Consider the following 95,901-nt stretch of genomic DNA (forward strand, 5'->3'; position numbering starts at 1 on the left):
CGCGTTGGCCCACGCCCTCAAGATGGCCCGCAGTGAACCGGAAAAAGAGCAGGTGCTCATCGTCAACCTCTCCGGCCGTGGCGACAAAGACATCTTCACCGTTGCCGACATTTTCGAGAAAGAAGGAACCTTGTCATGAACCGTTACGCACAACTCTTCTCCCGTCTGGACGAAGCCAATCAGGGCGCCTTTGTGCCGTTCGTGATGCTGGGTGACCCCACCCCCGAATTGTCACTGGCCATCGTTGATGCCCTGGTCGAAGGGGGCGCCGACGCCCTCGAACTCGGCATTCCCTTCTCCGATCCGGTGGCAGACGGCCCCACCATTCAGGGTGCCGCCCTGCGTGCCTTTGCCAGCCACACCACCCCGGACGACTGCTTCGGCCTGCTCGCCCGCATCCGCGCCAAGTACCCACAGCTGCCCATTGGCCTCCTGGTCTACGCGAACCTGGTCTATGTGCGCCACATCGACGGCTTCTACGAGAAGTGCCAGCAGGCAGGGGTGGACTCGGTGCTGGTGGCGGACGTGCCGGTGCAGATGTGCGAACCCTACAAGGCGGCCGCCGACAAGTTCGGCATCGACAGCATCTTTATCGCCCCGCCCAACGGCGATGCCGAGACGCTCAAGGCCGTTGCCGAGCTCGGCTCCGGTTACACCTATCTGGTGAGCCGCGCCGGCGTGACCGGTGCCGAGACCAAGGCCGGCATGCCGGTGGAGGGCCTCATCAACACCCTGCGCGAGTTCAACGCCCCCCCCGCCCTGCTCGGCTTTGGTATCAGCGAACCGGCCCAGGTGCGCGAGGCCATCGCCGCTGGCGCCGCCGGTGCCATCTCCGGCTCCGCCGTGGTGAAGATCATCGAGACCCACCACCAGAACCCGGAGCATATGCTCACTCGTCTGAAAGAGTTTGTGGAAGGGATGAAGGCCGCGACCAATCGATAAGGGGCGGCATAAGCCACATGCCATTGGCCATGTCTGCAAAAAAGGGAGCCTGATAGGCTCCCTTTCTCTTTCCTGCTTGCTGCCGCTCCCGACGTCTTTGTCCCCTCTCCCCTTGGGAGAGGGCTAGGGTGAGGGGAGTCAGGGTTCCCCGAAGGTTATCGATTTGATGGATGCCCGTAAGGTTCGAATAGGGTCGCGTATTCGGACGTTCGCGATCCGAGTGGAGTTAATCCGAACTCCCAATCCTGCGAATGCCCCTGATGGCGTGGCTTTGCCACGCAGGATGCGAGGACTCCGTCCTCGACGGGGTTTCGCCCGCCCTTCGGGCTGGGGCGAGTAACTTTGGAAAGACCCAAAGTCACCAAAGGTCTTCTCCCCCACCAAGCCGCCCGCCTACGGCGGTTTCCCTCGCCTCACTCTTTGGGTCGGACGGAACGCCGCAGATGGTACATCCCTGTACCAACTGCGACTGCGCCGTCATCCCTGACGGCGCTCCTGACCCATTGAGCTCGACTCGGCAGCTTGGAGGGGGATCAAAACCGTACCAGCCCTCAGCTCCCGTCTAACCGCAAACAAGCCCCCTCTCCCCCGGGAGAGGGTTGGGGTGAGGGGAATTCCCTCTATTATGCTCACCCAACAGCCAACTAGAACGACAGTTGCTCACTAATTGATTGAACCAGTTGAGATTTTTATCAATCTCCTCTTTCCATGTCTCAATCCGGCCCCTTAAGATGGCAATCGACACTCCGTCTCTAGGGAGAACGTCATGACAGCGATGGTTGCTATCTCACAGGTAACAGGCAGCAGACTGGGGGCTGTAACTCAGGGGCGGTAGCCTTGCCGTCAGTTAACATATCCAACGTCGAATTGTTTCTTTATACCGTCGCTACGGTAACGCTATCGGAACCGTTCATTGAACACTCCAAGATGCCAGAGTCAGACTGGTAATATTTGATTTAATTTTCTTTTTCGTGGCAACTATCAGGGCAGAGCAGTGTTATATGGAAAGCTCTGCTATCGGATTAGTGCCGCCTTCTATCTAATCACTGTTATGCATGTGAGAGCATATGTTAACCGAGACCTTAAAAAATGATTTTATCCCATTAAAGGGAGAAATGTATCAGCTGTGCCTAAGCCTATACAGCTATCGCGAAAAGTTTGACAATCTCGGGGAGAGGTTTCGAAAAAGCTCGAGGTATTTTCTACTGGAGGAGGTCACGGCTCTACGCGCTATTTCAAATGAGATAATTATGCACTTATGTAAGCTTGACGAAGACAAGTCTAAAGTCTCTTTTCACGCTGCAAAAAAGGCAATTAATAAACTTCCAGGATTAGTTCAAGAGAAACGAGCTTTAAATGAAGCAATCAAAAATTTTCGCAACTCTATAAATACAATAAAGACAAAGCATAGAAATAGATATATTGCACACTTAACAGAAGATGGATACCCAGAACCGTTTGAACTGCCAGACTTCAAAGCAGAATTTCAAGGGGTAGTTAAAGAGGCTTATAAGGTTTTCACCCTCATCTGGGGGGCTGATGTTAATTTTGGATTCAAGGTTGGTTCACAAGAAAGATTTTTGAACTTCAACGAAGAGTTCTTACAAAGTGCATAATAAGGCCATTAAATTCGCTCCCTTCAGTCGCCGGGCGCTCGCAAGCTCGCACCGCTTATGACAGCATTATATGAATTTTTGAGCTCGAATAGGGAGAGCCAAGATGGCAAATGAATACAGTAAAGTTATAGAAGCATGTACTAGCTTGGCAACAATCGCTTCTATCCAAAATAAACTAAATAAAATTTTCATCTCTACCGATGATTCTACGCTCCATTCTTTTCTAAAGCCGGTTTTAGATAATTTGGTTCAAGCACAAAGAACTGCTGCGTCGAGGAAAATCTCTGGGCAGAAAGTGCAGTGCAACCTAAGTCAACCACCATTCAAGGCGCTGGCGGATTATTGTAAAGTGTGTGTCTTATCCAAGAAACCGCAGTGGCAAATCATTGCAGAACAGCATGGGTGGTCAAAAAAGTGAAATCATATAACAATCGGCTGTTGTCGCCCCTTAGGTGCTGAGACGGCTTTTCCGCCGCTGCGCGGCTCCAAGTCTGCCCCAAAGCTGGGAATATATAAAAGGGAGTTTGAATGTCAATTTCAACAATAAACAGCTCTATCTCTAGACTTCAAAAGGAGATAGCAGATCTTCATCATAAAATTAGCTTAGAAACAAAAAAAGAAAGTGATTGTAGCAATCGAATTGGTCAGATAAATCGAAGTATTACCAAAAGTACTCCAGTTTCTACTCTGAAGAGTAAAGCGGCAGAAGTTGATCGAAAGAATAGTGAGATAGTAAAAATTCAAGTTAAAAAAGCTGATCTTTATAAGAAACTATCAGATAAAGAAGGCAGCTTGCTAAAGTTAAAGCAAGATCTTCTAAAAGAAGAAGAGAAAGAGCGAAAAAAACAAGCAACTATAGAAGAGCGTGAAAGAAAATAGCTGATTTGGAAAAGAAACAACAAAGAGAACAATTATCTCATCAAAAACAGCTCCAGGCTGAGATTCGTAGAACTAGCGAAATGGTTTCTAATATTAAAAAGGATGTCGGTGTTTTAAGTGACCTTCCAGATATTGAATACGACCTGTTTATATCTCATGCGTCAGAAGATAAAGAGGAGTTTGTCCGACCTCTGGCTGAAACTCTAGAAAATATGGGGATTAAAGTTTGGTATGATGAATTTACACTAAAGGTTGGTGACAGTTTGCGGAAAAGTATTGATCATGGCTTGATAAAGTCTAAGTTCGGTACAGTGATTCTTTCTGCTGCTTTTTGTTCAAAAAACTGGACTCAGTATGAATTAGACTCAATGGTTGCTAGAGAAATGAATGGGCATAAGATGATATTGCCAATCTGGCATAAAGTTTCGAAGGATGAGGTTATTAGATTCAGCCCAGCTCTTGCAGATAAAGTCGCATTAAATACATCAATTAGCAGTATTAAGGAAATAGCAGGAGCACTATCCGAAGTTATTCTTGGAGTCGAAGCATAACACAGCATTGCAGCGAACAATTCGCTGAATGTGGCGTTATTTAACTGCTCGTAGTTTTGATTTTTTAATTTAATTTTGGACACCCATCTTTCTGAGCCTGGCGTAGTATACGCCAACATAAAAAAGATGGGTGTCCCAGTTCTAATGAAGAAAAGAATGTCTTGGTGCAAATGAATTCCCCACGCCACGTTGTGCCACTAGAAATATCAACCATCGTCACCACACCTGATGTTGCAGGTAAAGCAATATGCCCGATGAAATACAGCTGGCATTTACGCCAGACAATGTAAAACAGGTTTTGACATGGGGCGCCCATCCAGAAAGTGCACCTCACCATCATGAGTCCATTGCTCACTGGTGTGAGGCTTTCTGGAACAAATACGCTGATATAGATGCCCCCGCAGAGATTGATGCCGTGATGCCCATCCTCGCGGAGGTAGAAACGAACTGGGATATCCACGTTGCGTTGAATAAAGAGTCTGCCTCCATGCCTGCTGAATGGTTTGTCGCATGGTTATCTCAACTACCGGAGTGACAAGGCAACTCCTCGCCAGACCGGAATCGCAAAATAGCACGCACGTGACAAAATAGAATGCCCGAAGAAGAAGACCCATCGTTGAATTACACCAACTGGCATGGCTGATTAACGCAGCGAAAGGCTCGCGACAAGCACCTGCTCCTCCATATTTCGCATCCAGTAAGTGAATCGCCCCATGACAAAAACACTTATCCAGCTTCTGTTGACACCGCTTCTGGCGGTTGCCTTCCTCTATCTTTGCAGCCTGCCGGAGGATCTCTATTTCGACCCGCCGCTCTTAAGCTATGTCGTCATGTTTCTTGTCACTCTGGCTGGCACCACCTATGGCAGGATCAAGGCCTGGCGCGCCTCCTGACCGACCTCATCACAGATTCTCAAGGCTGCGCAGACGCAGCCTTGAGCCCATGACGGGCATTGCCTACAATGACCCACTTTTTATCACACTCAGGTCTATAAAATGAGCGACAACAAACCTGCACTGCCCGACCGTCTGGCGGCCAACCCGCGCAGCCCGCACCATGTGGCAGAGTGCTTCGAGCACGAGATCGGCATTCGCGTAAACGGCAAGGAGCGCACCAATGTCGAGGAGTACTGCATCAGCGAAGGTTGGGTGAAGATCCCCTCCCCCAAGGCCAAGGATCGCTACGGCAACCCCATGCTGATCACCGTCAAGGGCACCGTCGAGGCTTTCTACGCCTAAGCGGCCCTGACCGCGCGCCCCGCCGGGCCCGCCGCCATGCTGTTCAGAACACCGGCCTTGCGCCGGTGTTCTGCTTTTGGGCTGGCCCAGGGTTACAGGCAGCCTCTCTTTCTTTGCTCTCTTTTGCCTTCCTGTTTCTTCCTTTCCTTCCCTTTCTTTCGCCTTTTCCTTTTCATCTGGGCCCTGATCCGGCTGGCGAGCCACCTTTGGCATCCAGGCAGGGCGACACTCTTGTCATCCCTGCCGGTTTACCCAGGCCATCACCGCATCACTCACCCTCGGGAGCGCGGCTTGCCGCCCTGCCAGCGTTGCAGCGCAGCCCCCGCCAGCACCAGCAGGATGCCGAGCAGATCGCTCGCGGCCAGCCGTCCGGCCAGGGCATCGAGCAGTGCGCCCCCCGCCAGCTGGCCCGTGACGATGAGCAGGGCGCAGGCCAGGGCGCCGACCCGGCCTATGGCCCAACTGCTGATGGCGACGAACAGCGCCCCCAGCACGCCGCCGAGCAGCAGCCAGGGATCGAGCCCGGCGAGCAGCTCCCAGGGTGCCCCTTTGAGGATGAGCAGGACGCCGAGCAGCCCGAAGCCGAGCAGGTGGTTGGCAAGGGACGCCGTCATGGCGCCCCGGGCGCTGGCGAGGCGGCCATTGAGGGTGCGCGACAGGCTCACCGCCACGCCGTTCAGCAGTCCCAGCAGGATCAATAAGGTCATGGTGTCTCTCCTAATGCAGCACGATAAGCAGGGCGCCTGCCATCACCAGCAGGGCGGCGAGCGCGTCTTTTCCCGAGGCGCGGCGGCGAGCCAGTCCGAGCCAGCCGAGGCCATCGCACAGGGCACCAAACAGCAGTTGGCCGAGCAGCAGCAGGGCCAGGGTGCCCGCCATGCCGAGGGGCGAGTTGAGGCACAGGGCCGCCAGTACCACGGTGATCGCCCCCGGCAGACCGCCGAGCCAGGCCCAGGGCGGGGCCGCCTCCGGCGTCGGGGGCCTTGGGGAGAGCCACCACAGGAGCCCGGCCACCAGGCTGCCGACCCCGTGGGCCAGCCAACTTGCGAGCCAGGGGTCGGTGGCGCGGGACAGGGCGCCGTTCTGGGCGATCATCAGCGCCAGCAGCAGGCCGGCGGCGAAGGCGGCCAGGGCACCCAGGGTCTGGCCAAGTGTCTGGCCGAGGGCGGGGCGGCCGGGGCCGCGGTCAACAAGCGGGGGGATCATGGGGTTGCTCCTTGGTTGAACTGACGAGCAGGGTAAATTGTTTTTGATTTGGGGATAATCTACCCTCCTGGAACAACATTGTTTCCATATCGAGAACAACATGAACCAGGAAGCCTTCGCCCTGCTCCCCGCCTTCGTCGCCGTGGTGGAGTCGGGCACCTTCTCCGGCGCCGCCCGTCAGCTCGGCCTCAGCAAGTCGGTGCTGAGCAAGAAGGTGAGCCAGCTCGAGCAGGCCCTCGGCTGCCAGCTCCTCTATCGCACCACCCGCTCCCTCACCCTGACCGAGGCGGGGGAGCGCTACTTCGAGACGGTGCGCCATGCAGTGCGCCTGGCCAACGACGGGGAAGATGCCATCGGCGCCCTGCAATCGGCCCCCCGCGGCCTGCTGCGGGTGACGGTGCCCATGGTCTATGGCCGGCGCCACATCGCCCCCCTTGTCCCCGAGTTTCTCGCCCTCTACCCCGAGCTGCAGTTGCAGCTAGAGATGAGCGACGCCCGGCAGGATCTGGTGGCCGAGGGGTTCGACGTGGCGGTGCGCATCGGCGAGCTGGAGGATTCGAGCCTGGTCGCCCGCCGCCTCGCCCCCTGTCTCAGCACCCTGTGCGCCGCCCCCGCCTACCTGGCGCAGGCCGGCACGCCCCGCACCCCGGCGGATCTCGAGCGCCACAACTGCCTCTTCTACTCCCTGTTTCGCGGCGGCACCCAGTGGCGGCTGCACGGGCCCGAAGGAGAGGTGGCCATCACCCCCAGGGGCAATTTCGAGGTCAACAACAGCGATGCCATCCACACCGCGCTGCTGGCGGGGCTTGGCATCGGCAACATGCCGGACTTCATCGTGGCGCGGGATCTCGCCATCGGGCGGCTGGTGCCCGTCCTGCCAGACCATGCCCTGCCCGAGCACGGCATCTGGTGCGTCTATCCCAAGCGCCGCCACCTGCCCGCCAAGGTGGAGGCCTGGCTGGCCTTCCTGCAGGCGCGTCTGGGGCTGCGCTGAGGGGGGCCATCGGGATAACCGGAACGGTTCACGTTTTTTTCATCGGGAAGGGAGTAGAGTAGGCAGCAAACCAAACATCTGTTTTTATTGGAAAAGCATTCAGGGGACGAGCCACGGCATCGCGCCCCGCACCCCACAGGGAGCCCCATGATGAAGAAAACCGCGATTGCCCTGACCCTCACCAGCCTGCTGACGCTGCCGCTCGTTGTCTCATCCGATGCCTGGGCCGCCCCGGTGCGCTCCCTGCAAAAGGAGCAGAATTACGAGCAGTTCATCAGCAAGCGCCAGGTGGTGGATCAACTGCTGGCAGACGCCGCCCGCATCTTCCACTCCCCTGCCCGGGTCTCAGATGCGGGCTTCACCGCCAAGATGCCGAGCAACATGGAGCAGGTGACCACCCTGCTGCTGGAGGCCCACCAGCTCGAGCCCTATCGCACCGATCTGCTCATCTCGGCGGCCAACGCCCAGATCTACAACGGCAACGTGGACAGGGCCATCGCCCTGTTCGAGCAGGCCCTCACCGCCGCCCCGGACGATCTGGACATCAACACCTATCTGGCCACCTGGCAGCGCTTCAAGGGCAACCAGGCCAAATCCGATGGCTACCTCAAGCGGGTCGGCGAGCTCAATGCCGGTCGCGCCGCCGACTTGCAGCGGCTGTTCGCCACCGTGGACAGGGTGGTCGCCACCCCCCTCAAGGAGCGTCAGGGACGGGGCGAGAAGAAGGGGCGCCGCGCCATCGTCACCCTGGGCTATGCCCTCAATCCCGATGGCTCCATGCACGACATTCTGCTGGGACGCCTCGAGACCACCCGCGCCCTGGCCCAGGCCGATCCGGCGGCCCTCGTCATCCTCACCGGCGGCGTGCCCCAGAACCGCCAGACCGAGGGCAAGCTGATGGCGGACTGGCTGGCGAAAAAGGGCATCGACCGCTCCCGCATCATCGAGGAGAACTACGCCACCAGCACGGTGGAGAACGCCCTCTACAGCGGCTATGCCCTCGCCCGCCACGAGATTGAGTTCGCCACCCTGGTGAGCTCGGCGAGCCATGTGCGCCGGGGCCAGACCCTGCTGGAAATCGCCTGCTGGCAGAGCGGCCCGGCGAACATCCGCATCGACAGCGTCGCCTACCCGGACAAGCCGCTGTCGGCCCTGACCAAGGCAAGCCCGGAGGAGCTGCTTGGCATCTACCGGGACGCCCTGCGCACCTATGGCCTGTGGAGCTACCGCTCGGCCCCGCTGGTGGAGCGCTGATCCCCCGGCCCCGCCACCCTGGCGGGGCCTTTTCCTCTCTTCCCTCTACCAGTCACTGCGCCCCCTGGTGGCTGGCCCCTGCACGCACCTGCTGGCCCCTTGCGCCAGCCACCCGATAGACGGCGGGTGAGCAAGCTATCCACTTTCTGGCATATCTCAATCAGATCATTGATTTACCGTTCTTTTTCTAAGAACCAAACGGCATGAGAGCACCCTTCTCGTTCCTTCGCCACCGGGGATGTTCAGATAAAGATGTGGCTTCCAACACCCCCAACAAGGAAGTGCATCATGACAGCAAAAGGCATCTCTCTGTGGCTCGCGGCCTCCATGCTGCTCGGCCAGTCCGCCCAGGCCCTCGACGTCACCGTGGCCTACCAGACCTCCGCCGAACCTGCCAAGGTAGCCCAGGCCGACAACAGCTTCGCCAGGGAGAGCGGCGCTACCGTGGATTGGCGCAAGTTTGATAGCGGCGCCAGCGTGGTGCGGGCGCTCGCCTCCGGCGATGTGCAGATAGGCAACATCGGCTCCAGCCCCCTGGCAGTGGCGGCGAGCCAGAACCTGCCCATCGAGGTGTTCCTGCTCGCCTCCAAGCTCGGGGAGTCCGAGGCCCTGGTGGTGAAGCAGGGGCTCGCAAAACCCGAGGATCTCGCGGGCAAGCGCATCGCCGTGCCCTATACCTCCACCACTCACTACAGCCTGCTGGCAGCCCTCAAGCACTGGAACGTCGACCCCGCGACGCTGCAGATCGTCAACCTGCAACCACCGGCCATCATCGCCGCCTGGCAGCGGGGCGACATCGACGGCGCCTATGTCTGGGCCCCCGCCCTCAACCAGCTCACCAAGGAGGGCAAAGTGCTGACCGACTCCGCCCAGGTGGGTGACTGGGGGGCGCCGACTCTGGACGTCTGGGTGGTGCGCAAGGACTTTGCCAAGGCCCACCCCGAAGTGGTGCAGGCCTTCGTGAACAGCACCCTGGCCGCCCAGCGCGACTACCTGGCCAACCCCGACGGCTGGCTCACCAAACCGGACAACCTCGCCAAGCTGGCCAAGCTGAGCGGTGTTCCCGAGGCGGACGTTCCCGCGCTGGTGAAGGGCAACACCTACCTCGATGCGAAGGCCCAGAGCGCCGAGCTCGGGCGCCTCGTCAACCAGACCATCATCGACACCGCCCGCTTCCTCGAGAGCCAGGGCAAGGTCGCGAACGCCGCCTCGGACTACCGCCAGTTCGTGACCGATCGCTTCGTGAAAGCCGTGGCCCAGTAAATCCAAGGAGACGACCATGTTGCAGCTCTCTCATGTGTCCGCCGAGTACGCCGGCAGGCGGGTGCTCGACAACATCAACCTCTCCCTGTCCGAGGGGGAGCTGATGGTGGTGCTGGGGCCCTCGGGCTCGGGCAAGACGACCCTCCTCAACCTGGTGGCGGGCTTCGAGCCTTGCCACCACGGCCAGATAAGCCTTGAGGGCAAGCCGGTCACCGGCCCCGGCGCCGAGCGCGGCGTGGTGTTCCAGAGCGAGGGGCTGCTGCCCTGGCGCAACGTGCGAGACAACGTGGCCCTCGGCCTGCAGCTGGCGGGTGTGCCCAGTGCCGAACGCACCGAACAGGCCCAGGCACTGCTGCGTCAGGTGGGGCTGGAGGGGGCCGGCGATCGCGCCATCTGGCAGCTCTCCGGCGGCCAACGCCAGCGGGTCGGCATCGCCCGGGCCCTGGCCACCCAACCCCGCCTGCTCCTGCTGGACGAGCCCTTCGGCGCCCTGGACGCCTTCACCCGGGAGCAGATGCAGACTCTGCTGCTGCGCCTGTGGCACGAGCACCGGCGTCAGGTGCTGCTCATCACCCACGACATCGAGGAGGCCATCTTCATGGCCACCGATCTGGTGCTGCTCTCCCCCTCCCCCGGGCGGGTGACGGAGCGGCTGACCCTGGATTTCGGTCGCCGCTTCGCCGCCGGGGAGCCCTGCCGCAGTATCAAGTCCGATCCGGCCTTCATCGAGCGCCGTGAATACGTGCTGGAACGGGTGTTCGCAGAGCGGGAGGCCTTCGCATGACCCTCGCCCTCGCCCGGCAACGGGATCTCACCCACGCACGGGCAGCGGGCTGGCCCCTGTCCCGCCGCCTGACCCTGAGCCTCGCCACCCTGATCGTGCTGCTGGCCCTGTGGTGGCTGGTGGCCCACTTCGGCTGGGTCGACCCCCTGTTCCTGCCGCCCCCACAGCGGGTGTTGGCACAGCTCATCACCATCGCAGGCCCAACGGGCTTTATGGATGCCACCCTGTGGCAACACCTGGGGGCCAGCCTGGGGCGCATCCTGGTGGCGCTCGCTGCCGCGGCGTGCTTTGGCATCACGGTGGGCATCGCCATGGGGCTCTCCCCCACGGTGCGCGGCGTGCTGGATCCCCTCATCGAGCTCTACCGCCCGGTGCCGCCGCTCGCCTACCTGCCACTCATGGTGATCTGGTTTGGCATCGGTGAAACATCGAAGGTACTGCTCATCTATCTGGCCATCTTCGCGCCCGTGGCCCTGGCGACCCTGGCGGGGGTGCAGAGCGCCAACGCGGTGCGAGTGCGGGCGGCCCAGGCGCTGGGCGCATCCCGGTCCCAGGTGCTCTGGCACGTGATCCTGCCCGGCGCCCTGCCGGACATCCTGACCGGGCTGCGCATCGGGCTCGGGGTGGGCTGGTCCACCCTGGTGGCGGCCGAGCTTATCGCCGCCACCCGGGGGGTGGGCTTCATGGTGCAATCCGCCGGCGAGTTTCTCGCCACCGACGTGGTGCTGGCGGGCATCCTGGTGATCGCCCTGATCGCCTTCGTACTGGAACTGGGCCTGCGCGCCCTGCAGCGCAAGCTCACTCCCTGGCATGGAGAAGGACAATGAGCCACAGGCTGACCGCTATTCTTCGCCTCCCTTTCCTATTGGTATCGGGCCTTCACGCCCCCAGACATGGAGCAAGACCATGACCGACAAGTTGACCATTACCCCCCTCGGCCCCCACATCGGCGCCGTCATCGCCGGCGTCAATCTGGCCGAGCCCCTGAGCCAGGGGCAGTTCGAGCAGCTCCATCGCGCCCTGCTCAAATACCAGGTGCTGTTCTTTCGCAACCAGCCCATCACCCCGCGAGCCCAGCGGGCGCTGGCGAACCGCTTCGGGGATCTGCACATCCACCCCGTCTACCCCCACACGGAGGAGGCCGAGGAGATCATCGTGCTCGATACCCACGATGACAATCCGCCGGACAACGACAACTGGCACACCGACGTGACCTTTATCGAGACGCCCCCGGCACTGGCCATTCTGGCCGCCAAGCAGCTGCCCCCCACCGGGGGGGACACCCTCTGGGCCAGCGGCATCGCGGCGCTGGCGGCCCTCTCCCCTCCCCTGCAAACCCTGCTGGCAGGGCTGGAAGCCGAGCACGACTTCACCAAGTCCTTCCCGGCCCATCGCCATGATGACAGCGAGGAGGCGCGCCAGCGCTGGCAGGCGGCCGTGGCCCGTCACCCGCCCCTGCGCCACCCGGTGATCCGTACCCATCCGGTGAGCGGCCGTCAGGCCCTGTTCGTCAACGAGGGGTTCACCACCCGGCTGCCCGGGCTGCCCCCCAAAGAGAGCGACGCCCTGCTCGGCTTTCTGTTCGAGCACATCACCCGCCCCGAGTTTCAGGTGCGCTGGCGCTGGCAGGAGAACGACATCGCCATCTGGGACAACAGGGTGACCCAGCACTATGCCAATGCTGACTACCTGCCGGCCCGCCGGGTGATGCACAGGGCCACCATTCTCGGGGACAAGCCCTTCTGGCGCCCGGGCTGAACGTCCCCCATGGAGAACGACCATGAGATAACGCCCAGCAAAAAGCCCGCCGGCTGGCGGGCTTTTTCATCATCTGATGGGCCTGGGTCTCGCTGACGGGCCTGGGTGTCCCTATCGGCCCTTGCCCTCCGGCCACCAGGGTGAAGCCCCGATGGCCGGTCTCAGCCCTTGAGCTCCAGCCACAATGGTGAAGCCCTCCAAGACCAGGCGGGCTTTTGGCGCTGGCGGGGTATCAGCCCTTGAGCTCCAGCACGGTGGTGAAGCCTCCGAAGATCATGCGGGCGCCGTCAAACGGCATGGTCTGGTGCAGGGGATTGGCGGGGTCCATCCTGGGGTCCTGCATCATCTTGCCCATGGCGTCGTCCCGCACCGCCTTGCTCGGCCACTCCACCCAGGAGAAGACCACGGTTTCATCCTCCCTGGCCGCCACCGCCCGGTAAAAGTCGGTCTGCTTGCCGTGGGGCACGTCGTCCCCCCAGCACTCCAGCACCCGGGTGGCGCCGTATTCGAGGAAGATGGGGTCAAACTGCCCCGCATGATCGATCAGGGCCTGCTTGTTGGCCGTCGGCACGGCGAGCACGAATCCGTCCACGTATGACATCAGAGGTTCCTCCTGTGAGTGAGGATCTCAGCATAGCAGCCGCCCATCAGCCCGCGCTCTGCGCCGCCCCGCGCAGCCAGCCATCACAACGAGACCAGCCGCTCCAGATCGCTGCGGGTCAGGCGCTTGCTGTCCACCTTCACGTAGAGGGAGTGCTCCTCGCGCACCAGCAGCACGTCGCTTACCCCCTCGCAGGCGCGGATCCGCTGCTCCAGGGCCGGGGTGGCCTCGACCCCTTCCGGCAGCACGATGCGCAGGCTGCTCACATAGGGGGGCTCGGCCATGGTGAGGCTCACCCCGAGCCAGGCGAGGGCCAGGGCGGCGCAACCGCCAAACACCAGGGGGCCACCCCCCAGGCTGTAGAGCAGGCCGCCGAGACTGCCGCCGATGGCGACCCCGAGGAACTGACTGGTGGAGTAGACCCCCATGGCGGTGCCCTTGTAGCCCGGCGGGGACTCCTTGCTGATAAGAGACGGCAGCAGCGCTTCCATCACGTTGAAGCCGATGAAGAAGAGCTGCAACCCGGCGAGCAGACCCCACAGCTGCTGGCCGCTCTGCCAGAGCACCAGCTCGGCGGCCAGCATCACCACCACGCACCCGATGAAGACCCGCTTCATCTGGCGGTGCTTCTCGGCATAGATGATGAAGGGCACCACACTCACGAAGGCGATCAGCATGGTGACCAGATAGGCCTGCCACTGGCTGTCACGGGGCAGCCCGGCACGCTCCAGCAGGGGCGGCAGGGCCACGAAGCTCGACATCAGCAGGGTGTGGACGCAGAGGATGCCGAGGTTGAGTTTGAGCAGGCGAGGGTTGGTGAGCACGGTACGAAAGCTGCCTCGCACCATGGCGGACTCGCGATTTTGCAGGTGGGCCGCCGGGGTCGGCACCACCCAGAGCACCATGGCGATGGCGGCCAGGGCCAGCAGGGCGATGAGCCAGAAGAGGCCGGACAAGCCCAGGGCATGGGTGATGAGGGGGCCGGTCACCATGGCGATGGCGAAGGTGATGCCAAAGCTCACCCCGATGAAGGCCATGGCCTTGGTGCGATTCTGCTCCCGGGTGAGATCCGACAGGAGCGCCATGACGGCGGCGGAGATGGCGCCGCTCCCTTGCAGGGCGCGCCCGACGATGACCCCCCAGATGGCGTCGCTCAGGGCGGCGATGACGCTGCCAAGGGCAAACATCAGCAAGCCGCCGACGATGAGGGGCTTTCGCCCCACCTTGTCGGAGAGCAGGCCGAAGGGGATCTGGAACAGGGCCTGGGTCATGCCGTAGATGCCGATGGCAAGCCCGATGAGCGCCTCGGAGGCGCCCGCCAGGGACATGCCGTAGGTGGTCAGCACCGGCAGCACCATAAACATGCCGAGCATGCGCAGCGAGAAGACGGAGCCGAGCGCCCAGGTCGCGCGTCGCTCGCCCCTCGTCATGGTGAAATCATTCATGAGGGCCTCGATGAGTCAAAAAGAAGAGAGAAAGAAAGGGGTGACAGGCGCACGGCCGCCCCGAAAAATCGGCGATGCCCCTCGTAGGGCGGCGCCCATAATAGCAGAGCCGGGAAGATTCCCGGCTCTGGATTTCATGCATTTCAGGGGTGCAGTTCACACTATCAGGGCAGCATGCTCACCAGCACCGGCGCTGCGTCCTGCTGGAAGCCCACCGACATCATCACGCTCAGGCAAGTGAAGATGATGACGACGATGGAGAACATGTCAGCTCCAGCGTCAGGGCAGCATGCTCACCAATACAGGCGCTGCGTCCGGCTGGAAGTCCACCGACATCATCACGCTCAGGCAAGTAATGGTGACGATGGAGAACATGAACAGCTTGCGCGCCCAGAGGGAGTCGTCCACCGCCGCCTTGTAGCCCGACAGCGCCATCCCCAGCCACCAGACGCTCACCGCGGTGGCCACCACCAGATACTTGTACCCGGCGTAGCCGCCGAGGAACAGCATCAGGGTCGGCACCATGAACGCCAGGATGTAGAGGGTGATGTGGAGCTTGGCCACCGGGATCCCCTTCACCACCGGCAGCACCGGGATATTGGCGGCCTGGTAGTCCTTGAAGCGGAAGATGGCGATCGCATAGGAGTGCGGCATCTGCCACAGGCTGAAGATCGCCAGCAGGATCAGGGCCCCCGAGTCGAACTGCCCGCTCACCGCGCAGTAGCCGATGACCGGCGGCGCGGCGCCGGAGAGGCTGCCGACCAGGGTGCCATAGACCGAGTGGCGCTTCATGTAGAGGCTGTAGACCCCCACATAAACCAGGAAGCCCAGCACCGCCAGCAAGGCGGCCAACGGATTGGCCGCAAAGTAGAGCAGTGCAATGCCCGCAACGCCCAGCGCCGTCGCATACCAGAGGGAGACACCGGGGGCGATGAGCCCCCGCACCAGGGCGCGGTTCTTGGTGCGCTCCATGATGCAGTCGATGTCCCGGTCGATGTAGTTGTTGAACACGCAACCGGAGGCCACCACCAGTGACACCCCCACCATGGTCAGGATGAACAGGGGCACATCCAGGCTCCCCTTCGAGGCCAGCAGGAATCCCCCGATAACCGAGATGAGGTTGCCGAAGATGATGCCCGGCTTGGTCACTTGCAGGTATTGCTTCATCATCATCAACCCGCTCAGTGAACCATCATGTTGATGTTGAGGTTGTACATGATCCACAGGGAACCCACGACCACGATGGCGATGATGAGCACGGTAAAGACCAGTGCCACCAGGTTCCAGCGCTCCTCAGAGGAGGTGTTCATGTGCAGGAAGTAGACCAGGTGTACGAAGATCTGCACCACCGCCATGGCCACCACGGTGCCGAGCACCACGGCGTGGGAGGCGGAGCCGTCCATCACCATCCAGAACGGCACGGCGGTCAGGATGAGTGACAGCACGAAGCCGATCATGTAGGACTTGACGCTGCCGTGGCTGGCGCCGTGATTGTCAACGGAATGACTCATTTACATGACCCCCATCAGATAGACCACGGTGAAGACGCAGATCCATACCACGTCGAGGAAGTGCCAGAACAGGCTCAGGCACATCAGGCGAGTGCGGTTGCGCTCGGTCAGCCCCTTCTTGGTGATCGACACCATCATCACGATGATCCAGACCAGGCCGCTGGTCACGTGGATACCGTGGGTCCCCACCAGGGTGAAGAAGGCAGAGAGGAAACCGCTGCGATCCGGGCCCGCCTCGTGCACGATCAGGTGATGGAACTCGTAGATTTCCATCGCGATGAAGCCGGCACCCAGCAGGAAGGTGACGAACAGCCAGGTGTTGACCGCCGCGACCTTGTTCTTGTTCATGGCCAGCATGCCGAACCCGAAGGTGATGGAGCTCAGCAGCAGCAGCATGGTTTCGGCGAACACGAACGGCAGTTCGAAGATGTCCTTGCCGGTGGGGCCGCCGGCAGTGCCGTTGACCAGGACCGCATAGGTCGCGAACAGGGTCGCGAACAGGATGCAGTCACTCATCAGGTAGATCCAGAAACCGAATACCTTGGTGGCACCGGCATCGTGGTGCCCATCCTCATGGGCACCGTGAGAGTGATGTAGTACGTCAGTCGCCATGGAATTAAGCCACCTTGTTGATGTTGTCGAAATGCTGACCTTCGATGCGCTCGATCTCGTCAACCTGTACGTAGTAGTCCACATCGTCGTTGAAGCTGTGGATGATCCAGGTGGCGATCATGCCGATGAAGCCGGCGATGGCCATCCACCAGATGTGCCAGATCATGGCAAAGCCGAACACCACGCTGAAGGCGGCGATGATGACACCGGCACCGGAGTTCTTCGGCATGTGGATGGGGGCATACTGGGCAGGCTTCTTGTAAGCGCTGCCGTCAGCCTTGGCTTCCCAGAAGGCGTCCAGACCGGTGACTTTCGGCTCGATGGCGAAGTTGTAGAACGGCGGCGGAGAGGACGTCGCCCACTCCAGGGTACGGCCACCCCAGGGATCGCCGGTCAGGTCGCGGTTCTTCTCGCGGTCGCGGATGCTGACCACGATCTGGATGACCTGGCACAGCACGCCCAGGGCAATCAGACCGGCGCCGCAGGCGGCGACCACCAGCCAGCCGTGGAACTCGGGATCGATGTTCTGGCTGACACGACGGGTCATGCCCATGAAGCCCAGCACGTAGAGCGGCATGAAGGCCACGAAGAAGCCGGTGATCCAGCACCAGAAGGCACGCTTGCCCCAGACGTCATCCAGCTTGAAGCCGAACGCTTTCGGGAACCAGTAGGTGATACCGGCGAAGCAGCCAAACACCACGCCGCCGATGATGACGTTGTGGAAGTGGGCGATGAGGAACAGGCTGTTGTGCAGCACGAAGTTGGCGGCCGGCACGGAGAGCAGTACCCCGGTCATGCCACCCACGGTGAAGGTGATGATGAAGCCGACGGTCCACAGCATGGGCGAGGTGAACTCGATGCGACCGCGGTACATGGTGAACAGCCAGTTGAAGATCTTCACCCCGGTCGGAATGGAGATGATCATGGTGGTGATGCCGAAGAAGGCATTCACGTTGGCGCCGGACCCCATGGTGAAGAAGTGGTGCAGCCAGACGATGAACGACAGCACGGTGATCGCCACGGTCGCCCACACCAGGGAGGTGTAACCGAACAGCTTCTTCTTGCAGAAGGTCGCTACCACTTCGGAGAAGATCCCGAACACCGGCAGCACCAGGATGTACACCTCGGGGTGACCCCAGGCCCAGATCAGGTTGATGTACATCATCATGTTGCCACCCATGTCATTGGTAAAGAAATGGGTACCCAGGTAGCGGTCTGCGGTGAGCAGGGCGATGGTGACGGTCAGGATCGGGAAGGAGGCGATGATCAGGATGTTGGCACACAGGGCGGTCCAGGTGAAGACCGGCAGGCGCATCATGGTCATGCCAGGGGCACGCATGCGGATGATGGTGGCGAAGAAGTTCACGCCGGTCAGCAGGGTCCCCAAACCCGAAATCTGCAGACTCCATATCCAGTAATCGACCCCGACCCCGGGACTGAACTCCAGCCCCGACAAGGGCGGATAGGCCAGCCAGCCGGTCTGGGCGAATTCACCGACCCCGAGGGAGACGTTGATCAGCACCACGGCCGCGGCGGTGAACCAGAAGCTCAGGTTGTTCAGGAAGGGGAAGGCCACGTCACGGGCACCGATTTGCAGCGGCACCACGATGTTCATCAGACCGATCACCAGCGGCATGGCCACGAAGAAGATCATGATGACGCCGTGGGCGGTGAAAATCTGGTCGTAGTGATGGGCATTCAGGTAGCCTTCGCCACCCCCGGAGGCGATGACCTGCTGGCCACGCATCAGCACGGCGTCGGCAAAGCCACGCAGCAGCATGACCATGCCCAGAATGAGATACATGATACCGAGGCGTTTGTGGTCGACCGAGGTCAGCCACTCTTTCCACAGATATTGCCACTTGCCGTAGTAAGTGATGAGACCGGCGATGGCCAGGCCCCCCAGAATGATACCGGCTATCGTGACCATGATGATGGGTTCATGGTACGGAATAGCCTCGAGTGTCAATTTTCCAAACATCGATTATTCCTCGGATCCTGCTTTCACACTCTTGTCGGCCGACATGGCCATGTGTCCGGCATGGGCGTCATGGTTCATGGCCTGGTTCTCCATGGCGTCCTCTTGCGAGGCCTCATGGTTCATCCCTTCGTGGTCCATGGCACCCGCTTTCGGGGCGGCGTCATGGTTCATGGCCTCGTGGTTCATGCCCTCGTGATCCGCAGAGCCCGCAGCCGGGGTGGCGTGACCACCATGGGACATGCCGCCCATGAACTTGTTGATGATGTTGACGAACAGCTTGGGATCGGCGCTGGCGAAGTACTCCACCGGGTGGTTTTCGCTCTTCTTGGCCAGGGCATTGAACTCATCCATGGTGCTCAGGGCCTTGGAAGAGGCCTTCACCTTGGCTACCCAGGCGTCGAAACCGGCTTGGTCCTGGGTCGCGATGGCCTTGAACTTCATGCCGGAGAAACCGGCACCGCTGTAACCGCCGGAGATGCCCTTGTACTCGCCCGCTTCGTTGGCAATCAGGTGCAGCTTGGTCTGCATGCCGGCCATGGCGTAGATCTGGCCGCCCAGTTGCGGGATGAAGAAGGAGTTCATCACGGTGTCGGAGGTCACCCGGAAGTTGACCGGGGTGTTGACCGGGAAGGCCAGCTCGTTGACCGACGCAATGCCCAGCTCCGGATAGACGAACAACCACTTCCAGTCCAGGGAAATGACATCCACCTGAACCGGTTTGACGTCCGATTCCAGCGGCTTGTAGGGGTCGAGGGAGTGGGAAGTTTTCCAGGTGATCACCGCCAGGATGACGATGATGATGACGGGTACAGTCCAGACGACTGCCTCAATCTTGTTGGAGTGGGCCCAGTCCGGCGCATAGGTGGCACTGGTGTTGGACGCCCGGTATTTGTAGGCGAACGCCACCGCCATGACAATCACGGGCACCACCACGATCAGCATCAAGCCGAGTGCGGTGAGTATCAGTGACTTCTGCTCCATACCGACCTGCCCCTTGGGGCTCATCAGTGCCATGTCGCAGCCACTCAGCAAGCTGGCGGTCGCGAGCAGCAGCAAAGCGCCCAAGCCCCTCTTCACATCAAAGAGTCTCATGCAATGTCCTCATCTTTTGAAGGCTTATTGGTATAAAAAAATGCAGCATTTTATTGCATCAGACCGGCATGTGAACAACATGAAAAATTAATCCCAAAAATGTTCAAAAGGTGATGGAAAGCGGTATCAGATGTTAATCCCTTGACAATGACCAATTTATTCAAGTTACACCGCGGCAATTCATCTTCCGTTAATCTCTCGCGCCACCAAAAGTGACCACCAATTAACCAAAAAGATCCATCTGGTCTGTTTTCAACCCGCCATTGCGATCAAAAAAGAGCCATACAGCCCCTTTTCGACTCACAGGTCATTTCTCCACACCTTGATCTGGATGGGTGTTTTTCGGGGAAGATTAAAAAAATAATTAATCAAACGAATGTATGATTAACTTCCCGTCCCCCGACAACGGTCGCAACCCCTGGCGCCAGAAGGCACACTTCGTAACAAAACGGGCCCTTGTGCGGGCCCGTTGACAATCGTTTTCTCTCCCTCCCTCGGAGTCGGAGTCAGGAGTGATCATGTTCCATCCGGGTCGCCACGGCGATCCGGTTCCAGGCGTTGATGGTGACCACCTGCACCAGACACTGAGCCAGCAGGGTTTCCCCCAGTTGGGCCAGCGCTGCCTCATAGGTCTGCGTCGTGAGCCCCTTGTCGGCAATCAGGGTCACCTCGTCGGTCAGGGCCAGCACCGCCCGCTCCCGGGCGTCGAACAGCGGCGACTCCTGCCAGGCGGCCAGCGCCAGCAGACGCTGGGCGCTCTCCCCGTGCTTCATCGCCACGTCGGCGTGCATCTCGATGCAGTAGGCGCAGCCGTTGATCATGGAGGCGCGCAACTTGATGAGCTCTTTGAGCGACAGGGGAATGTCGGTGCCCCCGAGGTAGGACTCTAGGCCCATCATGGCCGAGACGGCGGCGGGCACCTGGTTGGCGAGCTGGATACGGTGTGACATGGCAAGACTCCTGTGATGGACCCCGGATGGGGCGGTGAGCTGATTGTTCACTTTTTCATTGTTGATTAGAATATCGTCATAACCTGCAACAGTTTTGCGTTTATCGCAAAGGTGAATCCATGCTGGATCGCATCCGCATCCTGGCCCAGGTGGTGGAATCGGGCAGTTTCTCCCGTGCCGCCCGCGCCCTCAACCAGGCCCCCTCCTCCGTGACCCGTGCCATCGACGCCCTGGAGCAGCAGCTCGGGATCCCGCTCTTCAAGCGCAGCACCCGCCAACTGGTGCTGACCGAGCAGGGCGCCTATTTTCTCGCCCGCTCCCTGCCCCTGCTGGAGGAGGCGGATCAGCTGGTGCAATCCCTGCAACCCCTCTCGGTGGCGCCAGAGGGGCCGCTGCGGGTCTCGGTGTTCGAGAGCTTCGGCGCGTCCTGGCTCTCTCCCCGCCTGCCCGACTTCCTCGCCCGCTACCCCGGGGTGCGCCTGGAGGTTGCGCTGGACAACCGCGTGGTGGATCTCGATGCCGAGAACGTGGACGTGGCAGTGCGCATCGGCAAGCCCGCCGACAGCAGCCTGCACACTCGCCATCTGCTCACCAACCGCTCGCTGCTGGTCGCCTCCCCCGCCTATCTGGCCCGCCATGGCGAACCCGCCCATCCCGCCGAGCTGGCCCACCACAACTGCCTCATTCGCGGCCATGGGCGCCAACGCCAGCACTGGTACTTCCAGCAAGGCACGGAGCGCGAGAAGGTGGCGGTGCAGGGCAACCTTGCCTCGGTCGGGGGCACGCCCCTGCTCTGCGCCGCCCTCGCGGGGTGCGGCGTGCTGCTGCTGTCGAGCTGGATGGTGCAGCAAAGCATCGATGAGGGCACCCTGCTGCCGCTGCTGCCAGAGTGGCTCGCCTCCCCCTACGAGGATCGCCAGGACGAGATCCACGCGGTGTTTCGTGGCGGCCGCTTCCTCAAACCCCAGACCCGCGCCTTCATCGACTTTCTGGTCGAGGCGATCAGGCCCCTGCAAGGGCCGCGCTGACCGCAACAGAGCCTCCTGGCGAAACCCTGAAAACGCAGACGCCGGGCACAGGGCCCGGCGTCTGGAAATGAGGGTCGCCACGGCGACCGCTCAGCGTGATTTTCGCCCGTCAGGGCTTGGGGAGAGCCCCCGGTAATCCCCGTAGGGGAAGATATTGCGCAGGCGCTGGGCCACGGGCTCGGGGATGGAGCGGGAGAAGACCAGCCTCACCCCGTTGCCGTCCCGCAGGCCCAGGATGCGCCCGCGCACCGGCTCATGGTGCAGGATCTGGGTCGCCTGGGTCACAAAGCGCGGCGGCACCGAGCCCCGCTTCACCACCACCTTGCCCGGCGCGAGCCGGACCTCGAACAGGGCACCGCGCCCCAGCGTCATCAACCACCCGATCAGGGCTATCGCCACCAACAGAGACAACCAGGCCATTGCGTCTTCCTCCCGTCAACCCGATGTTCGCCAGTATAACCGGGGGCGCCTCACCATGACCCGGCCGCCATCACGCTTTCACTCACTGCCGGGCCTTATCGGCGCCCCTTGCCCCAGGCCACCAGGGTATCCCGATAGAGGGCGAGCAAGGCCTGATCCCGCACCGCGACCCCGACCTGCTGGGCCGGGCAGTGGGCCCACTCATCATGGGGATGGCGGGTGTCGTCAAATTTTTGCAGGGTATGGCCGATGGCGGGCCCCTCGGTGATGACCCGCACCGGCCCCTTGCGCAGGGTGAACAGCGCAGGATCGATCACATAGGCGATGGCGGAGGGATCGTGCACATGGCACCCCGCCATGCCGATGCGCTCGGAATAGAAGCGCAGGTAGAAGCGGCTGACATCCCACAGGAAGCGGCCCGGCTCCCCCGCATCGTCCCGCAGGGCATCCAGATAGTCGGCGGTGAAGATGCTCTGCTGGGTGACGTCGAGTCCGATGATCACCAGGGGCCAGGGGGCGGTGAAGACCCGGTCCGCCGCATCGGGATCGTCGTGGATATTGGCCTCGGCATAGGGGGTCACGTTGCCGCGATGGCCGTTGACGCCAAAGGCGCCGCCCATCACGACCACTTCTTTCACCAGGGCGGCTACCTCGGGGGCCGCCTCGAGCGCCAGCGCCAGGTTGGTGAGGGGCCCGATGGTCACTAGCGTGATCTCGCCGGGGTGGGCCTTCACCGTCTCGACGATGTATTGCCAGGCCGGGCGGGGATCCGGGATGAGGGTCACCTCCCCCGCCTGGACGTCGCCAAAGCCGCTCGGGCCGTGCACCACTGTCGTCGGCCCCACGGGCTCGCGCAGCAGCGGCGCGGCGGCGCCCCGGGCCACGTCCGCCTTCATGCCATATTTTTGCTTGAGCCAGAGGGCGTTGCGGGTGCCGTTTTCGATGGTGGCATTGCCAAACACCGTGGTGATGGCGAGCAGGTCAATGGCGGGGTGCGCCTCGGCAAACAGAATGGCCATGGCATCGTCGATGCCGGGATCGGTATCCAGAATGATCTTGTGGGTCATGGGTCCTCCGTGAAACGAGCAGCCAGTGTAGCGGGCCGTCGCCGCTTTGACAGCACCGGGATCACAACCTCGGGGTTTCCTTTGCATCAGGCATGATGGCGGGAGCGCTCGCCCTTGGGGTCAGGGCAGGGTCACTCGGAAGGGGCGACCACGGCCTCCTCTCCCCTGGCGGTGCGTTTCAGTTGCCCCATGAATTGCTTGAAATGGGGGAGAAACCCCTTGAACAGCTCCTCTTTGCGATGCTGCATCATGACTTCGCCAAACAGCTTCAACCCGACGATAAACGCCTGATGTTCCTGCTCCGACATGGCCAGCTTCCCCTTGCTGAGCGCCAGGATGGCAAAGATGTCGTCGTGATTCTGGCAGTCGAACTGCAACGGGGGCACCTCGCGGTCCAGCGCCTGGACCTGTACACGATAAGTGTGTGGCATCTTTCATCTCCTCTCGGGCTGGGCTTTTGCTCATATGGTTGATAAAATCAATTAAACCCTTTTAAGTTGACTTTATCAACCATGAAGTTATCAAACCGCCTGTTCCGGATCCTCGATCAGTACAAAATCGCCATGACGCAGCATTTCCGGGCACAACAGATCGCCCTTAGCCCCCTCCATTACAAGGTGCTGCAACTGATCCATGCGCTGGATCCCGCCACGCCGCAGCTCATCGCGCAGCGGTCGGGCCGCGACAAGGCGCAGGTGACGCGCCTGCTGCAGGAGATGGAGAAACAGGGGCTCATCGAGAAGCGGCCCCATCCCACTGACAGACGCAGCATCTGTCTGGCCTTGACCCCGCTGGCCTGCGAGCGGGTCAACCAGGGGGAGCAGGAGGCCGCACGGCTCGACGAACGGCTGTGTTCCCTGCTGACGCCGGCGGAGATAGCGCAGTTGCAGCAACTGCTGGACAAGATAGAAAAAGGGCTTGAGTCGACCGATTAGGGTCAGCGTCAGGGAGGCCGCTGCCTGATTTGTGGCCAACCAGCGCGGCCTGCGCTGGCGGCGCCTTGTGAGCCACTCCCGGAGATGGTATCACTGGCCCCACTCTCCCCTTCCCGCCGAGGCGCCATCGTGATCACCCTGATTAAAGAGTCCGACCAGTTGAAAATGCCCTGGAAGAACAGGCAGGGCACCACGGCCCAGATCCTGATCTCCCCCCCTGGTTCGACCCTGGACAAGCTCGACTTTGACTACCGGCTGAGCTCGGCCCCCATCAAGGAAGCAGGGAATTTCTCCCGCTTTCCCGGCTACCAGCGCATCCTGCTGCCCGTCAGCGGTGCCGGTTTCGTGCTCAACGGCCACCCCTACGCCACCTACGAGGCGGCCCACTTCAGCGGGGATGACGAGACCCGCTGCGAGCTGCTGAAAAAAGAGGTGACGGATCTCGGGCTCATCTACCACCCGGCGCGCATCAGCGCCAACGTGCGGGTGCTGAACCTGCCCTTCCCCCTCAGCCTCACCCTGGAGGCGGACAAGTGCTACCTCTGCCACCTGCTGGAAGGCCAGCTCACCGTGCAGGGGCAACAGGTCGCACCGGGCGAGACCCTGGTGGTGCAGGGGGAGGAGAGCATCCGCTTCGAGTGCGGCAAGAAGACCACCCTCGCCTTCTTTACCCTGCAGCCCAGGCCGGCCGCCGTTTAACGCCGGGGGGCACGGCCCCCGCTGTCGAGGCAGGCCTGCATGGTGTCATAGGGGGTATAGTGCCTGGTGCGGCTGTAGTAGGTGCCGCCCTTGGGGTGACAGATGCCGCTCCGGCTCTTCTTGACCGGGGGCTCGGCGGCCAGCGCGATGGCACACAGCAGCATCAGGCAACAGCCAAGCATCCATTTCACTGCGTTCATGCTCTCTTTTCCGAAGGGGCGTAGGCGGGCCACTGGCCCATTTGCGGCCTATTCTACGCCGGTCATCTCCTGGCCACCCCAGACCAGATCATGAAAGCGCCGCGACGCAGCACAAGCGAAGACAAAAAAGCCGGGACCCTCCCGGCTTTTGCTTGTGCTGGCGGCGACACGACCCTTGGCACTACCCCACCTTGAAGCTGCCCTTCATCAGGGCGAAGTGGCCCGGGAAGGAGCAGAAGAAGGTGAGCTCCTTGCCCGCCAGGCCGTCGGTCTTGAAGGTGACGCTGGTGCTCTCGCCGCCCCCCACCAACTGGGTGTGGGCCAGGATCCTGGGGTCATCCTTGGGCAGGTAGTCGTGATCGACCCCGGCGCTCATGCCGGCGGTGGCGATAGCCTGATAGTCGGCGGTGTTGGCCAGCACCCAGTTGTGGCCCATGTTGGCCACCGGCAGCTTGCCCGTGTGATTGAGGGTCACCGTCACCTCCTTGCAGGTGGCCGGCACGCTCATCGCGGTCTGGTTGTACTGCATGGCGTCATTGCCTTCGATCACCAGTGCGCACTCGTCGGCCAGGACCGGGGTGGCGAGGGAGCCAAGAAGCAGCAGGGTTAACACCTTTTTCATCATTTTCTCCTTTGATTGACGAAGGATGACAGCACAGGCATCTCGCCCCCGTGGGCGCGACCCGCAAAGATGCTGTCAGGATCGATCTTCATTGTATTCAAATGTCGCCGAAGGACGATGGCTTTTGGGCCAGCCTGAGGGCCCGGTCACTTCTTTTCTCCCGACCCGGGGCCCAAAGCGGGTTGATCACATCCCCGTCTGGCTTAATTATTTGCGGCCTTCCCGCCCACGGCCACTCGCCAACACCGCAGCCGTTGGCTAAGCTGCTCCCCCGTCGATGACTCCCGCGAGAATGAGAGATGAAGTTCCCCTTTGCGCCTGCGCTGACGCGCACCCTGCTGCTCTCCCTGATCCTGCTGCTTGGCGCCTGCCAGCCGGCCCCGACCCAGACCCGTATCCAGGGCAATACCATGGGCACCTATTATGCGGTGACCCTGAGCGACCCCTTTCCCGGCGGACAGGGGGCACTGCATCAGGAGGTGGAGGCGCTGCTGGCACGCCTGAACAAGGAGATCTCCACCTATGATCCGGGCTCCCTCATCTCCCGCTTCAATCAGGGAACGGGGCAGCCCCCCCAGGTCATCCCGGCCACCATGGCGAAGATTGTGCAACAGGGCATTGACGCCGGGCACCTCACCCGGGGGGTTCTCGATGTCACCGTGGGTCCCCTGGTCAACCTCTGGGGCTTCGGGCCGGACAAGCGCCCGGTCAAGCGGCCCAGCGCAGAGCAGATCGCCAAGGCGCGGGAGCGGGTCGGCATCGACAAGCTCACCCTGACCCCCGAGGGGGATCACTTCCTGCTCGGCAAGGCCATCCCAGACCTCTATCTGGATCTCTCCACCCTGGGTGAGGGGGCGGCCTCCGACGAGATAGCCGGGCTGCTGGAGCAAAGAGGGGTTCACAACTACCTCATCGAAGTGGCCGGGGCGGTGCGCAGCAAGGGGCACAACGACAAGGGCAATCCCTGGCGGGTGGCCATCGTCGAGCCCTCGGACAGACCGGGCGCCATCGAGGATGTGGTGACCCCGAACGGCATGGCGGTGAGCACCGCCGGCAGCTATCGCAACTATTACGAGCTCGACGGCAAGCGCTACTCCCACATCATCGATCCCGCCACCGGCGAGCCCGTGACCCACAAGCTGGTCTCCGCCACCGTCATCACCCCCACGGCCCTGGAGGCCGATGCCCTCGACACCGCCCTCATGGTGATGGGTCCCGAGCGGGCGATGGCCTTTGCCAGGGAGCACAAGCTGGCGGTCTATCTCATCGAGAAGACCGCCACGGGCTTTGCCGCCAGCCACACCCCCGAGTTTGCCCCCTATCTGGTGCGCAAGCAGCCCTGAATGACGAGGCCCCGCAGTGCGGGGCCTCGTTCACTGACCGCCTATTCGATGGGGATGCGGTGGGGGACGGGGCTGGCCGCCTGCTTGGGCAGGAGCAGGGTGAGGATGCCGTTGTCAAAGCGGGCGCTCACCTGCTCTGGCGACACCTCCACCGGCAGCTCGACGCTGCGCGACACGCTGCCATAATAACGCTCGCTGCGCAGGGCCCGTTCATCCTTGTTCTGGCTGTCAAACTGGCGGATCTCCGCCTTCAGGGTCACCAGCTTGCCGTGCACGTCCACGTGAATGTCCTCCTTCGCCACTCCGGGCAATTCCGCCTGCAGCAGGTAGTCATCCCCGCTCTCCCGCAGATCCAGCTTGATCTGGCCGGGCAACGGGTCCCCGTGCAGGGGGCGGATGTAGAAGCCGGAGGCCATGTCGTGGAACAGGTCATCAAACAGGCTGGTGCGACTCGGTAGCAAACTCATCTGATCCCTCCTTGTGAGCGGGCAAGGGAGCAGACGGGCACCCTGCCCTCTGTTGCCTCCCGCATGCTGACGCACTTCAAGTCTAAAAACCGGGACAGCGCCTGCCAGTGCCAACTCACCTTCCCTTGACCGGGATCAAAGGCAAGACACCCTTTTTTTACCCAAGGTCTGCGGGAAAAACCGGGGCCCCTCCCCATGTGCAATTGCCTGCCTGCGGACTTTGGTGGCACACTTCTCCCACCAGCCCGTAGCGCCTTGATGCCAGACAGATGCAGACACCGGACTCCGTACCCGAGAAGAAACCCCAGCCCAAGCCCAAGCGCATCCTGCTGGTCAACGAACAGCGTTCCTTCCAGATGATGATGAAGGCGATGCTGATCAACATCGGCATCAACCGCATCACCTACACCAACTCCGCCGACGAGGCGCGCCGCCGCTGCCAGAAAGAGAGCTTCGACATCTATCTGCTCGACTATGAGCTGGGGGCGGGCGAGAACGGCCGCCAGTTGCTGGAAAGCCTGCGGGATCAGCAACTCATTCCGCCCCAGAGCGTGGTGATCATGGTCAGCAGCGACGGCTCCCGCGCCATGGTGCTGAGCGCGCTGGAAGCCGAGCCCGACGAATACCTGATGAAGCCCTTCTCCCAGGAGCAGTTCTCGTTTCGCCTCAAACGCGCCCTCGCCCGGCGCCAGGCGCTGGAGAGCGTCTTCAGCGCCCTCACCCGGGACGATCTGCCCGCCCTGGTGGAGGCCTGTGCCAAACAGGCGGACGCGGTGCCTCGCTTTGCCAACTTCTGCCGCTGCCTGCAGGCCGACACCCAGCTCAAGCTGGGCCAGGCCAAGGAGGCCCGCAGCCTGATGCGCCAGCTGCTGGCGGGGCAGGAGAACAGCTGGGCTCGCCTCACTCTGGGCAAGGCGTGCCATACCCTGGGTCTGCACGAAGAGGCGGTGAGCCACCTGCAAGCCACCCTGAAACACACCCCCCTGATGGTGGAGGCCTACCTCTGGCTCGCGGAGTCCCTGCTGGCGCTGGGCAATGACGAGCAGGCCCAGCAGGAGCTGCGCCGGGCGGTGGACATCTCTCCTCAGTCGGTGCAGCTCTCCCGCCGTCTGGCGGAGGTGTGCCTGCAGCGGCACGACTACGCCCAGGCCAAGGACGTACTGCTCGCCCTCATCGACTTGTCGCGCAACTCGATCCACCGCACGCCGCATTATCTAGGGGCCTATATCCAGACCCTCACTCTCTACGCCCTCAACAGCAACGACGGCTACCACATCGCCAACCTGCAAAAGCAGGTGAACTCCGCCCTGTCGCGCATCCGCGACTCCCTGATGATGTCGGAGTTCAACTACCCGGTGTTCGAGCAGATCTGCCAGGCCCGGGTGCGCATCGCCCTGGGGGAGCTGCTAAAGGGCAAGAAGATGCTCTATCGCGCCAACCAGAACTGGCTGGACGAGCCCGCCACCATGCCTCCGGCCCTCCTTGGCGAGACCATACTCGCCCTCTATCAGCTCGGGGAGTTCGAGTACGCCGAGAGCCTGCAATCCCTGCTGGCGGAGGATGAGGATCGGCTGCTCACCACCTGCATCCAGGTGACCCGGGATGACAAGACGGTGCAGGAGCGGCGCCAGCGCTATCAGCAGCTCAACGATCTGGGCATCAAGGCCTATCAGGCCGGAGAGCTGGAGCAGGCCCTCGGCCACTTTCGCGAGGCCCTGCGCCGGGCGCCCGCCAATACCGGCGCCGCCCTCAACAAGATCCAGGTGCTGCTGCAACTCATGCAGAAGAACCGCAAGAGCCCGGAGTTTGGCGCCGAGTGCAAGGAGACCCTGGAGGTGCTGGAGGGTATCCCCCTCAACCCCGCCCAGCAGGAACGTTTTCGCAAGCTGCGCCAGGAATATCATCAGCACAGCTGATATCCACCCTCCTCCCCTCACCTATGCTGATACTGACTCAGGGAAGGGAGGGGCAACACCATGGCAATGTGCCGATACCTGGTGGCCGATGGCCGCCACTGCACCGAAGAGGCAGGGGATCATGATCTCTGCCGCTGGCACGACCCCGCTGCGGCCCACAACACCCCTGATACCGCCGAGGCGCTGGAGCGCTATGTGCGCCAGGGAGGCCTGTGCCACGGCCTGCAACTGGCCCGCGCCGAGCTGGCGGATCTCAACCTGGTGAACAGGCAGGGTCCGGAGGGATTCTTGCTGGAGCAGTGCAACCTCTATCGCGCCAACCTGCGAGGGGCCCATCTCTACGGCATTCGCATCAAGGGCGGCAGCCTGATGAAGGCTGATCTGAGCGAAGCGAACCTCCACTGCGCCACCCTCGACGACGTCAACCTGCTCGGCATCCGCTGGAAGAACACCCGCCTCGACAACCTGGAAACGGGCAAGCGACTGATGCAGGACAGAAAGGGGCGCCGTGAGCGTGACCCGGCGCAGGCCCGCGTCTGGTTCAAGGAGGCGGAGGAGACCTACCGGGATCTGCGCAAGGCCTCGGAGGCCCAGGGCATCTTCACCATGTCCGGTCGTTACATCCAGCAGGAGCTCACCATGCGCCGCCTGCAGATGCCGTTCTGGTCCTACCGCCGCTTCGCCTCCTGGATAGTGGATCTCTTCTGCGGCTACGGCGAGGCCCCCATGCGGGTGGTACTCTTCTCCCTGCTGCTCATCGTCATCTGCAGCATTTTTTACTTCTTCTGCGGCCTCAACTTCGCGGGCACCCACCTCATCTATCGCCCGGACGCTCCTCTGGAGCAGAACGCCATCTTCCTGATGGAGTGCCTCTACTACAGCGTGGTGACCTTCACCACGCTGGGGTATGGGGACTTCACCCCGGTGGGGTTGTCGCGGATCTTCGCCGCCTTCGAAGCCTTTACCGGCAGCTTCACGCTGGCATTGTTCGTGGTGGTGTTTGTCAAGAAGATGACCCGCTAGAAACCTGTCCACTATCTTGCTGGGAAGCCGCTTCCAAGGCTCATGTGCTGCTCGCTTATGTGTCGCCAGGCGCTTCCATGTATATACACTCAGGTTCCTCTGCTGCGCGTCACCTTGCTGACAGACTCTCGCGACAGATCGTGAACAGATTCCCGAGCCGCTGCGCCAGTCACAGCCCCCGAACTTGCATCCATCGCGGATTCCTAGTCCAATAAGCGACGAACAAAAACGACATGAGCACCCCGAACATGAAGATCATCTCTTTCAATATCAATGGCCTGCGTGCCCGTCTTCATCAGTTGCAAGCCCTTATCGACAAGCACCAGCCGGACGTGATCGGCCTGCAGGAGATCAAGGTGCACGACGAAGCCTTCCCGGTCGCGGATGTGGAGGCCATGGGCTACCACGTGGTCTTCCACGGCCAGAAGGGGCACTACGGGGTCGCCATCATGAGCAAGCAGGCTCCCATCGAGGTGCAAAAGGGCTTCCCCACCGATCCGGAAGATGCCCAGCGCCGCATGATCATGGCCAGCTTCAAGCGGGAAGACGGCTCCGTCATCAAGGTGATGAACGGCTACTTTCCCCAGGGGGAGAGCCAGGATCACGAGACCAAGTTCCCGGCCAAGCAGAAGTTCTATGAAGACCTGCAGCACTACCTCGAGACCCACCACACCCCGGACGACCAGATAGCGCTGATCGGGGATATGAACATCTCCCCCACGGATCTCGACATCGGCATCGGCGAGGCGAACCGCAAGCGCTGGCTGCGGGATGGCAAGTGCTCCTTCCTGCCCATCGAGCGGGAATGGATGGAGCGGCTCAAGGGGTTCGGCCTCACCGACACCTTCCGCGCCGCCAACCCCACCGAGTGCGAGCGCTTCTCCTGGTTCGACTACCGCTCCAGGGGCTTTGACGAGAACCGGGGCCTGCGCATCGACCTCATCATGGCCTCCGACGCCCTCAAGGACAAAGTGACCGAGACCGGCATCGACTACGAGCTGCGCGGCATCGACAAGCCCTCGGATCACGCCCCCATCTGGACCTGCTTCGCCTGATCCCCACGCCAGGCTCGCCCTCGCCAAAAGACCCTGCCCCCGCCCATGCGGGGGCTTTTTCTGTTCACTGCCCCGCCCTTTCTTAATCCATGTCAATTCCCAGGCAGACGGCGCTTGCCAGGCCTTGACCTTCTCCTTTCGGCAAGGTTTAGATTCGGCCCATCCGTCACAGGGAAGCCACCCATGCTCTCATCGAGATTGCCCACCACGTTCATCGCCCGGCTGTTGCTGGGGCTGATGCTCGTCTGCAATCTCACCCTGTGCATCGGCTGGCATGGGGCGGCCACCGCCCTGCCAAGTGACGCATCCGCATCCATCCTGGCTCCGGCGCAGTCCCCCCTGTCTCATGGACTGCACCAGAGCGAGCCTGTGCAGCACTCCGCCATGCACCAGGCCGACACAGCCTCCCTCTCTTGCCACGGCGGCCCCCAGAGTGAGGCGGCCCCGCCCGGGGAGGAGTGCCAGATGCAGAGCGGCGTCTTCGGCGCCACCAGTGCGCCGCCCCTGCTGGGCCTGCTGCTGTCACTGCTGCTGCTTCCTTTGCTGTTGTTCCCTTCGTGGCGCCTCGCCCCCCTGCTGGACAACTGGTTGCGGGATCCCTTCCTGCGATCCCGCGGTACCCACCCTCCCTCCTGGCCGCGCCGACACCTGATGTTGTCGGTGCTGCGCCACTAGAACGATCTTCTCTCGCGGCAACAGCAAGCCTCGGCTTGCCCGTTTTCTGCCGCCTTGCCTGACCCTGCGCCCAGGCCAAACCGGCCCGCTCGCAGGGAGCCGTGCGCGCTGACACAGCTGCGCCCCGTTTGCCGCCTCGTGGTGATGCCCAGCCCGCGCACACCACCACACTGGCGGCCTGACAGAAGAGAAGAGATATCATGTCATTCCCCCCCATTACCCGGTCTTCCTGCACGCGGCCGTGCCCACCGCCCCTTCGCCTCCCGCGCGCAGGAGGCCAGTCATGAACAAGACACTGTTGATGTCCGCCCTGCTGCTGACCCTCGGCGCCGGCGGCGGCTACTGGGCCGCCAAACAGACCAGTGCTGGCCCCACCGCCAAGGAGAAGACGCCGCTCTACTGGGTCAACCCCATGGATCCGCGCGACAAGCGCGATGGCCCCGCCAAGGACAACATGGGGATGGACTTCATCCCCGTCTATGAGGAGAAACAGGGTGGCTCGCCGGGCACCGTCACCATCAGCCCCGAGATCCAGCAGAACCTGGGGGTACGGCTGGCCAAGGTGGAGAAGCTCCCCATCCACCAGCAGATCGAGACGGTCGGCTACGTGGCTTACGACGAGGACAGGCTGGAGGCGGTCAACGCCCGCATGGCAGGCTGGATCCGCACCCTCGCCATCAAGAGCGAGGGGCAGCAAGTGAGCAAGGGGAGCCTGATTTACGAGCTCTATGCCCCAGATCTGGTCAACGCCCAGCACGAGTATCTGCTGGCCCTCAACACAGCCAACCCCCTGCTGCTGCGCGCCGCCGAGGGCAAGCTCAAGTCCCTGCAGGTACCGGCAGATCAGATAGCTGCCCTCAAGCGCAGCCATCAGGTGCAGGAGACGGTGCGTATCTATGCCCCCAGCAGCGGCTATGTCTCCGAGCTGAAGGTGCGCGAGGGCCAGTATGTGGAGCCCGCCGCAGCGCTCTTTAACATCAGCACCCTCAAGCAGGTGTGGGTGAGCGCCGAGGTGTTCGAGCGTCAGGCGGCCCAGCTGAAGGTAGGCGATCCGGTCACCATGACCCTCGACTATGCCCCCGGCCGCCACTGGCAGGGCCGGGTCGATTACCTCTACCCGACCCTGGATGCCGCCACCCGCACCCTCAAGGTGCGGCTGCGCTTTGCCAACCCGGACGAGTTTCTGAAACCCAACATGTTCGCCAAGGTGAGCATTCGCACCGGGCAGGGAGAACCCCGGTTGGTGGTACCGAGCGAAGCGGTGATCCGCACCGGCAGCCAGGACAGGCTGGTGCTGGCGCTGGGGGATGGCAGCTTCAAGTCGGTCGCCGTCACTCTGGGCCCCCAGTTTGGCGACAAGGTCGCCATCAAGGCGGGGGTAGAGGCTGGGGACAGTATCGTCAGCTCGGCCCAGTTTCTGATCGACTCGGAATCGGCCATCGATTCGGACTTCCAGCGCATGACGGCGGTGCGCCCCGCCCAGGTGTGGACCCAGGGCGAGGTTGAAAGCATCGATCTGGCCAACCGCACCCTGATGGTCTCCCACCAGCCCATCCCCGAGTGGCAGTGGCCCGCCATGGAGATGGAATTCACCGTGGCCGACGGTGTGGACATCAGCAAGCTGGCCGAGGGACAGACCCTCCATCTGCAAGTAATGCAGGAGGGAGATGAGTACCGAATCACCACCATCCATCAGGAGCAAGCGCCAGCAAGCGGCGACGCAGCCAAGCCCGCAACGGATGAGATGGAGAAGATGGAAGGCATGGACCATAGCCAGCACGATATGGGAGCCAAGTCATGATTCCTTCCATCATTCGCTGGTCTGTGGGCAACCGCTTTCTGGTGCTGCTGTTGACCCTCATGCTCACCGCCTGGGGGCTCTGGTCGGTCAAACAGACCCCGGTGGACGCCCTGCCGGATCTCTCCGACGTGCAGGTGATCATCAAGACGGCCTATCCGGGCCAGGCGCCGCAGGTGGTGGAGGATCAGGTCACCTACCCGCTCACCACCGCCATGCTGGCGGTGCCAGGAGCGACCACGGTGCGCGGCTACTCCTTCTTCGGCGACTCCTTCGTCTATGTGCTGTTTGACGACAACACCGACCTCTACTGGGCCCGCGCCCGGGTACTGGAGTACCTGAGCCAGGTTTCACCCAACCTGCCCGCCTCCGCCCGCCCCCAGCTCGGCCCCGATGCCACCGGGGTGGGCTGGGTCTACCAGTACGCACTGGTGGACAGAACCGGCAAGCATGACCTCAGCCAGCTCACCTCACTGCAGAACTGGTTCCTCAAGTACGAGTTGCAGACGGTGGAGGGGGTCTCCGAGGTTGCCACCGTCGGCGGCATGGTGCGCCAGTATCAGGTGCGGGTCGACCCGGACAAGCTGCGCGCCTACGGCATCCCGCTTTCCCTTATCGAGACAGCCATCAAGCAGGGCAGCCAGGAGACCGGCGCCTCCGTCATCGAGATGGCGGAAGCGGAGTACATGGTGCGCTCCAACGGCTATCTGAAAAGCGTGGAGGATCTGAAGCAGATCCCGCTCGGCACCACTGTGCGCGGTGCCCCGCTGCTGCTGGGCGACGTGGCGGATGTGGTCACCGGGCCCCAGAGCCGGCGCGGTCTGGCCGAGCTCAACGGTGAAGGGGAAGTGGTGGGCGGCATCATCGTCATGCGTTACGGCGAGAATGCCCAGCACACCATCGACGGGGTCAAGGCGCGGCTCGCCCAGCTGAAAAGCAGCCTGCCAGAGGGGGTGGAGGTGGTCACCGTCTACGATCGCTCCGATCTTATCCAGCGTGCCATCGACAACCTCTCCGGCAAGCTGGTGGAGGAGTTCGCGGTGGTGGTGCTGGTCTGCCTCGCCTTCCTGTTCCACCTGCGCTCATCCCTGGTGGTGGTCATCTCCTTGCCCATCGCCATCCTGACCGCCTTTATCGTGATGCACCTGCAGGGGATCAACGCCAACATCATGTCGCTAGGGGGTATCGCCATCGCCATCGGCGCCATGGTGGATGGCGCCATCGTGATGATCGAGAACGTCCACAAGCACATGGAGCGGGAGGCGCTCACCGACAAGAACCGCTGGCGCATCATCACCGAGGCGAGCATAGAGGTGGGGCCCGCCATCTTCTTCTCCCTGCTGATCATCACCATCAGCTTCCTGCCGGTGTTCGCGCTGGAGGCGCAGGAGGGGCGGATGTTCCACCCCCTCGCCTACACCAAGACCTACGCCATGGCTGCCGCTGCGGCGCTCGCCATCACGCTGGTGCCGGTGATCATGGGCTACTTCATCCGCGGCAAGGTGCTGGCCGAGCAGGCCAATCCGCTGAACCGCTGGCTGAGCCAGGGCTATGTACCGCTGCTCAAGGCCGTGCTGGCCCGTCCGAAAACCACCCTGGCCATCGCCGCAGTGGTGACGGTGGCGGGCTTCTGGCCGCTCAAGTACCTGGGCTCCGAGTTCATACCGCCGCTCGATGAGGGGGACATCATGTACATGCCCACCACAGCAGCAAATATCTCGGTGGGCAAGGCGCGGGAGATTTTGCAGCAGACCGACAAGCTGATTCGTACCGTGCCCGAGGTGCAGAACGTGTTTGGCAAGGCGGGACGCGCCGAGTCGGCCACCGACCCCGCCGACCTGGTGATGATGGAGACCAGCATCCAGCTCAAGCCACGCGATCAATGGCGCACCGGCATGACCCCGGAGAAGCTAAAAGAGGAGCTCGACTCCCTCATCCGCTTCCCCGGACTCACCAACGCCTGGGTGCCCCCCATCAAGACCCGCATCGACATGCTGGCCACCGGTATCAAGACCCCGGTCGGCATCAAGATAGCGGGGCCGGATCTCAAGGTGATCCAGCAGCTCGGCCAAAAGCTTGAGCAAATCGTCGGCAAGGTGGAGGGCGCCTCATCGGTCTACGCCGAGCGGGTGGCCGGTGGGCGTTACGTCAAGGTGGATATCGACCGGCTCAAGGCGGCCCGTTACGGCCTCAATATCGCCGACGTGCAGGCGGTGCTCGCCACCGCGGTGGGTGGCATGGAGGTGGGCCAGACCATCGAGGGGCGTGAGCGCTACCCCATCAACCTGCGCTATCCCCAGAGCTATCGCGATTCGGTGGCGAGCCTCGAGCTGCTGCCGCTGGTGACCCCGAGCGGGGCGCGCATCGCGCTGGCGGACGTGGCCCGGGTCTACATCAGCGATGAGGCGCCCATGCTGCGCAGTGAAAACGCGCGCCTCAACGGCTGGGTCTACGTCGATATTCGCGGCCGCGACATCGGCTCCTTCGTTGATGAAGCCAAAGCACAAGTGGACAAGCAGCTGGTGCTGCCGGCGGGCTACGCCCTCACCTGGTCCGGCCAATACGAGTACATGGAGCGGGCCAAGGCGCGCCTCGCCTACGTGGTGCCGCTCACCATCGCCATCATAGTGCTGCTGCTCTATCTGGCGTTTCGCCGCTTCCAGGAGGTGCTGCTCATTCTCACCACCCTGCCGCTGGCGGTAGTGGGCGGGATCTGGGCCCTCTGGCTGCTGGACTTCAACCTCTCGGTGGCGGTGGGGGTGGGCTTTATCGCCCTGGCCGGGGTGGCGGTGGAGACCGGCGTCCTGATGCTGGTCTACCTCAACCACGCTTGGGATGACCTCGTGGCCTGCGGCAAGCCGGACCAGGCGGGCCTGCACCGGGCTGTGATCCACGGCGCCGCCCTGCGCCTGCGCCCCAAGATGATGACGGTGGTGACCATCATCGCGGGCCTGTTGCCCATCATGTGGAGCCACGGCACCGGCTCCGAGGTGATGCAGCGCATCGCCGCCCCCATGATTGGCGGCATGGTGAGCGCGCTGGTGCTGACCCTCTTGGTGCTGCCTGCCGCCTATTACCTCTGGCGCAGCCGCAACCTGCCTGCTTATCAACAATCCGAATGACCCGATTTCCCAACCCTTTTCGACTGAACGATTGAAGGAAAACACCATGAACTACAAGACGCTGACCCTGACCCTGCTGCTAGGCCTCGCTACCCACACCAGCCTGCAGGCAGAGGAGATGATGAACCACCAGGGGCACGACATGGCGCACATGGAGGGGATGAACCATGAGGGCCACGACATGGCCGCCATGCAAACCGAACAGACCCTGACTAAGGGGGTCATCAGCCGCATCGACGCACCCAAGGGCAAGGTGGGGATCAAGCACGAGGCGATCACCAACCTCAAGATGCCCCCCATGACCATGGTCTTTTGGGTGGCTGATCCAGCCCTGCTCAAGGATCTGAAGGTGGGGGATGCGGTGCGCTTTCACGCCGAGAACCCGGCCGGCAAGCTCACCGTGACCGCCATCCAGAAACAGTAAGCGGAGTCATTTCAATAAAGACGGCGGGATCATCCCGCCGTCTTTATTTATGACATCACAAGATGTGGCTCTTTCAGCCACGAATATGCGCGATAAAGGCGTCGATCTGTTCGCGGCCGCAGGCGGGGTTCATAAAGACCGCCTTCTCGCCGGCGATGTAGGAATACTTGCCGCGCTCGTCGTATTCCGAGTGCGCCACCGCCTCCACCCAGTTGGTGTAGAGCCCCACCTTGCCGCGTCCCTTGAACAGGCTGCGGTGATACTCGGTGTTGCGGGCCAGCCGCGCCTTGTAGGCCGCATCCGGGCTGCGGGCCAGCTCGAAGGCGAACTCCGCCTCGGGGTCCTGTACCCACTCAGGGTTGTAGATCTTGAAGCCGACACTGGGCCCCTGGTTCTCCTGGGCCACCAGCTTGACGTTGCCGAGCTGGCTTAACCGGAAGCGGAAGTAGTTGGCGTTTTGCAGGCAGTGGGCAAGCACGGTGCGATACCCCTCCACCCCCAGGTAGTTGAGGGCCGCATAGGCACCGAACAGGCCGCTCGCCCCGCGGGAGCACTCTATGGTGGATTGCAGGTGGGTCTGACCCTGGATGTCCCGCTCAAAGTAGGAGAAGTTCTCCGGGTCATTCTCCATCGCCTTGAGATCGTCCTGCTCCTTGATCATCACCAGGCTGGAGGTGTAGGGCACATAACCCCACTTCTGGAAGTCCACGGTGAACGAATCGGCATATCTGAGCTCGGCGAAGCGGCTCACGTTGCGCTCGATCCCCGCCAGGGTGGCGCTGTTGATGGCGAGCGGGTTGGCGGCAAAGTCGTAATCCAGGAAGAAGATCATCGACCAGCCGATGGCGGCGTCGACGTGGATGTGGGGCCTGACCGCCACCTCGAAGCGCTCGCACAGCCTGTCCCGCAGCTCGACCACGGGTTTGACCCTATCCACCCCGAAGGTGTCGGTGGTGCCCATAGTGAGCATGATGGTGGGCACCACGTGTTTGAGGGCGAAGCAGGCGGTCAGGGTGCGCTCGAGGTGGTCGAGATCGATGTCGTTGTTCTCCCCGACCTGGATGCGGATGGTCTTGTTCTCGATGTCCACCCCGAGCAGGGAAAGGTTGGTGATGTTGGAGTAGTGGCCGCCCTGGGAGTTGATGATGCGGTAATCCTGATAGTGGCCAAGCCCCTTGTGCTTGGCCTGTGGCAGGCTCTTGCGGATGCCGAGCAGGTAGCCGTAGAGGTTACAAAACGTCCCCCCCTGGGTGAAGATGCCGGTGGCGCGGGCCGGGTCGTAACCCGCCAGCAGCGCTATCTGGCGCACCACCTTCTTCTCGAGCTCCTCGGCCACCCCGGCGTATTCGGAGTAGACCAGGTTGGGGTTGGCCAGAATACCCATCTGGGCGCCATAGATGGCGGGATCCGCCGACATGGTGATGACGTTCTCGACGCTGGAGGGGTTCTCCCAATCCTTTGACAAGGCGCCGGCAAACAGCAGCTCCGCCATGGGCTCCCCCGGCGTGCGCATGGTGGCTGGCACCGGCATGGTTTCGCAGAGATCCGCCAGGCGGGCGCGGCCATCGGGCCAGGCATTGAGCCGCGCATCCGGCGCCAGCCCACGGGCGCGAAACTCGTTGAGGGTGGCAAAGCCGGGCTCGCGAAAGACCGGCCAGAGGTCGGGGTTGCGTGAGAAGAAGTGGGCTTTGACGGTGGCAAAACGGCGGGCGAACTCGGGGGAGACGGCGTTGACGCCCTCATCTTTCAGATAGACCAAGTGATTCATTTTTATACCATTGATACTGCTGAGGTGCGGTTTTTATACTCCAGTGACACCTCTATCAACAGAGACATTAACTAATGGTCTGCCCTACTTTTTGTCATGTTGGCGCCCTGACGGGCGCCGCGCCCTCTCTCCCCTCTTTTCCCCTGTTCATCTTGTGATCCTGGCCATGGGCAAGGTCAGCGCAGGGCGGTCAGCAGCCATGCCGAAAACCCTTCCAGCTCGGGGTTGGCCGAAAACGTCGCCCGCCACTGACGCAGCAACTCGTCGATGGCCTCGGGACGATAGGCCACCCCGGGCAGGCGTACGGCCAGGTCATCCAGGGGCGCAGGATCCAGGGTGTCGCTGAAGATCTGTGCCCGTCCTATCACCCCCTTCTCCACGTCGAAATGAAGCTCGACCCCGCCCCAGGGGAAGCGCTCCTCCAGCAGGTGGCTGAAGGCGGGAGCATGGCCGAAGTTCCACTCCCAGCTGCGTTGGCGGGCAAAGGTCTCGGCAAAGCCGGGCAGGTCGGGCATCCGCTCGGGGGAGATGTGCTCGGGCGGCACCACCTCACCGTGATGGGCAAAGAAGGCGTTGCACAGGGCCTGCACCACCTGCTCATGATCCAGACCAGGCAGCAGCTCGCCAAGGTTCGCCACCCGGCTTCTCACCGAGCTGATGCCCTTGGCCGCCAGCTTCTTGGGGTCGGGATTGAGGTAGTGGGCGAGGCGGCCGAGATCGGCATCCAGCAGCAGGGTACCGTGGTGAAAGCCGCGATCATGGGTCTCCCGGTAGGCCGAACCCGACACCTTGCGATCCCCGTCCGGGGTCGCCACCAGCAGGTCGTTGCGCCCGGAGGCGAAAGCACTCACGCCGAGTCTGGCGAGGGCATCAATGACGATGGTGGTGGAGACGCTCTTGTCATAGCCGGGCTTGCCCGCCATGAAGGTGAAACAGCTGTTGCCAAGGTCGTGGAACACGGCGCCGCCCCCGCTGCTGCGCCGGGCCAGGGTCACCCCGTCCTCTTCCATGCGGCGGGTGTTGCACTCCTTCCAGGGGTTCTGGGCCCGGCCTATCACCACCGTATTGTCGTTGCGCCACAGGAACAGCACCCGCTGGGCCGGGTCCATCTGGCGAAAGATGCACTCCTCCACCGCGAGGTTGAACAGGGGATCGTGGGAGTCGGAGAGCAGCAGGCGCAAGGAAGACATGACAGGACCTTCTCGGGAAACAGGAAACGGATGACTACCATACCACCCTGAACGAAGGAAGGCGTCCCCCGACCGCCACAGGTCGACACCCGATACGGACAAGAGCATCAACTTCTGATACGACAGGAGAAGATAAGAGGGAATTGCCAAAAACACGCAGTTTGTCATTAACAGGCGAGAAGAGAGGCGGCAGCCATCCCTCCTGGAATGACACCTAATACCCTTTTCACCGGGCCGGTGACGGGTTGACAAGGTTTCAAAACGAGCCGTGACGACCATTGACGTGATGAATGACACAAAAATGACTTTTAATGCCTCCCTCGCCCCATCTTATTGGGGCTTGCTCCCCTTGCGAATAACAGGAAATTGTTTGACTCTAGCCAGAAGAGCACCTCCCGAGAGAACAGCGGTATGACGGAGTCCGATGCATCTCGCCAGCCTGTACGCTGGCTTCTGCCCTTCTGGGTGATGATTGCCACCCTGACCACGGCTCACCTCAGGGCGGATGAGCGCGTCATCCTGCAACTTCCCTGGCAGCACCAGTTCCAGTTTGCCGGTTACTACGCCGCCATCGCCAAGGGGTTCTACCGGGAGGCCGGCCTGCAGGTCACTCTGCGGGAGGCGGGGCCGGGCACCGACGTCATCAATGAAGTCACCACGGGTCGCGCCCAGTTCGGCATCCGCGGCAGCGATCTGCTGCTGGCCCGGGCAGCAGGTCGCCCTGTGGTGGTGCTCGCCGCCATGTTGCAGCACTCCCCCCTGATGCTCATCACCCTGGAGCGGCCGGATATCCAGACCCCGGGCGATCTGGCCAACAAGCGGCTGATGCTCGAACCCGGCTCCAACGAGCTGCTCACCTACCTGCATCGCTACACCCGCAGCCGGCAGTGGGAGACCCTGCCCTACGAACGGGGGGTCCAGGCACTGCTGAGGGGCCAGGCGGACGTCATCAGCGCTTACAGCACAACCGAGCCCTTCACCCTGCAGCAACAGGGCATTCCCTTCCGGGTGTTCAGCCCCCGCGACATCGGGTACGACTTCTACGGAGACAACCTCTTCACCTCGGAGAGTGAGGTCATCAACCAGCAGGAACGGGTCCAGCGCTTCTTGCAGGCCAGCCTCAAGGGGTGGCGCTATGCCATGGATCATCCCGAGGAGATGATCAACCTGATCCTGGAGCACTACCCCAGCGGGGCCGGGCGCGAGGCACTCGCCTTCGAGGCCCGTGAAACCCGAGCCCTGATGCAGCCCGACATCATCGAGCCCGGCTACATGCAGCAGGATCGCTGGCAGCAGATCGCACGCACCTACCAGGAGGCCGGGATGATCAAGGCGGTGCCCAACCTCACCCCCTTCCTCTACAACAGTTCCCAGGCGAGCCTTCGCCAGCAGCGCCAACTGCTCGACAGGAGCGTGGCCATCGCCATGCTGATCTCTTTCTCCCTGCTGGCACTGCTCGGCGTCTTCCTGCACCTCTATCTGCGTCTGCGGGAAGAGGCCAGTGACCGACAGCGGCTCACCCGGGAACTGGCCCAGCGCGAGCAGCACTACCGCTTCGTGGCGGAGAACAGCGGCGACGTGATCTGGACCATGGACACCAATAGCCTGCGTTTTCGTTACATCAGCCCCGCCATCGCATCCCTGAGCGGCTATGAACCTGCCGAACTCTTTGCCCTCTCCCTGCGCCAGCTGCTCCCCGATGAGTCCTGGAAACAGCTTCGCGACGGCATCACCGTCTCCCTCGAGGCCTGGCAACGGGGGGATCATGGGCAGACCCGGTGCGTCATCCACTCCCAGCTGCGCCACAAGCAGGGTCATCTGGTGGCCATCGAGACGGTCACTACCTTGCATGGCAGCGCCAGCACAAGACCGGACGCCATTTTGGGGGTGACCCGGGATGTTACCGAACGTTCGGCCCGGGAGGAGATGATGCGCCGCCTCGCCTTCTATGACCCCCTCACCGGCCTGGCCAACCGCCGCCTGCTGCAACAGCGGCTCAAGGAGACCCTGGAGCAGGCTCCCCAGCAGCCCCTGGCCCTGGTCTTCATCGATCTCGACCACTTCAAACCCATCAATGACACCTTCGGCCACGAAACCGGCGACCTGCTGCTCAAGCTGGTGGCCGAGCGCATGGGGGAGTGCGTCAGGGAAGAAGATCTGGTGGCACGCCTTGGAGGGGACGAATTCGTCATCATGCTGCCCGATACGGATGCCTCAGGCCTCGCGGTCGCCGACAAGCTGCACCACTGCCTGCATCACCCCTTCCAGCTTGAGCAGCAGGCGCTGCGCATCTCCGGCAGCATAGGGGTCGCCCTCTATCCGGATCACGGCACCGACCCCAAGACCCTGATGCACCACGCCGATCAGGCCATGTATCAAGCCAAGCACCATGGCCGGGGCAGGGTCTGCCTGTTTTCCACCGGGCAGGATCCCCTCCCCGGCACCCTGCAATGGCAGCCCGCCCACGCATGCGGCCACCCCCGCATCGATGCGGACCACCGCCAGCTCTACCTGCTGGGCAACCGCTTGCTCGAGCACATGCAGGATCCCGGCATCCATCCGGATGCCTTGCTGGCAGACATGGCGCAGATATTCGAGGTGGCGCGCCAGCACTTCCTCCTCGAAGAGCAGGTCCTCGCGCAATATGGCTATGAGGAGCTGGCGGCCCATCGCCAGGAGCACCAGCATCTGCTGAAAAAAGCCGGTCAGCTGATGGCGGCCGCACAGGCGGGTACCCTTGGCAACGACGCCCTGCTCAACTTCATCATCCAGGAGCTGGTCGTGGGCCACATGAGCCAGGCGGATCGCCGTTATTTCCCCCTGATGAAAACCTGCGATACCCGCGAGGCGGTGTGATGCCAGAAAACAGGGGGCAATGGCCCCCTGTATTTACCTCTGACTTCGGCGAACGAGCAGGCTGTAGTAGAGCAGCGGGATCACCACCAGGGTGAGCAGGGTGGAAACCAGGATCCCGAAGATCAGGCTGATGGCGAGGCCATTGAAGATGGGGTCATCCAGGATGAAAAGCGCCCCTATCATGGCCGCCAGCGCCGTCAGCATGATGGGTTTGGCTCGCACCTGCGCCGCCTCGATCACCGCCTGCTCGAACGCCATGCCACTCGCCCGCTGCTGCTCGATGAAATCCACCAGCAGGATGCTGTTGCGCACGATGATCCCGGCCAGCGCAATCATCCCTATCATCGAGGTGGCGGTGAACTGGGCCCCCAGCAGGGCGTGACCCGGCATCACCCCGATGAGGGTGAGCGGAATGGGGGCCATGATGATGAGCGGCACCAGATAGGAGCGGAACTGGGCCACCACCAGCAGGTAGATGAGGATCATCCCCACCCCGTAGGCCAGCCCCATGTCGCGGAAGGTCTCGTAGGTTATCTTCCACTCCCCGTCCCACAACAGCGCCACCTCCCCCAGCTTGTCGGGCTGATGCACGTAATACTGTGGCAGCGAGATGTCGGCACCGGCGGCAAACATGCCGTAGAGCGGGCTGTCGGCATGGCCGCCCATGTCAGCCACCACCATCACCATGGGCTGCATGTTCTTGTGCATGAGGTAGCTGGGGGCCACCTCATCACGACGGCTCACCAGCTCGGAGACCCGCACCAGCTGGCCGCTCTGGCTGCGCACCTTGAGGGCCAGGATGCCGGTCAGATCCCGCTTGTCACCGGGGGCGAGCTCGATGCGGATCGGCACCGGATACTTGGCGCCTTGCCCCTGCAGCCAGCTGGCATCCTGATAACCCACGCCCCCGTTGAGGGTCGCCACCAGATCCCCGAGATCGACCCCGAGCAGGGCCGCCTGGGCGCGATCCACCACCAGCCGCCACTTGGGCTGAGGGTCGGTCAGATAGATGTCCACGTCCACCAGATCCGCCGTGGCCACAAAGCGGGCCTGTACGGCGCGCGCCGCCGCTTCACGGGCAGCAGGCGTCGGGCCATACACTTCCGCAACGATGGGTGACCAGACAGGCGGTCCCGGGGGCACCTCCACTACCTTGAGGTTGCCCCCTGCCGCACTGGCGATGGCCTGCAAGGGCGCACGCACCGACCGGGCAATCTCGTGACTGCTGCGATGGCGCTCATGCTTGTCCACCAGATTGACCTGGATGTCCCCCACGTTGGCGCCGCTGCGGATGAAGTAGTGGCGCACCAGCCCGTTGAAGTTGATGGGGGCGGCGGTGCCGGCGTAGATCTGGTAATCCTTCACCTCGGGCACCCTGGCGAGCTCCCGACCCACCGCCAGCAGGGTGCGCTCGGTCTGCTCCAGGGTCGCCCCCTCCGGCATGTCGAGCACCAGCTGGAATTCCGACTTGTTGTCGAAGGGGAGCATCTTGAGCACCACCCACTGCACCACGGGCATGGCGGCCGCCCCCGCCACCAGCAGCAGAATGGCCAGCCAGAGTTTGCGTCTGGCACGCTTGGCGCCGTCACCCATCAGGAAGGGGGTCATCAGCCGGTGAAAGAGCCCGGCCTTGGCCTCCCCGTGGGCGACATGCCCCTCGCGCTTGAGCAGGTGATTGGCCAGCCAGGGGGAGAAGATGAAGGCCACCAGCAGCGAGATAAGCATCCCCATGCTGGCATTGATGGGGATGGGGCTCATGTAGGGGCCCATCAGGCCGCTGACGAAGGCCATGGGCAGCAGGGCCGCGATGACGGTCAGGGTCGCCAGTATGGTCGGCCCCCCCACCTCGTCCACCGCGCCCGGAATGAGATCCTTGAGCGACCCCTTGCCCAGACCGCGATGGCGGTGGATGTTCTCCACCACGACGATGGCGTCATCCACCAGGATGCCGATGGAGAAGATCAGCGCAAAGAGGGACACCCGGTTGAGGGTAAAGCCCCATGCCCAGGAGGCGAACAGGGTCAGTGCGAGGGTGATGACGATGGCGACCCCCACCACCAGCGCCTCGCGCCACCCCATGCTCACCAGCACCAGCAATACCACCGCCGTGGTGGCAAAGATGAGCTTGCCGATGAGGGTGTTGGATTTGGTCTCGGCGGTGACGCCGTAGTCACGGGTCACCGTCACCTCGACGCCAGCCGGGATGAGCCGGTTCCTGAGGCTCTCGACCCGTGCCTCCACCCGCTTGGCCACCTCCACCGCGTTCTGCCCCGGCTGCTTGCCGATGGCCAGGGTCACCGCCGGGTAGCTGGCTTGCCCCTGCCCCATCCAGCTTCGCTGGACCGGGGTCTCTTCACCAAGCCCCACCCGGGCCACCTCACCGAGATAGACAGGCTTGCCGTCGTGCAACCCCACCACCAGCTCGCGGGCCTCCTGTTCGCTTTGCAGGAACTGCCCCACCTGCACCTTGATCTCCCGGTTATCCTGCACCACGGCCTGTTCGCTGCCTACCCGGTTGGCGGCAGAGAGACGCTGGCTAAGTTCGCCCCAGCTGATGCCATGGGCGCTGAGGGCCGCCGGGTCCGGCATCACCCGCAGCACGGTGCGCTGGCCCCCCAGGCTGTAGATGTCCCGGGTACCGGGAATGCGCTTGAGTTCGGTCTCCAGCTCGTGGGCGACCCGGGTCAGATCGGGGGCCCCCAGCTGCTTGCTCCCCTCTTTGCTCCAATCTTTGCTCCATAAGGTCAGACTGACGATGGGCACATCATCTATCCCCCTGGGTTTCACCAGAGGCTGACCCACCCCCAGCCCCTGGGGCAGCCAGTCTCGATGGGAGTCGAGTTGGTTGTTGAGATCCACGATGGCCTGCTCCCGGCTCACGCCTACCTTGAACACCACCACCAGCAGGGCACCATCGGGTTGGGAGAAGGAGTAGAGGGTATCTATCCCCTTTATCTGGGAGACCACCTGCTCGGCAGGGGTGGTGACGAGGGATTCCACCTCTGTCGGGCTGGCCCCCGGGAAGGGAATGTAGACGTCGGCGAAGGTGACATCGATCTGGGGCTCCTCCTCCTTGGGGGTCACCAGCACGGCAAAGAGGCCGAGCAAGAGCCCCATCAGCGCCAGCAGCGGGGTGATGGCCGAGCCCTGAAACAGGGCCGCCAGCCGACCCGCCGGCCCCAGGCGGCCATGGTTGTCGTTCAGATCGCTACTCATGGGGCACCTCCTGTTGACGGGTCCAGGCATCGGGGGCCAGGGTGTCACCGCCCTTGAGACCCGCCAGGACCTCGCACAGCCCAGCCTCGCAGTGGCCGACCCGCACCGGGGTCAGGGCCCAGCCCTCCCCCTCTTTGAGGTAAACGCCGTTGAACTCCCCCTGCCGCAGCAGGGCGGGCTCCGGCACTTGCAACACCTGACGCTCACCCTGTTTGAGCTGCACCTTGAGCCACATGCCGGGCAGCACCCCTGTCGTGTTCGGCGGCAGATCGAGGCGCAGCCGGAAACTGTGGCTCTGGCTGTCGGCGTAGTTGAAGCGGGTCAGCTTGACGGGAGTCACGGCCTTGCCACCGGGCAGCAGCACCTGCACATCCGACGGCTGGCCGGCGAGAGCCAGTGCGGACTGGGGCAGCTCCAGCTCCACCCTCAGCTCGCCAAGGGAGAAACCGGATAGCAGCGGCGTACCGGGGGCCACCGTCTCCCCCAGCTCCACCAGCCGCTTGGTCACCACCCCGGCGTAGGGGGCGAGGATACGGGTATAGCCGTAGGCTTCCCGGGCCTGGATGAGGGCGGCCTCGGCGGCATTGACCTCGGCGCGGGCGGCCCGATCCGTTGCCTGGGCGTTGTCGAGCTGGGCCCGGGTGATCACCCCCTTGGCGATGAGGGCCTGATAACGGGTGAGCTGGCGCTCGGCCTCCACCTGCTGGGCCTGGGCCCTGGCCACCCGCGCCTCGGCGCCGGTCACGGCGGCAGACTGCTCCTTGCCGCTTATCTCGAGCAGGGGCTGCCCGGCCTGTACCTCGTCATTCACATCCACCAGCATGCGGGAGACCCGGCCACTGGTCTGGGCCGCGACCGTCCCCTGATGAATGGCGCTCACGGTACCGCTCAAGGTGAGCCAGTCGGTGACGCGCTGCGGGGTCAGCGTCAGCAACCCCTTGGCCTCCTCGGCCGCCACCAGGGTGGATGTCATGACCAGCAGGGTGGTCACCAGCAACCGGATTGTGTTCATCATGATTCTCCTTCCCTGGCTCATGGGCACCTTGAAAACTCAGGCAATACGGTGCTGGCGAGCCTTCTCCAGCACCCTGTTCCAGACCTTGTCCACCAGCAGGATCCCGGCCGCCATGGCCCCGATGAACAACAATATCATGGGCTGTCCGCTGGAAATGAGACTCAAGGCAGGCCCTGGACAGATGCCGACCAGGCCCCAACCGATCCCGAACAGTGCGGCCCCGCCAATCAGGCGGCGATCCAGCACGGGAGCGGGAACCCGGGCCATGGGTTCCCCCAGCAGGCTCAGACGACGGGGCTTTACCAGCAGGAAGTAGCCCGGCATGAAGACAGCCAGGGCTCCCCCCATCACGAAGGCCAGGCTGGGATCCCAGGCACCGGCCAGATCGAGAAACCCGGTGACCCGCGCCGGATCCATCATCCCGGAGAGGGCCATTCCCAGCCCGAACAGCAGACCCGCAAACACACTTGTCAGCAATTTCATGGCAATCAACCCGTCAAAACATGTGGTGAGTAAAGAACACGGTCGCCACGCCCATCCCCATAAAGGTGAGCGTCGCCACCACGGAGCGCGTCGACAGCCGCCCCATGCCGCAGATGCCGTGACCGCTGGTGCAGCCATTGCCAAGGCGGGTGCCGATGCCCACCAGCAGGCCGGCCAGCAGCACCACGGGCCAGCCGGGCAAGGCATCAAAGGCGGGCATGGTGGCCCAACCCAAGGTCAGCGCCAGCCAGGCCCCCAGTCCCAATCCCAGCAGAAACAGCACCCGCCAGGGCGTCTTGTACTGCATTGCACCGGCCAGAATGCCGCTGATCCCGGCCACCCGGCCGTTGAACAACATCAGGATCAGGGCCGAGAGCCCCGCCAGCATGCCGCCCCCCAACGAGAGCAGCCATTGGCTTTCCATCATCGAATTTCCTCATCTGAGTGACAAAAATGGGTTTGCAGCGCCGCCAGCACATCGGCCGCCGCCTCGCTCACCAGGGAGTAGTAGATCTGCTGGGAGACTTTGCGCGAGCGGATAAGGCCCTGGCGCTTCAATACCGACAGTTGCTGGGAGAAGGCCGACTGCCCGAGCTGGCTGTGGGCCAGCAGCTCCCCGACCCCCTTCTCCCCTTCCACCAGCTGGCAGAGCACCATCAGGCGTTCGGGATGAGCCAGCGCCTTGAGCAGGCCGGCGGCGGCTGTCGCATGTCGGTTCATCTCGTCGAAATGGCTCATAAGATTAAATTAGCAATTGCTGATATTTGTTCTATTGTATAAAACAACCCTAAATTAGCAATCACTAAACAAAAGGAGACGAGAAATGACCGTCGATAACGGAGTCAGAGTGGTCGCAGGTGGCATGTTGCTGCTGTCGCTGCTGCTCACGGCCTGGGTCCACCCGGGCTTTGTCTGGTTGAGCGTCTTTGTCGGGGTCAACCTGATCCAGAGCGCGTTCACCGGGGTCTGTCCCGCCGCCGCCGTGCTCAGGCGAATGGGGCTCAAATAGGCAGGCGGACATATTGGCTCACAGGAGCCGTGTAATAGAGCGGAGGCTCATTATGGCAACCATCATCATCATCGGGGCAGGGTTGGGGGGCATGTCGGCCGCCTACGAGCTCAAGGCCGAACTCGGCAAGCAGCACGACGTCATCCTGGTGAACGACAAACCCGACTTTGAATTCAACCCTTCCAACCCGTGGATTGCGGTCCGGTGGCGAGAGCGCAAGGATATCTCCCTCCCCATAGAGCCTCATGTGAAGAAGAAGGGGATCCGCTTCATCCACGCCGCCCTGACCGGGTTGCAACCCCTCGAACAGCAGATCCGCCTCTCCGATGGCCAGCACCTGCACTACGACTTTCTGGTGCTCTGCACCGGCCCCGCACTCGCCTTTGAAGAGGTGCAGGGAGCAGGCCCGACGGCGGGCGGCACCGCCAGCGTCTGCACCCTCTCCCACGCAGAGGAGTGCCTGCACAGTGTCAACGGGCTGCTCGACGAACCGGGGCCGGTGATCGTCGGTGCCATGCCCGGCGCCTCCTGCTTCGGCCCGGCCTACGAATACGCCTTCATCCTCGATCGCCACCTGCGCGACAAGAAGGTGAGAAAGGACGTGCCCATGACCTTCGTCACCAGCGAACCCTACATCGGTCACCTCGGCCTCAACGGCGTGGGGGATTCCAAGGGCATGCTGGAGAGCGAGCTGCGCATGCGCGACATGCAATGGATCTGCAATGCCCGCACCGTGGCGGCCAGGGATGGGGTGATGACGGTGGAGGAGCTGGATGAAGATGGCAACGTCAAGCGCACCCACAGCCTCCCCTACAAGCATGCCATGATGCTGCCCGCCTTCGCCGGCATCAGCCCCCTGCGGGGCCTCGAGGGGCTGGTCAATCCCCGCGGGTTCGTCATCGTCGACGAACACCAGCGCAACCCTGTCTTCCCGCAGATTTACGCCGCCGGGGTCTGCATCGCCATCCCGCCCCAGCACAAGACGCCGGTTCCGACCGGGGTGCCCAAGACCGGCTACATGATCGAAGCCATGGTGCGCACCCTGAGCCACAACATCAAGGCAGAGCTGGACGGCCAGCCCCCGGTCACCCGGGCGGTGTGGAATGCCATCTGTCTGGCGGACATGGGGGACACAGGGGCCGCCTTCGTGGCCATGCCGCAGATCCCGCCGCGCAACGTCGCCTGGTTCAAGAAAGGGAAGTGGGTCCACCTGGCCAAGATAGCGTTCGAGAAGTATTTCCTGCACAAGATGCAGGTGGGCGACACCGAACCCATCTATGAAAAACTGATGCTCAAATACCTGGGCATCGACAAGACCCGATAACCCCCCAAGGGCCCGCCGGTGAAGGGAAGAGGGCTCCCTTTACCGGCGCTTTCATCTCTTTTTTATTATGTTTCAATATGTTGCTTTCAAGGGCTCGGGGTTTACCCAGGCCGCCGTATCGGCTACCATGTCGCCTCTTTATCACTAGCGGAGACCATCGGTGGGCAACTCATCAAGTGACAGACGCACGCCGACCCTCGTCGTCGGCACCCTGGTCGCGAGCTAGCCGCAGGTTATTCTCTGCCGCGACTCGCCACCCTGCGAGAAGTGGATCCCTCTTTTCCCCGCTTTTCACACTTGACGTCAGGTGACGCGGACTCATCCCCCGACACCTTGCCTGCATAGTTTCTGCTTCCCAAAAGGAGGCTGCTATGCGCTTGATTTCAAACAACCCTGTCGCTGACAAATCCCCTTCCCTGCTGAGCAGACTGGGACGGGGCCTGCGACCACTCTGGCAACGTGGCAGACGGCGTCAGCACCTCTATCAGCTGCACATCCGCTGCGAAGACAGAGCCGACATGGAGCAGGTGCTGGCGGCGGTGAGCCACACCCTGCAACCGGCCGGACTCAGGCCTATGCAGTCCATGCAGCCCGGGCGCGGTGAAGGCCGCGTGCTGGTGCTGAGCCTCTACTGCACGCCGCCCCAGCGCCGCTATCTGGTGCAGTTCATCCACCAGGTCGGGGCTGTCCACCCGGTACGCTGGGAACTGCGCCCCCGCGCCGGGGACGACGCCACCACCAGGCATTGACCCTCGAATGAGGCGAGGTCCTTCCCGGGCAACCGTGAAGGGCCTGTACCCTGTTCTGCGCCATCCCGCCCCGTCAGGAGGCGGGTCGCGCCCTTGCATTCACCACGATGTCGACCTTGCCCCCCATCTCTCACACAACCCGGGGGAGCAGGCTGGTCGGCATCCCCAGGAGGAGACCCTTCATGAGAATGTGGCAACAACTCGATTTTCTCGCCCTGCTCGACACCCTGGCCAGCCTGCTGCTCGCCTTCGTGCTGGGCAGCCTGGTCGGCCTCGAGCGCCAGTACCGCCAGCGCACCGCCGGTCTTCGCACCAACGTGCTGGTCGCCGTGGGGGCGGCCCTGTTCGTCAACCTGGCCCAGCGCATCTATGACCTGCATGGCGGCAGTTACGGGGTCGTCCACGTGGTGGCCTACATCGTCTCCGGCATCGGTTTTCTCGGCGCTGGCGTCATCATGCGCGAGTCCGGCAACATCCGGGGCATCAACACAGCGGCCACCCTATGGGGCGTGGCCGCGGTCGGGGCCGCCTGCGGCGCCGGGTTCGCCCTGGAGGCCATCCTCGGCGCCCTCTTCGTGCTGGCCGCCAACACCCTGCTGCGTCCCCTGGTCAACCAGATAAACCGTGATCCGGTGGACAACATGGACACCGAAGTGACCTATCACGTGACCGCTCTCATCGGCCGCGCTCACCAGAAGGAGGTACTGCCCTGGCTCGAGCAGATGCTGGAGCAGGCCCACTACCCCCTGAGCGAACTCGACATCACCCCCTTCGGCGATCAGGATCTCGAGATCTCGGCGGCGCGGCTCGCCACCGCCATCGATGGCACCAAGCTCGATGCCCTGATGAACACACTCGGGGAGCACCCTCACATCAAGCAGATCTTCTGGCGGGCCAGCATCACCGATTGATGCCCTCATACCAGGCGCAGCACAAAAAGCCCCGCCGGATCCGGCGGGGCTTTTCACAGGAAAGGGAAGCCGTGTGCCTAGCGGCGGCTGCGCCAGCGCACCCTGGGGTTAATGACCTGGGCGGTCTGGGCAGGGGGATTGCCCGCGATGAGTTGCTGCATCATCTCGAAGGCGGCCCGGGCCAGGGCCGGGCAATCCTGGGCCACGGAATCGATGCGCATGGGGATGCAGTCGAGCAGATCGTGATCGTCGAACGTACAGAGGCGCATGCCGGTCTCCATCAGTTCCGCCTCGTTGAGGTAGCGCAGCACCCCCTCCAGCAGGGTGAAAGAGGCGGTAAAAAGCCCCTTCGGCGGTGCTCCGAGTTCGTCCACCAGCTCAGACATCAGCTGATAACCCGAGCTCGGCTGGTAGTCACGGTGGCGGACCCGGTCTGAAGTGGCCTCCAGCCCGGCCCTGTGCAATCCGAGCTCGTAACCCGCCAGCCGGTGGCGGCTGGGGGAGAGATCCAGCAGACCGCCGAAGTAGTAGATCTCCTCCCCACAATCCTCGGCCATATCCTGCACCAGCTCGGCGGTGGCCTTGCAGGCGTCCGAGATCACCATGGGCAGGCGCGACTCACCGATGTGGCGGTCGAGCTGCACCACCGGCAAGCGGTCGTGGATGCGGGCATAGATGTCGTCACTGTGGCCGCTGGAGGCGACGATGAGGCCATCCACCTGACGGCTGATGAGGTTGTCCACCACCCGCTGCTCCAGGGTGGGGTCATCCTCGGAGCAGGCGATGAGCAGCTGGATCCCCGCCTCCCGACAGCGGGCCTCCAGGGCACGGGCGATGCTGGCGAAGCCGAAATTGGTGAGGTCGGGGATCACCAGCCCCCAGGTGTAGCTGCGCACCTCCCGCAGGGAGCGAGCATGGATGCTCGGCTGATAGTGGCACTCGTCCGCCACCGCCTGGATCCGCTTGCGGGTATCGTCGGCGATGCGGTATTCCGCACTCTTGCCGTTGAGCACCAGGCTGGCGGTGGCCTTGGAGACCCCCGCAAGCGTGGCTATCTGGGCAATCGTGATCCGTTTATTCTTCTCCACCTGACCTCCCGGCACACTGAGACCGGGCTATTGTACTAGGCAGGTCGCCAGCGGCCAGTGATCGAGGCAAATTTTGCTGCAATCACCACCGCAACGTGCGGAAAGTACTGGGTTTTCGCCGGGGAAGTAACGGGTCGACAAGCTCTGGCGCCCGCCATCGACGAAGCACTCCAGGCTGGAGCGGTCACACAAGACGGTGATCTTGCCCCCAAGCCAGGGGGCGCTTCGCTCCTCCCACTCCCCGCTCTGCCAGTTCTGGCGCCGCAGGACAAGACGCCCAGGCTGCCACACCAGCTCGACCACGGCCCCGAACCCGAGGCGCCCTTCACCGCACAGCGCCAGATCGAGCCAGGCCGAGTCGATGGCCAGGGCAGGCAGCTCATCCGGCGCCCCCTCGAAGCGGGTCTGCTCCCCCTTCAATGCCGCGAGCTCCGCCACCGGCCGCTGGCAGAGCCACTCATCCTGCCAGAACAGCTCCCGCGGGCAGCTCATCTGGTGGATCCAGCCGTGCTCGAGAGTGGGCTGGCTCATCTCGTTCTCCTCCGGCAAGCCCAGCCAGCCGAACAGCAGGCGACGCCCCTGGCTGTCCTGGGTAGTCTGGGGGGCATAGAACTCGAAGCCCCGGTCCAGTTCATGGAAAGCCCCGTGGGCGAAATACTCGCCGTCGAAGTCACCCGCCAGCCAGCCGCACTGGTAGAGGTTGCGATAATCCTCTCCCCGGGGGGCAATCCCCTGCGGGCAGCTGATCAGCACATGGCGATCTCCCAGGGGGAACAGGTCCGGACACTCCCACATGTAGCCAAACTCCCCGAGACCACCGCGCCCGCTGCCGGCGATGGGCCCCACCAGCGTCCAGGCATCCAGGGTGTCACAGCGATAGAGCAGCACCTCACCCCGATCGTCCAGGGTGCGGGCCCCCAGCACCATCAGCCACTGCCGACCGTCGTGCCACACCTTGGGGTCGCGCACATGGCCGCTGTAGCCTGCGGGCAGGTCCAGCACGGGTCCCAGCTTCTCGAAGCCCCCCTCACCGTCGGCACGGGCCAGACACTGGTAGGCGGTGCGGCTGCCGTCCGGGTATTTGACGTTGCCGGTATAGATGAGGGTCAGACGCCCCTGCTCATCGCTCACCGCCGAGCCCGAATAGCAGCCGTGGCTCTCATAGGCCTCGGTGGGCAGCAGCGCCACCGGCTCGTGCTGCCAGTGCAGCAGATCGGTGGAGGTGACATGCCCCCAGCCCTTGTTGCGGTGCTCGCAACCGAGCGGGTTCCACTGGTAGAAAAGATGGTAGCGCCCGCCGTGCTCGATGAAGCCGTTGGGATCGTTGAGCAGCCCCACCGGGGCTGCCAGATGCCAGCGGGGCCGATGGGGATCGGCCGCCGCCTTGAGCTGTCCGGCCAGCAGGGACCGGACAACCTGGTTCAGGAGATGGCTTTCCTTCATCACTCCACCTTGTACTTGAGCAGGTAGGAGGCGGCGAAAGCGGCGCCAAAGGCGATCACCAGACCGATGACGTAGTGGATGAGGCTCATGGGCTGGACGATGGCCATGCCCGGGATGCCGGTCAGGCCCACCGCCGTCATGCCGACCTTGGCCGCCACCACGTAGGCGCCGCCGCAGGCCCCGCCGAACAGACCGGCCAGGAAGGGCTTGATGTAGCGCAGGTTGACCCCGAAGATCGCCGCCTCGGTGATGCCGAGCAGGCAGGACATGGCCGCCGGCACCGTGATGGCCTTGATCTTCACATCGCGGGTCTTGAAGTAGACCGCCAGACAAGCCCCACCCTGGGCCACGTTGGCCATGGCCCAGATGGGCAGCAGGAAGTTGACGCCGATGGCAGGGTTAGCCAGCAGCCCCGCCTCGATGGCGTGGAAGCTGTGGTGGATGCCGGTGATGACGATAAGGGAATAAGTCCCGCCAAACACCAGACCCGCCAGCCAGCCTGCCTGCTCATAGAGGGCGCTCAGACCGAACGAGATGCCATCCCCCAGCACCCGCCCGGCGGGGCCGATGAAAAGCAGCGCCACGAAGCCGGTGATGATGACGGTCAAAAACGGGGTGAGGATGAGATCCAGGGCGTCAGGGATGCGCCTTCTCAGCTGCTTCTCCAGGTGGGACATGAACCAGACCGCCAAGAGCACCGGGAAGACAGTGCCCTGGTAGCCGATCATGGCGACATCCAGGCCGAAGAAGTCCATGGTCTTGAAGCCACCGGCCACGCCCCAGGCATTGGTCAGGGCCGGGTGGGTGAGAATGCCGCCGAGCGTCGCCCCCAGATAGGGGTTGCCGCCGAATTCGCGCGCCGCCGTAAAACCGATGAGGATCGGCAGGATGATGAAGGCTGCCGAGCTGAACATGTCGAGCATGACGAACAGGGCGCTGTCGGCGTTGACCCAGCCGTAGGTGCGCACCATGCCGAGCAGCCCCATCAGCAGGCCGGAGGCGACGATGGCCGGAATGATGGGCACGAAGATGTTGGAGAGGGTCCGCGCCAGACGCTGGGCCACGTTGAGCTTGGCCGTCGCCATGTCGGTCAGCTCCGCCTTGCTGGCGGTGCCGGTCCCGGTCAGGGTGACGAACTCCGCATAGACTTTGTTGACCAGGCCGGTGCCGAAAATGACCTGGATCTGGCCGGCGTTGCTGAAGCACCCCTTGACCCCCTCCAGCTTGTCGATGGCGGCCTTGTTCACCTTGCTGTCGTCCGCCAGCACCAGCCGCAGCCGGGTGGCGCAGTGGGCGGCGCTGACGATGTTCTCCTTGCCCCCGAGCAGGGGCACCAGATCCTGGGCTATCGCACTGATATTCATATTCTTCCTCTTATGACCCGCCACGCTGGCGGGCCCTTGTCACATGAGAGTAGGGGCTGTCGAGCCGGGCTTCTAGCCGCAGATCAACAGCCGTCTGCGCCTGATCGCAAAAATTCATCCAGCCGGGTGCGGGTGGGCAGTGCCGTCATCGCCCCCTTGGCGGTGGTGGCGAGCGCCCCGCAGCCGTGGGCCTGAGCCAGAATGGCGGGCAGCTCGGCCAGCGTCGGCAGCGAGGTCCGTTCGGCCAAGGCCGCCAGCAGCCCGGCGACGAAGGCGTCCCCCGCCCCCGTGGTATCGAGTGGCGTCACTTTGGGCCCCACCCACTCCAGCAACTCGCCACCCAGACGGGCCACCACGCCCCCCGCCCCCCGGGTCACCAGCACCAGTGCCGGGCCTGAAAGAGTGGCAAGCCCCGCCGCCAGATCGTCCAGACCGCTCAGCAGTTGCAGCTCCTCCACCGAGAGCTTGACCACGTCTGCGAGGGCCATGGCCTCGCGCACCACGGGCAGCATCTCGGCCGGGTTGCCCCACACCTCTGGCCTCAGGTTGGGGTCGAAGCAGACCCGCCCCCCGACGGCCCGGATGGTCGCCATGGCTTGCAGGCAACTGCTGCGCACCGGCTCGTTGGCAAGCGCAATGGAGCAGGTCAGCAGCCACTGCCCGGCCTGGAAAATCGGCAGATCGGCGGGGCTCAGGAACTGATCGGCGCTCGGGCGCACCATGAAGGTGAAACTGCGCTCCCCTGCCTCATCGAGATCCACCAGCACCGTGCTGGTGCGATGGGCCGGATCCTGGATCAGGTGGCGAATGTCGACCCCCTCCCTGGCCAGGGTCTCCCCCATGAAGCGGCCGAAGGGATCCGCGCCGACCCGGCCAATGAAGGCCGACTCCCCGCCGAGCCGGGCAACGCCCACCGCCACGTTGGCCGGTGCGCCACCCGGACACTTGAGGTAGTGCTGCTCCCCTTCCGGGATCAAGTCCACTACCGCATCCCCCATTACCCACACACGATTCGTCACCTTGTTGCTACTCCACTGCTGCACAGGATTTGCCGGGGTCAGCCCCGGGTTCTGGGTCCGCATTATCAGCTAAACCGTTTTAGCTAACCAACAGATCCCGGGGCCGCCTGCCATTTTTGTGATCGGGATAACGAACTAGAACCAGGTTTCCATCTGCACGCCAAAGTTCCACTCGCCCCCGGCGGTGAAGTTGCTCTGACCCATGGCATCGGAGCTGGCGTAGTTGTCGAGCTCGGAGGACCAGTCCATCCAGGTGGCGAACACCCGAAGCTCGGGCCGCTCGAAGAAGCCGGCGGTCTGCGCCTTGAAAGTCGGCGCGAAGGTGAGCTTGGTGAAATCGCCGCTCACCGCCTGACGACCCTTGTAGCCCTTGGGATCGAGGTCCATGTACTGCCAGGTCGCCTCGTAGACCAGCTCGACGTTCTGGCTCAGCACCTGGGCCAGGCGGCCATTGAGGGTCACCCAGCGGTACTCGTCCCCTTTCACGTAACGATCCTGGCTGTGCTCGGCCAGCAGGGCCGGGGCCACACGCCAGCGGGGCGCAAGATCGGTGGCGCCAAACACGGCGACCCGCACCGCATCGGCATCCGGCAGCAGCTCGCTGTCGGAGCCCAGCCCCTTGAGCTCGGCACCCAGACCGTGGCCATACAGCACCGCCGCCTTGGAGAAACCGGGGTTGATGCCAAAGAAGCTGTCGGCGTGGTAGGCCACCAGGGTGTGGGCCCCCTTGTTCGCCGCTTCGCTGCCCGCGCCGCCGTCGTTGATGCGCGCCTCGTTGTCCTTGGCGGAGAGGCCGTTCAGCATCCACTGCCAGTTGCCAACGCGGTTGTTCATGGTGAGGATGTAGCTCTCGATGTCGGAGAGACCGCTCGCGCTGATGTCGCCGTAGTCGCGCCCGTAGAGGGAGAAGTTCGCCTTCCAGCTGTCGGCCAGCTGCACGTCGTAGACGCCGCCGCCGGTACCGGCCAGGAAGACCACGTCCGAGTCGAGCCAGTGGATGTCGAAGTTGTCCCGGTCAAAGCGCTTGCCCGCCCAGAGCACCGAGTGCTGGAAAGGACCGCTGAAGCTCGCCAGATCGCCGATTTCGGCAAACACCTGGCGGGTGTTGAGGCTGGAATCGCTGGCGGTCCAGTCGTTGCTGGTCTCCACCCCGTCCGCCAGCATCAGCTTGTAGCGGGCCCAGCTGCCATCGTCGAAGGTCTGGGTCTTCAGCAGGTTGGCCTCCATGTAGGTGTCATCCTCGTTGCCAAGGCGACCCACGGCGCCGCCCACCGAGCCGGCCGGGGTGATGTAGGGGCCGCCGCGGCCACCATTGCCGTTGCCGTTCACCAGCAGGCCCGAGCGGGCATAGCCGTGGAACTCGAAGCCCTGGGCCCCGGCGGTCTGCTTGTCCACCTTCTCGCTCTGGGCCTTGGCCACCACGGCCGTCTCGCGGGCTTCGTTTGCCTTGCTCTGGGCCTCATCGGCCCGCGCTTCGGCAGCGGTGGCGCGCGCCTCGGCTGCCTGCACCCGCGCCTCCAGCGCCGCCAGACGAGCCTCGATACCACCATCCGCCGCCCACAGCGGGCTGCTCATTCCCAATCCCAGCGCCACGGCCAGCGCCAACTTGCTCTTGAACATCGTCATCGTCCTCACCTGTCTTCTGTCGCCCGTCCGGGCTCTGTTGTTGTTGACGAGCAGAGGATAGCTAAACCGCTTTAGCTGACTCAACATGCCAGCTAAACCGTTTCAGCAAGAGTGTGAGCGGGATAACATTTGTACAGGAGGAATTGGCGGAAGTTGTGAGGAGGATCCCTCATCGGGATCCACTCAATAAGGGGGGATCCAGGCCAGATGGCGGGCAAAAAAAAGCCGGCACATCCGTGCCGGCTTGGGTAACGCGGGTCGCGTTTATTTGGTCAGGTCGTCGAAGAAGCGTTTCACCCCTTCGAAGAAGCCTTCGGATTTCGGCTTGTGGGTCTTGGCAGCGGCGCCGCTGAAGGAGTCGTCCAGCTGGCGCAGCAGATCTTTCTGGGTCTCGGTCAGCTTGACCGGAGTCTCGATCACCACCTTGCACATCAGATCCCCCACCTGGCCGGAGCGCACGGACTTGACGCCCTTGCCCCGCAGGCGGAACAGCTTGCCGGTCTGGGTCTCCGGGGTCACCTTGAGCTTGACCCGGCCATCCAGGGTCGGCACTTCAATCTCCCCGCCCAGCGCAGCCGTGGTGAAGCTGATGGGCACTTCGCAGTAGAGGTCGTTGCCGTCACGGACGAAGATCTCGTGCTCGCGCACATGAACCTGTACGTACAGATCCCCCGCCGATGCGCCGGTTTCCCCCGCTTCCCCTTCGCCGGAGAGACGGATGCGATCCCCGGTATCGACCCCGGCCGGGATCTTGACCGACAGGGTCTTGGTCTTCTGATAGCGCCCTTCCCCATGGCACTTGCGGCACGGATCCTTGATGATCTTGCCGCGACCGTGACAGTGGGGGCAGGGCTGCTGCACCGCGAAGAAGCCCTGGCGCATCTGCACCTGGCCGGAGCCGTGGCAGGTGGGGCAGGTCTGGGCCTGGCTTCCGGTATGGGCACCGGAGCCGTTGCACACTTCGCAGTGGACCTGGGTCGGGATCTTGATCTCCTTGGAGACCCCGCGCACCGCCTCTTCCAGCGTCAGCTCCATGTTGTAGCGCAGATCGGCGCCACGGGCCGGGCCGCGACGACCGCCCCCGCGACCACCGAAGATGTCGCCAAACACGTCGCCGAAGATGTCGCCGAAATCGGCACCACCACCAAAGCCGCCGTGGCCGCCACCCTGGCTCGGATCCACCCCGGCATGACCGTACTGGTCATAACGGGCACGCAGGTTCTCGTCGGTCAGGACCTCGTAGGCTTCCTTGACCTCTTTGAACTTCTCTTCAGCCCCGGCATCACCTTGGTTGCGATCCGGGTGATACTTCATGGCCAGACGCTTGTACGCCTTCTTGATCTCGCGCTCGTCGGCACCTTTCGACACCCCGAGCACTTCGTAGAAATCGCGCTTCGACATACTCATCCTGTTGCTATATCAGCAGTTACGCAGACGGGCGTTGGTTACCCAACGCCCGTAAATTCATTGACGAATCTGCTCACACTCTTACTACGAAGCCGTGATCAAGGCTCATGTGCTGCTCGGAATCCTCACGTATATCTATACGCTCCGGTTCCTGCGCTGCTCTTTACCTTGCTGACGGCCTCTCGCGAGAGACCGTGAACAGATTCTGAGCCGATGGGCGAAGCGGACTTCGCCCATCCGGGTCGGGCTTATTTCTTGTCGTCTTTCACTTCTTCGAACTCGGCGTCGACCACGTCGTCGTCAGCCTTGGCAGAAGAGGAGGACTGACCGGCGTCAGCACCGGCGGCGCCTTGCGCCTGAGCCTGCTGCTGGGCAATTTCCATCAGCTTCTGGGACGCTTCCAGCAGCGCTTGCTGCTTGGCTTCGATGGCAGCCTTGTCGTCACCCTTGATGGCGGATTCCAGCTCGCTCAGGGCAGTCTCGATCTTGGTCTTCTCGTCGGCAGGCAGAGCTTCACCGGCTTCGGTGACCTGCTTGCGCACGGAGTGGACCAGACCGTCAGCCTGGTTGCGGGCCTGCACCAGCTCTTCGAACTTCTTGTCCTCGGCCGCGTTGGCTTCGGCTTCGCGTACCATGCGTTCGATCTCGTCATCAGACAGACCGGAAGAGGCCTGGATGGTGATCTTCTGCTCCTTGTTGGTCTCCTTGTCTTTCGCGGAGACGTGCAGGATGCCGTTGGCGTCGATGTCGAAGGTCACTTCGATCTGCGGCAGACCGCGCGGTGCCGGGCGGATGCCTTCCAGGTTGAACTGGCCCAGGGACTTGTTGTCGCTGGCGCGCTTGCGCTCACCTTGCAGCACGTGAATGGTCACGGCAGACTGGTTGTCTTCGGCGGTGGAGAACACCTGGGACTTCTTGGTCGGAATGGTGGTGTTCTTCTCGATGAGCGCGGTCATCACGCTGCCCATGGTCTCGATCCCCAGGGAGAGCGGAGTCACGTCCAGCAGCAGTACGTCGGTCTTGTCACCGGACAGTACGGCACCCTGGATGGCAGCACCCATGGCCACGGCTTCGTCCGGGTTGACGTCTTTGCGCGGCTCTTTGCCGAAGAAGTCGGCCACGGTCTTCTGAACCAGCGGCATACGGGTCTGACCGCCCACCAGGATGACGTCGTCGATCTCGCCAACCGCCAGACCGGAGTCTTTCAGGGCGACACGAACCGGCTCCAGGGAGTCTTTCACCATGTCTTCCACCAGGGATTCCAGCTTGGCGCGGGTCACCTTGATGTTCATGTGCTTCGGACCGGTGGCATCTGCTGTGATGTACGGCAGGTTCACGTCGGTCTGCTGGGCAGAAGAGAGCTCGATCTTGGCTTTTTCGGCGGCATCTTTCAGACGCTGCAAGGCCAGCTGGTCGTTGCGCAGGTCAATGCCCTGCTCGCGCTTGAACTCGTCAACCAGGTAGTTGATGACGCGGTTGTCGAAGTCTTCACCACCCAGGTGGGTGTTACCGTTGGTTGCCAGCACTTCGAAGGTGGTCTCCCCTTCGACTTCGTCGATCTCGATGATGGAGATATCGAAGGTACCGCCACCCAGGTCGTATACGGCAACCTTGCGCTCACCCTTGACCTTGTTGACGCCGTAGGCGAAAGCCGCGGCAGTCGGTTCGTTGATGATGCGTTTTACATCCAGACCGGCGATGCGACCGGCATCCTTGGTGGCCTGACGCTGGGCGTCGTTGAAGTAGGCCGGTACGGTGATGACGGCTTCGGTCACCGGCTCGCCCAGGTAGTCCTCGGCGGTCTTCTTCATCTTTTTCAGCACTTCGGCAGAGATCTGCGGCGGTGCCATCTTCTTGCCTTTCACTTCAACCCAGGCGTCACCGTTGTCGGCCTTGGCGATGGCGTACGGCATGATTTTCAGGTCACGTTGTACTTCGTCATCTTCGAAACGACGGCCGATCAGACGCTTGATGGCGAACAGCGTGTTCTTCGGGTTGGTGATGGCTTGGCGCTTGGCCGGCTGACCAACCAGGATTTCGCCGTCATCGGCATAGGCAATGATGGACGGAGTAGTACGGTCGCCTTCCGCGTTCTCGATCACGCGAGCATGGTCGCCATCCAGAATAGCGACGCAGGAGTTGGTAGTACCCAGGTCAATACCGATGATTTTACCCATTTGACGAATCTCCAAATACTTTGAATAAACTGGCGAGGGGCTCGCCTTGATACGTTAACGGCTAGGTGGGGCCTGCCACTGTGGCTTTCAAGCTCCCGGCATCAAATTTTTTGTGCCGCCGTGGCCTTGCAACCTATATGGGGTCTCAAGTCGGCGCTTCAAGTCCGGCCCTGAAAAAACCTGCATACAGGCCACCTGACAGCCAAATGACGCCAGACAGGTTTTTTTGGCGCCACATCCAACAAAAAGCCCGCCAAGCGGCGGGCTTGGTGAGAACAGCGCGATCAGTCAGCGGACTTGGACACCATCACCATGGCCGGGCGGATGACGCGGCCATTGAGCTCGTAGCCCTTCTGCATCACGGCGATCACGGTGTTCGGCGCCACGTCGGCACTGGGCACCATGCTCATGGCCTGGTGGGCATTCGGGTCGAACGGCTGGTTGGTCGGGTCCAGCGCCACCAGGCCGAACTTGGCCACGCCGCTCTGCATGGATTTCAGGGTTAGCTCGACCCCTTCAATCATCGGCTTGAGGGTGTCGTTCTCCTTGTCCGCCAGCTCGATGGCGCGCTCCAGGTTGTCCAGCACCGGCAAGAGCTCTGCGGCGAACTTCTCCAGTGCAAACTTGTGGGCTTTCTCCACGTCCTGAGCGGCACGGCGACGCAGGTTCTCCATCTCGGCGACGGCGCGAATGGCGCGCTCCCGCTCTTCCAGGGAAGCCTGCTGGGCCGCCTCCAGCTGGGCCTCCAGCTCGGCGATGCGGGCCTGCTCGGCTGTCACTTCACTGTCTACATCGGTCGGCTCGACTGGCTGGGCTTCCACTTGCTCCATCGCTTCAACCTTTTGTTCTTCGTGGCTCATGACATCTCCAATATTCAGGGGTTGCGTGTGAGGGTGGCTGGCGTTCAGACAAGCGACACGCGCCAGCAGACCCTCTGTTGGCGCTATTATGGGGACACAGCCCCGGCTTTCAAGGGGAAAAGGGCAGATCGGGCACAATGGCGCCCATCCGCGTGCCAGGCAGCCCCTTTTCGGGGCCGATTGCACCAACCGCCACGGAGGCAGACAAATCCCCGGTAAAGCGCGGTATACTCCCCCCAAGACTCTCCCAGACCCGATAACCTATGGATTCTCCGTTCAAAACCGTTGCCCTCATCGGCAAGCCCAATCACGAGGGGGCCAACCAGACCCTGACCGGCCTGTATCAGTACCTGACCAGCCGCGGCTTTCGCGTGCTGCTGGAGAGCCGGGTGGCCCATACCCTGGGGCTGCTCGGGGAGAACGTGATGGATCTGGTGCAGCTCGGCGAGCAGGCGGATCTCGCCATCGTCGTCGGCGGTGACGGCAACATGCTGGGGGCCGCCCGGGTGCTGTCACGGTTCGATGTGGCGGTGATCGGGGTGAACCGGGGCAACCTCGGCTTCCTGACCGATCTCTCGCCCCAGGATTATCTGCTGCCCCTGGAGCAGGTGCTCTCGGGTCACTTCAAAAGCGAGCATCGCTTCCTGCTGGAGGCCGCCGTCTATCGCCACGGGGAGCGCAAGTCGAGCAACCTCGCGGTCAACGAGGCGGTTCTTCACCCGGGCAAGATCGCCCACATGATCGAGTTCGAGGTCTACATCGACGGCAGCTTCATGTACAGCCAGCGCTCGGACGGCATCATAGTGGCGACACCCACCGGCTCCACCGCCTACTCCCTGTCGGCAGGGGGCGCCATTCTCACCCCCAAACTCAACGCCATCACGCTGGTACCCATGTTCCCGCACACCCTGAGCAGCCGCCCCATCGTGCTGGATGCGGACAGCGAAGTGCGGCTGCTGGTCTCGCCGGACAACCAGGACGACGCCATGCAGGTGAGCTGCGACGGCCAGGTCACCCTGGCGGTCCACCCGGGGGACGAGATCCTCATCAAGAAGAGCAGCCACAAGCTTCATCTGGTGCATCCGCTGGATTACAGCTACTTCCACGTGCTGCGCAACAAGCTCGGTTGGGGCAGCAAGCTCTTCTAGCCAGGCACCACCGGTGGCGAGGGTCTACCCCTCGCTGCTTTCGACCAGCCGAGGCAGTGCCGGCTCGAATGCCAGATGCACCCCGTTTCTCCCCGCTTCCTTCACCCGGTACATGGCAGCATCGGCTTTGGTCAGTATCAGTGCCAGGTCAGCCTCGGCACTGGCGCACACGACCCCCATGCTCACCGTAACCCCCTCGCACGGCAGGCAGGCCCCCTGCCGGGAGCCCGTCTCTATCTGGCGGCGGATCCGGTCACAGATGTCGCGGGCCATCTGGCCGCTCACGCCCCCCATGATGATGGCAAACTCCTCGCCACCGATGCGCCCCACCAGATCATCCTTGCGTACCTCGGCCACCAGCACCCCGGCCACATAGCGAATGACCTCATCCCCGCAGCCGTGACCAAACTGGTCGTTGACCCGCTTGAAGTGATCGATGTCCAGGACCACCACGCAGCGCGTCTGGCCAGGCGTAGTACCCTCTCCGTGCCTGAAGAGGCCGCGCCGATTGAGCACCCCGGTGAGGGGATCCCGCTCCGAGAGCGCCAGCAATGCCTCCTCCGTCTCCACATAGGCCACCAGAGGCAGCAGCAACACCGAGCCGATGGTCAGCACAATGTGCATGAAGAAGATGAGATCGAGCCAGCCTCCGTCTCCCATCCGCCCTTCAGCTCCCAGCAAGAGCAGCCACCCCTGACTCAGCAGGATGGTGAAATGCAGCAGGTAAATGAGCGCCACCACATGGAGCACCCGCTTCTGTTGCCGGCCGAGAGAGACGATGAGGCAGGCGCACCACAGGTACAACATCGACTCCATCAGAGCCAGCACAATGCGCACGGGGGCGAGGCTGGACAATCCCAGATAGAGCAGCAACACCGCCACACCTCCCCCCACGGCACGGGGATGCCATGCGCGCTCGTAAAGCGCACAAAAACCGGCGAGCAACAGCAGGATGCTCATGAGCGAGACCAGGCCGCCGACCCGGATGCCCAGCGCCGGATGGCCGCCCAACACCCCCAGACTGAGCAGCAGGATGGAGAGGGAGAAGAGAAAAGCGGAGAGGGACCAGTACAGAAAGTTGCCTCGACCCGGCTTCAGGGAGTGGATGAACAGCATGATCAGCCCCGACATCAGGTTGATTGCCAGGGAGATCAGCAGCAGGGTCGGGGTATGGATCATCGTGACGCATCCTTGCGAAGAGGTCTGTACACTGCCCAGGCTCAACCAGGACTGTTTCGAGTGTGTCTCAGCCAGCCACTCACCACAAGAGAGCCCCTCAAGGTGGCTTCTCGCATCGCCTCAGCCCATGCCAGGTACGCAGGTTGATTTGCAGGCCATCTGATCGGCGTCACACCCATGCCGCGGCCTTGACATCCTTGCCCTCCCCCTGTTTCGCAAAAATCCTCCCTGCCCACTTTACTGTATATAAGACCAGTATATACTGGATGCATACACAGTAATGTTGACCCATACAGGATGAGACCATGCTGACCCAGCTGACCGTCAACAACTTCGCCATCGTCAAGTTTCTCGAGCTCGATCTGCAACCGGGGATGACCTGCATCACCGGGGAGACCGGGGCGGGCAAATCCATCGCCATCGATGCTCTGGGGCTGTGCCTGGGGGAGCGCGCCGAAGCCAGCATGGTGCGCCCGGGCAGCGACAAGACCGAGGTGAGTGCCCGCTTCCTGCTGGAGGGTAATCCTGCCGCCCGGGCCTGGCTCGCCACCAACGAGCTTGAAAATGACGGTGAGTGCATCGTCCGGCGGGTACTGTCCGCCGAGGGGCGCTCTCGCAGCTATATCAACGGGGTTCCCGTCCCCCTCGCCCAGCTCAGGAACCTGGGTCAACTGCTGGTCAATGTCCACGGTCAGCACGCTCACCAGATGCTGCTCAAACCCGATTACCAGCTCGCCCTGCTGGACGGCTACGCCGGTCATCATCTGCTCCTCGACGATGTACGCCGCCACTACCAGCAGTGGCGCCAGTTGCAAAACGAGCTCAACCGGCTCAAGGCCGAGCAGCAGCAGCGGGAAGCCCGCCGTCAACTCATCGAATACCAGGTGCAGGAGCTGGACGAATTTGCCCTTCAGCCGGGGGAGTTTGAAGAGATTGAAGAGGAGCATCAGCGGCTCGCCAATGGCACCGAGCTGATGCAGGAGTGCGGGTATTGCCTCGATCTGCTCTATGACAATGAAGAGACCACCATCGCCGGTCTGCTGCAGACGGCGGTGGACAGAGCCGAGACCCTGGTCGGCATGGACAGCCGGCTTGGCAACGTGCTCGGCATGCTCAACGAAGCCCTGATCGGCGTACAGGAGAGCCACAGCGAGCTGCGCAGCTATCTCGACCGGCTGGAACTGGATCCAGAGCGCTTCAACGAGCTGGAGAGCCGCCTCTCCAAGGCCATCAACCTGGCACGCAAGCACCATGTCAAACCGGCGGAGCTGGCCCACTACCATCAGGAGCTGGCCGCCGATCTGGCCCGCCTCAACTCCGACGAGGAACGCCTCGAGGGGATGGAGGACGAGCTGGCCTCGGCCCGCCAGGCCTTCGTGCAGGCCGCCGAGGCCCTGAGCCAGAGCCGCCAGCGCTATGCCGAGGAGCTGGGCGCCAAGGTAAGCGCCAGCATGCACGAACTGGCGATGCCCGATGGCCGCTTCGCCATCGAAGTGCGACCCGATGCCCAGAGCAGCCTCTCGCCCCTTGGCATCGATCGGGTGGAGTTCATGGTCACCACCAACCCGGGTCAGCCCATCCAACCCCTTGGCAAGGTGGCTTCCGGCGGCGAGCTGTCGCGTATCAGCCTCGCCATCGTGGTGATCAGTGCACGCAAGATCTCAACCCCGACCCTTATCTTCGACGAAGTGGATGTGGGGATCAGCGGCCCGACCGCCGCCGTGGTGGGCCGCCTGTTGCGCCAGCTCGGCGAATCCACCCAGGTGATGGTGGTCACCCACCTGCCCCAGGTGGCAGGCAAGGGTCACCAGCACATGGTGGTGAGCAAACACACCGACGGCAAGACAACGGAAACCCAGATGCAGGCGCTCACCCCGGGCGCCCGGCTCAACGAACTGGCCCGCCTGTTGGGGGGCGATCAGATCACCGACAACACCCTGGCCAATGCCCGTGAGTTGCTCGCAAGCTGACCACGGGGCGGACGGGATGCCCTCCCGTCCATGTCGGCCCTTTCAGATTGGCCGAGTCATCATCGCGGTGGCTAGCTGAAACCTCTTGCCGACGGCGTCGGCCTGGTTGGCCGATGCCGTGCGCCGCAAGCAAGAACGAGGGACTGCCCTGGCTAATCCGCGGCACGTGTCTTGATGCTCAGTCTGAGTCTGTCAGCCTGGTCATCACCCAGTCGGGCTTCCATCGTCATGGTCAGGACGCCACTCATCTTCGTTGCACTCATTCGCATATCGAACGGGCCCACTCCTTCATTTTCCATTCAACTCAGTCTGTTATGATGATGTAAACGGACTCGGTACCTTCAGTTGCCATCGACAGAAGGTGACGCTTGATGCAAACACACCGGGTTCGTTTGAGCTGACATTTCGCGGGAAGGGAGGATGGGAGCGCGCTTCCGCCGTCTGACCCGCACCTGCCAAGGAGAACTGCTTATGAGCCCGACCAATATTGTGCTGTTGCTGGAAGGCAAGGATTACGAGCAGGAGACACTGGCCAAGGCGAGCCGTCTGGCACAAGGGCTGGGCGCCAACCTGACCTTGTTGCACCTGACCCACAGCAGCAAGACCCGTCGCAATAGTCTGTCCCTGTCACAAGAGGAGCGCAGCGCCCAGGGCACCCTGGATGCCAAGGCGATCATCAGTGAACTCATCACCCAGCTGTCTCATCCGGTGGATTACCAGTGTCTGGTGGTGGATGACGTGGTGCCGGATCTCCAGCGCTGGCTGGCCGCCCACCCCGCCGACCTCTTGCTGGTCGGCAGCCGTCATCACTGGATGGAGGGCTCGCTGGCCCGCCTGCTCCTCTACAAACTGCCCCTCGATATCCAGATCTGCCACGAGCCTCACGCCGCCTTGCTCAAAGCCGTCGGTTGACACCACAAGACCCGCTCCCTGAGCGGGTCTTCTTGTTTCTGACGCCCCGCCGTCACCCTCCCCCAGCTTGACCTCCTCCACTGCGTCACCGCCAGAACCACACGATTTCTTACACATTGCTCGCTTCTTTTTGAGGGCCATTTGCTGCACGATATGGCCCTTGCACGCCTTCGCTCGTTTCGTTCAGGTGATAAATGAAAGCTCTTCGAAAACCCGGCAAGCTCGCCCTGCTCGCCCTTGTGCTGATCCCTCTCGTCACCTGGCTGGCCTGGCCAGGCAACACACCGGACCCGGTACTGACCGCAACGGTTACCCGACAGGATGTGGAGCAGACGGTGCTCGCCAGTGGCGTACTGCAGGCCATCGAGCAGGTGGATGTGGGGGCTCAGGTCTCGGGTCAGGTCACCTATCTCGCGGTGGAAGCGGGTCAACAGGTCAAACAAGGAGAGCTGCTGGCGGAGATCGATCCCCTGATCGCCCAGAACAACCTCAAGACCGCCGAGGCGGAGCTGGCCAGCCGCCGCGCCCAGCTCAAGATCAAGCAGGCACAGCTCAAACAGAACGAGCTTGCCTGGCGCCGCCAGCAGCAGATGTTTCGGCAGGAAGCGAGCTCTCGTGCGGATCTGGAGAGCGCCGAAGCCCAGCTTGCCGTCACCCGGGCCGAGCTGCAAAGCGCCCAGGCCGACATCGACAACGCCATCATCAAGGTGGAGCGCGCCAAGACAGAGCTCGGCTACAACCGCATTCAGGCCCCCATGGATGGTACCGTCGTCTCCATCGTCACCCGGCAGGGGCAGACCCTGGCCGCCAGCCAGACGGTACCGACCCTGCTCAAGCTCGCCAATCTCGACACCATGACGGTCAAGGCCCAGATCTCCGAAGCGGACGTCACCCGTGTCAAGGCGGGCATGCCGGTCTATTTCACCCTGATAGGGGATCCGGATACTCGCTACCACGGTACCCTTCGCACGGTCGAGCTGGCACCCACCAACATCAATGAGCAGACGGCCAGCACCACGGCCACCAACAATGCGGCCATCTACTACTATGCCCTGTTCGATGTGCCCAACCCCGGCCATCAGTTGAGGGTCGCCATGACGACCCAGGTCACCATCGTGCTCGGCGAGCGCAAGCAGGTACTGGCCATTCCCCAGACCGCCCTCGGCAAGAAGACTGGCGACAACGAGTACGAGGTCAGCCTGCTCAAGGCGGGGGATCAGAGAGAGACCCGCCGCATCAAGACCGGCATGAAGGATGACATCAAGATTGAGGTGGTGAGCGGCCTGACCGAGCAGGAGAAGGTGATCCTGGAGCAGGGCAAGCCGGCCCTGCACGATGAAGGGGAGATGGAGCCGTGAGCGAGCCCCTGATCCGTCTCAAGGGCATCGAGCGGCGCTACCAGAGCGGAGAGCACGAAGTGACCGTGCTGCACCCGCTGGATCTCGCCATCGATGCCGGGGAGATGGTGGCCATCGTCGGCGCCTCCGGCTCCGGCAAATCGACCCTGATGAACCTGCTGGGCTGCCTCGATCGCCCGAGCGGCGGCCAGTATCTGTTTCGCGGCCAGGATACCGCGACCCTGGATGCCCTCTCCCTGGCACGGCTGCGCTGCCACCACTTCGGCTTCATCTTCCAGCGCTATCACCTGCTGCCCCATCTGGACGCGGCCGCCAACGTGGAGATCCCCGCCATCTATGCCGGCACCGCCCGCCTTGATCGCCAGGCCCGTGCCCGCACCTTGCTGACCCGCCTGGGACTGCAGGATCGCAGCCACCACAGACCCGGCCAGCTCTCCGGCGGTCAGCAGCAGCGGGTCAGTATTGCCCGGGCGCTCGCCAACGGCGGCGAGGTGATCCTGGCGGACGAACCCACCGGCGCTCTCGACAGCCAGAGCGGCAAAGAGGTGATGGCCATCCTCAAGGAGCTGCACGCCCAGGGCCACACCATCATTCTGGTGACCCACGACATGGCGGTGGCAAGCCATGCGGATCGCATCATCACCCTGCGTGACGGGCGGGTAGTGGAGGACAGCGGCCATCGGGCGACCGATGACAACGCAGCCTCCCCATCCGGGGCGCCAGCCCACCCGCTGCCAGGTGACGGCAGCCAGCTGGCCGCTCCCTCTGTCGGGCAAGATGCACAGGCCACAGGCGCCGCCGTCCGCACCGCAAGCCGGGGCTGGGATCGCTACCGGGAGGCGGGGCGCATGGCCCTGCACGCCATGCTGGCCCATCGCATGCGCACCTTCCTCACCATGCTCGGCATCATCATCGGCATCGCCGCCGTGGTCAGCGTGGTGGCGCTGGGTCAGGGGGCGCGCGCCAAGGTGATCGACGACATCAACGCCATGGGCACCAACACCATCGACATCTTCCCCGGCAAGGACTGGGGAGACGAGAAGGCCGCCAGCATCCAGACCCTGAACGAGCGGGATCTCGACGCGCTGCTCGGCCAGCCCTATCTGGAGGGGGCCAGCCCCCAGATAGCGACGTCGGGCCAGCTTCGCTATCGCAACAAGACCAGCAGCGGCAGCGTGATCGGGGTCGGCAACGACTTTTTCCGGGTCAAGGGGATGACGCTCACCCAGGGGCGTCTGCTCGATGAGCGGGACATTCGAAACCGGACGGCAGTCGCCGTGGTGGATGGCAAGACCATAGAGAGCCTGCTTGGCAAGGTGGACCCGGTCGGCCAGGTGGTGCTGGTCGGCACCCTGCCGGTGCGCATCGTGGGGGTGGTCACCCAGGAGACCGGCTTTGGCCGCAGCAGCCAGTCGGTCAATGTCTGGCTCCCCTACAGCGCCGTCATGAGCCGTCTCCTCTCCCAGCAGCACTTCACCCAGATCACCATCCGGGTCAAGGACGGCGTCCAGCCCGCCCTGGCCGAGCAGGCGGCAGTCGCCCTGCTGACCCAGCGCCACGGCGTGAAGGACTTCTTCACCTTCAGCAGCGACAGCATCGTCAAATCGGTGGAGAAGACCACCGCCACCCTGACACTGCTGGTCTCCGCCATCGCGGTGATCTCCCTCATCGTCGGCGGCGTCGGAGTGATGAACATCATGCTGGTCTCGGTGGTGGAGCGCACCCGGGAGATAGGGATCCGCATCGCCGTCGGCGCCCGCCAGTCCGACATACTGCAACAGTTCCTCATCGAGGCGGTGATGGTCAGCCTGCTGGGGGGACTGCTCGGTATCGGCCTCGCCCTGCTCATCGGCGCTCTCTTCTCCCTGCTCGTGGAAAGCTTCCAGATGCGCTTCTCGCTCTTCTCCATCCTGATGGCCTTCGGGTGCTCCTCCCTCATCGGGATCCTGTTTGGTTACCTGCCCGCCCGCAATGCGGCCAGGCTCGATCCGGTGGAGGCACTGGCGAGGGAATGACGATGCACAACCTATCAAGGCTCGGGCTAAGCCTGATGCTCACCGCCAGCCTCGGTGCCTGCAGCCAGCAGAGCACCTATCACAGACCCGATCTCGACGTGGCGCCAGCATGGCAGCAGGAGAGCCGGGGTCTCACCGCGCAGCAGGCTGGCCCCTGGTGGCAGGGATTCCAGGATCCCGCGCTCGATCGCCTGGTCGAGGCGGTGCTGGCCGCCAACCCGGACATGCGGGTGGCCGGGCTCAAGCTCAAGAACGCCCTGCTCGGCGCCGATCTGGCTGACACCAACCTCACCCCCTCTGTCAGCGCCAATCTCGGGGCCAGCGGCACCAAGAACATGAAAGATGGCAGCGCCAGCAGCAACCTGGGCCCCTCCCTCAACCTCAGCTACGAGGTGGATCTCTGGGGCAGACTGGCCGCGGCAAGGGATCAGGCGAGCTGGGAGGCACAAGCCAGCGAACAGGATCTGGCCGCCACCCGGTTGCTGCTCATCGGCAAGACCCTGGAGCAATACTGGCAACTGGCCTACCTCGGCTCGGCCATTACCCTGGGCACCCAGCAACTGGCCAATCTGGAACGCATTGAGCGCCTGACTCGTGCCAAATACGAGGCGGGCGCCGTGACCCGACTCGATCTGGTACAGGCCAGCCAGCAGAAGGCAGGCAAGCAGGCGGAGCTCGCCACCCTCACCCAGCAGCGGACACAGGCTGGCAATGCTCTTCGCCTGCTGCTGGGCCGCAGCAGCGGGCCGCTCGCTGACGCTCCCGACGCCCTGATCATGGGCCCGATCCCGTCCCTGGCGGCCGGCATCCCCGCCGATGTGCTGGCCCGGCGGCCCGATGTGCGCGCCGCCGAACTCAGGCTGCGCAAGACCCTTGCGAGGGGAGACGAGATCCGCACCGGCTTTTATCCCACCCTGAGCCTGACCGGCGGTGCCAGCACCACCTCGGATACCCTGACCCAGGTGCTGCAAAATCCGGTCGGCACCCTGGGCGCCACGCTGGCGCTCCCTTTCCTCGAGTACAACAAGACCCGGCTCTCCATTGCCAGCGCCGACATCGACTACCAGATTGCCGAAACCGAGTTTCGCAAGCAGCTCTATACCGCGCTGCTGGAAGTGGAGGATGGCCTGGCAGCCCGTCAGCAAGGGGATCAGCGGCTGCGCTATCTGGAGCAGCAGAGGGCCTATGCCCGGGAGGCCGAGAGGCTGGCAGGCGCCCGTTTCCTGGCCGGTGCCACTGGGGTGCAACCCTGGCTGGATGAGCAGAACCGCCTGTGGGATGCCGAGCTCGCCCTGCTGGCACAGCAGCAGACCCAGCTCAACAACATGGCAGGCATCTATCGGGCGCTGGGGGGAAGCGATCGAACCTGACCCAGGCAGAGAGTGTGGTATCGCGATGGACATCCAGAGGAGGTCAATCGCGACCCATTCTGCCCACAAACCAATTGATAATAATTTTCATTTCATCAAGAATGGGCGCCATCATCAGCCAGGAGTATGCCCATGTCTCAACCCGCCCCGGCCAATCGCCCCCGCCTGCTCACCGTCAAGCATGTTCAGGATGTGAGCCCGCACCTGCGCCGAATCTGCCTGACCAGCCCCGAGCTTGTGGACTACCCCTTCAGCTGTGGCGGTGCTCATGTCAAGATCATGCTGCCCCGACCGGATCAGCGCGAGATAGTGTTGCCCACCCCCACCGACAAGGGGCCTCGCTGGCTCGATCCCGCCCAGAAACCCGTCATTCGCACCTTCACCATACGTGCGTTTCGCCGGGAGGCGCTGGAGCTCGACATCGACTTCGCCCTGCACGGCGAGGCCGGCCCCGCCAGTCGTTTCGCCCTGCACGCCAAACCGGGTGACAGGCTCGCCATCTCGGGCCCGGGCGGCCCCGACCCCATGCTGCAAACGGCCGAGCACTATTACATGGCGGGGGATCTCACCGCCCTGCCCGCCATCAGCGCCATGGTGGAAGTGATGCCAGCCCATGCCAGCGGCCATATCGCCCTGCTGGTCCCCCATCAGGACGACGTGCAGGATCTGTCGCTGCCGGCCGGCGTCGACCTGCGCTGGTTCGTGGGTAATCCGGAACAGGCCGCGGCCCTGGTGGCGCATTTCACCGCCCAGCCTATGGTCGCTGAGGGGAGCTATTTCTGGTTTGGCGGGGAAGAGAGCCTGGTCGTGCCGCTGCGCCGCCACGTCAGACGCGCCCTGGATGCCGAGCGCCAGCGGGTCTACGCAGTCCCTTACTGGCGCAGCGGCAAGGATGAAGACGCTTACCATCAGGAGAGGCACGCCGTGATGGACAGCTGATCCCCTCTTTATCTTGTGACTGGCGGGTTTCTTCCCTCGGGGAAGCGGCCTGCTTTTGCTGCGGTTCCCCCGCCATCGTTCTCTCTCCCCCCATCTTCGCCTGGCGATTTCATTGCACTTGCATTTGAGACAAACACCAAGATAATGACAATCATTCTCAACAACTGCGATGAGCCGTGAATCTGTCTGCTCCCAACGGGATGCCGCATACGGGTTCCCCATCGCACACATGCACAGCAAGGTAACTTCAGATGGCAGTTTTGAATTCGGTCATGCGCGCCTTCGCCATAGAGGCGCTCCCCACCCCTGCCGAGCTGCTGGCGCAGCACCCCTGTCCGGCCGACATGGCCCGGCATATCGACAGCCAGCGCCATCAGGCACGCCGGATCCTGGCAGGTGAAGACGATCGCCTGCTGGTCGTGATTGGCCCCTGCTCCATCCATGATCCCGTCGCGGCCCTGGACTATGCCGGACGGCTGGCACGATTCGCCACCGCCTATGAAGACAGCCTTCAGATAGTCATGCGCGCCTATTTTGAAAAGCCGCGCACCACGGTGGGCTGGAAGGGGCTGGTCTTCGATCCGCACCTGGACGGCAGCAACGACATCAATCGGGGATTGCATCTGGCACGCCAGGTGCTGCTCGACATCAATGGACTGGGGCTCGCCACCGCCACCGAATTCCTCGACACCACCAGCTTTCTCTATCTCGCCGATCTCGTCAGCTGGGGCGCCATCGGGGCACGCACCACGGAGTCTCAGGTCCACCGGCAATTGGCCTCCGCACTGCCCTGCCCCGTGGGATTCAAGAACGGTACGGACGGCAATATCCGGGTCGCCATCGATGCCATCCAGGCCAGTACCGCCTCCCATCTCTTCACCGCCCCCGGCAGCCAGGGCGGCATGGTAGTGATCAAGAGCGAAGGCAATCCCGACGGCCATATCATTCTGCGTGGCGGCACCCTGCCCAACTACCACCAGAGCGATGTGGCGGAGGCAGCAGACCGCCTCACCCGTCAGGGACTCCCCCCTCGCCTGATGGTGGATTGCAGCCATGGCAACAGCCAGAAGCTGCACACGAACCAGCTGAAGGTCGCCAAAGAGCTCTGTCGCCAGCTGAGCGAAGGGAGCCAAGCCATCGCCGCCGTCATGGTCGAGAGCTTCTTGCTGGGAGGAAACCAGAAACCGGCTCCTCTGGGTGAGCTGCAATACGGCCTGTCAGTGACCGATGCCTGCCTCTGCTGGGAAGAGAGTGAACACCTGCTTGCCATGCTGGCAGAGGCGGTCAAGGCCCGTCGCCGCACCCGGAGAAAATACGCACACGCCGTTCAGTCTGAACTCGGTCAACCTGTCATCTAGCATTCGGTTTATTTGTTTGCCACCAATCCGTGTCTGCCTCATCCGCACGTTGTCCGGCATCGTGCGGATATATTGCAGAAGAGCGGTGTCAAACAGACCATAAATAGAGGGGATAAATTAATAGGCGGTGGGCGTCATGCATCAGCAAGAAAAAGAGACGGGCCGCTCAGGCGTACAGATGAGGATCCACCGCCGCTATTTCATTCTGTCACAGCAGGTATCCATGTTCGTTTCTCACAAGGGACGAAGATACACGGGCTGTATGAGTCCTCAGTGCGTATAAGTGGCGAGGTGGCATGGAAGATGATGCGCCACCTTTATTGGGCACATGATGGTCATGGCTATTCCAGACGAGGCTCTCCAATTAACCGGAGTAACCTGCGCAATTGGGTTTTACTGCGACATCATCTGAACCCTGAAAATAATAATGCCGCCCTGCAGGCGGCATTATCGAGATCCGGAGCTGGCGATCAGATCAGGAAATCGTTCAGATCCTTGCCCAGCGCAACTTGCTCGGCGATGGCCTTGGGCATACGACCCTGACCGGTCCAGGTCTTCTCCTGACCGTCTTCCTGGTATTTGTATTTTGCAGGACGGGGAGCACGCTTGCTCTTGGTGGTGCCCGCCGCAGCCGGAGCCGCCACGCTGCCGATCAGCTCACGGGGATCAATACCAGCCTGTTGCAGCATTTCGGTGAATTCATTCAGTTTGCGCTGACGCTCTTCCTGTTCGGCGCGTTCCTGTTCAACGGACTCGGCACGCTCGTTATATACCAGGTCAAACTTTTCTTTCGCTTCTTGCAGTTGCTCAAACGGCAGTTCACGAATGGCAGCGCGCAAGCTGCGAATGTTCAGCAGAACCTTCAGAAACTCGTTCATTACTTCCTCACAGAATTATTTTTGTATGTCACAGGGATAACACGATTTGAGAATAGCATGCCCATTGGATAACAACATAATGTTTTTATACCATCCGGCAGCGCTCTGACACCATATGGACATTATTCACCGTGGTTAATTCCCTGCCTGATACTTATTGGGAATACTCTCACAGACTTTATTTTCTATTTTCCCCGGTTAATCTCAGGCTCACCTCATCCGTTGCACACGGTGTTATCTCTTACCCGCGTCGCTCTGCGCCAGGTCATTTAGCAGCAGTGCCGGCCCTTATTGTACAAATAGTGCGCTCATGGCCATGACCTTCGCGGACAATAAACCAGGTCCCGTTTCAGGATGCCCCTTGCGCCTGATCCTGTATCCAGCGGATGAATGCCTGGATCTTGGGACACTGGCGGTGAGGGAGGGTCGCCAGGTAATAACGCGGCTCGCAGCGCACCGCCATGTCCGGGAAGGGCATCACCAGCGCTCCGCTCGCCAGCGCCTGGCTTGCCAGTTGCCTGCGCCCCATGGCGACACCGGCGTGGTGGGTGGCGGCAAGGATCGCCAGATCCGCTCGATCAAATCCCATGTGTGACGAGCAGACCTCCAGGGAGAGATGCCAGTGACTCCCCCAGGTGCGCCACTCGTCGCTGTCGGTGTCCAGGCCCCAGGCTTGCCTGTCATGGAGCAGGCGGCACTGCTGCAGATTCCCCACCTCCCCCATCAGACCGTGGTCGCTGGCGTATTGAGGGCTGCACACCGGCACCATGTATTCATCCATCAGGGGGTGGATGGCCAGGCCCGTCGGGGTTCTGGCATCGAAGTTGAGGGTCAAGTCGATGCCGTAGCCGTGCAGGTTTATATGCTCGTTGCCCGTCAGCAGGTTGAGCTCGATGTGAGGATGCAGGCGGGAAAAATCGGCGAGCCTTGGCACCAGCCAGCCCTGGGCGATGGAGGGACGCGAGTGCAGCGTCAGGGAGCCCGACAGCGCCTGCTCCCTGATTTCCAGCACCTCCTGATTGATGAACTCCAGGGAAGAGGTGAGCGCCCAGAAAATGCGCTGCCCCTCCGTGGTCAAGGCCACTTTGCGGTGAAAGCGCTGGAACAGCAAAAACCCGAGCGCCTCTTCCAGGGCCGAGATGCGGTGGCTCACCGCGCTTGGGCTCAAGGAGAGCTCGTCGGCGGCGAGCGCAAAGGAGCCGTGGCGGGCCGCCGCCTCGAAGGTGTGGAGCCTGGCGAGCTGATGGCTGCTGAGCAGCTTGCTCCTCACCCCCGGGTGCTCATCGCGTTGCATGGTTGGGCCTTCCTCTCTTTTATCTGGCGGATGATACCAGAAGGGCGAGGTTTGCATTCACCAGGAAGACTCAACTCACCCATATTCGAAGAAACAGCAGGGTAGATGACCATTTGCATCAACTGAGCTCATCCAAGCCACGCGTTTTATCATTTGTCACGGCAACGCTGGCGCCGTTCAATGGGATGATTCCGTCACCACTCCACGCGAGGCTTTCATGACACACACCGACATTGCCGGGCTCATCGCCCGCTTCCCCCTGCTCGAACCGCTGATCGCCCTCACCCCTGTGACCTGGTTCAATCCGGGGGCCACCTCCCTAGCGGAAGGATTGCCCCATGTGGGGCTCACCCGGCACGATGTGGCCGCCGCCTCCGCCCGGCTCGCCCGCTTCGCCCCCTACCTGTGCGAGGCCTTCCCCGAAACCCGCGCCAGCCACGGCATCATCGAGTCCGGGATCGCCGCCATCCCGACCCTGCAGGGGACCCTCAATGGGCGCTATGGCGTCGAACTCACCGGCAGGTTGCTGCTCAAACAAGACAGCCACCTGCCCATCTCCGGCTCCATCAAGGCGCGCGGCGGCATCCACGAGGTGCTGGCCCATGCCGAACATCTGGCCATCCAGGCTGGGCTGCTGCGCGAGACGGATGACTATCGCACGCTGTTTTCGGACGAGTTCCGCCACTTCTTCGGCCAGTACAGCATCGCGGTGGGGTCGACCGGCAACCTCGGCCTCTCCATCGGCATCATGAGCGCCCGCCTCGGCTTTCGCGTCACCGTCCACATGTCCGCCGATGCGCGGGAGTGGAAGAAGAAAAAGTTGCGCGAACATGGCGCCATCGTCGTGGAATATGCCGACGATTACGGGGTGGCGGTGGAGCAGGGACGCAAGGAGGCCGAACGCGATCCCGCCTGCTTCTTCATCGATGACGAGCACTCTCGCACCCTGTTCCTCGGCTATGCGGTGGCGGGCGAGCGGGTGAAAAAGCAGTTCGACGAGATAGGCATCAGGGTGGACGCCGACCATCCGCTCTTCGTCTACCTGCCTTGCGGCGTCGGCGGTGGCCCGGGCGGAGTGGCCTTTGGTCTCAAGCTGGCGTTCGGGGACAACGTGCACTGCTTCTTCGCCGAACCTACCCACTCCCCCTGCATGCTGCTCGGGGTCCACACCGGGTTGCACGATGCCATTGCGGTGCAAGACCTTGGCATCGACAACCTCACCGCCGCCGACGGCCTCGCGGTGGGACGCGCCTCCGGTTTTGTCGGCCGCGCCATGGAACGCCTGCTTGCGGGCTTCTACACCCTGAGCGATCAGGAGATGTACGACCTGCTGGGGCTCCTGGCCCGGGATGAAGAGATCCGGCTCGAGCCCTCGGCACTGGCGGGCATGGCAGGCCCCTGGCGAGTGGCCGCCAACCTTGAGTGGCAGAGTGGGCAGGGACTGGATGTAGCCAGGATGGCCGGTGCCACCCACCTGGTGTGGGCCACCGGCGGCGGCATGGTGCCCACCGAGGAGATGGAAAAATACCTGGCCTGCGCCCGGATCTGATCTTTTTTTCGCCCCCGTGACCCGCCGACCTGGCGGGTTTTTCTGCTGCGAGATCAGCAAGATGGCACCTCAGCCCTCGCCACCATGACACAGACGGCCAGACTGCTGGACAGCCTGATTTATCATCCATCCCCACTGACTGGTTATTTTGTGATACGATAGAGACCGTTTTTTGACATCTGCGCCCCGTTGTCCCCTTTTTCCGATGAGATAACCACCGGTTCCGGCGACCAACACCTGCCGGGCGCAGCACAACATGTACCCAGTTCGAATCGCTCCTGCGCGACCTTGACGCCAGGAGCACTCCCCTCTGGGCACCTTAGATAAGGAGATCGGGCGATGAAACAATATCAAAGCTGGTTGGGACAATATCTGATGAGCCGCCGTGACGGAGACCACGCCATGGCATCCGAGCTCGCCAGCTCCATCTGCGAATTCTGGCAGGCCCGTGGAGATGAGGCCGAGACCAGCAAATGGCAGCAGATCTACGAGCAGCACGTGGAAAAAACCACCTGACGACCTGCTCTCCTCCATAAAAAAACCGGCGCTCATGGCGCCGGTTTTGCATTTCAACGACCCGGATCACATCTGGTCGATCATGTCCTGGGCGAACTGGGAGCAGGAACGCAGGGTGGCCCCTTCCATCAGACGCTCGAAGTCATAGGTGACGGTCTTGTTGGCGATGGCCGCTTCCATCCCCTTGACGATGAGGTCAGCCGCCTCGGTCCAGCCCAGGTGGCGCAGCATCATCTCGGCAGAGAGGATGAGGGAGCCCGGGTTGACCTTGTCCTGACCAGCGTATTTCGGCGCGGTGCCGTGGGTGGCTTCGAACAGGGCAACGCCGTCACCGATGTTGGCGCCCGGCGCGATGCCGATGCCGCCGACCTGGGCCGCCAGCGCGTCAGAGATGTAGTCGCCGTTGAGGTTCATACAGGCAATGACGTCATACTCGGCCGGACGCAGCAGGATCTGTTGCAGGAAGGCATCGGCGATGACGTCCTTGACCACGATGGTCTTGCCGGTTTTCGGGTTCTTGAAGGAGCACCAGGGGCCGCCGTCGATGAGCTGGGCATCGTACTCTTTCTGGGCCAGGGCATAGCCCCAATCCTTGAAGGCACCTTCGGTGAACTTCATGATGTTGCCCTTGTGCACCAGGGTCACGGAGTCGCGATCGTTGTCGATGGCGTACTCGATGGCGGCACGGACCAGACGCTCGGTACCGGCCTTGGACATGGGCTTGATGCCGATACCGCAGGACTCGGGGAAGCGAATTTTCTTCACGCCCATCTCGTTTTGCAGGAAAGCGATCACCTTCTTGGCTTCATCGCTGTCCGCCTTCCACTCGATGCCGGCGTAGATGTCTTCGGCGTTCTCGCGGAAGATCACCATGTCGGTCAGCTCGGGGTGCTTGACCGGGCTCGGGGTCCCTTCGTAGTAACGGACCGGGCGCAGGCAGACGTAGAGATCCAGCTCCTGGCGCAGGGCCACGTTGAGGGAGCGAATACCGCCGCCGACCGGGGTGGTCAGCGGGCCCTTGATGGCCACGCAGTATTCACGAATGAAATCCAGGGTTTCGGCCGGCAGCCAGGCACCTTCGCCATAGACATGAGTCGATTTCTCGCCGGTATAGATCTCCATCCAGGCGATCTTGCGCTCGCCTTTGTAGGCTTTCTCGACCGCAGCATTCACCACATTCAACATGGCCGGGGTCACGTCCACACCGATACCATCCCCTTCGATAAACGGAATGATGGGATTGTGGGGAACCTGCAGCTTGCCGCTGGCATCGACTGTGATTTTCTGGCCCTGGGTCGGGATAACTACTTTGCTTTCCATCGGCATCTCCTAACTTCCGTTTGTTATCAATCTGATCGTTGCGCGCGGCCATCTTAAGCCCATCCATTTGCATAATCAAATAGCGGGCGTGCATGTCAGACCATAGTCGGGGAGTGGATCACAGTGCGCCTGAGGATCCCCTCCTCCCTTGCCGCCCTCTGGTCCTGACGAGGCGCAGGCCCCGTCCATCCGGGCCTCTTCCTCTAGTGATGACAGCGTCTCCCTGCCCTCGCCGCCCCGAAGGAGCCTTTCCCCCAAATCCCGTTCGCCTTTACATCGTCGTAACCCCTTTGGCGAGGCAAGGCGCGCCGGGGGACAGGCTGCCGGATCCGGACTAGGCTCTTTGCCAGTGATCGGGGCGCCCGGGGCGTGGCCGGTCATGAAGAGAGCACGACAACAAGGAGAACACCATGTTTATCGTCACCAACCGGATGGTCAACGAGCAGGGCAAGACCCCCAGCGAGATCTTTGGCGAAAAACCCGCAGAGGGCCCCAACGAACTGCGCCTCGCCGAGGCCCGGCGTCAGGACAAACAGTGGCAGCTGGACCTGCTGCCGGATCAGATCACCGCCGAGATGGCCGCCAGCGTCGGCCTTGACCCCGACCTCCCCCACCCGGCCAGCGCCTATGTGGCGCGCAAGCTGCTGGAGCGCTGCGCCGGGACCGGCAGCACGGCCAAGCAGAAGCTCAAGACCGGCAAACACCTGCTGCTGTTCGTACACGGCTTCAACAACGATCTTGACGATGTGCTGGAGCGAGCCGCGGGGCTCGAGGCCCGTTACGGCGTCGAGGTGCTCTGCTTCAGCTGGCCCGCCAATGGCGGCGGCGCCCGGGGCGTGCTGAGCTACAAGAGCGACAAGCGCGATGCCCTGGCCTCGGCCGGGGCCCTTGACCGGGTGCTGGAGAAGATGAAGGGGCTGCTCGACGAGTTCAACGGCCAGTATGTGACGCAACTAGAAGAGAAGGCCCAGAAGAAGTTCGCCGACAACGGCGAGGCCTGGGATCGCTACTTCGCCAAGGAGGTGAACAAGCGCTGCCCCTTCACCATCAATCTGCTGCTGCACAGCATGGGCAACTACCTGTTCAAGCACCTGCTGGGCAGCACCACCTACCATGCCAACCAGCTGCTGTTCGACAACATCATCATGGCCGCCGCCGACACCAACAACGAGCTTCACGCCCAGTGGGTCGATCGCATCCAGTGTCGCAACCGCCTCTACATCACCATCAATGAGCGCGATGGTGCCCTGATGGCATCGCGCATGAAGATGGGGGAGCAACAAAAGGCGAGGCTCGGCCACTACACCCGGCGGCTGGACGCCAGAACGGCCACCTACGTGGACGTGACCAATCAGCCCCATGTGGGGGACTCTCACGCCTACTTCGAAGGGGATGCCCTCGCCAACGAGAAGGTGCTGCGCTTCTTCCACACCGTCTTCAACGGCGGCACCGGCGAGCGCGCGGAGCTGTTCGATGCGGCCCAGAACCTCTATCGCCTCTAGCCACTGCGCAAAAAAACCACCGCCCCGAGCAGGGCGGTGGTTGTTCATTATGCGCTCACTTGGTGGCCACAAGGCCGCCAGGGGCTAGTGTTCTGCCGCTTCCGGCTGGGGCGCTTCGCTGCGCTCCCGTTGCAGTTCATCGACCCTGGCCTGCCATCTGTCCTGGGCCTGTTTTTGCCCCTGGGACTCGAATTCCTGGCGCATGGTGTCGATTTTTTGGTCAAGTTTTTCCATCAGGATGTCTCCTTACATCTCGGGTTACACACTGGCTGACGGCACTGTTTGGCCAACCTGCTCACCCGATTGGACACCAGGTTTTCCCCAATTGTCCAACAAAATAAACGATTGATTATGCAAAAACCAATCTAGAAAATGGGTTAAAGCTCCTTATGAAACCCCATCATCCACCCTGAAAACGCCTGATAAAAATACTACTTTTACCATTTATATCAATATCTTGATATCTATCACTCGCTCAATGGCTCCCTTGAGATCGGCATGACGGGGATATGCACATTTTTTTTCACAAAAACGCCCCGATCTCCAGGTTTTGCGACCGGAAAGGCCCCCATGTCCATCCAAAAATGCGATGGGTTATGACACAACCCATCTCTTTAATGGATAGATAATCCCCAACCCCGACCCTGCGGCTTGCCAACCCGACCACCAGCAGGTTCGCTTGTTACCCATCCGGGCATATCCCGCCCCACTCCCGCCCCGATAAAATGAAGCCGCACCACGCCTGCTGAGCGGGTTGTTGCCGCTCTCATCCCCTCTCGTCGGAGTCATGACATGGATCTCTTCTGGTGGTTTGCCCTGCCCGTCGCCGCAGGCACCTTCTATGGGTGCTATTTCTGGAACCAGCGCCATGCCCAGCCCGACTGGCTGCGCCTGCCCACCCGCGCCGACTACCTGCACCAGCATCCCGAGTGCGCCACCGACGATGAACATGGGGCGCGCTGCTGCGCCTGCGGCTCCGACAAGGTGCTGGGCCACCCCCAGACCGGCTGGCCTGATCATCGCTTTCGCCACACCTGCCTCGCCTGCGGCAAGGCGCTCTTTCGCACCGAAGAGCCCCCGATATAAGCATCCACATTCGCCCTTTTTGTATGGCGATGGCAGATGCTGACACCCGCGAAGCAGCAAAGAGCACGCGCTCGGGACAGGGAGACATCTCAGATGGAAAAGGATTTAACCGCACTGAAGCGCAAGTGGCTCAAGAAGCATCTGCAAGCGCTACGGGCAGTAAAAGACGAGGAACAAGAGAAAGGGACCATGCTGGCATTTGTCGGCATTCTGTGTGCACTTTTGCCAATACTGACTGCGGCTGTCTACTTTGTGGGTATGCGTTATTACCACGGCTACCTAGGACAGTTCGGATTGAAGAGCGATGAGTTCTCTCTATCCCCAGACACCACCTTATTTCACGGATTTTATCTGCTCATTCAACTGTTCTTACCCTATGTGCTACCGCTCGTTACAGCAGTAGCCGGACTGTTTCTCTCGCTCACATTTTTATTTTTCAAAGTGAAATGGCGGCTGAGGCTCTCATGGTGGTTATTTCGCTTTGTCGAGCGGCTTACCATTGTACAAAAAGGAGGCAAGATTGCTCATCACTATCCTGCTCCGTTTACCTTCCACTGTTTGAGCTGGTTAAAACGTACTTACTTCAAATTTACTGTTTTTATACTGCCTCCCTTGCTGGTCATCATGGCGTCAGAACACATCAAACCTATGGGGGAGGAGCTCGCTAAAGACCAAATCACCCACCTCGAACAAGGCAACTGGCCAGAGAGCGAAGCCCATAGCCAGTCCCCTCTGCTGGGGGATGAACCCCATATCCGCATCGGCTGCAACACCTCCCACTGCGCCTATCGCCTCAAGGGGGGTGACACCCTGATCCTGCGCCTAGACCAGATAACCGAAACCCGCTACCAGCCTGACAAGGCCGTCCCGAAATAGACGGCATGGCGCAGGCGTCCTGACAGAGAGAGCGCCGACCAGGTCATAATGGGTTGTCGTTTGTGACCCTGTTTCGTACTATTGCCCGCCACTGCGAACCCCCTTTTCCTGCCCGGGCGTCACGCACGGCGCGGGCCCACAAACGGATAGCGATCCCATGACATCTCTGACCCACTGCTCGGTGCTGGCGATGACGCTGGTTGCACTGCCCGCCCTCGCCTCCGGTGACGGTGACGGGTGCGGCTTCTGGCTCACCGACTGCCCTCTCCCCACCTATCCGCTCTATCTCAACGAGAACGACACCCGGGGCAACCTGCTGATGCTGCTGGGGGATGCCCAGCATCACCCCCTCCCCTTCACCCTGCCGGCAGATCCGCTGAACGAGCGCAGCCAGCCGCTGTTCTACCTCACCCGCCTCCCCCAGCCGGAGGAGGTGGAGGACCCGGCGCTGCGCGAGCAGCTCGGCAGCCGGCTGGCCGCCTACGACCCGTCCCTCCCACCGCTGCTCGAGCACTACGCGGGCCACGACTCCCTCTACGGCCACGCCATCTCCAACTCCCTCTCCTCGGTCAGCGCGTTTCTGGACGCCCTCGAGCAGAGCGAAGTGCCCGCCCCGGAGCGCACGTCGCTGCTGCGAAGCCGTCTGCTGATCCTGGGACAACAGGAGAGCCCGGCCCCCGCTACCGAAATGAGCGATGCAGCCCTTGAGTGGCAGGGGTATCTGCAGTCCGCCCGGCACTTCTACGAGAGCCGCTTCGAGGAGGCCCGCGCAGGCTTTGCCGCCTTGCAGCAGGCCAAGGCCCCCTGGGTGGCCGAGAGCGCGACCTACATGGTGATGCGCACGGAGATCAACCTCGCGATGAAGGAGGCGAAGGACGAATACGGCGATCAGGACGTGACCAGGAGCGACAAGGAGGCCCTTCGCCGCGCCATGGCCCAGGGTCAGGCCTATCTGGCGGCCTACCCGCAAGGGCGCTACGCCAGCTCGACCAGAGGACTGTTCAGACGCATCCAGTGGATGGCCGGTGATCTCGGCGCCCTGCGGGATGCCTATGACGAGGCCATGGCAACCCGCCAACCCTTGCCGGCGCTGGAGGCCCTGGTCAACGAGATCGATCTCACCCTGCTCAGTGGCGATGCCTATCGCCATCAGGCGGCCTATCAGGACTCGGCCCAGCCGGCGCTGCTGTTCGTCAATGCCCTGCGGGGTCTCAGACCGACCTATGAGCGGCCGCGGGACTGGCAAGATGCCCATCTGGACGACGCCATCGCGCACCTGCAAAAAACCGGTCACCAGGCGCAGGCGGCCTATCTCAAGGCCTACGCCCTCTTTTTGGACAAGCAGTTCGAGCAGGTGCTGGCCCTGCCCTCCCCGGGGCAGGAGGACGCCACCCTGGCATTCAGCCACCAGATGCTGCGCATCTGGGCCTGGCAGGGCATGAAGGCCTTCGACAAGGCCGAGCAGGCCCTGATGGCGCTGGTGGCCTCCCCCCTGGGTCAGGCCCAGCAGGCGTTCGTGGAGAACGTGCTGGCGGATCACTGGGTGCGCACCGGCAACACGGCCGCCATCTTCCAGCCGGGCAGCCCCATCACCCAGCTGCGCATCCGCGCGGCCGTGCTCAAGCAGGAGGCCGACCCCGCCCTGTTGCGCCAGCAAGCCAGTCAGGGCCCGAGCGCGGCGGAGCGGCAGATTGCGCTCCATACCCTGCTGGTGCGGGATCTCATCGCCAGCGACCCGGCCACCTTCTTGCAGGATGTGGCCCTCATCCCCGCCGATTACAAGGAGGCGACCCCTCCCGCCGACGCGCCCTGGGAGCCCGTGCCCAACGGGGATGTGCGCCTCTCGGCGTTCCAGTGGCGCGGAGAGGGGACGCCCCAGGGCTACCACTGCGGGGATCTGGCCCAGACCCTTGGCACCCTGGTGCAGCGCCCCGACGATGGTCATGCCCTCAACTGCTTCGGGGAGTACCTGCGCAGCCGGGATCCCCATATCGACCTGTGGCAGGATCGCGAGATGATCTGGGGGCTGGCGCAAGACGAGCGTCCCACGTTCCCGAGTCGCCTCGCCCTCTATCAGGCCGTGATGGCCAACCCCAAAGCGGAGCCCGAAGACAAGAGCTATGCCCTCTATCGCGCCATCCAGTGCTATGCCCCCTCCGGCTACAACAGCTGCGACAGCCAGGAGATCCCCAAACGCACCCGGCAGGCCTGGTTCAACACCCTCAAGCAGCGCTATGGCAACTCGGTGTGGGCCAGATCCCTCAAATACTACTGGTGAGCCATGAGCAGACCCCCTGAGCGCGCCCTGCTGGCGCTGCTGCTGACGGCCCTGGCCACCCCCCTTGAGGCCAGTGTCGATGCCAGCGCCTATCACGGGTTCTGGCTCTGGTCCGCCACCCGCCACCAGCCGGTACTGGAACAGGCCAGCACCCTCTATCTGCATCAGGGGGAGATCCTGGACAGGCCCGGCGGCCCCCGCTTCGTCAAGCTGGGGCGGGTTCCCTCCCCCCTCAAGGCCGGGCAAGTCTGGCTGGTGGTGCGTGTCAACGCCCTCCCCCTCTCCCCCGCCCACGAGCAGGTGCTGGTGCGCCTCTACGAGGGGTGGCGCGCGGCCGGGGCCAGGGTGGCGGGCATCCAGATCGACTTCGATGCGGCGACCCGCCAGCTCGATCGCTATGGCAACGCCCTGCAACAACTGCGGCGCGCCCTGCCTCCCGGGTGCAAGCTCAGCGTGACGGGGCTGCTCGACTGGGCGAAAACGGGGGACGTGGCAGAGCTCAATCGCCTGCCCGTGGACGAGCTGGTGATCCAGACCTATCAGGGCACGCGCACGGTGCCGGGCTATCAGGCCTATCTGCCCGCCATGGCGCACCTGACCATCCCGTTCAAGGTAGGGCTGGTGCAGGATGGGGAGTGGGATCCCGCCTGGCAGACAACACTGGCCGCCTCCCCCCACTACCGGGGCGAGGTGGTCTTCCTGCTCAACCGCCCGGCGCCGATCCCGGGGACCAGCCCCCCTGTTCCCCGGCATGACGCCCACTGAGACGCGGGTGAACCCTATCGGGACACAGGTGCAAGGGCGTGCCCACGGCAAGCGGCAGTGGCCGACCCTGATCCGGCTGGTGGCATCCACACCGGGCGAGATGCCGTGCGAGAGGAACGCCGCCCGGGCCACCACATCGGTCAAGCCCGCCATCGTGCTGCGCGGCGCGCGCCGTCACAAACAGGAAGAGAAACAAGGATGACATTTGCCGAGATGGACCCCGCCCACCTGCCGCTGGCCCTGCTGCTGGAGGCCGATCCCGCCGCGTCGCGCATCGCCGCCTACCTGCCCGGGGCCTGGGGCTTTGCCGCCCTGGCGGACAACGAGGTCGTGGGGGCCTGCGTGGCGGGCCTGGTGGGGGAGCAAACCGCCGAGATCTTCAACATCGCCGTTGCCCCCAGCCGCCAGCAGCAGGGCATCGGCTCCGGCCTGCTGCGCTTCGTGCTGGAGAACCTGGCCGGGAAGGGGATAGGCCGCGTCGAGCTCGGTACCGGCAGCTTCGGCCACCAGCTCGCCTATTACCAGCGCCACGGCTTTCGCGTCCATGCCGTCGTGAAGGATCACTTCCTCATCCACTATCCCGAGCCCCTGATGGAGCACGGCATCCAGCACAAGGACATGCTGCGCCTCTCCCTCGCACTGGCGCCGGACACCGCCTCCCCCTGACCCGAGAGGGAAGCCCCGCTCTCCCCCTGATGGCCGCCCCCTGTGGTACACTCCGCCATCCCCTGTTTTTGGTAGGCATGCGATGAAATCAGCCCGTCCCCGTCTCTCCCTCTCCGCCCGCCCTGACGCAGGCCGCACGGCCAGCGGGCCCACCACGGTGCACCTATCCCAACGCCGGGAGGCCCGGCACGCAGGGAGAGTCAACGAGCGCAAACCGGCCCCCGCCCCGGCGGATCGAAAGCTGCTGCTCTTGAACAAGCCCTACATGGTGCTCTGCCAGTTCACCGACGAGGCGGGCCGCGAGACCCTCAAGGATTACATCAAAGAGCCCGGCATCTATGCCGCGGGCAGGCTGGATCGAGACAGCGAAGGGCTCTTGCTGCTCACCAACGACGGCAAGTTGCAGGCACGCCTCACCCAGCCGGGAGAGAAGACCCCCAAGACCTACTGGGTGCAGGTGGAAGGCATCCCGAGCGAGGAGAAACTGGCGGCCCTTCGCGCCGGTGTGGAACTGAACGACGGCATGACCCTGCCCGCCGGGGCGCGCATCATGGATGACCCTGCGGTGTGGCCACGCAATCCGCCCATACGCGAGCGCAAAGAGATCCCCACCTGCTGGCTCGAGATAACAATCGTGGAGGGGCGCAACCGCCAGGTGCGGCGCATGACCGCCCACATCGGCCACCCCACCTTGCGCCTCATCCGCTACGCCATCGGGGAGTGGACCCTCGATGGTCTGGCGCCGGGAGAGAGCCGCGCCCTGCCCGCTCCCGAGCTGGCCCCCGCGCCACGACCAGCCGCCACGCAAGGCAAACCACGGGCATCCGCCGCAGCCGGGGGCACTGGCCGCAGTGCCCCCCGCACCGCCCGGCCAACAGATCAGGAGCCACCTCAGGGGCGGGAGCGCCGCAGGGCAGACCCGCGCCCCGGCAATCGCAGCGGCGGGCGCACCACCGCCCGCCGTCCGGCTCGCACCAAGCCCTCTGAATGAAGGCGACAGCGGATCTGCATCGAGCGCCCCTGCCGGGGCACAGCCAACAAGACAAGGAGTCCTTATGAGCGATCACCCACCGCTGCCCACCCGCCTCACCGTGGCCGCCCTGGTGCACTGGCAGGGGCGTTTCTTGCTGGTGGAAGAGGAGATTGCGGGCAAGCGCCGCTTCAACCAGCCCGCCGGCCACGTGGAGCCGGGAGAAGATCTCATCCAGGCGGCCTGCCGCGAGCTGAAGGAGGAGACCGGACTCACCGCCGCGCCCACCGGCTGGCTTGGGGTCTACCTCTTCAAACCGGCGGACAGCGAGGCCACCTTTGTGCGAACCGCCGTCATCTTCGACCTTGAAAAGTCGCCCGGTCAGCACCATCCAGAGGATCCCGACGGTGACGTACTGGCCTGTCACTGGCTCAGCCTGGAGGAGATTGCCGAGTGCAAGCCCGCCCTGCGAAGCCCCCTGGTGTGGCAGTGTATCCAGGACTATCTGGCAGGCACCCGCCTGCCGCTGTCGGCCCTCAAGGCTTTCATCTAAGCGCCATTGGACGCTCTTTTTGACGCTATGGGGCCGAGACAAGAAAAACGATTTCCCGCCACCGGGCTTCCAAGGGGAACGGCGGCAGGGAGATGTGACCGGGGGCGCAAAACTCTGGTAGAATACGCCCCGTTTAAACGAACTGGTAACTTCGACTAATGACAGACAACAGCCAAATCAAGGTGATCGTCGGCATGTCCGGCGGCGTGGATTCTTCCGTCTCGGCCTACCTGCTCCAGCAGCAGGGCTATCAGGTCGAAGGCTTGTTCATGAAGAACTGGGAAGAAGACGACACGGACGAGTACTGCTCTGCCGCCCAGGATTTGGCTGATGCCAAGGCCGTCTGCGACAAGCTGGGGATGAAACTCCACACCATCAACTTCGCCGCCGAATACTGGGACAACGTCTTCGAGCACTTCCTGGAAGAGTACAAGGCGGGTCGCACCCCGAACCCGGACATCCTGTGCAACAAGGAGATCAAGTTCAAGGCGTTCCTGGAATTCGCCGCCGAAGAGCTGGGGGCCACCTACATCGCCACCGGCCACTATGTGCGCCGTGACGACAGCACCGGCCGCCCGCGCCTGCTGCGCGGTCTGGATACCAACAAGGATCAGAGCTACTTCCTCTATACCCTGAGCGAAGCCCAGGTGGGTCAGAGCCTGTTCCCGGTCGGGAATCTGGAAAAACCTGAGGTGCGCCGCATCGCCGAGCAGCTGGATCTCATCACCGCCAAGAAGAAAGACTCCACCGGTATCTGCTTTATCGGTGAGCGCAAGTTCAAGGACTTCCTGGCCAAGTTCCTGCCCGCCCAGCCCGGCCCCATCGAAACCGTGGACGGCAAGATCATCGGCGAGCATCAGGGGCTGATGTACCACACCCTGGGCCAGCGCAAGGGGCTTGGCATCGGTGGTCGCAAAGATGCCACCGAAGAGGCCTGGTACGTGGTGGACAAAGAGGTGGAGCGCAACACGCTCGTGGTGGCACAAGGGGAACACCCCCGCCTCTACTCCGACGGCCTGGTCGCGAGCCAGCTGCACTGGGTGGATCGCACCCCCATTCGCGCGCCGCGCCGCTGCACCGTCAAGACCCGCTATCGTCAGGAAGATATCCCCTGCCTGATCCAGCCCATCGACGATGAGACCATCCGGGTCATCTTCGACGAGAAGCAGGCTGCGGTAACCCCGGGCCAGTCCGCCGTCTTCTACGACGGGGAAGTGTGTCTGGGCGGCGGCATCATCGAACAACGTTTCAGCCATCCGGTCTAAGGGCTGGGCGCTCACGAGCGTCCGCGCTGTACTCCCTTCTCCCCTCGCGGGAGAAGGGTTGGGGATGAGGGGGTAACCACCCTCACCCTGACCCTCTCCCTGAGGGAGTGGGGACAAAGAAAAACAGTACCAGGCAGCGATACATGATTGGCAACGTCCAGGCCGGATCATGGCATCGGCCGGTGAAAGAACAGAACAGGGCCGTGAAGATATGAGCGACAAATTCCAAGACAGAACCATGGCCTTCGCAGGCATCTGCCAGGCCGCCTATCTGGTGCAGAAAGTGGCCCGTGACGGCTCCTGCGACGAAGCCTCCCTGCGCGAGAGCCTGCAAAGCATTCTGGTCACCAACCCCACGCAGCCGCTGGAAGTGTTCGGCAGCCACCTGGCCATTCGCGACGGCTATCGCGCCCTGGTGGAACAGCTGGGGGCCGACGGCAGCCAGAAGAATGCCGAGCTGACCCGCTACGTGGTGAGCCTGATCGCGCTGGAGCGCAAGCTCGCCAAGCGCAAGGACATCCTCAACATGCTGGGGGAGCGGATCAGCCAGATCGGCCGCCAGCAACAGCATTTCGATCTGCTCGACGAGCAGATCCTGGCCAACATGGCGAGCATCTACAGCGACCTTATCAGCCCCATCGGGCCGCGCATCCAGGTGGCGGGCACCCCGCTCTTCCTGCAGCAGCCCCTGGTGCAGCACAAGGTGCGCGCCCTGCTGCTCGCAGGCATCCGCGCCGTGGTGCTGTGGCGCCAGCTCGGCGGCAGCCGTACCCAGATCATCTTCGCCCGCAAGAAGATGGTGGAACTGGCCAAACGATTTTAACCCCCACACCAATCATCAGGAGTTCACCCCATGGAGCTGTCCGCGCTGACTGCCGTTTCCCCGATTGACGGTCGTTATGGCGACAAGGCCGATGCCCTGCGCCCTATCTTCTCCGAATTCGGTCTGCTGCGTTTTCGCGTCGAAGTCGAGGTGCGCTGGTTGCAAAAACTGGCCAGCCACGCCGGGATCCCGGAAGTCCCTGCCCTGAGCGAGGCAGCCAATGCCGTGCTTGACGGCATCGTCAGCAACTTCAACGAGCAGGATGCCGCCCGCATCAAACAGATCGAGCGCACCACCAACCATGATGTGAAAGCGGTGGAGTACTTCCTGAAAGAGAAGGTGGAAGTGAACCCGGAGCTGGCCGCCGTCAGCGAATTCATTCACTTCGCCTGCACCTCGGAAGACATCAACAACAACTCCCACGGCCTGATGCTGAAGACCGCCCGGGAAGAGGTGATCAAGCCTTATTGCGAAAAGCTCATCGGCGAGATCAAGCGCCTGGCCGTCGAGTACCGCGACATGCCGCTGCTGTCACGCACCCACGGTCAGCCGGCGACCCCGAGCACCATGGGCAAGGAGATGGCCAACGTCGCCTACCGTCTGGAGCGCCAGCTCAAGCAGATCATGGCGGTGGAGCTGCTGGGCAAGATCAACGGTGCCGTGGGCAACTACAACGCCCACATCAGCGCCTACCCGGATGTGGACTGGCACCAGTTCTCCGAGGAGTTCGTCACCTCTCTCGGCCTGACCTGGAACCCCTACACCACCCAGATCGAGCCCCACGACTATATCGCCGAGCTGTTCGACGCCCTGGCCCGCTTCAACACCATCCTGATCGACTTTGACCGTGACGTCTGGGGTTACATCTCCCTGGGCCACTTCAAGCAGCGCACCATCGCCGGCGAAATCGGCTCCTCCACCATGCCCCACAAGGTCAACCCCATCGACTTCGAGAACTCCGAAGGCAACCTGGGTCTGGCCAACGCCGTGTTCCAGCACCTGGCGAGCAAACTGCCCATCTCCCGCTGGCAGCGTGATCTCACCGACTCGACCGTGCTGCGCAACCTGGGTGTGGCGGTGGGTTACTCCCTGATTGCCTATCAGGCGACCCTGAAGGGCATCTCCAAGCTGGAAGCCAACGCGGACGCCATGGCCGCCGATCTGGACGCCAACTGGGAAGTGCTGGCGGAACCCATCCAGACCGTGATGCGCCGCTACGGCATCGAGAAGCCCTACGAGAAGCTCAAAGAGCTGACCCGTGGTCGCCGCGTCGACGCCGAAGGGATGCGCACCTTCATCGACACCCTGGCACTGCCGGAAGCGGTCAAGGTCGAGCTCAAGAAGCTGACCCCGGCCAACTACATCGGCGACGCCCAGCGTCTGGTCGATCTGCTGAAATAAGTGATGTAACCGAACCGGCGGGGGCTCTGTCATGACGGCAGGGCCCCCGTTGATTTTGGCCCATTTGATATGATCACCCTCTATCGGGCCATTTCAGAGCCCTTGCCCAAGCCCGCCTTGGGCAAGCCCTCTCACAAGATACGAGAAGCACCATGTACCAACTCAATCTGGATATCGCTCACTTCCTCGAGCACTACTGGCAGAAGCGCCCGCTCCTCATCAAGGGCGGTTTCACCGACTTTCAGGATCCCATCAGCCCGGACGAGCTGGCGGGTCTGGCCATGGAAGAGGTGATCGAATCGCGCCTGGTCACCCGCTTCAACAACAAGTGGGAGGCGGCCCACGGCCCCTTCGAATCCTACGATCACTTGGGGGAAGAGAACTGGACCGTGCTGGTGCAGGCGTGCAACCACTGGGTACCCGAAGTACACGAGCTGGCGGTACCCTTCCAGTTCATCCCGGGCTGGCGCTTTGACGATGTGATGGTGAGCTTCTCCACCCCTCACGGCGGTGTCGGCCCCCACATCGACAACTACGACGTCTTCATCACCCAGGGGCAGGGCAAGCGCCACTGGCGGGTCGGCGATGCCAAGCCCCTCGAGGAGTTTGCCGCCCACGCCGCCCTGCTGCACTGCGAGCCGTTCGAGGCGATCATCGACGTCATCATGGAGCCGGGCGACATCCTCTACATCCCGCCCGGATTCCCCCACGAGGGCTACGCCATCGAGCCCTCCCTGAACTTCTCCGTGGGCTTCCGCGCGCCGGACGCCAAGGCCCTTGTCTCCTCCTTTGCCGATCACCTGATCGACAACGAGATCCGCACCGAACGTTACGGCGACCCGGACCTCCAGCCCCGCGCCCGCCACGGGGAGATCCAGCCCCATGAGCTGCACCGCCTGCGGGAGCTGATGCAACAGGCCCTCGACGACGAGACCCTGTTCAAGGAGTGGTTCGGCACCATGATCTCCGAGGCCAAGCACGATCTGGACGTCAATCCGGTGGAGCCGGACTACAGCGCCGACGAGGTGGCCGACCTGCTGAGTCAGGGGGAGCCCGCCATCAAGGTGCCGGGGTTGCGCAGCGTCTGGTTCAGCGGCGAGAGCCGCACCTGCTACATCGACGGCGAAGCCTGGACCCTGCCAAGCGAGGATCCGGCCGCCATCGCACTCCTGTGCGACAAGGACATCATCACCCAGGACGCGCTGGTGGAACTGGCCGATCAGGCGGGCTTCCTGCAACTGCTGACCCGGCTGGTCAACCGCGGCTACTGGTTCTTCGGCTGATCCAGAGGGCTGCCGCCCCTCCCGACGTGCCGGGAGGGGCGGCGTTTTTTTCCGCTGTAGGCCAACCGGCTCCTGCCTTGCGCTGCTTCGCCCTGACGCCACGGGAGGGAGTGACTACACTGGATGACGGCCAACGGCATCGGGCCGGATCGCCCCCGCAATGGGGCCCTGTTGTTTGTCATTTAACAACATGGGATCGGGCAGGATGCGAGGCCAGAAATGGGAACCAAATGGCCTCAGTTGCGGAAAATCAATTATTTTAGCCCCTAAAATGAGCTGTGAGCGAAAACGTTATCTTTCAAATTGAGGCCGTTTTCGCTCAAAACGTTGTTTCTGGATCATAAAAAGTATCCAAAAACTGGTGTATATTGCACGGCGGAAATTCCTTAACCATGAAGACTGACATGAAAAAGACCAAAATCGTCTGCACCATCGGTCCCAAGACCGAATCCAAAGAAATGCTGGGCAAGATGCTGGATGCCGGCATGAACGTCATGCGCCTGAACTTCTCCCACGGCGACTACGCCGAACACGGTGGTCGCATCAGCAACCTGCGCGCTGTCATGGCCGAAACCGGCAAGCACGCAGCCATCCTGCTGGACACCAAGGGTCCGGAAATCCGCACCATCAAGCTCGAAGGCGGCAACGACGTCTCCCTGGTCGCCGGCCAGACCTTCACTTTCACCACCGACCAGACCGTGGTGGGCAACAAAGACAAAGTCGCCGTCACCTATGCCGGTTTTGCCAGCGACCTGCGCGTCGGCAACCGTATCCTGGTTGACGATGGCCTGATCGGCCTGGACGTCATCGAGATCACCGAACGCGAAGTGATCTGTAAAGTCCTGAACAACGGCGATCTGGGCGAGAACAAGGGCATCAACCTGCCGGGCGTCTCCATCAAGCTGCCGGCCCTGGCCGAGAAAGACAAGCGCGACCTGATCTTCGGTTGCGAGCAGGGCGTCGACTTTGTGGCCGCCTCCTTCATCCGCAAGAAGGAAGACGTGCTGGAAATCCGTGAGCACCTGAAGGCCCACGGTGGCGAGGCCATCCAGATCATCTCCAAGATCGAAAACCAGGAAGGCCTGGACAACTTCGACGAGATCCTGGCCGTGTCCGACGGCATCATGGTCGCCCGCGGCGACATGGGTGTGGAAATCCCGGTGGAAGAAGTGATCTTCGCCCAGAAGATGATCATCGAGAAGTGCAACAAGGCACGCAAAGTGGTCATCACCGCCACCCAGATGCTGGACTCCATGATCAAGAACCCGCGTCCGACCCGCGCCGAAGCCGGCGACGTGGCCAACGCCATCCTGGACGGTACCGATGCCGTCATGCTGTCCGGTGAGTCCGCCAAGGGCAAGTACCCGCTGGAAGCCGTGACCATCATGGCCACCATCTGCGAGCGTACCGACTCCGTGATGCCGTCCAACCTGTCTGCCGCCAACGACAGCAACAAGCTGCGCATCACCGAAGCGGTCTGCAAAGGCGCGGTCGAGACCTCCGAGAAGCTGGACGCCCCGCTGATCGTGGTCGCCACTGAAGGCGGCAAGTCTGCCAAGGCCATCCGCAAGTACTTCCCGAAAGCCTGGATCCTGGCCATCACCACCAACAAGAAGACCGCTGCCCAGCTGGTGCTGACCAAGGGTGTGGT

90 protein-coding genes and 1 pseudogene (1 of these 91 cut by a window edge) are annotated in these 95,901 nt (G+C 62.7%); 55 read left to right on the forward strand and 36 right to left on the reverse strand.

Annotated elements, in window-relative coordinates:
- The 9 genes from trpB to AB5Y93_RS17110 all read left to right on the forward strand — a co-directional run.
- Window positions 1–139 carry the 3' portion of a tryptophan synthase subunit beta gene (gene trpB, locus AB5Y93_RS17070; RefSeq protein ID WP_010673695.1) on the forward strand. Its footprint begins 1,055 nt before the window's first position, so 139 of the gene's 1,194 nt are visible here — the last part of the coding sequence; the start codon falls outside the window, past its left edge; its stop codon occupies window positions 137–139.
- Window positions 136–942 carry a tryptophan synthase subunit alpha gene (gene trpA, locus AB5Y93_RS17075; protein ID WP_368229911.1) on the forward strand — a complete coding sequence of 269 codons (807 nt, stop codon included), beginning with the start codon at window positions 136–138 and terminating at the stop codon, window positions 940–942. The genes trpB and trpA overlap by 4 nt, the downstream gene beginning before the upstream one ends.
- Window positions 943–2,009: 1,067 nt before the next feature.
- Window positions 2,010–2,558 (forward strand): hypothetical protein, encoded by a 549-nt coding sequence (locus tag AB5Y93_RS17080; RefSeq protein ID WP_368229912.1) that lies wholly within the window; start codon window positions 2,010–2,012, stop codon window positions 2,556–2,558.
- Between the two features lie 103 nt (window positions 2,559–2,661).
- The gene (locus tag AB5Y93_RS17085) at window positions 2,662–2,976 is read left to right on the forward strand and encodes a hypothetical protein (protein ID WP_133280070.1); all 315 of its coding nucleotides are present in this window, start codon (window positions 2,662–2,664) and stop codon (window positions 2,974–2,976) included.
- A 110-nt stretch (window positions 2,977–3,086) separates the two neighbouring features.
- Complete coding sequence (locus AB5Y93_RS17090; protein WP_368229913.1) at window positions 3,087–3,437, forward strand: hypothetical protein; 351 nt, start codon at window positions 3,087–3,089, stop codon at window positions 3,435–3,437.
- Between the two features lie 5 nt (window positions 3,438–3,442).
- Window positions 3,443–3,988 (forward strand): TIR domain-containing protein, encoded by a 546-nt coding sequence (locus tag AB5Y93_RS17095; protein WP_368229914.1) that lies wholly within the window; start codon window positions 3,443–3,445, stop codon window positions 3,986–3,988.
- A 247-nt stretch (window positions 3,989–4,235) separates the two neighbouring features.
- Window positions 4,236–4,523, forward strand: coding sequence for a hypothetical protein (locus AB5Y93_RS17100; RefSeq protein WP_081396122.1), 288 nt, complete (start codon window positions 4,236–4,238; stop codon window positions 4,521–4,523).
- A 178-nt stretch (window positions 4,524–4,701) separates the two neighbouring features.
- Entirely contained in the window at window positions 4,702–4,881 is a 180-nt protein-coding gene (locus AB5Y93_RS17105; protein ID WP_043155546.1) for a hypothetical protein, read from the forward strand.
- A 102-nt stretch (window positions 4,882–4,983) separates the two neighbouring features.
- The gene (locus AB5Y93_RS17110; protein ID WP_010673692.1) at window positions 4,984–5,226 is read left to right on the forward strand and encodes a DUF3297 family protein; all 243 of its coding nucleotides are present in this window, start codon (window positions 4,984–4,986) and stop codon (window positions 5,224–5,226) included.
- Between the two features lie 272 nt (window positions 5,227–5,498).
- Here AB5Y93_RS17110 and AB5Y93_RS17115 read toward each other — a convergent pair whose 3' ends face one another.
- Window positions 5,499–5,933, reverse strand: coding sequence for a DMT family transporter (locus tag AB5Y93_RS17115; protein WP_368229915.1), 435 nt, complete (start codon window positions 5,931–5,933; stop codon window positions 5,499–5,501).
- Between the two features lie 10 nt (window positions 5,934–5,943).
- Window positions 5,944–6,432: a DMT family transporter gene (locus AB5Y93_RS17120; protein ID WP_368229916.1), complete on the reverse strand. Its 489-nt coding sequence runs from the start codon at window positions 6,430–6,432 to the stop codon at window positions 5,944–5,946.
- A gap of 100 nt (window positions 6,433–6,532) precedes the next feature.
- Here AB5Y93_RS17120 and AB5Y93_RS17125 point away from each other — a divergent pair, with 100 nt between their 5' ends.
- The 6 genes from AB5Y93_RS17125 (at window position 6,533) to tauD (ending at window position 12,485) form a co-directional block, all read left to right on the forward strand.
- On the forward strand, window positions 6,533–7,426 hold the full coding sequence (locus AB5Y93_RS17125; protein ID WP_368229917.1) for a LysR family transcriptional regulator: 894 nt from the start codon (window positions 6,533–6,535) through the stop codon (window positions 7,424–7,426).
- A gap of 150 nt (window positions 7,427–7,576) precedes the next feature.
- Window positions 7,577–8,680: an ElyC/SanA/YdcF family protein gene (locus AB5Y93_RS17130; RefSeq protein ID WP_368229949.1), complete on the forward strand. Its 1,104-nt coding sequence runs from the start codon at window positions 7,577–7,579 to the stop codon at window positions 8,678–8,680.
- 288 nt (window positions 8,681–8,968) lie between these two features.
- Window positions 8,969–9,943 carry a taurine ABC transporter substrate-binding protein gene (gene tauA / locus AB5Y93_RS17135; protein WP_042014206.1) on the forward strand — a complete coding sequence of 325 codons (975 nt, stop codon included), beginning with the start codon at window positions 8,969–8,971 and terminating at the stop codon, window positions 9,941–9,943.
- Window positions 9,944–9,959: 16 nt separating this feature from the next.
- Window positions 9,960–10,727, forward strand: a complete 768-nt coding sequence (gene tauB / locus AB5Y93_RS17140; protein ID WP_042014207.1) for a taurine ABC transporter ATP-binding subunit — start codon at window positions 9,960–9,962, stop codon at window positions 10,725–10,727.
- Window positions 10,724–11,554 carry a taurine ABC transporter permease TauC gene (gene tauC / locus AB5Y93_RS17145; RefSeq protein WP_368229918.1) on the forward strand — a complete coding sequence of 277 codons (831 nt, stop codon included), beginning with the start codon at window positions 10,724–10,726 and terminating at the stop codon, window positions 11,552–11,554. Before tauB ends, tauC begins: the two co-directional genes overlap by 4 nt.
- Before the next feature lie 79 nt (window positions 11,555–11,633).
- Window positions 11,634–12,485 (forward strand): taurine dioxygenase, encoded by an 852-nt coding sequence (gene tauD, locus AB5Y93_RS17150; protein WP_069785310.1) that lies wholly within the window; start codon window positions 11,634–11,636, stop codon window positions 12,483–12,485.
- A 232-nt stretch (window positions 12,486–12,717) separates the two neighbouring features.
- Here tauD and AB5Y93_RS17155 read toward each other — a convergent pair whose 3' ends face one another.
- From AB5Y93_RS17155 to AB5Y93_RS17190, 8 genes and pseudogenes are all read right to left on the reverse strand, one after another.
- Window positions 12,718–13,086, reverse strand: coding sequence for a DUF1428 domain-containing protein (locus tag AB5Y93_RS17155; protein WP_010673687.1), 369 nt, complete (start codon window positions 13,084–13,086; stop codon window positions 12,718–12,720).
- Window positions 13,087–13,169: 83 nt separating this feature from the next.
- On the reverse strand, window positions 13,170–14,531 hold the full coding sequence (locus AB5Y93_RS17160) for an MFS transporter (protein ID WP_041213223.1): 1,362 nt from the start codon (window positions 14,529–14,531) through the stop codon (window positions 13,170–13,172).
- Window positions 14,532–14,810: 279 nt separating this feature from the next.
- On the reverse strand, window positions 14,811–15,704 hold the full coding sequence (cyoE, locus tag AB5Y93_RS17165; RefSeq protein ID WP_010673685.1) for a heme o synthase: 894 nt from the start codon (window positions 15,702–15,704) through the stop codon (window positions 14,811–14,813).
- 8 nt (window positions 15,705–15,712) lie between these two features.
- Window positions 15,713–16,042, reverse strand: coding sequence for a cytochrome o ubiquinol oxidase subunit IV (locus tag AB5Y93_RS17170; protein WP_010673684.1), 330 nt, complete (start codon window positions 16,040–16,042; stop codon window positions 15,713–15,715).
- A pseudogene (locus tag AB5Y93_RS17175) lies at window positions 16,043–16,690 on the reverse strand (cytochrome o ubiquinol oxidase subunit III); the annotation flags it as partial.
- Window positions 16,659–18,635 carry a cytochrome o ubiquinol oxidase subunit I gene (gene cyoB / locus AB5Y93_RS17180; protein ID WP_041211612.1) on the reverse strand — a complete coding sequence of 659 codons (1,977 nt, stop codon included), beginning with the start codon at window positions 18,633–18,635 and terminating at the stop codon, window positions 16,659–16,661. The pseudogene AB5Y93_RS17175 and the gene cyoB, both read right to left, overlap by 32 nt.
- A gap of 3 nt (window positions 18,636–18,638) precedes the next feature.
- Entirely contained in the window at window positions 18,639–19,727 is a 1,089-nt protein-coding gene (gene cyoA, locus AB5Y93_RS17185) for a cytochrome o ubiquinol oxidase subunit II (protein ID WP_080767819.1), read from the reverse strand.
- Window positions 19,728–20,233: 506 nt separating this feature from the next.
- The gene (locus AB5Y93_RS17190; protein ID WP_010673680.1) at window positions 20,234–20,677 is read right to left on the reverse strand and encodes a carboxymuconolactone decarboxylase family protein; all 444 of its coding nucleotides are present in this window, start codon (window positions 20,675–20,677) and stop codon (window positions 20,234–20,236) included.
- Between the two features lie 119 nt (window positions 20,678–20,796).
- Between AB5Y93_RS17190 and AB5Y93_RS17195 the strand changes: the two genes are divergently transcribed.
- Window positions 20,797–21,705 carry a LysR family transcriptional regulator gene (locus AB5Y93_RS17195; RefSeq protein WP_109422027.1) on the forward strand — a complete coding sequence of 303 codons (909 nt, stop codon included), beginning with the start codon at window positions 20,797–20,799 and terminating at the stop codon, window positions 21,703–21,705.
- A gap of 90 nt (window positions 21,706–21,795) precedes the next feature.
- Here the strand turns inward: AB5Y93_RS17195 and AB5Y93_RS17200 are convergent, their stop codons facing one another.
- The 3 genes from AB5Y93_RS17200 to AB5Y93_RS17210 all read right to left on the reverse strand — a co-directional run bounded on the left by AB5Y93_RS17200 (window position 21,796) and on the right by AB5Y93_RS17210 (window position 23,623).
- Window positions 21,796–22,125 (reverse strand): DUF3634 family protein, encoded by a 330-nt coding sequence (locus tag AB5Y93_RS17200; protein WP_039039207.1) that lies wholly within the window; start codon window positions 22,123–22,125, stop codon window positions 21,796–21,798.
- 95 nt (window positions 22,126–22,220) lie between these two features.
- Window positions 22,221–23,192 (reverse strand): nucleoside hydrolase, encoded by a 972-nt coding sequence (locus AB5Y93_RS17205; RefSeq protein ID WP_041213226.1) that lies wholly within the window; start codon window positions 23,190–23,192, stop codon window positions 22,221–22,223.
- Window positions 23,193–23,323: 131 nt separating this feature from the next.
- Entirely contained in the window at window positions 23,324–23,623 is a 300-nt protein-coding gene (locus AB5Y93_RS17210) for a DUF3861 domain-containing protein (protein WP_042014216.1), read from the reverse strand.
- A gap of 81 nt (window positions 23,624–23,704) precedes the next feature.
- On the opposite strand from AB5Y93_RS17210, the gene AB5Y93_RS17215 reads away from it, so the two are divergent.
- Both AB5Y93_RS17215 and AB5Y93_RS17220 read left to right on the forward strand, forming a co-directional pair.
- Window positions 23,705–24,127: a MarR family winged helix-turn-helix transcriptional regulator gene (locus AB5Y93_RS17215; protein WP_050498310.1), complete on the forward strand. Its 423-nt coding sequence runs from the start codon at window positions 23,705–23,707 to the stop codon at window positions 24,125–24,127.
- A 129-nt stretch (window positions 24,128–24,256) separates the two neighbouring features.
- The gene (locus tag AB5Y93_RS17220; protein ID WP_368229919.1) at window positions 24,257–24,826 is read left to right on the forward strand and encodes a HutD family protein; all 570 of its coding nucleotides are present in this window, start codon (window positions 24,257–24,259) and stop codon (window positions 24,824–24,826) included.
- On the opposite strand, the gene AB5Y93_RS17225 is transcribed toward AB5Y93_RS17220, so the two are convergent.
- Window positions 24,823–25,026: a hypothetical protein gene (locus tag AB5Y93_RS17225; RefSeq protein ID WP_039039209.1), complete on the reverse strand. Its 204-nt coding sequence runs from the start codon at window positions 25,024–25,026 to the stop codon at window positions 24,823–24,825. The two genes, AB5Y93_RS17220 and AB5Y93_RS17225, sit on opposite strands and share 4 nt — an antisense overlap.
- 181 nt (window positions 25,027–25,207) lie before the next feature.
- Window positions 25,208–25,648, reverse strand: coding sequence for an azurin (azu, locus tag AB5Y93_RS17230; RefSeq protein WP_368229920.1), 441 nt, complete (start codon window positions 25,646–25,648; stop codon window positions 25,208–25,210).
- Window positions 25,649–25,947: 299 nt separating this feature from the next.
- Between azu and AB5Y93_RS17235 the strand changes: the two genes are divergently transcribed.
- Window positions 25,948–26,991 carry an FAD:protein FMN transferase gene (locus AB5Y93_RS17235; protein WP_368229921.1) on the forward strand — a complete coding sequence of 348 codons (1,044 nt, stop codon included), beginning with the start codon at window positions 25,948–25,950 and terminating at the stop codon, window positions 26,989–26,991.
- Between the two features lie 41 nt (window positions 26,992–27,032).
- Here the strand turns inward: AB5Y93_RS17235 and AB5Y93_RS17240 are convergent, their stop codons facing one another.
- Window positions 27,033–27,458, reverse strand: a complete 426-nt coding sequence (locus AB5Y93_RS17240) for an Hsp20/alpha crystallin family protein (protein WP_368229922.1) — start codon at window positions 27,456–27,458, stop codon at window positions 27,033–27,035.
- A 269-nt stretch (window positions 27,459–27,727) separates the two neighbouring features.
- Between AB5Y93_RS17240 and AB5Y93_RS17245 the strand changes: the two genes are divergently transcribed.
- The 7 genes from AB5Y93_RS17245 (at window position 27,728) to AB5Y93_RS17275 (ending at window position 37,471) form a co-directional block, all read left to right on the forward strand.
- Window positions 27,728–29,374, forward strand: coding sequence for a response regulator (locus AB5Y93_RS17245; RefSeq protein WP_042014219.1), 1,647 nt, complete (start codon window positions 27,728–27,730; stop codon window positions 29,372–29,374).
- A 60-nt stretch (window positions 29,375–29,434) separates the two neighbouring features.
- Window positions 29,435–30,397 carry an ion channel gene (locus AB5Y93_RS17250; RefSeq protein WP_029314056.1) on the forward strand — a complete coding sequence of 321 codons (963 nt, stop codon included), beginning with the start codon at window positions 29,435–29,437 and terminating at the stop codon, window positions 30,395–30,397.
- Window positions 30,398–30,645: 248 nt separating this feature from the next.
- Window positions 30,646–31,452, forward strand: coding sequence for an exodeoxyribonuclease III (gene xthA, locus AB5Y93_RS17255; protein ID WP_010673667.1), 807 nt, complete (start codon window positions 30,646–30,648; stop codon window positions 31,450–31,452).
- Window positions 31,453–31,635: 183 nt separating this feature from the next.
- A complete protein-coding gene (locus tag AB5Y93_RS17260; RefSeq protein WP_368229923.1) occupies window positions 31,636–32,127 on the forward strand; it encodes a hypothetical protein in 492 nt (163 codons plus the stop codon).
- Window positions 32,128–32,410: 283 nt separating this feature from the next.
- Window positions 32,411–33,928: an efflux RND transporter periplasmic adaptor subunit gene (locus AB5Y93_RS17265; protein WP_368229924.1), complete on the forward strand. Its 1,518-nt coding sequence runs from the start codon at window positions 32,411–32,413 to the stop codon at window positions 33,926–33,928.
- Window positions 33,925–37,047 (forward strand): efflux RND transporter permease subunit, encoded by a 3,123-nt coding sequence (locus AB5Y93_RS17270; RefSeq protein WP_368229925.1) that lies wholly within the window; start codon window positions 33,925–33,927, stop codon window positions 37,045–37,047. Before AB5Y93_RS17265 ends, AB5Y93_RS17270 begins: the two co-directional genes overlap by 4 nt.
- 46 nt (window positions 37,048–37,093) lie before the next feature.
- Entirely contained in the window at window positions 37,094–37,471 is a 378-nt protein-coding gene (locus AB5Y93_RS17275; protein ID WP_368229926.1) for a copper-binding protein, read from the forward strand.
- Between the two features lie 73 nt (window positions 37,472–37,544).
- Here AB5Y93_RS17275 and AB5Y93_RS17280 read toward each other — a convergent pair whose 3' ends face one another.
- Together AB5Y93_RS17280 and AB5Y93_RS17285 are read right to left on the reverse strand one after the other, a co-directional pair.
- Window positions 37,545–39,239 carry a pyridoxal-dependent decarboxylase gene (locus AB5Y93_RS17280; RefSeq protein WP_214005936.1) on the reverse strand — a complete coding sequence of 565 codons (1,695 nt, stop codon included), beginning with the start codon at window positions 39,237–39,239 and terminating at the stop codon, window positions 37,545–37,547.
- A 176-nt stretch (window positions 39,240–39,415) separates the two neighbouring features.
- The gene (locus tag AB5Y93_RS17285) at window positions 39,416–40,429 is read right to left on the reverse strand and encodes a lipoate--protein ligase (protein ID WP_368229927.1); all 1,014 of its coding nucleotides are present in this window, start codon (window positions 40,427–40,429) and stop codon (window positions 39,416–39,418) included.
- Window positions 40,430–40,897: 468 nt separating this feature from the next.
- On the opposite strand from AB5Y93_RS17285, the gene AB5Y93_RS17290 reads away from it, so the two are divergent.
- A complete protein-coding gene (locus AB5Y93_RS17290) occupies window positions 40,898–43,285 on the forward strand; it encodes a diguanylate cyclase (RefSeq protein WP_368229950.1) in 2,388 nt (795 codons plus the stop codon).
- A gap of 33 nt (window positions 43,286–43,318) precedes the next feature.
- Here AB5Y93_RS17290 and AB5Y93_RS17295 read toward each other — a convergent pair whose 3' ends face one another.
- The 5 genes from AB5Y93_RS17295 to AB5Y93_RS17315 are packed head-to-tail and all read right to left on the reverse strand — an operon-like array spanning window position 43,319 to window position 48,737.
- Entirely contained in the window at window positions 43,319–46,501 is a 3,183-nt protein-coding gene (locus tag AB5Y93_RS17295) for an efflux RND transporter permease subunit (protein ID WP_368229928.1), read from the reverse strand.
- Complete coding sequence (locus AB5Y93_RS17300) at window positions 46,494–47,513, reverse strand: efflux RND transporter periplasmic adaptor subunit (protein WP_368229951.1); 1,020 nt, start codon at window positions 47,511–47,513, stop codon at window positions 46,494–46,496. The genes AB5Y93_RS17295 and AB5Y93_RS17300 overlap by 8 nt, the downstream gene beginning before the upstream one ends.
- A gap of 39 nt (window positions 47,514–47,552) precedes the next feature.
- Window positions 47,553–47,999: a YeeE/YedE family protein gene (locus AB5Y93_RS17305; RefSeq protein ID WP_039039223.1), complete on the reverse strand. Its 447-nt coding sequence runs from the start codon at window positions 47,997–47,999 to the stop codon at window positions 47,553–47,555.
- A gap of 13 nt (window positions 48,000–48,012) precedes the next feature.
- The gene (locus AB5Y93_RS17310; protein ID WP_042881673.1) at window positions 48,013–48,426 is read right to left on the reverse strand and encodes a YeeE/YedE family protein; all 414 of its coding nucleotides are present in this window, start codon (window positions 48,424–48,426) and stop codon (window positions 48,013–48,015) included.
- Window positions 48,423–48,737: a helix-turn-helix transcriptional regulator gene (locus tag AB5Y93_RS17315; protein WP_039039225.1), complete on the reverse strand. Its 315-nt coding sequence runs from the start codon at window positions 48,735–48,737 to the stop codon at window positions 48,423–48,425. Before AB5Y93_RS17315 ends, AB5Y93_RS17310 begins: the two co-directional genes overlap by 4 nt.
- 85 nt (window positions 48,738–48,822) lie before the next feature.
- Here AB5Y93_RS17315 and AB5Y93_RS17320 point away from each other — a divergent pair, with 85 nt between their 5' ends.
- From AB5Y93_RS17320 to AB5Y93_RS17335, 4 genes are all read left to right on the forward strand, one after another.
- Window positions 48,823–49,008: a DUF2892 domain-containing protein gene (locus AB5Y93_RS17320; protein ID WP_041213243.1), complete on the forward strand. Its 186-nt coding sequence runs from the start codon at window positions 48,823–48,825 to the stop codon at window positions 49,006–49,008.
- A 52-nt stretch (window positions 49,009–49,060) separates the two neighbouring features.
- On the forward strand, window positions 49,061–50,332 hold the full coding sequence (locus AB5Y93_RS17325) for an NAD(P)/FAD-dependent oxidoreductase (RefSeq protein WP_039039227.1): 1,272 nt from the start codon (window positions 49,061–49,063) through the stop codon (window positions 50,330–50,332).
- A gap of 371 nt (window positions 50,333–50,703) precedes the next feature.
- On the forward strand, window positions 50,704–51,081 hold the full coding sequence (locus AB5Y93_RS17330) for a hypothetical protein (protein ID WP_368229929.1): 378 nt from the start codon (window positions 50,704–50,706) through the stop codon (window positions 51,079–51,081).
- A gap of 182 nt (window positions 51,082–51,263) precedes the next feature.
- Window positions 51,264–51,992 (forward strand): MgtC/SapB family protein, encoded by a 729-nt coding sequence (locus AB5Y93_RS17335; protein ID WP_368229930.1) that lies wholly within the window; start codon window positions 51,264–51,266, stop codon window positions 51,990–51,992.
- Between the two features lie 77 nt (window positions 51,993–52,069).
- Here the strand turns inward: AB5Y93_RS17335 and AB5Y93_RS17340 are convergent, their stop codons facing one another.
- The 8 genes from AB5Y93_RS17340 to grpE all read right to left on the reverse strand — a co-directional run bounded on the left by AB5Y93_RS17340 (window position 52,070) and on the right by grpE (window position 62,976).
- Window positions 52,070–53,080, reverse strand: a complete 1,011-nt coding sequence (locus AB5Y93_RS17340) for a substrate-binding domain-containing protein (protein WP_368229931.1) — start codon at window positions 53,078–53,080, stop codon at window positions 52,070–52,072.
- A gap of 27 nt (window positions 53,081–53,107) precedes the next feature.
- Window positions 53,108–54,523 (reverse strand): glycoside hydrolase family 32 protein, encoded by a 1,416-nt coding sequence (locus AB5Y93_RS17345; RefSeq protein ID WP_368229932.1) that lies wholly within the window; start codon window positions 54,521–54,523, stop codon window positions 53,108–53,110.
- Window positions 54,523–55,887 carry a sucrose-specific PTS transporter subunit IIBC gene (locus AB5Y93_RS17350; protein WP_324032435.1) on the reverse strand — a complete coding sequence of 455 codons (1,365 nt, stop codon included), beginning with the start codon at window positions 55,885–55,887 and terminating at the stop codon, window positions 54,523–54,525. Before AB5Y93_RS17350 ends, AB5Y93_RS17345 begins: the two co-directional genes overlap by 1 nt.
- Window positions 55,888–55,970: 83 nt before the next feature.
- Complete coding sequence (locus AB5Y93_RS17355; RefSeq protein WP_368229952.1) at window positions 55,971–56,930, reverse strand: aminoimidazole riboside kinase; 960 nt, start codon at window positions 56,928–56,930, stop codon at window positions 55,971–55,973.
- A gap of 111 nt (window positions 56,931–57,041) precedes the next feature.
- Window positions 57,042–58,532, reverse strand: a complete 1,491-nt coding sequence (locus AB5Y93_RS17360) for a carbohydrate porin (RefSeq protein ID WP_080944225.1) — start codon at window positions 58,530–58,532, stop codon at window positions 57,042–57,044.
- A gap of 264 nt (window positions 58,533–58,796) precedes the next feature.
- Window positions 58,797–59,933 (reverse strand): molecular chaperone DnaJ, encoded by a 1,137-nt coding sequence (gene dnaJ / locus AB5Y93_RS17365; protein WP_010673647.1) that lies wholly within the window; start codon window positions 59,931–59,933, stop codon window positions 58,797–58,799.
- Between the two features lie 254 nt (window positions 59,934–60,187).
- Complete coding sequence (dnaK, locus tag AB5Y93_RS17370) at window positions 60,188–62,116, reverse strand: molecular chaperone DnaK (protein ID WP_010673646.1); 1,929 nt, start codon at window positions 62,114–62,116, stop codon at window positions 60,188–60,190.
- 284 nt (window positions 62,117–62,400) lie between these two features.
- Complete coding sequence (gene grpE, locus AB5Y93_RS17375) at window positions 62,401–62,976, reverse strand: nucleotide exchange factor GrpE (protein WP_029314044.1); 576 nt, start codon at window positions 62,974–62,976, stop codon at window positions 62,401–62,403.
- 263 nt (window positions 62,977–63,239) lie between these two features.
- Here grpE and nadK point away from each other — a divergent pair, with 263 nt between their 5' ends.
- Window positions 63,240–64,124 carry an NAD(+) kinase gene (gene nadK / locus AB5Y93_RS17380; protein WP_368229933.1) on the forward strand — a complete coding sequence of 295 codons (885 nt, stop codon included), beginning with the start codon at window positions 63,240–63,242 and terminating at the stop codon, window positions 64,122–64,124.
- Window positions 64,125–64,148: 24 nt separating this feature from the next.
- On the opposite strand, the gene AB5Y93_RS17385 is transcribed toward nadK, so the two are convergent.
- Window positions 64,149–65,303 carry a GGDEF domain-containing protein gene (locus AB5Y93_RS17385; RefSeq protein WP_368229934.1) on the reverse strand — a complete coding sequence of 385 codons (1,155 nt, stop codon included), beginning with the start codon at window positions 65,301–65,303 and terminating at the stop codon, window positions 64,149–64,151.
- A gap of 305 nt (window positions 65,304–65,608) precedes the next feature.
- Here AB5Y93_RS17385 and recN point away from each other — a divergent pair, with 305 nt between their 5' ends.
- The 7 genes from recN (at window position 65,609) to AB5Y93_RS17420 (ending at window position 75,225) form a co-directional block, all read left to right on the forward strand.
- On the forward strand, window positions 65,609–67,273 hold the full coding sequence (recN, locus tag AB5Y93_RS17390; RefSeq protein WP_041213253.1) for a DNA repair protein RecN: 1,665 nt from the start codon (window positions 65,609–65,611) through the stop codon (window positions 67,271–67,273).
- A gap of 471 nt (window positions 67,274–67,744) precedes the next feature.
- A complete protein-coding gene (locus AB5Y93_RS17395; RefSeq protein ID WP_042864170.1) occupies window positions 67,745–68,185 on the forward strand; it encodes a universal stress protein in 441 nt (146 codons plus the stop codon).
- Between the two features lie 194 nt (window positions 68,186–68,379).
- A complete protein-coding gene (locus tag AB5Y93_RS17400) occupies window positions 68,380–69,543 on the forward strand; it encodes an efflux RND transporter periplasmic adaptor subunit (RefSeq protein WP_113069947.1) in 1,164 nt (387 codons plus the stop codon).
- Window positions 69,540–71,558, forward strand: a complete 2,019-nt coding sequence (locus AB5Y93_RS17405) for a MacB family efflux pump subunit (protein ID WP_368229935.1) — start codon at window positions 69,540–69,542, stop codon at window positions 71,556–71,558. The genes AB5Y93_RS17400 and AB5Y93_RS17405 overlap by 4 nt, the downstream gene beginning before the upstream one ends.
- A complete protein-coding gene (locus AB5Y93_RS17410) occupies window positions 71,555–72,928 on the forward strand; it encodes an efflux transporter outer membrane subunit (RefSeq protein ID WP_368229936.1) in 1,374 nt (457 codons plus the stop codon). The genes AB5Y93_RS17405 and AB5Y93_RS17410 overlap by 4 nt, the downstream gene beginning before the upstream one ends.
- 132 nt (window positions 72,929–73,060) lie before the next feature.
- Window positions 73,061–73,867, forward strand: a complete 807-nt coding sequence (locus AB5Y93_RS17415; RefSeq protein ID WP_368229937.1) for a siderophore-interacting protein — start codon at window positions 73,061–73,063, stop codon at window positions 73,865–73,867.
- A 251-nt stretch (window positions 73,868–74,118) separates the two neighbouring features.
- On the forward strand, window positions 74,119–75,225 hold the full coding sequence (locus AB5Y93_RS17420) for a 3-deoxy-7-phosphoheptulonate synthase (protein ID WP_368229938.1): 1,107 nt from the start codon (window positions 74,119–74,121) through the stop codon (window positions 75,223–75,225).
- A 470-nt stretch (window positions 75,226–75,695) separates the two neighbouring features.
- Here AB5Y93_RS17420 and AB5Y93_RS17425 read toward each other — a convergent pair whose 3' ends face one another.
- Together AB5Y93_RS17425 and dsdC are read right to left on the reverse strand one after the other, a co-directional pair.
- Window positions 75,696–76,103 carry an H-NS family nucleoid-associated regulatory protein gene (locus AB5Y93_RS17425; RefSeq protein ID WP_010673634.1) on the reverse strand — a complete coding sequence of 136 codons (408 nt, stop codon included), beginning with the start codon at window positions 76,101–76,103 and terminating at the stop codon, window positions 75,696–75,698.
- 349 nt (window positions 76,104–76,452) lie between these two features.
- The gene (gene dsdC / locus AB5Y93_RS17430) at window positions 76,453–77,397 is read right to left on the reverse strand and encodes a DNA-binding transcriptional regulator DsdC (protein ID WP_368229939.1); all 945 of its coding nucleotides are present in this window, start codon (window positions 77,395–77,397) and stop codon (window positions 76,453–76,455) included.
- Window positions 77,398–77,614: 217 nt separating this feature from the next.
- Here dsdC and dsdA point away from each other — a divergent pair, with 217 nt between their 5' ends.
- Together dsdA and AB5Y93_RS17440 are read left to right on the forward strand one after the other, a co-directional pair.
- The gene (dsdA, locus tag AB5Y93_RS17435) at window positions 77,615–78,946 is read left to right on the forward strand and encodes a D-serine ammonia-lyase (RefSeq protein ID WP_368229940.1); all 1,332 of its coding nucleotides are present in this window, start codon (window positions 77,615–77,617) and stop codon (window positions 78,944–78,946) included.
- Between the two features lie 339 nt (window positions 78,947–79,285).
- Entirely contained in the window at window positions 79,286–79,462 is a 177-nt protein-coding gene (locus AB5Y93_RS17440; protein ID WP_010673631.1) for a hypothetical protein, read from the forward strand.
- Between the two features lie 66 nt (window positions 79,463–79,528).
- Here the strand turns inward: AB5Y93_RS17440 and icd are convergent, their stop codons facing one another.
- Window positions 79,529–80,782, reverse strand: a complete 1,254-nt coding sequence (gene icd / locus AB5Y93_RS17445; RefSeq protein ID WP_010673630.1) for an NADP-dependent isocitrate dehydrogenase — start codon at window positions 80,780–80,782, stop codon at window positions 79,529–79,531.
- Between the two features lie 410 nt (window positions 80,783–81,192).
- Here icd and AB5Y93_RS17450 point away from each other — a divergent pair, with 410 nt between their 5' ends.
- Window positions 81,193–82,284, forward strand: a complete 1,092-nt coding sequence (locus AB5Y93_RS17450) for an alpha/beta hydrolase (RefSeq protein WP_368229941.1) — start codon at window positions 81,193–81,195, stop codon at window positions 82,282–82,284.
- 84 nt (window positions 82,285–82,368) lie between these two features.
- Here the strand turns inward: AB5Y93_RS17450 and AB5Y93_RS17455 are convergent, their stop codons facing one another.
- On the reverse strand, window positions 82,369–82,518 hold the full coding sequence (locus AB5Y93_RS17455) for a hypothetical protein (protein WP_010673628.1): 150 nt from the start codon (window positions 82,516–82,518) through the stop codon (window positions 82,369–82,371).
- Between the two features lie 558 nt (window positions 82,519–83,076).
- On the opposite strand from AB5Y93_RS17455, the gene AB5Y93_RS17460 reads away from it, so the two are divergent.
- From AB5Y93_RS17460 to pykF, 13 genes are all read left to right on the forward strand, one after another.
- Window positions 83,077–83,370, forward strand: a complete 294-nt coding sequence (locus AB5Y93_RS17460) for a hypothetical protein (RefSeq protein ID WP_053288271.1) — start codon at window positions 83,077–83,079, stop codon at window positions 83,368–83,370.
- A 93-nt stretch (window positions 83,371–83,463) separates the two neighbouring features.
- Window positions 83,464–84,246, forward strand: a complete 783-nt coding sequence (locus tag AB5Y93_RS17465) for a hypothetical protein (RefSeq protein ID WP_368229942.1) — start codon at window positions 83,464–83,466, stop codon at window positions 84,244–84,246.
- Window positions 84,247–84,403: 157 nt separating this feature from the next.
- Entirely contained in the window at window positions 84,404–86,524 is a 2,121-nt protein-coding gene (locus AB5Y93_RS17470) for a hypothetical protein (RefSeq protein ID WP_368229943.1), read from the forward strand.
- Between the two features lie 3 nt (window positions 86,525–86,527).
- Window positions 86,528–87,289, forward strand: a complete 762-nt coding sequence (locus AB5Y93_RS17475) for a DUF3142 domain-containing protein (RefSeq protein WP_042864178.1) — start codon at window positions 86,528–86,530, stop codon at window positions 87,287–87,289.
- A gap of 7 nt (window positions 87,290–87,296) precedes the next feature.
- Window positions 87,297–87,491, forward strand: coding sequence for a hypothetical protein (locus AB5Y93_RS17480; RefSeq protein ID WP_319872942.1), 195 nt, complete (start codon window positions 87,297–87,299; stop codon window positions 87,489–87,491).
- Window positions 87,488–87,955, forward strand: a complete 468-nt coding sequence (locus AB5Y93_RS17485) for a GNAT family N-acetyltransferase (protein ID WP_368229944.1) — start codon at window positions 87,488–87,490, stop codon at window positions 87,953–87,955. The genes AB5Y93_RS17480 and AB5Y93_RS17485 overlap by 4 nt, the downstream gene beginning before the upstream one ends.
- 82 nt (window positions 87,956–88,037) lie before the next feature.
- On the forward strand, window positions 88,038–88,946 hold the full coding sequence (rluE, locus tag AB5Y93_RS17490; protein ID WP_368229945.1) for a 23S rRNA pseudouridine(2457) synthase RluE: 909 nt from the start codon (window positions 88,038–88,040) through the stop codon (window positions 88,944–88,946).
- Window positions 88,947–89,010: 64 nt separating this feature from the next.
- On the forward strand, window positions 89,011–89,478 hold the full coding sequence (locus tag AB5Y93_RS17495) for an NUDIX hydrolase (protein WP_010673620.1): 468 nt from the start codon (window positions 89,011–89,013) through the stop codon (window positions 89,476–89,478).
- A gap of 158 nt (window positions 89,479–89,636) precedes the next feature.
- A complete protein-coding gene (gene mnmA, locus AB5Y93_RS17500) occupies window positions 89,637–90,743 on the forward strand; it encodes a tRNA 2-thiouridine(34) synthase MnmA (RefSeq protein ID WP_319885597.1) in 1,107 nt (368 codons plus the stop codon).
- Between the two features lie 211 nt (window positions 90,744–90,954).
- Window positions 90,955–91,566: a high frequency lysogenization protein HflD gene (gene hflD / locus AB5Y93_RS17505; RefSeq protein ID WP_010673618.1), complete on the forward strand. Its 612-nt coding sequence runs from the start codon at window positions 90,955–90,957 to the stop codon at window positions 91,564–91,566.
- A 30-nt stretch (window positions 91,567–91,596) separates the two neighbouring features.
- Window positions 91,597–92,967 (forward strand): adenylosuccinate lyase, encoded by a 1,371-nt coding sequence (purB, locus tag AB5Y93_RS17510; RefSeq protein ID WP_042014264.1) that lies wholly within the window; start codon window positions 91,597–91,599, stop codon window positions 92,965–92,967.
- A 152-nt stretch (window positions 92,968–93,119) separates the two neighbouring features.
- Window positions 93,120–94,250, forward strand: a complete 1,131-nt coding sequence (locus AB5Y93_RS17515) for a cupin domain-containing protein (RefSeq protein ID WP_368229946.1) — start codon at window positions 93,120–93,122, stop codon at window positions 94,248–94,250.
- 404 nt (window positions 94,251–94,654) lie between these two features.
- Window positions 94,655–95,901, forward strand: a 1,247-nt coding sequence (gene pykF / locus AB5Y93_RS17520; protein ID WP_368229947.1) for a pyruvate kinase PykF, incomplete at its 3' end; no start/stop codon positions are given.

The organism is Aeromonas sp. R10-1, from assembly GCF_040908465.1.
Lineage (GTDB): Bacteria > Pseudomonadota > Gammaproteobacteria > Enterobacterales > Aeromonadaceae > Aeromonas > Aeromonas caviae.

Excerpts from the sequence above, each read along its gene's own strand:
- trpA (WP_368229911.1), top strand. The coding sequence starts at position 136 with ATGAACCGTTACGCACAACTCTTCTCCCGTCTGGACGAAGCCAATCAG.
- AB5Y93_RS17080 (WP_368229912.1), top strand. The coding sequence starts at position 2,010 with ATGTTAACCGAGACCTTAAAAAATGATTTTATCCCATTAAAGGGAGAA.
- AB5Y93_RS17085 (WP_133280070.1), top strand. The coding sequence starts at position 2,662 with ATGGCAAATGAATACAGTAAAGTTATAGAAGCATGTACTAGCTTGGCA.
- AB5Y93_RS17090 (WP_368229913.1), top strand. The coding sequence starts at position 3,087 with ATGTCAATTTCAACAATAAACAGCTCTATCTCTAGACTTCAAAAGGAG.
- AB5Y93_RS17100 (WP_081396122.1), top strand. The coding sequence starts at position 4,236 with ATGCCCGATGAAATACAGCTGGCATTTACGCCAGACAATGTAAAACAG.
- AB5Y93_RS17105 (WP_043155546.1), top strand. The coding sequence starts at position 4,702 with ATGACAAAAACACTTATCCAGCTTCTGTTGACACCGCTTCTGGCGGTT.
- AB5Y93_RS17110 (WP_010673692.1), top strand. The coding sequence starts at position 4,984 with ATGAGCGACAACAAACCTGCACTGCCCGACCGTCTGGCGGCCAACCCG.
- AB5Y93_RS17115 (WP_368229915.1), bottom strand. The coding sequence starts at position 5,933 with ATGACCTTATTGATCCTGCTGGGACTGCTGAACGGCGTGGCGGTGAGC.
- AB5Y93_RS17120 (WP_368229916.1), bottom strand. The coding sequence starts at position 6,432 with ATGATCCCCCCGCTTGTTGACCGCGGCCCCGGCCGCCCCGCCCTCGGC.
- AB5Y93_RS17125 (WP_368229917.1), top strand. The coding sequence starts at position 6,533 with ATGAACCAGGAAGCCTTCGCCCTGCTCCCCGCCTTCGTCGCCGTGGTG.
- AB5Y93_RS17130 (WP_368229949.1), top strand. The coding sequence starts at position 7,577 with ATGAAGAAAACCGCGATTGCCCTGACCCTCACCAGCCTGCTGACGCTG.
- tauA (WP_042014206.1), top strand. The coding sequence starts at position 8,969 with ATGACAGCAAAAGGCATCTCTCTGTGGCTCGCGGCCTCCATGCTGCTC.
- tauB (WP_042014207.1), top strand. The coding sequence starts at position 9,960 with ATGTTGCAGCTCTCTCATGTGTCCGCCGAGTACGCCGGCAGGCGGGTG.
- tauC (WP_368229918.1), top strand. The coding sequence starts at position 10,724 with ATGACCCTCGCCCTCGCCCGGCAACGGGATCTCACCCACGCACGGGCA.
- tauD (WP_069785310.1), top strand. The coding sequence starts at position 11,634 with ATGACCGACAAGTTGACCATTACCCCCCTCGGCCCCCACATCGGCGCC.
- AB5Y93_RS17155 (WP_010673687.1), bottom strand. The coding sequence starts at position 13,086 with ATGTCATACGTGGACGGATTCGTGCTCGCCGTGCCGACGGCCAACAAG.
- AB5Y93_RS17160 (WP_041213223.1), bottom strand. The coding sequence starts at position 14,531 with ATGAATGATTTCACCATGACGAGGGGCGAGCGACGCGCGACCTGGGCG.
- cyoE (WP_010673685.1), bottom strand. The coding sequence starts at position 15,704 with ATGATGATGAAGCAATACCTGCAAGTGACCAAGCCGGGCATCATCTTC.
- AB5Y93_RS17170 (WP_010673684.1), bottom strand. The coding sequence starts at position 16,042 with ATGAGTCATTCCGTTGACAATCACGGCGCCAGCCACGGCAGCGTCAAG.
- cyoB (WP_041211612.1), bottom strand. The coding sequence starts at position 18,635 with ATGTTTGGAAAATTGACACTCGAGGCTATTCCGTACCATGAACCCATC.
- cyoA (WP_080767819.1), bottom strand. The coding sequence starts at position 19,727 with ATGAGACTCTTTGATGTGAAGAGGGGCTTGGGCGCTTTGCTGCTGCTC.
- AB5Y93_RS17190 (WP_010673680.1), bottom strand. The coding sequence starts at position 20,677 with ATGTCACACCGTATCCAGCTCGCCAACCAGGTGCCCGCCGCCGTCTCG.
- AB5Y93_RS17195 (WP_109422027.1), top strand. The coding sequence starts at position 20,797 with ATGCTGGATCGCATCCGCATCCTGGCCCAGGTGGTGGAATCGGGCAGT.
- AB5Y93_RS17200 (WP_039039207.1), bottom strand. The coding sequence starts at position 22,125 with ATGGCCTGGTTGTCTCTGTTGGTGGCGATAGCCCTGATCGGGTGGTTG.
- AB5Y93_RS17205 (WP_041213226.1), bottom strand. The coding sequence starts at position 23,192 with ATGACCCACAAGATCATTCTGGATACCGATCCCGGCATCGACGATGCC.
- AB5Y93_RS17210 (WP_042014216.1), bottom strand. The coding sequence starts at position 23,623 with ATGCCACACACTTATCGTGTACAGGTCCAGGCGCTGGACCGCGAGGTG.
- AB5Y93_RS17215 (WP_050498310.1), top strand. The coding sequence starts at position 23,705 with ATGAAGTTATCAAACCGCCTGTTCCGGATCCTCGATCAGTACAAAATC.
- AB5Y93_RS17225 (WP_039039209.1), bottom strand. The coding sequence starts at position 25,026 with ATGAACGCAGTGAAATGGATGCTTGGCTGTTGCCTGATGCTGCTGTGT.
- azu (WP_368229920.1), bottom strand. The coding sequence starts at position 25,648 with ATGAAAAAGGTGTTAACCCTGCTGCTTCTTGGCTCCCTCGCCACCCCG.
- AB5Y93_RS17235 (WP_368229921.1), top strand. The coding sequence starts at position 25,948 with ATGAAGTTCCCCTTTGCGCCTGCGCTGACGCGCACCCTGCTGCTCTCC.
- AB5Y93_RS17240 (WP_368229922.1), bottom strand. The coding sequence starts at position 27,458 with ATGAGTTTGCTACCGAGTCGCACCAGCCTGTTTGATGACCTGTTCCAC.
- AB5Y93_RS17245 (WP_042014219.1), top strand. The coding sequence starts at position 27,728 with ATGCAGACACCGGACTCCGTACCCGAGAAGAAACCCCAGCCCAAGCCC.
- AB5Y93_RS17250 (WP_029314056.1), top strand. The coding sequence starts at position 29,435 with ATGGCAATGTGCCGATACCTGGTGGCCGATGGCCGCCACTGCACCGAA.
- xthA (WP_010673667.1), top strand. The coding sequence starts at position 30,646 with ATGAAGATCATCTCTTTCAATATCAATGGCCTGCGTGCCCGTCTTCAT.
- AB5Y93_RS17260 (WP_368229923.1), top strand. The coding sequence starts at position 31,636 with ATGCTCTCATCGAGATTGCCCACCACGTTCATCGCCCGGCTGTTGCTG.
- AB5Y93_RS17265 (WP_368229924.1), top strand. The coding sequence starts at position 32,411 with ATGAACAAGACACTGTTGATGTCCGCCCTGCTGCTGACCCTCGGCGCC.
- AB5Y93_RS17270 (WP_368229925.1), top strand. The coding sequence starts at position 33,925 with ATGATTCCTTCCATCATTCGCTGGTCTGTGGGCAACCGCTTTCTGGTG.
- AB5Y93_RS17275 (WP_368229926.1), top strand. The coding sequence starts at position 37,094 with ATGAACTACAAGACGCTGACCCTGACCCTGCTGCTAGGCCTCGCTACC.
- AB5Y93_RS17280 (WP_214005936.1), bottom strand. The coding sequence starts at position 39,239 with ATGAATCACTTGGTCTATCTGAAAGATGAGGGCGTCAACGCCGTCTCC.
- AB5Y93_RS17285 (WP_368229927.1), bottom strand. The coding sequence starts at position 40,429 with ATGTCTTCCTTGCGCCTGCTGCTCTCCGACTCCCACGATCCCCTGTTC.
- AB5Y93_RS17290 (WP_368229950.1), top strand. The coding sequence starts at position 40,898 with ATGATTGCCACCCTGACCACGGCTCACCTCAGGGCGGATGAGCGCGTC.
- AB5Y93_RS17295 (WP_368229928.1), bottom strand. The coding sequence starts at position 46,501 with ATGAGTAGCGATCTGAACGACAACCATGGCCGCCTGGGGCCGGCGGGT.
- AB5Y93_RS17300 (WP_368229951.1), bottom strand. The coding sequence starts at position 47,513 with ATGAACACAATCCGGTTGCTGGTGACCACCCTGCTGGTCATGACATCC.
- AB5Y93_RS17305 (WP_039039223.1), bottom strand. The coding sequence starts at position 47,999 with ATGAAATTGCTGACAAGTGTGTTTGCGGGTCTGCTGTTCGGGCTGGGA.
- AB5Y93_RS17310 (WP_042881673.1), bottom strand. The coding sequence starts at position 48,426 with ATGATGGAAAGCCAATGGCTGCTCTCGTTGGGGGGCGGCATGCTGGCG.
- AB5Y93_RS17315 (WP_039039225.1), bottom strand. The coding sequence starts at position 48,737 with ATGAGCCATTTCGACGAGATGAACCGACATGCGACAGCCGCCGCCGGC.
- AB5Y93_RS17320 (WP_041213243.1), top strand. The coding sequence starts at position 48,823 with ATGACCGTCGATAACGGAGTCAGAGTGGTCGCAGGTGGCATGTTGCTG.
- AB5Y93_RS17325 (WP_039039227.1), top strand. The coding sequence starts at position 49,061 with ATGGCAACCATCATCATCATCGGGGCAGGGTTGGGGGGCATGTCGGCC.
- AB5Y93_RS17330 (WP_368229929.1), top strand. The coding sequence starts at position 50,704 with ATGCGCTTGATTTCAAACAACCCTGTCGCTGACAAATCCCCTTCCCTG.
- AB5Y93_RS17335 (WP_368229930.1), top strand. The coding sequence starts at position 51,264 with ATGAGAATGTGGCAACAACTCGATTTTCTCGCCCTGCTCGACACCCTG.
- AB5Y93_RS17345 (WP_368229932.1), bottom strand. The coding sequence starts at position 54,523 with ATGAAGGAAAGCCATCTCCTGAACCAGGTTGTCCGGTCCCTGCTGGCC.
- AB5Y93_RS17350 (WP_324032435.1), bottom strand. The coding sequence starts at position 55,887 with ATGAATATCAGTGCGATAGCCCAGGATCTGGTGCCCCTGCTCGGGGGC.
- AB5Y93_RS17360 (WP_080944225.1), bottom strand. The coding sequence starts at position 58,532 with ATGACGATGTTCAAGAGCAAGTTGGCGCTGGCCGTGGCGCTGGGATTG.
- dnaJ (WP_010673647.1), bottom strand. The coding sequence starts at position 59,933 with ATGTCGAAGCGCGATTTCTACGAAGTGCTCGGGGTGTCGAAAGGTGCC.
- dnaK (WP_010673646.1), bottom strand. The coding sequence starts at position 62,116 with ATGGGTAAAATCATCGGTATTGACCTGGGTACTACCAACTCCTGCGTC.
- grpE (WP_029314044.1), bottom strand. The coding sequence starts at position 62,976 with ATGAGCCACGAAGAACAAAAGGTTGAAGCGATGGAGCAAGTGGAAGCC.
- nadK (WP_368229933.1), top strand. The coding sequence starts at position 63,240 with ATGGATTCTCCGTTCAAAACCGTTGCCCTCATCGGCAAGCCCAATCAC.
- AB5Y93_RS17385 (WP_368229934.1), bottom strand. The coding sequence starts at position 65,303 with ATGATCCATACCCCGACCCTGCTGCTGATCTCCCTGGCAATCAACCTG.
- recN (WP_041213253.1), top strand. The coding sequence starts at position 65,609 with ATGCTGACCCAGCTGACCGTCAACAACTTCGCCATCGTCAAGTTTCTC.
- AB5Y93_RS17395 (WP_042864170.1), top strand. The coding sequence starts at position 67,745 with ATGAGCCCGACCAATATTGTGCTGTTGCTGGAAGGCAAGGATTACGAG.
- AB5Y93_RS17400 (WP_113069947.1), top strand. The coding sequence starts at position 68,380 with ATGAAAGCTCTTCGAAAACCCGGCAAGCTCGCCCTGCTCGCCCTTGTG.
- AB5Y93_RS17410 (WP_368229936.1), top strand. The coding sequence starts at position 71,555 with ATGACGATGCACAACCTATCAAGGCTCGGGCTAAGCCTGATGCTCACC.
- AB5Y93_RS17415 (WP_368229937.1), top strand. The coding sequence starts at position 73,061 with ATGTCTCAACCCGCCCCGGCCAATCGCCCCCGCCTGCTCACCGTCAAG.
- AB5Y93_RS17420 (WP_368229938.1), top strand. The coding sequence starts at position 74,119 with ATGGCAGTTTTGAATTCGGTCATGCGCGCCTTCGCCATAGAGGCGCTC.
- AB5Y93_RS17425 (WP_010673634.1), bottom strand. The coding sequence starts at position 76,103 with ATGAACGAGTTTCTGAAGGTTCTGCTGAACATTCGCAGCTTGCGCGCT.
- dsdC (WP_368229939.1), bottom strand. The coding sequence starts at position 77,397 with ATGCAACGCGATGAGCACCCGGGGGTGAGGAGCAAGCTGCTCAGCAGC.
- dsdA (WP_368229940.1), top strand. The coding sequence starts at position 77,615 with ATGACACACACCGACATTGCCGGGCTCATCGCCCGCTTCCCCCTGCTC.
- AB5Y93_RS17440 (WP_010673631.1), top strand. The coding sequence starts at position 79,286 with ATGAAACAATATCAAAGCTGGTTGGGACAATATCTGATGAGCCGCCGT.
- icd (WP_010673630.1), bottom strand. The coding sequence starts at position 80,782 with ATGGAAAGCAAAGTAGTTATCCCGACCCAGGGCCAGAAAATCACAGTC.
- AB5Y93_RS17450 (WP_368229941.1), top strand. The coding sequence starts at position 81,193 with ATGTTTATCGTCACCAACCGGATGGTCAACGAGCAGGGCAAGACCCCC.
- AB5Y93_RS17455 (WP_010673628.1), bottom strand. The coding sequence starts at position 82,518 with ATGGAAAAACTTGACCAAAAAATCGACACCATGCGCCAGGAATTCGAG.
- AB5Y93_RS17460 (WP_053288271.1), top strand. The coding sequence starts at position 83,077 with ATGGATCTCTTCTGGTGGTTTGCCCTGCCCGTCGCCGCAGGCACCTTC.
- AB5Y93_RS17465 (WP_368229942.1), top strand. The coding sequence starts at position 83,464 with ATGGAAAAGGATTTAACCGCACTGAAGCGCAAGTGGCTCAAGAAGCAT.
- AB5Y93_RS17470 (WP_368229943.1), top strand. The coding sequence starts at position 84,404 with ATGACATCTCTGACCCACTGCTCGGTGCTGGCGATGACGCTGGTTGCA.
- AB5Y93_RS17475 (WP_042864178.1), top strand. The coding sequence starts at position 86,528 with ATGAGCAGACCCCCTGAGCGCGCCCTGCTGGCGCTGCTGCTGACGGCC.
- AB5Y93_RS17485 (WP_368229944.1), top strand. The coding sequence starts at position 87,488 with ATGACATTTGCCGAGATGGACCCCGCCCACCTGCCGCTGGCCCTGCTG.
- rluE (WP_368229945.1), top strand. The coding sequence starts at position 88,038 with ATGAAATCAGCCCGTCCCCGTCTCTCCCTCTCCGCCCGCCCTGACGCA.
- AB5Y93_RS17495 (WP_010673620.1), top strand. The coding sequence starts at position 89,011 with ATGAGCGATCACCCACCGCTGCCCACCCGCCTCACCGTGGCCGCCCTG.
- mnmA (WP_319885597.1), top strand. The coding sequence starts at position 89,637 with ATGACAGACAACAGCCAAATCAAGGTGATCGTCGGCATGTCCGGCGGC.
- hflD (WP_010673618.1), top strand. The coding sequence starts at position 90,955 with ATGAGCGACAAATTCCAAGACAGAACCATGGCCTTCGCAGGCATCTGC.
- purB (WP_042014264.1), top strand. The coding sequence starts at position 91,597 with ATGGAGCTGTCCGCGCTGACTGCCGTTTCCCCGATTGACGGTCGTTAT.
- AB5Y93_RS17515 (WP_368229946.1), top strand. The coding sequence starts at position 93,120 with ATGTACCAACTCAATCTGGATATCGCTCACTTCCTCGAGCACTACTGG.